The organism is Hydrogenophaga pseudoflava (assembly GCF_004353865.1).
Classification (GTDB): domain Bacteria; phylum Pseudomonadota; class Gammaproteobacteria; order Burkholderiales; family Burkholderiaceae_C; genus Hydrogenophaga; species Hydrogenophaga pseudoflava.
On sequence record NZ_CP037867.1, the window covers coordinates 3,991,732 to 4,100,858 of the forward strand.

At 66.5% G+C, this 109,127-nt stretch carries 113 protein-coding genes, 2 tRNA genes and 1 pseudogene (2 of these 116 only partly in view); 57 read left to right on the forward strand and 59 right to left on the reverse strand.

All coding sequences use genetic code 11. From position 1 onward, the window contains the following. Positions 1-469 carry the 5' portion of an HNH endonuclease gene (locus tag HPF_RS19170; protein ID WP_079365528.1) on the reverse strand. 89 nt of this gene lie to the left of the window's left edge, so only the first 469 of its 558 coding nucleotides appear in the window; it begins with the start codon at positions 467-469; the stop codon falls past the left edge of the window. A gap of 139 nt (positions 470-608) precedes the next feature. Here HPF_RS19170 and HPF_RS19175 point away from each other — a divergent pair, with 139 nt between their 5' ends. From HPF_RS19175 to HPF_RS19205, 7 genes are all read left to right on the forward strand, one after another. Further along, entirely contained in the window at positions 609-1,676 is a 1,068-nt protein-coding gene (locus HPF_RS19175; RefSeq protein WP_079365529.1) for a bifunctional riboflavin kinase/FAD synthetase, read from the forward strand. A gap of 110 nt (positions 1,677-1,786) precedes the next feature. Continuing rightward, entirely contained in the window at positions 1,787-4,702 is a 2,916-nt protein-coding gene (gene ileS, locus HPF_RS19180) for an isoleucine--tRNA ligase (protein WP_133157548.1), read from the forward strand. Next, on the forward strand, positions 4,702-5,208 hold the full coding sequence (lspA, locus tag HPF_RS19185; RefSeq protein ID WP_066153194.1) for a signal peptidase II: 507 nt from the start codon (positions 4,702-4,704) through the stop codon (positions 5,206-5,208). Before ileS ends, lspA begins: the two co-directional genes overlap by 1 nt. Positions 5,209-5,241: 33 nt before the next feature. Continuing rightward, on the forward strand, positions 5,242-6,915 hold the full coding sequence (locus HPF_RS19190; protein ID WP_066153192.1) for a Na/Pi cotransporter family protein: 1,674 nt from the start codon (positions 5,242-5,244) through the stop codon (positions 6,913-6,915). 134 nt (positions 6,916-7,049) lie between these two features. Next, positions 7,050-8,186 carry an aminotransferase class V-fold PLP-dependent enzyme gene (locus HPF_RS19195; protein WP_066153189.1) on the forward strand — a complete coding sequence of 379 codons (1,137 nt, stop codon included), beginning with the start codon at positions 7,050-7,052 and terminating at the stop codon, positions 8,184-8,186. 116 nt (positions 8,187-8,302) lie between these two features. Next, the gene (locus HPF_RS23705) at positions 8,303-8,935 is read left to right on the forward strand and encodes a hypothetical protein (RefSeq protein ID WP_157576137.1); all 633 of its coding nucleotides are present in this window, start codon (positions 8,303-8,305) and stop codon (positions 8,933-8,935) included. 182 nt (positions 8,936-9,117) lie between these two features. Next, positions 9,118-9,657, forward strand: a complete 540-nt coding sequence (locus HPF_RS19205; protein WP_084397138.1) for a porin family protein — start codon at positions 9,118-9,120, stop codon at positions 9,655-9,657. A 70-nt stretch (positions 9,658-9,727) separates the two neighbouring features. Here HPF_RS19205 and HPF_RS19210 read toward each other — a convergent pair whose 3' ends face one another. Next, positions 9,728-10,720, reverse strand: a complete 993-nt coding sequence (locus HPF_RS19210; RefSeq protein WP_133157549.1) for a quinone oxidoreductase family protein — start codon at positions 10,718-10,720, stop codon at positions 9,728-9,730. A gap of 119 nt (positions 10,721-10,839) precedes the next feature. On the opposite strand from HPF_RS19210, the gene HPF_RS19215 reads away from it, so the two are divergent. Next, entirely contained in the window at positions 10,840-11,775 is a 936-nt protein-coding gene (locus HPF_RS19215; protein ID WP_133157550.1) for a DMT family transporter, read from the forward strand. On the opposite strand, the gene HPF_RS19220 is transcribed toward HPF_RS19215, so the two are convergent. From HPF_RS19220 to HPF_RS19240, 5 genes are all read right to left on the reverse strand, one after another. Continuing rightward, positions 11,776-12,573 (reverse strand): SDR family oxidoreductase, encoded by a 798-nt coding sequence (locus HPF_RS19220; RefSeq protein ID WP_079365534.1) that lies wholly within the window; start codon positions 12,571-12,573, stop codon positions 11,776-11,778. Positions 12,574-12,585: 12 nt separating this feature from the next. Next, positions 12,586-13,527, reverse strand: a complete 942-nt coding sequence (locus tag HPF_RS19225) for a DMT family transporter (RefSeq protein WP_133157551.1) — start codon at positions 13,525-13,527, stop codon at positions 12,586-12,588. A 63-nt stretch (positions 13,528-13,590) separates the two neighbouring features. Next, positions 13,591-14,301 (reverse strand): Crp/Fnr family transcriptional regulator, encoded by a 711-nt coding sequence (locus HPF_RS19230; RefSeq protein WP_133157552.1) that lies wholly within the window; start codon positions 14,299-14,301, stop codon positions 13,591-13,593. 13 nt (positions 14,302-14,314) lie between these two features. Next, positions 14,315-16,129 carry a type IV pilus assembly ATPase TfpB gene (gene tfpB / locus HPF_RS19235; protein WP_133157553.1) on the reverse strand — a complete coding sequence of 605 codons (1,815 nt, stop codon included), beginning with the start codon at positions 16,127-16,129 and terminating at the stop codon, positions 14,315-14,317. A gap of 7 nt (positions 16,130-16,136) precedes the next feature. Further along, positions 16,137-16,901 carry a class I SAM-dependent methyltransferase gene (locus HPF_RS19240; protein ID WP_133157554.1) on the reverse strand — a complete coding sequence of 255 codons (765 nt, stop codon included), beginning with the start codon at positions 16,899-16,901 and terminating at the stop codon, positions 16,137-16,139. 146 nt (positions 16,902-17,047) lie between these two features. Here HPF_RS19240 and HPF_RS19245 point away from each other — a divergent pair, with 146 nt between their 5' ends. Beyond that, on the forward strand, positions 17,048-17,860 hold the full coding sequence (locus HPF_RS19245) for a mechanosensitive ion channel family protein (RefSeq protein ID WP_133157555.1): 813 nt from the start codon (positions 17,048-17,050) through the stop codon (positions 17,858-17,860). Between the two features lie 205 nt (positions 17,861-18,065). On the opposite strand, the gene HPF_RS19250 is transcribed toward HPF_RS19245, so the two are convergent. Further along, positions 18,066-18,560 carry a DNA-deoxyinosine glycosylase gene (locus tag HPF_RS19250; protein ID WP_133157556.1) on the reverse strand — a complete coding sequence of 165 codons (495 nt, stop codon included), beginning with the start codon at positions 18,558-18,560 and terminating at the stop codon, positions 18,066-18,068. Then, entirely contained in the window at positions 18,557-19,405 is an 849-nt protein-coding gene (locus HPF_RS19255; protein WP_133157557.1) for a TatD family hydrolase, read from the reverse strand. Before HPF_RS19255 ends, HPF_RS19250 begins: the two co-directional genes overlap by 4 nt. 69 nt (positions 19,406-19,474) lie before the next feature. Here HPF_RS19255 and HPF_RS19260 point away from each other — a divergent pair, with 69 nt between their 5' ends. Next, entirely contained in the window at positions 19,475-19,915 is a 441-nt protein-coding gene (locus HPF_RS19260) for an META domain-containing protein (protein ID WP_165961743.1), read from the forward strand. Here the strand turns inward: HPF_RS19260 and lolD are convergent. Continuing rightward, complete coding sequence (gene lolD / locus HPF_RS19265; RefSeq protein WP_133157559.1) at positions 19,893-20,567, reverse strand: lipoprotein-releasing ABC transporter ATP-binding protein LolD; 675 nt, start codon at positions 20,565-20,567, stop codon at positions 19,893-19,895. The two genes, HPF_RS19260 and lolD, sit on opposite strands and share 23 nt — an antisense overlap. Beyond that, positions 20,560-21,816 (reverse strand): lipoprotein-releasing ABC transporter permease subunit, encoded by a 1,257-nt coding sequence (locus HPF_RS19270; protein WP_133157560.1) that lies wholly within the window; start codon positions 21,814-21,816, stop codon positions 20,560-20,562. The genes lolD and HPF_RS19270 overlap by 8 nt, the downstream gene beginning before the upstream one ends. 70 nt (positions 21,817-21,886) lie before the next feature. On the opposite strand from HPF_RS19270, the gene HPF_RS19275 reads away from it, so the two are divergent. Beyond that, positions 21,887-22,837, forward strand: a complete 951-nt coding sequence (locus HPF_RS19275; RefSeq protein WP_079365543.1) for a hypothetical protein — start codon at positions 21,887-21,889, stop codon at positions 22,835-22,837. After that, complete coding sequence (recJ, locus tag HPF_RS19280; protein WP_133157561.1) at positions 22,834-24,570, forward strand: single-stranded-DNA-specific exonuclease RecJ; 1,737 nt, start codon at positions 22,834-22,836, stop codon at positions 24,568-24,570. Before HPF_RS19275 ends, recJ begins: the two co-directional genes overlap by 4 nt. Before the next feature lie 315 nt (positions 24,571-24,885). On the opposite strand, the gene HPF_RS19285 is transcribed toward recJ, so the two are convergent. Further along, positions 24,886-25,623, reverse strand: a complete 738-nt coding sequence (locus HPF_RS19285) for a LytR/AlgR family response regulator transcription factor (protein ID WP_066153140.1) — start codon at positions 25,621-25,623, stop codon at positions 24,886-24,888. Between the two features lie 34 nt (positions 25,624-25,657). Then, entirely contained in the window at positions 25,658-26,719 is a 1,062-nt protein-coding gene (locus tag HPF_RS19290) for a histidine kinase (RefSeq protein ID WP_165961744.1), read from the reverse strand. Between the two features lie 111 nt (positions 26,720-26,830). Here HPF_RS19290 and argH point away from each other — a divergent pair, with 111 nt between their 5' ends. The 5 genes from argH to HPF_RS19315 all read left to right on the forward strand — a co-directional run bounded on the left by argH (position 26,831) and on the right by HPF_RS19315 (position 31,941). Further along, positions 26,831-28,264, forward strand: coding sequence for an argininosuccinate lyase (argH, locus tag HPF_RS19295; RefSeq protein ID WP_133157562.1), 1,434 nt, complete (start codon positions 26,831-26,833; stop codon positions 28,262-28,264). Positions 28,265-28,370: 106 nt separating this feature from the next. Beyond that, a complete protein-coding gene (locus tag HPF_RS19300; protein ID WP_133157563.1) occupies positions 28,371-29,510 on the forward strand; it encodes an HDOD domain-containing protein in 1,140 nt (379 codons plus the stop codon). Positions 29,511-29,557: 47 nt separating this feature from the next. Further along, positions 29,558-30,067 carry a hemerythrin domain-containing protein gene (locus tag HPF_RS19305; RefSeq protein WP_066153128.1) on the forward strand — a complete coding sequence of 170 codons (510 nt, stop codon included), beginning with the start codon at positions 29,558-29,560 and terminating at the stop codon, positions 30,065-30,067. 27 nt (positions 30,068-30,094) lie between these two features. Continuing rightward, positions 30,095-30,610, forward strand: coding sequence for a DUF2867 domain-containing protein (locus HPF_RS19310; RefSeq protein WP_066153124.1), 516 nt, complete (start codon positions 30,095-30,097; stop codon positions 30,608-30,610). A 128-nt stretch (positions 30,611-30,738) separates the two neighbouring features. After that, positions 30,739-31,941 (forward strand): ammonium transporter, encoded by a 1,203-nt coding sequence (locus HPF_RS19315; protein ID WP_133157564.1) that lies wholly within the window; start codon positions 30,739-30,741, stop codon positions 31,939-31,941. Between the two features lie 22 nt (positions 31,942-31,963). On the opposite strand, the gene HPF_RS19320 is transcribed toward HPF_RS19315, so the two are convergent. Continuing rightward, a complete protein-coding gene (locus tag HPF_RS19320; protein ID WP_133157565.1) occupies positions 31,964-32,299 on the reverse strand; it encodes an EmrE family multidrug efflux SMR transporter in 336 nt (111 codons plus the stop codon). A 92-nt stretch (positions 32,300-32,391) separates the two neighbouring features. Between HPF_RS19320 and HPF_RS19325 the strand changes: the two genes are divergently transcribed. Beyond that, the gene (locus HPF_RS19325) at positions 32,392-32,733 is read left to right on the forward strand and encodes a low molecular weight protein tyrosine phosphatase family protein (protein ID WP_133157566.1); all 342 of its coding nucleotides are present in this window, start codon (positions 32,392-32,394) and stop codon (positions 32,731-32,733) included. Next, positions 32,730-34,226: an MFS transporter gene (locus HPF_RS19330; RefSeq protein WP_133157567.1), complete on the forward strand. Its 1,497-nt coding sequence runs from the start codon at positions 32,730-32,732 to the stop codon at positions 34,224-34,226. The genes HPF_RS19325 and HPF_RS19330 overlap by 4 nt, the downstream gene beginning before the upstream one ends. Positions 34,227-34,238: 12 nt before the next feature. On the opposite strand, the gene HPF_RS19335 is transcribed toward HPF_RS19330, so the two are convergent. Next, positions 34,239-34,442 carry a putative motility protein gene (locus tag HPF_RS19335; RefSeq protein WP_165961745.1) on the reverse strand — a complete coding sequence of 68 codons (204 nt, stop codon included), beginning with the start codon at positions 34,440-34,442 and terminating at the stop codon, positions 34,239-34,241. A gap of 67 nt (positions 34,443-34,509) precedes the next feature. Further along, entirely contained in the window at positions 34,510-35,112 is a 603-nt protein-coding gene (locus tag HPF_RS19340) for a TetR/AcrR family transcriptional regulator (RefSeq protein WP_133157569.1), read from the reverse strand. Positions 35,113-35,193: 81 nt separating this feature from the next. Here HPF_RS19340 and HPF_RS19345 point away from each other — a divergent pair, with 81 nt between their 5' ends. The 3 genes from HPF_RS19345 to HPF_RS19355 all read left to right on the forward strand — a co-directional run bounded on the left by HPF_RS19345 (position 35,194) and on the right by HPF_RS19355 (position 37,881). After that, entirely contained in the window at positions 35,194-36,240 is a 1,047-nt protein-coding gene (locus tag HPF_RS19345; RefSeq protein ID WP_133157570.1) for a saccharopine dehydrogenase family protein, read from the forward strand. An 88-nt stretch (positions 36,241-36,328) separates the two neighbouring features. Beyond that, positions 36,329-36,874 carry a GNAT family N-acetyltransferase gene (locus HPF_RS19350; RefSeq protein WP_133157571.1) on the forward strand — a complete coding sequence of 182 codons (546 nt, stop codon included), beginning with the start codon at positions 36,329-36,331 and terminating at the stop codon, positions 36,872-36,874. Positions 36,875-36,924: 50 nt separating this feature from the next. After that, on the forward strand, positions 36,925-37,881 hold the full coding sequence (locus HPF_RS19355; RefSeq protein WP_133157572.1) for a hypothetical protein: 957 nt from the start codon (positions 36,925-36,927) through the stop codon (positions 37,879-37,881). A gap of 37 nt (positions 37,882-37,918) precedes the next feature. Here HPF_RS19355 and HPF_RS19360 read toward each other — a convergent pair whose 3' ends face one another. Continuing rightward, positions 37,919-39,478: a class I adenylate-forming enzyme family protein gene (locus HPF_RS19360; protein WP_133157573.1), complete on the reverse strand. Its 1,560-nt coding sequence runs from the start codon at positions 39,476-39,478 to the stop codon at positions 37,919-37,921. 85 nt (positions 39,479-39,563) lie between these two features. Here HPF_RS19360 and HPF_RS19365 point away from each other — a divergent pair, with 85 nt between their 5' ends. After that, positions 39,564-41,114 carry a bifunctional aminoglycoside phosphotransferase/ATP-binding protein gene (locus HPF_RS19365; protein WP_133157574.1) on the forward strand — a complete coding sequence of 517 codons (1,551 nt, stop codon included), beginning with the start codon at positions 39,564-39,566 and terminating at the stop codon, positions 41,112-41,114. A 19-nt stretch (positions 41,115-41,133) separates the two neighbouring features. Here HPF_RS19365 and HPF_RS19370 read toward each other — a convergent pair whose 3' ends face one another. Then, positions 41,134-42,447 carry a hypothetical protein gene (locus tag HPF_RS19370; protein ID WP_133157575.1) on the reverse strand — a complete coding sequence of 438 codons (1,314 nt, stop codon included), beginning with the start codon at positions 42,445-42,447 and terminating at the stop codon, positions 41,134-41,136. A 211-nt stretch (positions 42,448-42,658) separates the two neighbouring features. Here HPF_RS19370 and HPF_RS19375 point away from each other — a divergent pair, with 211 nt between their 5' ends. From HPF_RS19375 to HPF_RS19395, 5 genes are all read left to right on the forward strand, one after another. Then, a complete protein-coding gene (locus tag HPF_RS19375) occupies positions 42,659-43,840 on the forward strand; it encodes an AI-2E family transporter (protein ID WP_165961746.1) in 1,182 nt (393 codons plus the stop codon). Between the two features lie 86 nt (positions 43,841-43,926). Beyond that, the gene (locus tag HPF_RS19380) at positions 43,927-44,088 is read left to right on the forward strand and encodes a DUF1328 domain-containing protein (RefSeq protein ID WP_084397135.1); all 162 of its coding nucleotides are present in this window, start codon (positions 43,927-43,929) and stop codon (positions 44,086-44,088) included. A gap of 55 nt (positions 44,089-44,143) precedes the next feature. Continuing rightward, positions 44,144-44,566 carry a hypothetical protein gene (locus HPF_RS19385; protein WP_133157577.1) on the forward strand — a complete coding sequence of 141 codons (423 nt, stop codon included), beginning with the start codon at positions 44,144-44,146 and terminating at the stop codon, positions 44,564-44,566. 39 nt (positions 44,567-44,605) lie between these two features. Further along, positions 44,606-44,971: a phage holin family protein gene (locus HPF_RS19390; RefSeq protein WP_079366811.1), complete on the forward strand. Its 366-nt coding sequence runs from the start codon at positions 44,606-44,608 to the stop codon at positions 44,969-44,971. Continuing rightward, positions 44,968-45,576: a hypothetical protein gene (locus HPF_RS19395; protein ID WP_133157578.1), complete on the forward strand. Its 609-nt coding sequence runs from the start codon at positions 44,968-44,970 to the stop codon at positions 45,574-45,576. Before HPF_RS19390 ends, HPF_RS19395 begins: the two co-directional genes overlap by 4 nt. 21 nt (positions 45,577-45,597) lie before the next feature. On the opposite strand, the gene HPF_RS19400 is transcribed toward HPF_RS19395, so the two are convergent. Next, a complete protein-coding gene (locus HPF_RS19400; protein ID WP_066153090.1) occupies positions 45,598-46,230 on the reverse strand; it encodes a response regulator in 633 nt (210 codons plus the stop codon). 276 nt (positions 46,231-46,506) lie between these two features. Between HPF_RS19400 and HPF_RS19405 the strand changes: the two genes are divergently transcribed. The 5 genes from HPF_RS19405 to HPF_RS19425 all read left to right on the forward strand — a co-directional run bounded on the left by HPF_RS19405 (position 46,507) and on the right by HPF_RS19425 (position 50,410). Next, positions 46,507-46,938, forward strand: coding sequence for a BON domain-containing protein (locus tag HPF_RS19405; RefSeq protein ID WP_133157579.1), 432 nt, complete (start codon positions 46,507-46,509; stop codon positions 46,936-46,938). 53 nt (positions 46,939-46,991) lie between these two features. Then, on the forward strand, positions 46,992-47,300 hold the full coding sequence (locus HPF_RS19410) for a BON domain-containing protein (protein ID WP_066153086.1): 309 nt from the start codon (positions 46,992-46,994) through the stop codon (positions 47,298-47,300). A 75-nt stretch (positions 47,301-47,375) separates the two neighbouring features. Next, positions 47,376-47,753, forward strand: a complete 378-nt coding sequence (locus tag HPF_RS19415) for a response regulator (RefSeq protein WP_079366808.1) — start codon at positions 47,376-47,378, stop codon at positions 47,751-47,753. Positions 47,754-47,762: 9 nt separating this feature from the next. Then, entirely contained in the window at positions 47,763-49,145 is a 1,383-nt protein-coding gene (locus HPF_RS19420) for a sensor histidine kinase (protein ID WP_133157580.1), read from the forward strand. Between the two features lie 110 nt (positions 49,146-49,255). Continuing rightward, positions 49,256-50,410, forward strand: coding sequence for an alpha-hydroxy acid oxidase (locus HPF_RS19425; protein WP_066153078.1), 1,155 nt, complete (start codon positions 49,256-49,258; stop codon positions 50,408-50,410). Between the two features lies 1 nt (position 50,411). Here HPF_RS19425 and HPF_RS19430 read toward each other — a convergent pair whose 3' ends face one another. Beyond that, on the reverse strand, positions 50,412-51,425 hold the full coding sequence (locus HPF_RS19430) for a BLUF domain-containing protein (protein WP_133157581.1): 1,014 nt from the start codon (positions 51,423-51,425) through the stop codon (positions 50,412-50,414). A gap of 102 nt (positions 51,426-51,527) precedes the next feature. Beyond that, entirely contained in the window at positions 51,528-52,784 is a 1,257-nt protein-coding gene (locus HPF_RS19435) for a hypothetical protein (protein ID WP_133157582.1), read from the reverse strand. Between the two features lie 151 nt (positions 52,785-52,935). Between HPF_RS19435 and HPF_RS19440 the strand changes: the two genes are divergently transcribed. From HPF_RS19440 to HPF_RS19450, 3 genes are all read left to right on the forward strand, one after another. After that, on the forward strand, positions 52,936-53,472 hold the full coding sequence (locus HPF_RS19440) for an anti-sigma factor domain-containing protein (protein WP_133157583.1): 537 nt from the start codon (positions 52,936-52,938) through the stop codon (positions 53,470-53,472). A gap of 99 nt (positions 53,473-53,571) precedes the next feature. Then, a complete protein-coding gene (locus HPF_RS19445; RefSeq protein WP_133158173.1) occupies positions 53,572-54,810 on the forward strand; it encodes a Y-family DNA polymerase in 1,239 nt (412 codons plus the stop codon). After that, complete coding sequence (locus tag HPF_RS19450) at positions 54,773-55,618, forward strand: enoyl-CoA hydratase-related protein (RefSeq protein ID WP_133157584.1); 846 nt, start codon at positions 54,773-54,775, stop codon at positions 55,616-55,618. The genes HPF_RS19445 and HPF_RS19450 overlap by 38 nt, the downstream gene beginning before the upstream one ends. A gap of 18 nt (positions 55,619-55,636) precedes the next feature. On the opposite strand, the gene HPF_RS19455 is transcribed toward HPF_RS19450, so the two are convergent. The 19 genes and pseudogenes from HPF_RS19455 to HPF_RS19545 form a co-directional block, all read right to left on the reverse strand. Continuing rightward, on the reverse strand, positions 55,637-55,996 hold the full coding sequence (locus HPF_RS19455; protein WP_133157585.1) for a DUF1161 domain-containing protein: 360 nt from the start codon (positions 55,994-55,996) through the stop codon (positions 55,637-55,639). Positions 55,997-56,007: 11 nt separating this feature from the next. Next, positions 56,008-56,508 (reverse strand): 6,7-dimethyl-8-ribityllumazine synthase, encoded by a 501-nt coding sequence (locus tag HPF_RS19460; protein ID WP_133157586.1) that lies wholly within the window; start codon positions 56,506-56,508, stop codon positions 56,008-56,010. Between the two features lie 23 nt (positions 56,509-56,531). Next, positions 56,532-57,380, reverse strand: coding sequence for a DUF429 domain-containing protein (locus tag HPF_RS19465; protein WP_133157587.1), 849 nt, complete (start codon positions 57,378-57,380; stop codon positions 56,532-56,534). A gap of 5 nt (positions 57,381-57,385) precedes the next feature. Continuing rightward, complete coding sequence (locus tag HPF_RS19470; RefSeq protein ID WP_079366851.1) at positions 57,386-58,267, reverse strand: EamA family transporter; 882 nt, start codon at positions 58,265-58,267, stop codon at positions 57,386-57,388. A 62-nt stretch (positions 58,268-58,329) separates the two neighbouring features. Beyond that, entirely contained in the window at positions 58,330-58,755 is a 426-nt protein-coding gene (locus HPF_RS19475) for a BLUF domain-containing protein (protein ID WP_133157588.1), read from the reverse strand. Between the two features lie 10 nt (positions 58,756-58,765). Next, positions 58,766-59,500: a GTP cyclohydrolase I gene (gene folE / locus HPF_RS19480; protein ID WP_133157589.1), complete on the reverse strand. Its 735-nt coding sequence runs from the start codon at positions 59,498-59,500 to the stop codon at positions 58,766-58,768. A 46-nt stretch (positions 59,501-59,546) separates the two neighbouring features. Further along, on the reverse strand, positions 59,547-60,830 hold the full coding sequence (clsB, locus tag HPF_RS19485) for a cardiolipin synthase ClsB (protein ID WP_066153423.1): 1,284 nt from the start codon (positions 60,828-60,830) through the stop codon (positions 59,547-59,549). A 44-nt stretch (positions 60,831-60,874) separates the two neighbouring features. Beyond that, on the reverse strand, positions 60,875-61,603 hold the full coding sequence (locus HPF_RS19490) for an endonuclease/exonuclease/phosphatase family protein (RefSeq protein WP_133157590.1): 729 nt from the start codon (positions 61,601-61,603) through the stop codon (positions 60,875-60,877). A gap of 51 nt (positions 61,604-61,654) precedes the next feature. Beyond that, positions 61,655-61,798 (reverse strand): hypothetical protein, encoded by a 144-nt coding sequence (locus HPF_RS23710; RefSeq protein ID WP_157576127.1) that lies wholly within the window; start codon positions 61,796-61,798, stop codon positions 61,655-61,657. Between the two features lie 166 nt (positions 61,799-61,964). Continuing rightward, complete coding sequence (nudB, locus tag HPF_RS19500; RefSeq protein WP_133157591.1) at positions 61,965-62,435, reverse strand: dihydroneopterin triphosphate diphosphatase; 471 nt, start codon at positions 62,433-62,435, stop codon at positions 61,965-61,967. Between the two features lie 66 nt (positions 62,436-62,501). Then, positions 62,502-64,304, reverse strand: coding sequence for an aspartate--tRNA ligase (gene aspS / locus HPF_RS19505; protein WP_133157592.1), 1,803 nt, complete (start codon positions 64,302-64,304; stop codon positions 62,502-62,504). Between the two features lie 48 nt (positions 64,305-64,352). Further along, positions 64,353-65,018, reverse strand: a complete 666-nt coding sequence (locus tag HPF_RS19510) for a DUF502 domain-containing protein (RefSeq protein WP_133157593.1) — start codon at positions 65,016-65,018, stop codon at positions 64,353-64,355. Positions 65,019-65,040: 22 nt separating this feature from the next. After that, a complete protein-coding gene (locus HPF_RS19515; RefSeq protein WP_127804467.1) occupies positions 65,041-65,346 on the reverse strand; it encodes an FmdB family zinc ribbon protein in 306 nt (101 codons plus the stop codon). A 159-nt stretch (positions 65,347-65,505) separates the two neighbouring features. Beyond that, positions 65,506-67,071 carry a ubiquinone biosynthesis regulatory protein kinase UbiB gene (gene ubiB / locus HPF_RS19520; protein WP_133157594.1) on the reverse strand — a complete coding sequence of 522 codons (1,566 nt, stop codon included), beginning with the start codon at positions 67,069-67,071 and terminating at the stop codon, positions 65,506-65,508. Next, positions 67,068-67,589, reverse strand: a complete 522-nt coding sequence (locus HPF_RS19525) for a ubiquinone biosynthesis accessory factor UbiJ (protein ID WP_066153031.1) — start codon at positions 67,587-67,589, stop codon at positions 67,068-67,070. Before HPF_RS19525 ends, ubiB begins: the two co-directional genes overlap by 4 nt. Positions 67,590-67,675: 86 nt before the next feature. Continuing rightward, positions 67,676-68,209, reverse strand: a pseudogene (locus HPF_RS19530) (Tim44 domain-containing protein); the annotation flags it as partial. A gap of 108 nt (positions 68,210-68,317) precedes the next feature. Beyond that, a complete protein-coding gene (ubiE, locus tag HPF_RS19535; RefSeq protein WP_066153025.1) occupies positions 68,318-69,049 on the reverse strand; it encodes a bifunctional demethylmenaquinone methyltransferase/2-methoxy-6-polyprenyl-1,4-benzoquinol methylase UbiE in 732 nt (243 codons plus the stop codon). 20 nt (positions 69,050-69,069) lie between these two features. Next, positions 69,070-69,483, reverse strand: coding sequence for a gamma-butyrobetaine hydroxylase family protein (locus HPF_RS19540; RefSeq protein ID WP_066153022.1), 414 nt, complete (start codon positions 69,481-69,483; stop codon positions 69,070-69,072). 17 nt (positions 69,484-69,500) lie between these two features. Further along, entirely contained in the window at positions 69,501-73,391 is a 3,891-nt protein-coding gene (locus tag HPF_RS19545) for a DUF3683 domain-containing protein (RefSeq protein WP_133157595.1), read from the reverse strand. Positions 73,392-73,587: 196 nt separating this feature from the next. On the opposite strand from HPF_RS19545, the gene ugpB reads away from it, so the two are divergent. From ugpB to ugpQ, 5 genes are all read left to right on the forward strand, one after another. Then, positions 73,588-74,898, forward strand: coding sequence for a sn-glycerol-3-phosphate ABC transporter substrate-binding protein UgpB (ugpB, locus tag HPF_RS19550; RefSeq protein ID WP_243721796.1), 1,311 nt, complete (start codon positions 73,588-73,590; stop codon positions 74,896-74,898). A gap of 102 nt (positions 74,899-75,000) precedes the next feature. Next, the gene (gene ugpA, locus HPF_RS19555; RefSeq protein ID WP_066153014.1) at positions 75,001-75,888 is read left to right on the forward strand and encodes a sn-glycerol-3-phosphate ABC transporter permease UgpA; all 888 of its coding nucleotides are present in this window, start codon (positions 75,001-75,003) and stop codon (positions 75,886-75,888) included. Position 75,889: 1 nt separating this feature from the next. Then, positions 75,890-76,741 carry a sn-glycerol-3-phosphate ABC transporter permease UgpE gene (ugpE, locus tag HPF_RS19560; RefSeq protein WP_133157596.1) on the forward strand — a complete coding sequence of 284 codons (852 nt, stop codon included), beginning with the start codon at positions 75,890-75,892 and terminating at the stop codon, positions 76,739-76,741. Between the two features lie 8 nt (positions 76,742-76,749). Beyond that, positions 76,750-77,754 carry a sn-glycerol-3-phosphate import ATP-binding protein UgpC gene (locus HPF_RS19565; protein WP_133157597.1) on the forward strand — a complete coding sequence of 335 codons (1,005 nt, stop codon included), beginning with the start codon at positions 76,750-76,752 and terminating at the stop codon, positions 77,752-77,754. Continuing rightward, complete coding sequence (ugpQ, locus tag HPF_RS19570; protein ID WP_133157598.1) at positions 77,751-78,497, forward strand: glycerophosphodiester phosphodiesterase; 747 nt, start codon at positions 77,751-77,753, stop codon at positions 78,495-78,497. Before HPF_RS19565 ends, ugpQ begins: the two co-directional genes overlap by 4 nt. 15 nt (positions 78,498-78,512) lie before the next feature. On the opposite strand, the gene HPF_RS19575 is transcribed toward ugpQ, so the two are convergent. Continuing rightward, positions 78,513-78,782, reverse strand: coding sequence for a hypothetical protein (locus HPF_RS19575; protein ID WP_133157599.1), 270 nt, complete (start codon positions 78,780-78,782; stop codon positions 78,513-78,515). A gap of 50 nt (positions 78,783-78,832) precedes the next feature. Between HPF_RS19575 and hemA the strand changes: the two genes are divergently transcribed. The 5 genes from hemA (at position 78,833) to HPF_RS19600 (ending at position 83,675) form a co-directional block, all read left to right on the forward strand. After that, on the forward strand, positions 78,833-80,107 hold the full coding sequence (gene hemA / locus HPF_RS19580; protein ID WP_066152999.1) for a glutamyl-tRNA reductase: 1,275 nt from the start codon (positions 78,833-78,835) through the stop codon (positions 80,105-80,107). Positions 80,108-80,193: 86 nt separating this feature from the next. Next, positions 80,194-81,294, forward strand: a complete 1,101-nt coding sequence (gene prfA, locus HPF_RS19585; RefSeq protein WP_133157600.1) for a peptide chain release factor 1 — start codon at positions 80,194-80,196, stop codon at positions 81,292-81,294. After that, complete coding sequence (gene prmC, locus HPF_RS19590; RefSeq protein ID WP_133157601.1) at positions 81,291-82,133, forward strand: peptide chain release factor N(5)-glutamine methyltransferase; 843 nt, start codon at positions 81,291-81,293, stop codon at positions 82,131-82,133. Before prfA ends, prmC begins: the two co-directional genes overlap by 4 nt. Positions 82,134-82,189: 56 nt before the next feature. After that, the gene (grxD, locus tag HPF_RS19595) at positions 82,190-82,513 is read left to right on the forward strand and encodes a Grx4 family monothiol glutaredoxin (RefSeq protein WP_066152991.1); all 324 of its coding nucleotides are present in this window, start codon (positions 82,190-82,192) and stop codon (positions 82,511-82,513) included. Positions 82,514-82,670: 157 nt separating this feature from the next. After that, positions 82,671-83,675, forward strand: a complete 1,005-nt coding sequence (locus HPF_RS19600) for an AAA family ATPase (RefSeq protein WP_066152988.1) — start codon at positions 82,671-82,673, stop codon at positions 83,673-83,675. A gap of 12 nt (positions 83,676-83,687) precedes the next feature. On the opposite strand, the gene HPF_RS19605 is transcribed toward HPF_RS19600, so the two are convergent. Together HPF_RS19605 and HPF_RS19610 are read right to left on the reverse strand one after the other, a co-directional pair. After that, positions 83,688-84,317, reverse strand: coding sequence for a lytic transglycosylase domain-containing protein (locus HPF_RS19605; protein ID WP_306292804.1), 630 nt, complete (start codon positions 84,315-84,317; stop codon positions 83,688-83,690). A gap of 73 nt (positions 84,318-84,390) precedes the next feature. Further along, positions 84,391-86,136 (reverse strand): proline--tRNA ligase, encoded by a 1,746-nt coding sequence (locus tag HPF_RS19610; RefSeq protein WP_133157602.1) that lies wholly within the window; start codon positions 86,134-86,136, stop codon positions 84,391-84,393. Between the two features lie 176 nt (positions 86,137-86,312). Between HPF_RS19610 and HPF_RS19615 the strand changes: the two genes are divergently transcribed. Continuing rightward, positions 86,313-86,951, forward strand: coding sequence for an RNA pyrophosphohydrolase (locus HPF_RS19615; protein WP_079366788.1), 639 nt, complete (start codon positions 86,313-86,315; stop codon positions 86,949-86,951). Positions 86,952-86,978: 27 nt separating this feature from the next. Here the strand turns inward: HPF_RS19615 and proB are convergent, their stop codons facing one another. The 4 genes from proB to rplU form a co-directional block, all read right to left on the reverse strand. Then, positions 86,979-88,154, reverse strand: coding sequence for a glutamate 5-kinase (proB, locus tag HPF_RS19620; protein WP_127804451.1), 1,176 nt, complete (start codon positions 88,152-88,154; stop codon positions 86,979-86,981). 18 nt (positions 88,155-88,172) lie between these two features. Next, complete coding sequence (gene cgtA, locus HPF_RS19625; protein ID WP_079366848.1) at positions 88,173-89,249, reverse strand: Obg family GTPase CgtA; 1,077 nt, start codon at positions 89,247-89,249, stop codon at positions 88,173-88,175. Between the two features lie 99 nt (positions 89,250-89,348). Further along, positions 89,349-89,606: a 50S ribosomal protein L27 gene (gene rpmA / locus HPF_RS19630; protein ID WP_066152967.1), complete on the reverse strand. Its 258-nt coding sequence runs from the start codon at positions 89,604-89,606 to the stop codon at positions 89,349-89,351. Positions 89,607-89,619: 13 nt separating this feature from the next. Beyond that, complete coding sequence (gene rplU / locus HPF_RS19635) at positions 89,620-89,931, reverse strand: 50S ribosomal protein L21 (RefSeq protein ID WP_066152961.1); 312 nt, start codon at positions 89,929-89,931, stop codon at positions 89,620-89,622. A gap of 282 nt (positions 89,932-90,213) precedes the next feature. On the opposite strand from rplU, the gene HPF_RS19640 reads away from it, so the two are divergent. From HPF_RS19640 to HPF_RS19675, 8 genes are all read left to right on the forward strand, one after another. Continuing rightward, on the forward strand, positions 90,214-91,143 hold the full coding sequence (locus HPF_RS19640) for a polyprenyl synthetase family protein (protein WP_133158174.1): 930 nt from the start codon (positions 90,214-90,216) through the stop codon (positions 91,141-91,143). 47 nt (positions 91,144-91,190) lie between these two features. Continuing rightward, positions 91,191-91,267, forward strand: a tRNA-Pro gene (locus HPF_RS19645). A 154-nt stretch (positions 91,268-91,421) separates the two neighbouring features. Next, positions 91,422-93,158: a type IV-A pilus assembly ATPase PilB gene (gene pilB / locus HPF_RS19650; protein WP_133157603.1), complete on the forward strand. Its 1,737-nt coding sequence runs from the start codon at positions 91,422-91,424 to the stop codon at positions 93,156-93,158. A 30-nt stretch (positions 93,159-93,188) separates the two neighbouring features. Continuing rightward, entirely contained in the window at positions 93,189-94,406 is a 1,218-nt protein-coding gene (locus tag HPF_RS19655) for a type II secretion system F family protein (protein ID WP_066152952.1), read from the forward strand. Positions 94,407-94,411: 5 nt separating this feature from the next. Further along, positions 94,412-95,254 carry a prepilin peptidase gene (locus HPF_RS19660; protein WP_133157604.1) on the forward strand — a complete coding sequence of 281 codons (843 nt, stop codon included), beginning with the start codon at positions 94,412-94,414 and terminating at the stop codon, positions 95,252-95,254. A 14-nt stretch (positions 95,255-95,268) separates the two neighbouring features. Then, complete coding sequence (gene coaE / locus HPF_RS19665) at positions 95,269-95,859, forward strand: dephospho-CoA kinase (RefSeq protein ID WP_133157605.1); 591 nt, start codon at positions 95,269-95,271, stop codon at positions 95,857-95,859. 40 nt (positions 95,860-95,899) lie between these two features. Next, on the forward strand, positions 95,900-96,655 hold the full coding sequence (gene zapD, locus HPF_RS19670) for a cell division protein ZapD (protein ID WP_066152938.1): 756 nt from the start codon (positions 95,900-95,902) through the stop codon (positions 96,653-96,655). 8 nt (positions 96,656-96,663) lie between these two features. Beyond that, a complete protein-coding gene (locus HPF_RS19675) occupies positions 96,664-96,852 on the forward strand; it encodes a DNA gyrase inhibitor YacG (RefSeq protein ID WP_066152933.1) in 189 nt (62 codons plus the stop codon). 6 nt (positions 96,853-96,858) lie between these two features. Here the strand turns inward: HPF_RS19675 and HPF_RS19680 are convergent, their stop codons facing one another. The 5 genes from HPF_RS19680 to HPF_RS19700 all read right to left on the reverse strand — a co-directional run bounded on the left by HPF_RS19680 (position 96,859) and on the right by HPF_RS19700 (position 103,349). Beyond that, a complete protein-coding gene (locus HPF_RS19680) occupies positions 96,859-97,329 on the reverse strand; it encodes an NUDIX domain-containing protein (protein ID WP_066152930.1) in 471 nt (156 codons plus the stop codon). Then, complete coding sequence (locus tag HPF_RS19685; protein WP_066152927.1) at positions 97,326-98,204, reverse strand: ATP-binding protein; 879 nt, start codon at positions 98,202-98,204, stop codon at positions 97,326-97,328. The genes HPF_RS19680 and HPF_RS19685 overlap by 4 nt, the downstream gene beginning before the upstream one ends. Before the next feature lie 16 nt (positions 98,205-98,220). Then, a complete protein-coding gene (argJ, locus tag HPF_RS19690; RefSeq protein WP_066152924.1) occupies positions 98,221-99,468 on the reverse strand; it encodes a bifunctional glutamate N-acetyltransferase/amino-acid acetyltransferase ArgJ in 1,248 nt (415 codons plus the stop codon). Positions 99,469-99,494: 26 nt separating this feature from the next. Further along, the gene (gene secA / locus HPF_RS19695; RefSeq protein WP_133157606.1) at positions 99,495-102,239 is read right to left on the reverse strand and encodes a preprotein translocase subunit SecA; all 2,745 of its coding nucleotides are present in this window, start codon (positions 102,237-102,239) and stop codon (positions 99,495-99,497) included. Positions 102,240-102,398: 159 nt separating this feature from the next. After that, on the reverse strand, positions 102,399-103,349 hold the full coding sequence (locus HPF_RS19700; protein ID WP_133157607.1) for a M23 family metallopeptidase: 951 nt from the start codon (positions 103,347-103,349) through the stop codon (positions 102,399-102,401). Positions 103,350-103,400: 51 nt separating this feature from the next. Here HPF_RS19700 and HPF_RS19705 point away from each other — a divergent pair, with 51 nt between their 5' ends. After that, on the forward strand, positions 103,401-103,721 hold the full coding sequence (locus tag HPF_RS19705) for a DciA family protein (protein ID WP_133157608.1): 321 nt from the start codon (positions 103,401-103,403) through the stop codon (positions 103,719-103,721). A gap of 10 nt (positions 103,722-103,731) precedes the next feature. On the opposite strand, the gene HPF_RS19710 is transcribed toward HPF_RS19705, so the two are convergent. The 6 genes from HPF_RS19710 to petA form a co-directional block, all read right to left on the reverse strand. Continuing rightward, positions 103,732-103,807: transfer RNA gene (locus tag HPF_RS19710), tRNA-Thr, on the reverse strand. A 15-nt stretch (positions 103,808-103,822) separates the two neighbouring features. Next, a complete protein-coding gene (locus tag HPF_RS19715) occupies positions 103,823-104,338 on the reverse strand; it encodes a ClpXP protease specificity-enhancing factor (RefSeq protein ID WP_207959221.1) in 516 nt (171 codons plus the stop codon). 35 nt (positions 104,339-104,373) lie between these two features. Further along, positions 104,374-104,985, reverse strand: coding sequence for a glutathione S-transferase N-terminal domain-containing protein (locus HPF_RS19720; RefSeq protein ID WP_066152914.1), 612 nt, complete (start codon positions 104,983-104,985; stop codon positions 104,374-104,376). Between the two features lie 117 nt (positions 104,986-105,102). Then, positions 105,103-105,858: a cytochrome c1 gene (locus HPF_RS19725; RefSeq protein WP_066152911.1), complete on the reverse strand. Its 756-nt coding sequence runs from the start codon at positions 105,856-105,858 to the stop codon at positions 105,103-105,105. 23 nt (positions 105,859-105,881) lie between these two features. Next, the gene (locus HPF_RS19730; RefSeq protein ID WP_127804448.1) at positions 105,882-107,318 is read right to left on the reverse strand and encodes a cytochrome b; all 1,437 of its coding nucleotides are present in this window, start codon (positions 107,316-107,318) and stop codon (positions 105,882-105,884) included. 39 nt (positions 107,319-107,357) lie between these two features. After that, positions 107,358-107,966 (reverse strand): ubiquinol-cytochrome c reductase iron-sulfur subunit, encoded by a 609-nt coding sequence (petA, locus tag HPF_RS19735; RefSeq protein ID WP_066152901.1) that lies wholly within the window; start codon positions 107,964-107,966, stop codon positions 107,358-107,360. Between the two features lie 236 nt (positions 107,967-108,202). Between petA and mscL the strand changes: the two genes are divergently transcribed. Beyond that, the gene (gene mscL, locus HPF_RS19740; RefSeq protein ID WP_133157609.1) at positions 108,203-108,616 is read left to right on the forward strand and encodes a large conductance mechanosensitive channel protein MscL; all 414 of its coding nucleotides are present in this window, start codon (positions 108,203-108,205) and stop codon (positions 108,614-108,616) included. Positions 108,617-108,671: 55 nt separating this feature from the next. Here mscL and pdxA read toward each other — a convergent pair whose 3' ends face one another. Continuing rightward, positions 108,672-109,127, reverse strand: the 3' portion of a protein-coding gene (pdxA, locus tag HPF_RS19745) for a 4-hydroxythreonine-4-phosphate dehydrogenase PdxA (protein ID WP_279512601.1). It continues 606 nt past the right edge of the window; only the last 456 of its 1,062 coding nucleotides appear in the window; its start codon lies off the right edge, out of view; its stop codon occupies positions 108,672-108,674.

A 109,127-nucleotide genomic window follows, 5' to 3' on the forward strand; every position in this document is an offset into this window, starting at 1 on the left:
CTTCCCAGAGGCTGGGCACGTAGGGGGCGTACAGCAGCGGCATGTTCGCCTGCTCGGGGGTGCGGTTGCCCTTGCGGTGGTTGCAGGACCTGCAGGCCGTGACCACGTTCATCCAGATGTCGCGGCCGTTCTGGGCCATGGGCAGGATGTGCTCGCGCGTCAGTTCGTCCTCGTGGAACTGGTGGCCACAGTAGCCGCAGAGGCAGCGGTCGCGGGCGAACAGCTTGGCATTGGTCAGGGTGGGCCGCAGCTCGAAGGGGTTGATGTTGGGAACACCCTTGGTGCCGATGATCGAGTTGACAGTGATGATCGACTGGCGCCCGGTGACCGCGTTGTGCCCGCCATGGAACACCGCGACCTCGGCGCCCATTTCCCAGCGCACCTCGTCCGCGGCGTAGTGCAGCACGGCTTCCTCCAGGCTGATCCACGATTGCGGCAGCCCCTGGGCAGACAGCTTCAAGACCTTCAAGACCTGGCTCCTTCAACGGAAACTGAAGAGGCCAGCCGCACCGTCACCTGCGGCTGGTGCGCCCACAGGCCGGTGCCCGCGGGGCTGTGTCAATATAGCGTGCTTTTGTGACGCCCTCGCGAACCCCGCGCAATCCCTCATGAAAATCCTCCGCGGCCTCTGGAACCGCCCCCTCCCCGCGACCCAGGGTTGTGCGCTCACCATCGGCAACTTCGACGGTGTGCACCGTGGCCACCAGGCCATGCTGGCGCTGCTGCAGAACGAGGCGCGCCACCGGGGCGTGCCCACCTGCGCGATGACCTTCGAGCCCCACCCGCGCGACTTCTTCGCCGCGGTGCACCGCAAACCCGAGCTGGCGCCCGCCCGCATCGCCACCCTGCGCGACAAGCTGGAAGAACTGGAACGCTGCGGCGTGGACCAGTGCGTGGTGCTGCCGTTCAACCAGCGCCTGGCTTCGCTGCCGCCACAGGCCTTCATCGAGGACATCCTGGTGCACGCGCTGGGGGTCAAGTACGTGCTGGTGGGCGACGATTTCCGCTTCGGTGCCCAGCGGGCCGGTGACTATCGCCTCCTCGACGCCGCCGGGTCGGCCATGGGTTTCGATGTGGCGCGCATGCAGAGCTACGAGGTGCACGGCACCCGTGTCAGCAGTTCGGCGGTGCGCGAGGCCCTGGCGGCCGGCGACATGGAGCGCACCGCCGCCCTGCTGGGCCGGCCCTACGCCATCAGCGGCCACGTGGTCCATGGGCGCAAGCTGGGCCGCCAGCTGGCCGAGTCGGCCCCTGGGCGCAGCGACGGCTTCCGCACGCTGAACCTGCGCTTCTCGCACTGGAAACCCGCCGCCAGCGGCATCTTCGCGGTCCATGTGCACGGCCTCACGCCGCCCGGAGAGCCCCTCGCGGGCGTGGCCAACCTGGGCGTGCGCCCCTCGCTGGACCCGAACGACGTCAACGGCGGCCGCGTGCTGCTGGAAACCCATTGCCTGGACTGGCCCGACGGGCTCTCGGCCGCCCTGCCCGGCGGAGAGGCCTACGGTAAAATCATCCGGGTGGAACTGCTGCACAAACTGCACGACGAGCTGAAATACGACAGCCTGGACGCCCTGACCCAAGGGATCGCCAAGGACTGCGACGACGCTCGCACGTTTTTTGCCTCGCTGCACGCCCAGACGCGCCGCCAGACCACGCGCGACCGAATTCAAGGCTGACCGCCGTCCGGTCGCCGCCCCTGCACAGGCTCGGGGCGCCCTGCCCCACCCCCTGCGGCCACCGCGCCGCCCACCGAGCCTGCAAGCCCCACCACCGAAAGCCGAACACCATGGCTGAAAAGAACGAGAACGCCAGCGGCGGCGCCTACCGCGCCACGCTGAACATGCCCGACACCGCCTTCCCGATGCGCGGCGACCTGCCCAAGCGCGAGCCGGGCTGGGTGGCCGACTGGAACAGCGGCGGCCTGTACAAACGCCTGCGCGACGCCCGCCAGGGCGCGCCGCTGTTCGTGCTGCACGACGGCCCGCCCTACGCCAACGGCAAGCTGCACATCGGCCATGCGCTGAACAAGGTGCTCAAGGACATGATCGTCAAGAGCCGCCAACTGGCCGGCTTCGACGCGCAGTACATCCCCGGCTGGGACTGCCACGGCCTGCCGATCGAGAACGCCATCGAGAAGCTGCACGGCCGCAACCTCAGCCGCGACGACATGCAGGCCAAGAGCCGTGCCTACGCCACCGAGCAGATCAACCAGCAGCGCGAGGACTTCAAGCGCCTGGGTGTGCTGGGCGACTGGGAGCGCCCCTACCGCACCATGGACCCGGCCAACGAGGCCGGCCAGATCCGCGCCTTCAAGCGCGTGATCGAGCGCGGCTTCGTCTACCGGGGCCTCAAGCCGGTCTACTGGTGCTTCGACTGCGGGTCATCGCTGGCCGAATTCGAGATCGAATACGCCGACAAGAAGAGCGACACGCTGGACGTGGCTTTCGAGTCCAACGACGCCGCCGGTCTGGCCCAAGCCTTCGGCCTGAGCGCCCTGCCTGACGGCAAGCAGGCCTTTGCCGTCATCTGGACCACCACCGCCTGGACCATCCCGGCCAACCAGGCCCTGAACGCCCACCCCGAGCTGGAGTACGCCCTGGTCGACACACCCAAAGGCGTGCTGCTGCTGGGCGCCAGCCTGGTCGAGAAGTGCCTGGAGCGCTTCGGCCTGAGCGGCAACGTGCTGGCCACGGCCCAGGGTGAAGCCCTGCGCGGCCAGGTGTTCCGTCACCCGCTGTATGACCTGCCGGATGACATCAACGTCCCAGGCAACGAATACAGCTACAAGCGCCTCTCGCCGCTGTACCTGGCCGACTACGTCAGCGACGGCGACGGCACCGGCATCGTGCACTCGGCCCCTGCCTACGGCGTGGACGACTTCAACAGCTGTGTCGCGCACGGCCTGCGCTACGACCAGATCCTCAACCCGGTGCTGGGCAACGGCGTCTACGCAGAAGAACTGCCGCTGTTCGGCGGCCAGCACATCTGGAAGGCCTGCCCGGTCATCATCGAGACCCTGCGCGAGCACGGCCGCCTGATGGCCACGCAGGCCATCACCCACAGCTACCCGCACTGCTGGCGCCACAAGACGCCCGTCATCTACCGCGCCGCCGCCCAGTGGTTCGTGCGCATGGACGAGGGCGAAGGCGTGTTCACCAAGGACAAGGCGCCCAAGACGCTGCGCCAGCTGGCCCTGGACGCGATCGACCACACCAGCTTCTACCCCGAGAATGGCAAGGCCCGCCTGCGCGACATGATCGCCAACCGGCCCGACTGGTGCATCTCGCGCCAGCGGTCGTGGGGCGTGCCGGTGCCCTTCTTCCTGCACAAGGATTCGGGCGAACTGCACCCCAACACCATGGCCATCCTCGACCAGGCGGCCGACATCGTCGAGAAGGGCGGTATCGAGGCCTGGAGCCGCGTGACGGCCGAGGACATCCTGGGCGCCGATGCGCCGCAGTACACCAAGAGCACCGACATCCTCGAAGTCTGGTTCGACTCGGGCTCGACCTTCTGGCACGTGCTGCGCGGCAGCCACGCCAAGGCCTACCCGAACGGCGCCAGCCACGCGCAAGGCCCCGAGGCCGACCTGTACCTGGAAGGCCACGACCAGCACCGCGGCTGGTTCCACAGCTCGCTGCTGCTGGGCTGCGCCATCTACGACCGCGCGCCCTATCGTGGCCTGCTGACCCACGGTTTCGCCACCGACGGCCAGGGCCGCAAGATGAGCAAGTCGCTGGGCAACACGGTGGAGCCGCAGTCGGTGACCACCAAGCTGGGGGCCGAGATCGTGCGCCTGTGGGTGGGTGCGACCGACTACTCTGGCGACCTGAACATCGACGACAAGATCCTGGCCCGCGTGGTGGACGCGTACCGCCGCATCCGCAACACGCTGCGCTTCCTGATGGCCAACACGGTCGATTTCGACCCGACCACCGACGCCGTGCCGCTGGACCAGATGCTGGAGATCGACCGCTACGCGCTGGCCCGCGCCAGCGAACTGCAGGCCGAGATCCTGAAGCACTTCGACGTCTACGAGTTCCACCCCGTGGTCGCCAAGCTGCAGGTCTATTGCTCGGAAGACCTGGGTGCGTTCTACCTCGACGTGCTCAAGGACCGGCTCTACACCACCGCCCCCAAGAGCCTGGCGCGCCGCTCGGCCCAGACCGCCCTGCACCAGATCACGCACGCCATGCTGCGCTGGATGGCGCCCATCCTCAGCTTCACCGCCGAAGAAGCCTGGGCCGTGTTCGCCAAGGACTCGACGCAGGGCTCGATCTTCTTCGAGACCTTCAGCGCCCTGCCCTCAGCCAACGAAGCGCTGCTGGCCAAGTGGGCCCGCATCCGCGAGATCCGCGACGTGGCCAACAAGGCGATCGAAGACCTGCGCACCGAAGGCAAGGTGGGCGCGTCGCTGCAGGCGACGCTGACCATCACCGCCGGTGCGGACGATGCGGCCCTGCTGCGCGCGCTGGGCGCGGACCTGAAGTTCGTGACCATCACCTCGGCCGTGACCGTGGTGGACGGCGCCGAACTGGCGGTGACCGTGACCCCCAGCACCGCCACCAAATGCGAGCGCTGCTGGCACTACGCCGACGATGTGGGCGCACACGCCGAGCACCCCACGCTGTGCGGCCGCTGCGTGGGCAACCTGGCCGAAGCAGCCGGCACCGGCACTGGTGAAACGAGGAGCATCGCCTGATGGCCAAAACCAAGGCAAGCCTCTGGCCATGGCTCGGTCTGGCCGCTGTTGTCTTCCTGCTGGACCAGTTCACCAAGACCCTGATCCTGGGCTACTACCAGCTGGGCGACAGCACCTACGTCACCAGCTTCTTCAACATCGTGCGGGTGCACAACACCGGCGCGGCCTTCTCGTTCCTGGCGTCCGCTGGCGGCTGGCAGCGCTGGCTGTTCACCGGCATCGGCATCGCGGCGGCCGTATTCATTGTGTGGATGTTGCGCTCTCACCCCGGACAGAAGCTGTTCGCCTTCGCTCTGTCCTGCATCCTGGGCGGCGCCATCGGCAACGTGGTGGATCGCGTGCTGCACGGCTACGTGGTCGACATGTTGGATTTCCACTGGTCCTTCCTGTCGGGCCTGTTCCCCGGCGGCCATTTCCCGGCGTTCAACCTGGCCGATGCGGGTATCACTGTCGGCGCGGTCGCACTGATCCTCGACGAAATCCTGCGGGTGAAGAAGAGCCGTTAAACCGATGGCACTCCGGGTATAGTTTTCCCGGACATGAAACACCTGCTGAATCTGCTGGCCGCCATCGCGCTGCTGGTCTGGGGGACCCACCTGGTGCGCACCGGCGTGCTGCGCGTGCTGGGCAGCAAGCTGCGCCAGGTGCTGGCGGCCAGCATGGGCAACCGCCTCACCGCGGCGCTGTCGGGACTGGGCGTCACCGCCCTGGTGCAGTCCAGCACCGCCACCGCCCTCATCACCGCGTCCTTCGTCGGCCGCGGCCTGATCACCCTGCCCGCGGCCCTGGCCGTGATGCTGGGCGCCGACATCGGCACCAGCGTGATGGCGGTGGTGTTCTCCTTCGACCTGTCATGGCTCTCGCCGCTGTTCATCTTTGTGGGCGTTACGCTGTTCATCCTGCGCCAGGGCACCCAGGTCGGTGACGTGGGGCGCGTGCTGATCGGCCTGGGCCTGATGCTGCTGGCCCTGCAGCTGGTGAGCCAGGCCACGCACGTGCTGACCGCCAACCCCGCGGTGCAGCTGATGCTGGAATCGCTGACCAGCGACCGCATGCTGGAGATCCTGGTCGGCGCCACGCTGGCAGTGCTGTCGTACTCCAGCCTGGCCGTGGTGCTGCTGACCGCGACGCTGGCCATCAATGTGGTGGGCATCGACGTGGCGCTGGGCCTGGTGCTGGGAGCCAACCTGGGCAGCGGCCTGCTGGCGGTGCTGACCACGGCCAAAGCCAACCGCGCCACGCGCCAGGTGCCGCTGGGCAACCTGCTTTTCAAGCTGATGGGCGTGGCCATCGCGCCGGCGCTCATTCCGTTCTGGCTGCGCTGGGTGCCGCCCTGGGTACCGGACCCGGCGGCGCAGACCGTGCTGTTCCACCTGTGCTTCAACCTGATGGTCGGCCTGGTCTTCATCGGCCTGACCGGCACCGTGGCCCACTGGGTGGAGAAGCTGCTGCCGCTGCAGAAAGCCGGCAGCGCGCTCGAACGCCCCAATCACCTCGACCCCTCCGCCCTGGCCACGCCATCGCTGGCGATCTCGTGTGCGGCGCGCGAGGCCCTGCACCAGGCCGATGTGGTGGAAACCATGCTGCGTGGCGTGATGACGGTCATCCGGACCAACGACCTGCAGCTGTCGCAGGACCTGCGCAAGATGGACGACACGGTGGACGACCTGTATTCGGCCATCAAGTACTACCTGACCAAGATCTCGCGCGAGCAGCTCAACGAGAAGGAAGGCCGGCGCTGGACCGACATCATCAGCTTCACCATCAACATGGAGCAGATCGGCGACACCGTCGAGCGCGTGCTGCTGGACATCGAGGACAAGAAGATCCGCAAGGGCCGCGAGTTCTCCGAAGCCGGCATGACCGAGATCAGCGCGATGCACGCGCGGCTGCTGGACAACCTGCGCCTGGGCATGAGCGTCTTCCTTGACGGCGACGTGCGGGACGCGCAGCGCCTGCTGGAAGAAAAGGTGCGCTTTCGCGAGATGGAGCGCGAATACGCCAGCAGCCACCTTGAGCGCCTGACCGAACGCGCGGCCCCCAGCATGGAAAGCAGCTCGCTGCACATTGACCTGATCAGCGACCTCAAGCGCATCAACTCGCACATCTGTTCGATCGCCTATCCCATCCTCGACTCGGCCGGCGCGCTGGCGCCCAGCCGCCTGCGCGAAAGCCGGTTGCAGAGCCTGGAGACACCGCACGGCCGGCACTGAACATCCGCCCCACGCTCCGCCGCCACGCGGGTCGCTGCCCCCAAGGGGCTACTTTCATCTTGGGGCGGCCCTGCGATGAAAGTGCTGGGTGCTGTGCTAATCTGGCCGGCACACCTGTTGACGGAGACACCCTCATGCCCGGACTGCTGCCCCACATCGACCCCGACGGACTGCTGGAATTTTCGGTGGTCTACACCGACCGCGCGCTCAACCACATGTCGCGGCGCTTCCAGGGTGTGATGACCGACATCTCGGCCATGCTCAAGCAGGTCTATGGCGCGCACTCGGCGGTGCTGGTGCCCGGCAGTGGCACCTTCGGCATGGAGTCCGTCGCGCGCCAGTTCGCGCACGGAAAACACGTCATGGTGATCCGCAACGGCTGGTTCAGCTACCGCTGGACGCAGATCTTCGACATGGGCTCGATTCCCGCCAGCCACACCGTGCTCAAGGCGCGCAAGACCGCTGACGGTGCGCAGTCGCCCTGGACGCCCTGCCCGATCGAGGAGGTGACCGCAGCGATCGCCAAAGAGAAGCCGGCGCTGGTGTTCGCACCGCACGTGGAGACGGCCGCCGGCATGATGCTGCCCGACGACTACCTGCAGGCGGTGGCCGAGGCCGTGCACGCCGTGGGCGGCCTGTTCGTGCTGGACTGCATCGCCTCCGGCGCCATGTGGGTCGACATGAAGACCACCGGCGTCGACATCCTGATCTCCGCACCGCAGAAGGGCTGGAGCAGCTCGCCCTGCTGCGCCATGGTGATGCTCAGCGAGCGCGCCCGACAGGCCATCGACACCACCCAGAGCACGACCTTCGCCATGGATCTGAAGAAGTGGCTGCAGATCATGGAGACCTACGAAGGCGGCGGCCATGCGTACCACACCACCCTGCCGACCGATGCGCTGCAACGCCTGCGCGACACCATGAAAGAGACCGAGGCCTACGGCTTTGCCAAGGTGCGCGATGAACAGGTCGCTCTGGGCCGCGAGGTGCGTGCGCTGCTGGAGTCGAACGGTTTTGCCAGCGTGGCCGCGCCCAGCTTCCAGGCGCCCGGCGTGGTGGTCAGCTACACCAGCGATCCGGACGTCCAGAACAGCAAGAAGTTCCTCGCCGCCGGCCTGCAGACCGCCGCCGGCGTGCCGCTGCAGTGCGACGAAGGCGCCGACTTCAAGACCTTCCGCATCGGCCTGTTCGGCCTGGACAAGTGGCACGACGTGGCGGGCACCCTCTCGCACCTGCAGGATGCGCTGAAGACGGTAAGTCCAAAGATATAATCCCGCCGCTTTCCACCAGGAAAAGGAGCCCGACAACGGGCTCCTTTTTTCTTGTGTGCCGCCCGTCAAGCGGAAGAAGGCGACCCAGCGTTTTTTTGTTTTTTCAGGGAGTTCCCATGCAAACGATGAAGAAGCTCATCGCGCTCGGCGCGATGGCTGTGATGACCTGCGCCGCCTCGGCGCAGACCGTTCAGAAGAAGGCCAGTGCCGGCGCCGCCAAAGGCGAGGCCTATGTGGAAAAAAGTCTGGCCTCGCAAGGCCTGGACGGACAGGTGTACGGAGAGCTCGGCCTGAGCTTTCTGCACTACAAGATCGCCCGCGCAGGCATCTCGGCCAAGCCCATCATGCTGCGCGCTGTCGCCGGCTACGACTACCACCCCAACCTGGCCGCCGAAGCCATGCTGGGCCTGGGCCTGCGTGGCGCCGATGCCGTGGGGCCCTGGGGCACCGCCTACAGCGTGAGCGCCGGCACCCTGCTGGGCGCCTACGCCAAGCCGCGGCTGCGCATCGGTGGTGAGACCGAGTTCTTCGCCCGCCTGGGCATCGCCAACGCCGGCACCAGCGTCGGCGGCTACACCGGCACCGACGGCGGCGCCGGCCTGTCCTACGGGCTGGGATTCAAGACGGTGACGCCCTGGAAGTCCTTCGGCAACCGCCCGGTCAGCGTGGCCGCCGACTACATGAGCTACTACAGCGGCAGCGGCGTGAAGCTCACCGGCTTCACGCTGGGCGCCGGCGTGGCCTTCTGAAACAAGCGCGCCTTGAGTCCAAGGGCCACCTTCCGGTGGCCTTTTTTGTTGTGCCCACGGCCTACATTTCATTACCTCGTTTGCGCAGCGTTGTCCCAATCACCGGAACCCGCTGTCCCGCGCGTCCCTCCTACTGGGCGTTGGCCTGTCCGGGTCAGCGATCTTCACAACCAGGAGGTTTCATGAAACGACGTCTGCAAACAGTGCTCATCGGCTCCGCTTCGCTGCTCGCCCTCGGCGCGCAGGCCCAGGGGGTGTACGGCGAGGTGGGCTACAGCCAGTTCAACCTCAAGCAGGACAGCCGGGGCTTCGACGCCAAGGTCAAGCCGACCGCCGCCCGCGCCATCGTGGGCGTGGAACTCGCGCCGCACCTGGCCATCGAGGGCCACGCCGCCACCGGCCTGAAGGACGACTCGGTGCGCATCGGGCCGGCCAGGGCCACGGGTGAGGTCGACAACATGCTGGGGGCGTTCGTCAAACCCAAGGTGATGCTGGGCGACACCGTGGAGCTGTACGGCCGGGCCGGCGTGGCCAGCACCAAGGTGAGCACCTCGGCGTTCGGCGTCGGCGACTCGAACCGCACCACCGGCTTCGCCTATGGCGGTGGCGCGAGCTTCAGCCTCACGCCGCAGCTCTCGCTGAACGCCGACTACATGAACTACCTGGACCGCCGCGGGACCAAGGTCGACGGCGTCACCTTCGGCGTCGGCTTCAAGTTCTGACCGTTGCCGGCTCACCATTGAAAAAACCCCGGGGCTGCTGGCTCCGGGGCTTTTTTTATGGCTCTCTGGCTCAGGGCAGGAGCACGGTGCACCCAGTGGTCTGGCGCGCTTCCAGGCTTTCGTGCGCCTTCCTCACATCGGTCAGTGCGAAGCGCTGGTCGATGCGGATCTTCACCGCGCCGCTGCCCACCACGTCGAACAGGTCGTCGGCCATGGCCTGCGTGCGCTCGCGGCTGCTGATGTGGGTGAACAGAGTTTGGCGCGTGACGTAGATCGAGCCCTTGGGACCCAGGATGCCCGGCGCGAACGGCGCCACCGGGCCGCTGGCGTTGCCGAAGCTGACCATCAGGCCGAACGGCCGCAGGCAGTCCAGCGACTTGTCGAAGGTGTCCTTGCCGACCGAGTCGTAGACCACCTTCACGCCCTGGCCGCTGGTGATCTCCTTCACGCGCGCGGCGAAGTCTTCGGTGCGGTAGTTGATGGTGAACTCGGCGCCGTGCTCGCGCGCCAGTGCACACTTTTCGTCGCTGCCGGCCGTGCCGATCAGGCGCAAGCCCAGGGCCTTGGCCCACTGGCAGGCGATCAGTCCGACGCCGCCGGCCGCGGCATGGAACAGCACGAAGTCGCCCTTCTCCAGACCTTCCACCGGCTTGCAGCGCTTGAGCAGGTACTGCGCGGTCAGACCCTTGAGCATCATGGCTGCACCGGTCTCGAACGAGATGCCGTCGGGCAGCTGGCAGACGTTCATCGCCGGCATCACGCGCACATCGCAGTAGCTGCCGGGCTTGCCCGCCGCGTAGGCCGCGCGGTCGCCGACCTTGAGATGGGTCACGCCCTCGCCCACCGCCTCGATCACTCCCGCACCTTCCATGCCCAGTGCCAGTGGCATGGGGTTGGGGTAGAGGCCGGTGCGCTGGTAGACGTCGATGAAGTTCAGGCCGATGGCGTGGTGGCGGATGCGGATCTCGCCCGGGCCGGGATCGCCGACCTCGACGGTGTCGACAACAAGCTGTTCGGGGCCGCCATGGGCGTGGATGCGCACGGCGCGGCTGGTCTGGGTCATGCAGGTCTCCTCAGGTTGGCAATGCCGCACATGCTGCCACGATTCGCGACCGTCCCGAGGGAGTCAGGCCGTCAGCCCCAGGCCAGCCAGGGGATGCCACCGGTCGCTACAGTGCAGGCATGTCGAACCCCTCCCAGCGCCTGACCCCGGCCACCGCGGCCCTGCTCCTGATACCGCCGCTGCTGTGGGCCGGCAACGCCGTGGTCGGCCGGCTGATGCAGGGCAGCATCCCGCCCATCACCTTCAACTTCCTGCGCTGGGTGCTGGCCTTCGTGATGCTGCTGCCGCTGGCCGCCTGGGTGCTGGCACCGCGCAGCCCGGTGTGGGCGCATGGCCGGCGCTTCGCCGTGCTGGGCCTGACCAGCGTGGCGCTCTACAACGCGTTGCAGTACATGGCGCTCAAGACCTCGACGCCGATCAACGTCACGCTGGTCGCCGCGAGCATGCCAGTGTGGATGATCCTACTGGGACGGCTGTTCTACGGCGTGCCGGTGACGAGGCGCGCCGCCCTGGGTGCGGCGCTGTCGCTGGCCGGGGTGGTCGTGGTGCTGGTGCGCGGCGACTGGCACCAGCTGGGCGCCCTGCAGCTGGTGCCGGGCGACGCCTGGATGCTCGCTGCCTCCATCACCTGGGCCTGGTACAGCTGGATGCTCGCCCGCCCGGCGCCCGGCAGCGAGCCGCCCGAGGTGCGGCGCGACTGGGCCGCCTTCCTGCTCGCCCAGGTGGCCTTCGGACTCACCTGGTCCGCCGCCATGACCACCGGGGAGTGGCTGATGCTGCCGTCCCTGCCCGAGGGCGAACACCACCTGCGCTGGGGCTGGCCGCTGGTGCTGTCGCTGCTGTACGTGGCCATCGGCCCCTCGCTGCTGGCCTACCGGGCCTGGGGCGCGGGTGTGACCCGGGTCGGTCCGACCGTGGCCGGCTTCTTCAGCAACCTCACCCCGCTGTTCGCCGCGCTGATGTCGGCGACCCTGCTGGGTGAGCCGCCGCACCTCTACCACCTGGCCGGCTTCGTGCTGATCGTGGGCGGGATTCTGGTCAGTTCCCGGCGCTGATCAGTAGGTTCCGGGGTACAGCCCGCCGTCGGGCAGGATGTTCTGGCCGTTGAGGTAGCCCGCCTGCCGGCTGCAGAGGAAGGCGCAGATGGCGCCGAACTCCTCGGGCGTGCCGAAGCGCCGGGCCGGTACCAGCGCCAGCTGCGCGGCGCGCACTTCGTCCACGGTCTGGCCGGTCTTGGACGCCGTGCCCGCGATCGTGCCCTGCAGGCGCTCGGTGGCGAACTTGCCGGGCAACAGGTTGTTGATCGTCACGCCCTTGGCCGCGATGCCACTGCGCGCGACACCGGCCACAAAACCCGTGAGGCCGCTGCGCGCGCCGTTGGAGAGGCCCAGGATGTCGATCGGCGCCTTCACCGCGCTGCTGGTGATGTTGACGATGCGGCCAAAACCGCGCGCCGCCATGCCGTCCACGGTGGCCTTGATGAGCTCGATGGGCGTGAGCATGTTGGCGTCCACCGCCTTGATCCAGGCCTCGCGGTCCCACGAGCGGAAATCGCCGGGTGGCGGGCCACCGGCGTTGGTGACCACGATGTCAAAGGCCGTGCCCGGCCCGTCCGGCGCAGCGAACGCGGCGTCGCGCCCCTCCGGCGTGGTGATGTCGGCGGCCACCGCAATCACGGCAACGCCCGGCGAGGCCGCCCGCAGCGCGGCGGCCGAGGCGTCCAGCACCTCGCGGCCACGCGCCACCATCACCACGTTCACGCCCTCGGCCGCCAGCGCCTGCGCGCAGCCCAGCCCGAGGCCCTTGCTCGCGCCGCACACCAGCGCCCATTTGCCTGCAATGCCCAGATCCATGTTTGATTTCTCCTAGTCCTGTTTGGGTTGCGCCGCCTGGCCGCCGAAGCGCGTCACCAGGAACACGCCCGAGACCACCAGCACCGTGCCGGCCACGATCCAGCCGTTGAAAGGCTCTTCCAGAATCAGCACCCCCATGGCGATGGTCGACATCGGCCCGATCATGCCGGTCTGCGCCGCGAGCCCCGCGCCGATGCGCTCGATGGCCATCATCACCATGATCACCGGAGCGAAGGTGCAGGCGGTGGCGTTGAGCACCGACAGCCAGATCACCTCGGGCGCCACCTCGGCGGCGCTCAGTGGCCGCAGCAGCACGAACTGCAGCAGGCACAGCAGACAGGCCACGCTGGTCGCCAGCCCCACCAGCCGCATCGATCCCAGGCGCTTGACCATCTCGCCGCTGTAGACCAGGTAGATCGCGTAGCTGATCGCGCTCAGGAACACCAGCAGCGCGCCCAGCGCCGCGCCCGGGCCGGCGAAGTCGGCCTCGTGGCCGAACACCAGCAGCACCCCCGCGTAGCTCACCGCCATCGCCACCGCCTGCGTCGCGCTGATGCGCCGCCCGTACAGCAGCCAGCCCAGCAGCAGCACCAGCGTGGGGTTGAGGTAGAGGATCAGGCGCTCCAGGCTGGCACTGATGAAGCTCAGGCCCCAGAAGTCCAGGAAGCTGGCGAGGTAGTAGCCCGTCACGCCCAGGCCCAGGATGCCCAGCCAGTCCTTGCGGCTCAGCGGGGGCTTCGCACCGCCGCCCTGCCGGTAGGTGGCCCACCAGGCCAGGGCCAGGAACATCGGCAGCGCGAACAGCATGCGGTACATGATCAGCGTCACCGCGTCGACCCCGTGGCGGTACGCGAGCTTGACGATGATGGCCTTGCCACTGAAGGCGATGGAGCCGGCGCAGGCCAGCAGCAGTCCGGAAACGAGGTGGGGCGGGCGGGTGGCGGTGGCCGTCATCCGGGAATTATCGGCAGGCCACGCCAGGGCCGCTGTCGTGTTCGGCGAAGGGAGCCTTCGCGCTCAGTCTTTGGGAGACGACAGGCGCTCGGCGTCGACGATGCGGTAGGCGCGGCCGATGCGGTCCATCGGCTCGATCAGACCCTCGCGCACGAAGGCGTTGAGCGTGCGGCTGACCGTCTCCAGCTTGAGGTCGAGCATGGCCCCCATGTCCTCGCGCGAGAACAGCGTGCAGAGCGCGGGGTCCTGGTCGGTGCGCATCTTGAGGATCAGGCCGGCCAGGCGCTGGCGCGCGTTGCCGAAGTTGAGGTCGGCCAGCCAGTCGTCGGCTTCTTTGAGGCTGCGGTGCCAGCGCTCCAGCAGGCGCTGGTGCAGGCGCGGTGTCTCGCGGTTCAGGCGCTGGATCACCTGCAGCGGCAGGCGGCAGACCCGCACATTGGTCAGCGCGATGGCGTCGGAATCGTAGGTCGGCCCCATCAGCGCCTCCAGGCCGATCACGTCGCCGCTGCGCAGCACCCGCACGATGCGCTGGCGGCCGTCCACCGTGTTGCGCACCAGCTTGACCATGCCGGCCCGCAGCGTGAACAGCGAGGTGGCGGTTTCGCCCATGCGCACCAGTGCGTGTCCCGGCGCGTATTCGAGGTCGTCGATGGGCGCGTGGATCAGGTTGAAGTCGTCTTCGTGCAGGTCGGCGAACAGCACCATGTCGCGGATGCCGCAGGCGCGGCAGTCGGCGGTGCCGCGCCAGGCCGACTCGGTCTTGATGGGAATCATGGTTCTCAGGGTGTCATTGCACCGGCGGTGTGCAGGCCAGCACCTCGTCCAGCGTGGTCAGGCCTTCGGCGACCCGGGCGGCCCCGGCCAGGCGCAGCGGCCGCATGCCGTCGGTCACGCCCTGGCGGCGCAGGCTCTCCATCTTCGGCTCGCGGTTGACCTTGTCCTTGAAGGCCTCGGTGATGGTCAGCAGTTCGTATAGGCCGGTGCGGCCGCGGAAACCGGTCATGCGGCACTCCACGCAGCCCACCGGCTGGTAGGGCCGATACTTGCCGCTCACCTGCCAGGGCTTGACCAGCTCGGCCAGCGACGAGAGCGAGGCCTCGGTCGCCGCATCATCCTCGCGCACCTTGCACGACGGGCAGAGCGTGCGCACCAGGCGCTGGGCCAGCACCCCGAGCACCGTGGCGTTGATCAGATAAGGCGGAATGCCCAGTTCCATCAGCCGCATGATGGCGCTGGGCGCGTCGTTGGTGTGCAGGGTCGAGAAGACCAGGTGGCCGGTCAGCGCCGCCTGCACCGCCATCTCGGCGGTGGGCAGGTCGCGGATTTCGCCCACCATGATGATGTCCGGGTCCTGGCGCATCAGCGAGCGCAGCCCCTGCGCGAAGTCCAGGTCAAGGTGCGGCTGCACCTGGGTCTGGTTGAAGGCGGGCTCGATCATTTCGATCGGGTCCTCCACCGTGCTGACATTCACCTCTTCGGTCGCCAGCCGCTTGAGTGTGGCGTACAGCGTGGTGGTCTTGCCCGAACCGGTCGGGCCGGTCACCAGGATGATGCCGTGCGGCCGTTTGGTCAGCGCCTCCCAGCGCGGGGCGTCGGTGGACGAGAAACCCAGTGCGGCCAGGTCCTTGACGGTCGCGTCGGGGTCGAAGATGCGCATCACCAGCTTCTCGCCGAAGGCGGTGGGCAGGGTCGAGAGGCGCATTTCCACCTCGTCGCCCTTGCCGCTGCCGCGCTCAGGCCGTAGGGTCTTGATGCGGCCGTCCTGCGGGCGGCGGCGCTCGACCACGTCCATGCGGCCCAGCAGCTTGATGCGTGCGGTCATGGCGTTCATCACCGTCATCGGCATCTGGTAGACCGGGTGCAGCACGCCGTCGATGCGAAAACGGATCACGCCTTGGTCGCGGCGCGGTTCGAGGTGGATGTCGCTGGCGCGCTGGTCGAAGGCGTACTGCCAGAGCCAGTCGACCACCTGCACCACGTGCTGGTCGTTGGCGTCCAGCTTGTTGGCCTTGCCCAGTTCGACCAGCTGCTCGAAGGTGCCGAAGGGGTTGCTCTGGTTGCCCATCTTGCTGGCCGCCCGGACGGACTTGGCCAGGGCAAAGAACTCGGCGGTGTAGCGGGTGACGTCCTGCGGGTTGGACACCACCAGGCGCACGCTCTTGCGCGTCTGGCGTTCGACCTCGGGAATCCAGTCGCGCACGAACGGCTCGGGCGTGGCCACCACCACCTCTGCGGGCCCCACCTGCACCGGCAGCACCTTGTGGCGCTCGGCGTAGGCCGCGCTCATCACGTCGCCCACCTTGCCCACATCGACCTTGAGCGGGTCGATGCGGAAGAACTCCAGACCGCTGCGCACGGCCAGCCACTGCGTGAGCATCTCCACGTCGAGCACCTGGCCGTCCGACTGGCGCGACATGCCCACCACCGCCAGCCGCACCAGCGGATGCTGGGCGCTGTGGGCCGAAGCGCAGCGGGCGATGGTGCGTGCGGCCTCGTCGGCCGAGATCACGGCGTCCTCCCGCAGCCATCCCACCAGAACACGCCAGTCCAGCGGACCGGCGTCGGCGGTTTTCGGGGCGGCGGGCTTGTGGGTGGTTTTCATGCGGGTCTCATTCAACCGGTTTGAAGATGCGCAGCCATTTCACCGCGGGCAGGTCCCAGCGCGTGCGGATCTCTTCCGCGCGGGCCAGCAGTTCCATGCGCGTGGGTCGCTGGGGGGTGCGCTGCGCCAGAACGATGGTATTGCCTTCGCGCGTGGGCTTGAAGGCCCAGACCGCGTCGCGCCCGAACGCGGCGCAGATGCTTTCCAGCGAGCGTTCGTAGCTGGCATCGCGGCCGAACAGGTTCACCGTCATCGCGCCCTCGTCGGTCAGCAGGGCGCGGCAGTCGGTGTAGAAGTCGGGGCTGTCCAGCACCGGCGCCGCCGCCTCGTGGTCATACAGGTCCACCTGCAGCGCATCAATGCGGCCCAGGTGCACGGCCTGGCGAACCTCCTGCGCCGCGTCGGCCAGCAGCACGCGCAGGCGCGGCCCGTCGGGCGGCAGCTTGAACCAGCCGCGGCAGGCGGCGACCACCTGCGGGTTGATCTCCACCGCGGTGGTGTCCATGCGCAACTTTTTGTAATGGAACTTGGTCAGCGCGGCCGAGCCCAGGCCCAGCTGCATGGCACGGCGTCTGGACACCGAATCCGGGTCGACGAACAGCAGCCAGGCCATCATGCGCTGCACATAGTCCAGCTCGATGGCGAAGGGGTCGTCGATGATCATCGAGCCCTGGATCCACTCGGTGCCCAGGTGCAGGAAGCGCACCTCGCCATCCTCGGAGAGCGTGACGTCCGGCAAGGCCCCTGCTGCGGCGCGTGAAGAACTCCTCATCGGGATGCCCCCCACTCACAGGAATGCCACAGCGGCGGCGCAAACGACACATCGTTGCGCGTCAAGGCGCCGGCCGGTCGAAAAAAGTTCGCATGGGCGAAGGAAGATCGCATCGGGACAAGGTGTTCCAGGAGAAAGGATTCATTATGAACATGGAAGTGGTCTGGAATTTCCTCAGCACCCAGGGGGCCGACTTCGGCCTGAAGATCCTGGGCGCGATTGCCGCCTGGGTGGTCGGGCGCTGGCTGATCTCGGTGGCGGTGCGGCTGATTGGCGCCGCCCTGGAAAAGGGCAAAAAAATCGATGCCACCCTCACGCAGTACCTCAAGTCCATCATCTCGGTGCTGCTGACCCTGGTGCTGGTGCTGGCCATTCTGGACATCTTCGGCATCAAGACCACCTCGTTCGCGGCCCTGCTGGCCGGTGCGGGACTGGCCATCGGTGCGGCCTGGAGCGGCATGCTGGGCAACTTCGCGGCCGGGCTGTTCCTGCAGGTGCTGCGCCCCTACAAGGTGGGCGACTTCATCAACGCCGGCGGCACGCTGGGCACGGTGAAGGAGCTCGGCCTGTTCGCCACCACGGTGCTGACGCCGGACAACGTGCTGACCGTGGTGGGCAACAACAAGGTGTTTTCGGACAACGTGCAGAACTTCAGCGCCGAGCCGTACCGGCGCGTGGACTGCGTGGCCAAGGTGGCGAACAGCGTGGACGTGCTGGATGCGATGGCGCGCCTGCGCCCGGTGATCGCCGCGATTCCGAACGTCAAGGCGTCGCCGGCTCCGGACATCGAGATCCTGCAGTTCACGCCCGAAGGCCCGCTGCTGTGCGTGCGTCCGTACACGCACACCGACCACTACTGGCAGGTCTACTTCGACACCCACAAGGCCATCGTGTTGACCTTCGGGGCGGCGGGCTACCCGGTGCCTGAGACGCCCATGGCGCATCGTTCGGTCGGCTGATCTTTTCGTCTGTTTTTTTGCCTGCACCTCGCGGGGAGGTCATCGCACGCCCACAGTGGAGCGGAACTGTGCCTTGGATCGCAGCGGCGGTGCGTTCTGCAAAGCGAGGTCAAGGAGGAGGACCGGGCGCAGCCCGGTCCGGGGGACACGAGCGGCGCAGAGCGCACCGCCGCTGCGAGCCCGCGAGGTATACGCCAGAACAAACTCAAACAAGCCCGTACAGACGAAACACCTCACCCCAAGCCGCCAGCTTGCGATCCAACGACCAACTGGCATTCGCAGGACTCGTCGACGGCAGCTTGTGCACCGGCAGCCCCAGCGCCAGGGTGTGCTTGGCGTGGCGGAAGCTCTCGCCACCGTTGTGGGCGATGGCCACCAGGTTCGGGCACTCGCGGAGCACAAGGCCGAAGTCGTTGAGCTCGGCGTTCCGGATGGCCGTGTCCAGGCTGCCCTCGCGCTCACAGGCGGCGTAGACATCCCAGATGCCCAGCCCGTGGTCGCGCACCACATCCAGCCGCTCGGCGTACCCCATGGCCACCAGGTCCACCGACCAGAGCGCTGCGAGGATCTTCCAGAACTGGTTCTGCGGATGCCCGTAGTAGCGCTGCTCGCGCAGCGAGGCCACGCCCGGGAAGCTGCCCAGCACCAGCAGCCGGGTCTGCAACCCGATCACCGGTGGCAGGCCGACCAGCCGGGTCATGGGGCGACAGGCACCAGCGCCGCCAGCCTCGGCAGCACCCGCCGCGCGTTGGCGGTGGTCGCGGCAGCGAGTTCTTCAGGCGCCATCCCCCGCAACCCGGCGATCACCGCGCCGATGCGCGGCAGCTCGGCCGGCGTGTTCAACCCCTGCGCCCGGCCAGCCGCCCGCTCGGCGGCCGTCGCGTACAGCCAGTGCGGCGGAATGTCCGGCGCGTCGGTCTCCAGCACCAGCGCGGACAGCGGCAGTTCGGCCGCCAGCGCGCGCAGGCGCTTGGCCGGCTCGAAGGTGGACGCGCCGCCGAAGCCCAGCGCGAAGCCCAGGTCGGTGAAGGCGCGCGCCTGCTCGGCGCTGCCACTGAAGGCGTGGGCGATGCCGCCGCCGGTGGGCAGCTCGCGCAGGTGCTTGAGCAGCACGTCCGCGCTGCGCCGCACGTGCAGGATCACAGGCAGCCCGTGCTGGCGCGCCAGCCGCAGCTGGGCGCGGTAGAAGCGCTCCTGCCGCTCGCGCATGGCGGGTTCGCAAAGGGTGGGCACAAAGAAATCCAGCCCGATCTCGCCCACCGCCACCAGGCGCGGGTCGTTGCGGTGTTCGGTCAGCGCCGCGTCCAGCGCATCAAGGTCTTCGTCCGCGGCCCGGGGCACGTACAGCGGGTGGATGCCCAGAGCGTAGGCGTCGCCCAGCCGGTGTGCCAGCCGCCGCACCGTGTCCAGGTTCTGCCGCATCACCGCCGGAATCACGCACAGCCCCACGCCGCGCTGCGCTGCCAGCGTGCGCGCCTGCACGGCGAGCGCGTGATCGGCGCCGAATTCGGGGGCGTCCAGATGGCAGTGCGTGTCGATCCACATCGGGGGTATAACTCCTCGAACGATTGTGCCCCGACCCCCGGGGCCACCAGGCTCCACGGAGGAATTCCCATGCCACTGCGCACCACCCGTTTCTTTTCCATCGCGACCCTGGCCATCGCCGGCACGCTGGGGGCCTGCGCCGCCCCTGCGCCTTCGCCGGCGCCCGAACCGCTGTGGGGCAGCGAGTGGCGGCTGCAGTCCATCGCCGGTCAGGCTGCGCTGCCGCAGCCAGCGGCCACGCTGGTGTTCCCGCAGCCGGGGCAGGCGGTGGGCCACGGCTCCTGCAACCGTTTTTCCGGCGCGGTCGAGATCGACAGGGACCGTTTGACGTTCGGCCCGCTGATGTCCACCAAGATGGCCTGCCTTGGTGGCGCCAGCGAGCAGGAATCGCGCTACCTGGGCGCGCTGCAGAAAGCCCAGCGCTACGAGGTGCAGGGCGACACGCTGCTGATCCACGCGCAGGGCATGGACCAGCCGCTGCGCTTTGTCAGGACAGCACCCCGGAAGTGAGCCGCAGCACCCGGCCGCAGCGCGCGGCCAGGGCGTCGTCGTGGGTGACGACGATGAAGGCCGTGCCCTGGTCGCGGGCCAGCTGCATCATCAGATCGAACACACCGTCGGCGGTGCTGCGGTCCAGGTTGCCGGTGGGTTCGTCGGCCAGCACGCAGGCCGGCTTCGTGACCAGGGCGCGCGCAATCGCCACGCGCTGGCGCTCGCCGCCCGAGAGCTCGGCCGGCCGGTGCAGCAGCCGTTCGGACAACCCGACCTTGGCCAGCACCTGGGCCGCCTGGGCGCCCGCCTCGGCGCGCGGCATGCGGCGGATCCACAGCGGCATGGCGACGTTGTCGCGCGCGCTGAACTCGGGCAGCAGGTGGTGGAACTGGTAGACGAAGCCCAGGTGGCGGTTGCGCAACTCGCCCTGTTGCGCCGCGCTCAGGCCGGCGAGCGGCTGCCTCATCAGCGTGACGCTGCCGGCGGTGGGTGCGTCCAGCCCGCCCAGCAAGTGCAGCAGCGTGCTCTTGCCCGAGCCCGAGGCACCGACGATGGCCACGGTCTCGCCCGCGCGCACCGTGAGGTCCACGCCCTGCAGCACGGTCACGTCCAGCCGGCCTTCGGTGAAGCGCTTGGTCAGGCCTTGCGCCTGGAGAACAACATCATTCATATCGAAGCGCTTCGGCGGGGTTCACGCGGCTGGCGCGCCAGCTCGGGTAGATCGTGGCCACAAACGAGAGGATCAGCGAGATCACCGCGATCGGCAGGATGTCGGCGCGCTGCGGGTCGCTGGGCATGCGGCTGATGAGATAGACGTCCTGCGGCAGGAAGCTGGCGCCCAGCGCGCGCTCGAGCGCCGGCACGATGGTGTCGATGTTGAAGGCGATGCCCAGCCCCAGCAGCAGACCCAGGCCGGTGCCGATCACGCCCACCATGGCGCCCTGCACCATGAACACGCCCATGATGCTTTTCGGGCTCGCGCCCAGGGTGCGCAGGATGGCGATGTCGGCGCGCTTGTCGGTCACCGTCATCACCAGCGTCGACACCAGGTTGAACGCCGCCACAGCCACGATGAGGGTGAGGATGATGAACATCATGCGTTTTTCCAGCTGCACAGCCGCGAACCAGGTGCGGTTCTGGCGCGTCCAGTCCTTCACCAGCATGCCCTCGGGCAACTGGCCGGCCAGCGAGATCGCCACCTCGCGCGCCTGGTGCAGGTCGCGGATCTTGATGCGCACGCCCGTCGGCCCTTCTACGCGGAAGATGCGCGCCGCGTCCTCGACGTGCAGCAGCGCCAGCGCCGAGTCGTACTCGTAGTGGCCGGAATCGAAGGTGCCGACCACGTTCATCTGCCGCACCCGCGGCACCACGCCGGCCGGTGTGACCTGGCCGCTGGGCGCGATCAGCGTGACCGTGTCGCCCGTGCCCACGCCCAGGCTGCGCGCCAGTTCGCCACCCAGGATCACGCCGAAGCCGCCTGGCACCAGCCGCGGCAGCGAGGTCTGCGACAGGTCTTTGGCGAGGTCGGCCACCTGCGGCTCCTGCGCCGGGTCGATGCCGCGCACGATGGCGCCCTTCATGTCCTCGCCGCGCGCCAGCAGCGCCTGCGCGCCCACATAGGGCGCGGCACCGACCACTTCAGGGTGCTGGCGCACGGTGGTCAGCACCGCACCGAGGTCGGGAATGGCCTGGCCGCTGGCGTCGTACAGCTCGATGTGCGAGAGCACGCCCAGCATGCGGTCGCGCACCTCTTTCTGGAAGCCGTTCATCACCGACAGCACCACGATGAGCGCCGCCACACCGAGCGCGATGCCCAGCATGGACACGCCCGAGATGAAGGAGATGAAGCCGTTGCGCCGGGTGGCGCGGCCGGCGCGCGTGTAGCGCCAGCCGAGGATGAGTTCGTAAGGGGTTTGCATCGATGAAATCCAGCGGCGATTGTGGCATCCCCGACAATCCCGGCTGTTCCCCCGTCCGGCTTGTCCCTCCGTGTCCCACCACCTGCTGACCCCCTTTGCCGCCGCCAGCGCCCCCGAATGCCAGGCGCTGCTCCCCGGCCTGAAACTCCCCAACCTGCAGGCCCTGCTGGCCCGCCTGGCCGAGCAGCCCGCCGACCGGGGCGACGACCACCAGCTCACCCCGCCGCACGAGCGGGCCCTGGCCCGCGCGCTGGGCCTGCCGGTGGCCGACGGTCAGATTCCCTGGGCCGCTGCGCAGAGCGAAGCGCCCACCGTGCCCCAGGCCTGGTTCAGCCTCTGCCACTACCAGGTCGGCATGGAACAGGTGACCCTGCTGCCCGGCGCACAACTGGTGCTGGACGACGCCGACTCGCACGCCCTGTTCGAGGCCTTCGAGCCGCTGTGCGCCGAAGACGGCCTCACGCTGCGGCGGGAGAGCGCCACCGAGTGGCACGCCAGCGGCGAGCCGCTGCGTGGCATCGCCTGCGCCAGCCTGGACCGGGTGAGCGGGCGCATGGTGGACGCCTGGCTGGCCGAGAGCCCTGCCAACCCGGCGGGTGCGCGCCTGCTCAAGCGCCTGCAGAGCGAGGCGCAGATGCTGTTCTACACCCACCCGGCGCACGACGCCCGCACCGCGCGCGGCCTGCTGCCGGTCAACGGTTTCTGGGTACACGGCGCAGGTGCGCTGGCCGCGCCCCCCGCGCTGGCCGAGGCCCCGGACATGCCCGACACCCTGCGCCAGGCCGCGCTGCGCGGTGACTGGGCCGGCTGGCAGCAGGCCTGGCAGGCGCTGGACGCGGGCGAGATCGCCGCGCTGCTGGCGGCCGCCCAGCGCGGCGAGCCCGTCACCCTCACCCTCTGCGGCGAACGCCACGCCCGCACCTGGACCACCGCCCCGGCGGGCGCGTTCGCGCGCCTCGGCCGTTCGATCAAGCATCTGTTCGGCACCACGCCGGTCAGCGACACCCTGAAAGACCTATGAAGATCATCACCCGCGACGTGCCACCGCGCGCCGCCTGGGCGCTGGAGCAGGCCGGCCTGCACCCGCTGCTGGCCCGCCTGTTCGCCGCCCGAGGCATCACCGCCAAGGAACAGCTGGACGACGCGTTGTCCCTGCTGATCCCGCCCACGCAGATGCTGAACGCCACCACCGCCGCGAAGCAGCTGGCCGACGCCATGGCCGCTGGCCAGCGCCTGTGCATCGTGGCCGACTACGACTGCGACGGCGCCACCGCCTGCGCCGTCGGCGTGCGCGGGTTGAAACTGCTGGGCGCCCCCATGGGCTGGGACAAGGTCGAGTACCTGGTGCCCGACCGCGTGACCGACGGCTACGGCCTCACGCCGTCGATTGCGCAGCGCGTCAAGCAGAGCGGCGCGGACTGGCTGGTGACAGTGGACAACGGCATCGCCAGCGTGGCCGGCGTGCGCGCCGCGCGCGCGGCGGGCCTGAACGTGCTGGTGACCGACCACCACCTGCCCGCCGTCATCGACGGCGCGGTCACGCTGCCGACCGACTGCACCATCGTCAACCCCAACCAGCCGGGCTGCGGCTTCGAGAGCAAAAGCATCGCGGGCGTGGGCGTGATGTTCTACGTGCTGCTGGCGCTGCGCGCCGAGCTGCGCGAACGCGGTGTGTTCGACGCAAAAACGCAGCCCAAGATCGACACGCTGCTGCCCCTTGTCGCTCTCGGCACCGTGGCCGATGTGGTCAAACTCGACGCGAACAACCGCCGCCTCGTCGCCCAGGGCCTCAAGCGTGTGCGCGCCAGCGCCATGCCGCCGGGCATGGCCGCGCTGTTCGCCGTGGCCGCGCGCCAACCGGCCAAGGCCAGCGCCTTCGACTTCGGCTTTGCGCTGGGCCCGCGCCTGAACGCCGCCGGCCGCCTGGCCGACATGACGCTGGGCATCGAATGCCTGCTGACCGACGACCCCGGTCGCGCCGACGAACTGGCGCGCACGCTGGACGGCATCAACCGCGAGCGCAAGACGATTGAAGGCGAGATGCGCGAGCAGGCGCTGATGATCGTGGAGGAGCTGTTCGACGAGAGCGAGGAGCCGCCACCGGCCATCACCGTGTTCGATCCCGACTTCCACGAGGGCGTGGTCGGCATCGTGGCCTCGCGCCTGAAGGACAAGCTGCACCGCCCGACTTTTGTGTTCGCGGCCAGCGGCGCCGAGGGCAAGGAGCACGAGCTCAAGGGCTCAGGCCGCTCCATCCCCGGTTTCCACCTGCGCGACGCGCTGGACCTGGTGGCCAAGCGCCATCCGGGGGTGCTGCTGCGCTTCGGCGGCCACGCCATGGCCGCCGGCTGCACGATTGACGAAGAACACATCGACACCTTCGAGCAAGCCTTTGCACAGGTGGCCCACGAGTGGCTGGACGCGGCCACGCTGCAGCGTCGGCTGGAAGCCGATGGCGTGCTCGACAGGCAGTACCGGCGTCCGGACCTGGTGGACACGCTGCACGCCGAGGTCTGGGGCCAGGGTTTTGCCCCGCCGGTGTTCTGCGAGGAGGTGCAGGTGGTGAGCCAGCGGCTGGTGGGCGAGAAGCACCTGTCGGTGAAGCTCAAGCACCAGGGCGACCAGGTCGACGGGATCTGGTTCGGTCACACGGAACCGCTGCCGTCGACGGTGAAGATTGCGTTCCGGCTGGATGCGGACGAGTGGCAGGGGCAGCGGCGGGTCCGGTTTTTGATCGAGGCGGCGGAGGTCTGAGGTCCTTTCACGCCGGCACTTGGGCGTTGCTGGGGAGGGCGGCCGGCACTGTTCCGCTCATGTCCCCCGACGGCCTTCGGCCGTCTCCTCCTTTACTTCGCTGCACAGCACCGTCCACCCTCCCCAGCCCGTGACATGGTCTGCGCTCCCCGACTGGCTCCCGCCAGGAGGTCAGCGGTGGCTGGGGTGACCGGCGCAGCGAAGTAAAGGAGGAGGATCGGGCACGGCCCGATCCGGGGGACATGAGCGGAGCCGGTCACCCGAGTCGCCGCTGACCGGAGCTCCGTCAACGCCAACAAAGCGGCGAACGGAAAGTCAGCCGACCAGCGACTCCCGCACCGCCGCCAGCTGACGGCGCGACACCGCCAGCCGCTCGTCGCAGCCATCGAGGCGCACCGTCCAGCCCTCGCCCTCCACCGGATCGTTGTGCTTCTCCACCGCCCGCACACAGCGCCGCGCCACCAGCGCGTTGCGGTGCACCCGCACGAACAGGTGGGCGTACTTCTGCTCCAGATCGCTCAGCGCGCCGTCGTAGATGTGCTCCTTCTCCGCCGTGCGCACGGTGATGTACTTCAGCTCGGCCTTCAGGTAGATCACCTCCGACAGCGCCACCCGCTCGCTGCGGCCCCGCTCCTGGATCAGCAGGCTCTCGGTTCCCCCGCCCGCCTCCGACGGCTCCGCCGTCATCAGCCGCTGCACCTTCTGCAGGGCCTGCTGCAGGCGCTCCAGACGCACCGGCTTGGTCAGGTAGTCGACCGCATCCAGCTCGAAGGCATGCACCGCATGTTCGGCGTGCGCGGTCACGAACACCACCCGGGGCGGGGCGGCCATCGAGCGCAGGTTCTCCGCCAGTGCCATGCCGTCCACGCCCGGCATGTGAATGTCCAGCAGCAGCAGGTCGCAGGGCGCGCGCTGGATCTGGTCCATCGCCTGCACCGCGTTGCCAGCCTCGCCGACCACCTCGGCGCGCGGATCGGTGCAGTCGCCCAGCAGCGTGCGCAGCCGCGACCGCGCCAGCGCTTCGTCGTCCACGATCAGTACCTTGAGTGCCATGTCACGCTCCGTTGATCCCTGCGTCCAGACTGTCTTATATCGGTATTTCGAGTCGAACCTGGTACACGCCATTCACCAGCGCCGACTGGAACCGGCCCTCGACATCGTGCAGCAGCGCGAGCCGCTGGCGCACATTGTCCTGCGCCAGCCCGTGCCCCGGCGGGCCGCTGCCGGCGGGCACGGTGTTCGTCACCTTGATCACCACCGTGCCACCGCGGCGCTTGGTCGTGATGCGCACGGTGGCCCCGGTCGGGCTGGGTTCGACGCCGTGCTTGACGGCATTCTCGACCAGCGGCTGCAGGATCAGCGGTGGCAGCTTCGCGCCGGCCGCTTTCGGGTCCAGGTTCCATTCCAGCCGCAGCCGGTCGCCAAAGCGCACCTGCTCGATCGCCAGGTAGTGCTCGGCCAGCGCCAGCTCCTGCGACAGCGGCACCGCCTCCTGCGAATCGGCCAGGGCGTGGCGGAACAGCTCGCTCAGGTCTTCCAGCAGGGCCTCGGCCTTGGCGGGCTCGGCGCGCACCAGCGCGATCGCGCTGTTGAGCGTGTTGAAGAGAAAGTGCGGGCGGATGCGCGCCTGCAGCTCGGCCAGGCGCGCCGTGGTGCCGGCCGGGGCCTTGGCCCGAAGGCGCCAGACCAGGCCCGCCACGACCACGGTCGCGACCAGCGCGCCGCTGGCGGCGCTGGCCAGCCAGGGGGCCGGAGACACCAGACCGGCCCAGACCAGCATGCCGCAACCGTAGATCGCCGACACCGCGCCCAGGCCGATGCCCGCCGCCCACTGGGCCGGCATGGGCAGGCGCGCCAGTTGCCGCTTGAGGCCGCAGGTCACCAGCAGCCAGATCAGCACCGAGGGCAGCGTGGCCGCGGTCAGCACCGCCAGCGTCTCCAGCCAGCCCACCACGCTCTGCGCGCCGTACAGCGCCGCCACCCAGGCGATCGCCTGCACGAACAGCACCACGCGCAGCACCACGCCCAGTTGACAGGTGTCGTACACCAGTTCGACGTCGCGCCGGTGCTCGGGCATCTGCGACAGCGGCAGCGCGCCCATGGTCGACGACAGGTCCTGGAAGCTCGATAAAATTCGGGAGTCCCGCATGGCTCGCACTATAGGTTGTCGCCGTCAGACCGCATGGTCCACAGCGCCCGGGGCCATTCCTCCAGGCGCACGCGCCGCCCTCCGATCCTTTCTCTCGCCGCTGGCACCACCATGTCCACCAACCAACTCGACAAGAAATCCGAAGCCTGGTCCGCCCTATTCTCGGAGCCCATGAGCGAGCTGGTCAAGCGCTACACCGCCAGCGTGTTCTTCGACAAGCGCCTCTGGCTGGCCGACATCACCGGCAGCCTGGCCCACGCCGAGATGCTGGCCGCACAGAACATCATCGGTGCCAGCGACCTGGCCGACATCCAGCGCGGAATGGCGCAGATCCGCTCGGAAATCGAGGCCGGCAGCTTCGAGTGGAAGCTGGACCTGGAAGACGTGCACCTGAACATCGAGGCGCGCCTGACGCAACTGGTGGGCGACGCCGGCAAGCGCCTGCACACCGGCCGCAGCCGCAACGACCAGGTGGCCACCGACGTGCGCCTGTGGCTGCGCGACGAGATCGACCTGATTTCGGATCTGCTCAAGGAGCTGCAGATCGCCCTCGTCGACGTGGCCGAGAAAAATGTGGACGTGATCCTGCCCGGCTTCACCCACCTGCAGGTTGCCCAGCCGGTGAGCTTTGCGCACCACCTGCTGGCCTATGTGGAGATGTTCAGCCGCGATGCCGAGCGCATGGCCGACGTGCGCCGCCGCACCAACCGCCTGCCGCTGGGCAGCGCCGCGCTGGCCGGCACCACCTACCCGCTCGACCGCGAGCGCGTCGCGAAGACGCTGGGCATGGAGGGCGTCTGCCAGAACAGCCTGGACGGCGTGAGCGACCGCGACTTTGCGATTGAATTCACTGCGGCGGCCAGCCTGTGCATGGTGCACATCAGCCGCTTCTCGGAAGAGCTGATCCTCTGGATGAGCCAGAACTTCTGCTTCGTGAAGATCGCCGACCGCTTCACCACTGGCTCGTCCATCATGCCGCAGAAGAAGAACCCCGACGTGCCAGAGCTCGCGCGCGGCAAGACCGGCCGCGTGGTCGGTCACCTGATGGGCCTGATCACCCTGATGAAGGGCCAGCCCCTGGCCTACAACAAGGACAACCAGGAAGACAAGGAGCCGCTGTTCGACACGGTCGACACGCTCAAGGACACGCTGCGCATCTTCTGCGAGATGGTGGGTGGTCAGCTGAACCCGGCCACGGGGCAGAAAGAAGGCGGCATCACCGTCAACGCCGCCGCCATGGAGGCCGCCGCCAACAAGGGCTATGCCACCGCGACCGACCTGGCCGACTATCTGGTCAAGAAGGGCCTGCCCTTCCGAGATGCGCACGAAACCGTGGCCCACGCCGTCAAGGCCGCCACCAGCCACAACTGCGACCTGTCCGAACTGCCGCTGGCCGTGCTGCAGGGCTTCAACGCGTCGATCGAAAAAGACGTGTACGAGTGCCTCAGCCTGCGCGGCAGCCTGAACGCCCGCAACACCCTGGGCGGCACCGCGCCTGCCCAAGTCAAGGCGCAGATCGCGCGCCACCGCACCCGCCTCGCCTGACAGCGGTCAGCCGGCCAGTTTCCTCAAGACTGGCGCACAGATGCCGATCTACTGGGGGTGAAAAAGTCCGTGGCCCACGGACACTCATCCCTGAACGGAGGTTGTCTTGTCCCTGCTCATGTACTGGATGGCCGGTGTTCTGGCGCTGGCCCTGGCCTGGTGGTTCTTCCGCCGCCCACCGGTGAAAGCGGCGCCCGCACGACCCATCGCTGCACAGCGCAGCAATGCCCCCGCGCTGCGCGCCGCCGCCCCGACACCCGCGCCCGCCGCCCGTGAAACCACCCTGCCGCCGGCCGAAGCCATGCCGGCGGAACTCGCTGGATTCCGCTGGCTGCGGGAACAGGACATCGACCCCGCACGCCGCGACGCCCTGCTGGCCGCCTTCCGCGGCATCCCGCGCCCCCCGCGTTCGATGCAGAAGCTGCTGTCGCCGGATTTCGTGGCCAAGGCCGGTTCCGCCGAGCTCAGCGAACTGGTGATGGGCGAGCCGCTGATCGCCGCCAAAGTGCTTTCAACGGTGAACTCGCCGATGTACGGGCTGTGCACCCCCGTGACCAACATCGGCCATGCGGTGACCTTCCTGGGCATGAACACCGTGCGCAGCATCTGCCTGCAGTACATGCTGGCCGAGGCCTTCAAGCCCAAGCTGGCCGAGGCGCAGCGCTGCTTCGACGCCATCTGGCAGGCCAGCGCCATCGCCAGCGAACTCTGCGTGCGGCTGGGCAAGGCGCTCAACCTGCCCGATGTGGGCAACCTCTCCACCCAGGTCGTGCTCAGCTTCGTGGGGCAACTGGCGGCCGCATCCCTGATTCCCGCCTCGCGCCTGGAGCCGTGGCACCACCAGAACCGGTTGCAGCGCGCCCACACCGAGCAGGAACTGCTGGGCCTGAACGCCAGCGAAATCGGCAGCCTGCTGATGAAGTCCTGGGAGCTGCCCGAGAGCCTGATCGACGAGGTCTGCGGCGTCGGCCGCCAGCTGGCGACGCCTTTCATGGTCACCGACCGCGCCCGGGCACCGCGGTTTGCGCTGGGCTATCTCTGCGCCCGACTGGGCGAGCACTTTGCGCTGGGAGAGCTCGACAGCCTCGAAGGCTACGACCCGGCGCTGGACATTGCCGCCGACACCCACCACCTGCGCGCCAGCCTGGCCCACCCCGCCCTGGCCCGGCTCGATCAGGCGCTGGCCGCGCCCGAACTGCAGGCCGCGCTGGACCAGATGATGGGCCGCGCCACCGCCGAGGCTTGACCCCGGTCAAGCGCCCGGGCAGTGGTTTGCAGCTACAGTGACGTCCCATGGAAGCGACCACCACCCCCGAAGCCCCCGCCCAGGCCACCACCGGGCTGGACTGGACCCCGCAGCTGCAGACCGGCGACGGCCGCATGGACGACACCCATGAAGAGTTTGTGGAGATGCTCAACCGGCTGCTGGCCACCCCGCAAGACCAGCAACTGCCGCTCTACCTCGAGTTCATCGAGCACACCAAGGAGCACTTCGCCCAGGAAGAGCGCTGGATGGTGGCCACCGGCTTCGCGCCCGACAACTGCCACGCCGGCCACCACGCCACCATCATGGAAACGCTGCACGCCGTGGTGGAGCACTACGAAAAAGACGACAAGGAAATCATCACACGCCTGGCCGAGGCGCTGGTCGAGTGGTTCCCGCAGCACGCCGCCACCATGGACGCCGGCCTGGCGCTGCACATGAAGGACGTGGGCTTCGACTCCCGCACCGAAACCCTGGCCGACCCGAGCCGTGTGCGCCCCGCCACCATGAGCGGCTGCGGCAGCGTCAGCTGCTCCTGACCGCCACCGGGCGGCTACAGTGGGTGGATGAACACACCCACCGCCGTCGCCCCGCCCGCGGGCAGCCGCATCGCCCTGCGCCTGGAAGGCGCCGACTTCCACGATGCCTGGGCCATCGACGCCGCCGACCCCTCGCTCAGCGCCCTCGGCCAGTTCCTGAAATCGGCCCGGGCGACGCCGCGCTGGGTCGATGCCTGCATGACGCTGCGCAACCGCGCGGTGCAACTGGTGGGCCTGAAGAACCTGGGCGAACTCTCCGGCATCCACCCCGCCCGCCCCGACGCCGACTACCGGCCTGGCGAGCGCGTGGGCATCTTCACCCTGTTCGAGAACACGCCCGACGAGGTGCTGCTGGGTGACCGCGACAAGCACCTGGACGTGGTGGTCTCGGTGCATTGCGCCCGCCCAGCCGGACAGCCCGTGCGTGTGACGGTCACCACCGTGGTCCACACCAAGAACCGGCTCGGACGGCTCTACATGCTGCCGGTCAGGCCCATGCACAAGCTGATCGCGCCGTCGGTGCTGCGCGCGATCGGTGCATGACGCACCACGCTTGTCGACAAACCTCTCCATTGGTGCGTTTTTTGCTTTGACATGGTGCGATTCGCCATGCAGATCCTGTTTTGGCGCCAATCACGCACCAAAAAACGCTTTCTGCACGGAGATTCCTCATGGACGCACTCAAACAGGGCGCCGACGCCCTGTTCATCCTGCTCGGCGGGATCATGGTTCTGGCCATGCACGCCGGTTTCGCCTTTCTTGAACTCGGCACGGTCCGGAAAAAGAACCAGGTCAACGCCCTGGTCAAGATCCTGGTCGACTTCTCGGTCTCGACCATCGCCTACTTCGTCGTCGGCTACGGCGTCGCCTACGGCACGCACTTCTTCATCGGCGCCGAAACGCTGGCCCAGAAGAACGGCTACGACCTGGTCAAGTTCTTCTTCCTGCTGACCTTTGCCGCCGCCATCCCCGCCATCATCTCGGGCGGCATTGCCGAACGCGCCAAGTTCTGGCCACAACTGATCGCAACGGCCGTCATCGTCGGATTTTTCTATCCGTTCTTCGAGGGCATCGCCTGGAATGGCCACTTCGGCGTGCAGGCCTGGATCGAGGCCACCACCGGCGCCACCTTCCACGACTTCGCCGGCTCCATCGTGGTGCACGCGGTCGGCGGGTGGATCGCGCTGCCCGCGGTCATCTTCCTGGGCGCCCGCGCCAACCGCTACCGCAAGGACGGCGGCATCTCGGCCCACCCGCCCTCGAACATCCCCTTCCTGGCACTGGGCGCCTGGATCCTCTGCGTGGGCTGGTTCGGCTTCAACGTGATGAGCGCGCAGACGCTGGACAAGATCTCGGGCCTGGTCGCGGTCAACTCGCTGATGGCCATGGTCGGCGGCACGCTGGCCGCGCTGATCGCCGGCAAGAACGACCCCGGCTTCGTGCACAACGGCCCACTGGCCGGTCTGGTGGCTGTGTGCGCCGGCTCGGACCTGATGCACCCGCTGGGCGCACTGGTGGTGGGCGTGGTCGCCGGCCTGCTGTTCGTCACCATGTTCACTCTGACCCAGAACCGCTGGAAGATCGACGACGTGCTCGGCGTCTGGCCGTTGCATGGCCTGTGCGGCACCTGGGGCGGCATCGCCGCCGGCATCTTCGGTCAAAAAGTGCTCGGTGGCCTGGGCGGCGTCAGCTTCGGCGGGCAACTGTTGGGAACCACGATGGGTGTGGCCTGGGCGCTGCTGGGCGGGCTGGTGGTCTACGGCCTGCTGAAAGCGACACTGGGGCTGCGGCTGGACCAGGAAGAAGAGTACGACGGCGCCGACCTGAGCATCCACAAAATCAGCGCCACCCCGGACCGCGAAGTCAGCTGGTGAACCCGGGCCGGGACGGTGGCGCTCAGTGCGCCACCGACTTCGAGAACAGGTTGATCACGAGCACCCCCGCGACGATCAGGCCCATGCCCAGCAGGGCGGGGCCATCCAGCGACTGGCCGAACACCAGCCAGGCGATCAGCGAGATCAGCACGATGCCCACGCCCGACCAGATGGCATAGGCCACGCCGGTCGGCACGCTGCCCAGCGTCTGCGCCAGACAGTAGAACGAAATCGCATAGCCGACCACCGTGGCCACGCTGGGCCACAGGCGGGTGAAGCCTTGGGACGTCTTGAGCAGAGAGGTGGCGATCACCTCGGCCACGATGGCCGCGCCGAGGTAGAGGTAGGCGGTCTTCATAAAGGGAATCTACCCCCGCGGCAAGGGCCCGCGGGGGACCACCATGGCCGTGGCCGCAAGGTCCGCCCGGCACTTGACCTACAGTTGCATGAATGCCTGCCGCCCGCCTCAACGTCCTCTTCGTCTGCAGCCGCAACCAGTGGCGCAGCCCCACGGCTGAGCAGATCTGGCGGCGGCATCCGCAGCTCAATGTGCGCTCCGGCGGCACCAGCCCCAGCGCGCGCCACACGGTCTCGGACGCTGACATCGAGTGGGCCGACGTGGTGATCGTTATGGAGCAGAAACACAAGTCGCGGCTCGTCGCGGACTTCGGTGACCTTCTGGCTGACAAGCTCGTTCACGTGCTCGACATCCCCGACGAGTACAAGTACATGGACCCCGAGCTGGTTGAACTGCTGGAGCAGGCGGTCGGCCACCTTCTGAACATCGAATGACCACACCCCCCAAAGCCACCCCCCGCGAATGGTGGGGTCTGGCCGTGATCGCCCTGCCCTGTCTGGTCTATGCCATGGACCTGACGGTGCTCAACCTCGCGGTGCCGGCGCTCAGCCGCGCACTCGCGCCCAGCGCCTCGCAGCTGCTGTGGATCATCGACATCTACGGCTTTCTGGTTGCCGGCTTCCTCATCACCATGGGCACGCTGGGCGACCGCATGGGGCGGCGGCGCCTGCTGCTGATCGGCGCTGCGTTTTTTGCGGCGGCCTCGGTGCTGGCCGCGTTCGCGCGCACGCCGGCAGAGCTGATCGTGCTGCGCGCACTGCTGGGCATTGCCGGCGCCACGCTGGCGCCGTCCACGCTCTCGCTGATCCGCAACATGTTCCACGAAGAGACCCAGCGCCAGTTCGCCATCGGCGTGTGGATCGCCGCGTTCTCGGTCGGCAGCGCCATCGGCCCGCTGGTGGGCGGCTGGCTGCTGGAGCATTTCTGGTGGGGCTCGGTGTTCCTGCCCGCGGTGCCGGTGATGGTGCTGCTGCTGGTGCTGGGGCCGCGCCTGCTGCCCGAGTACCGCGACGAGAACGCCGGCCGCGTCGACGCCGCCAGCGTGCTGCTCTCGCTGGCCGCCGTGCTCGGCACCATCTACGCCATCAAGGCCATGGCCGAGGCCGGGCCGAGCGCGGCGCGGCTGGCGCTGCTTGTGGCCGGTCTGGCGGTGGGCTGGGTGTTCGTGCGGCGCCAGCGGGTGATCAGCTACCCGCTGCTGGAACTGCGGCTGTTCGCCATCCCCACCTTCCGCACCGCCATCGTGGCCTACGCGCTGTCGTGTCTGGCCATGTTCGGCGTCTACATCTTCATCGCGCAATACCTGCAAATGGTGCTGATGCTCACGCCGCTGCAGGCCGGCTGGGCCACCGTGCCCTGGGCCGGCGGCTTCGTGTTCGGCTCCATGGTGCTGGCGCCGAAGATGGCGGCGCGCTACGGCCCTGGCCCGGTGCTGGTCTGGGGCCTGGCCGCGGCCGCCGTGGGCATGTTGCTGATGGTGGCGGCCGACGGCCCGTGGGCGCTGTGGGTGCTGGTGGCCGGCATGGTGGTGGTCAGCCTGGGCATGGCGCCGGTGTTCGCGGTGGGCACCGAACTGATCATCACCTCGGCACCGCCCGAGCGCGCGGGCGCAGCTTCGTCCATCGCCGAAACCGCCTCGGAATTCAGCGGTGCGCTGGGCATCGCGCTGTTCGGCAGCGCGGGCACCCTCATCTACCGCCACCAGTTGGGCGGCGCGGGGTTGGCTGATGTGCCGGCGCAGGCACAGAGCACGCTGGGCGGCGCCCTCGAAGCCACGAACCGGATGCTGCCGGATGCGGCCCGGGCACTGGTGAGCGCCGCGCAGGCAGCCTTCACCGACGCCCTGCAGTTCACGGCGCTGGTCAGCAGCGTGCTGGTGCTGCTGGCCAGTGTGCTGGCGGCGCGCATGCTGCGTCGGCCGTCGTAGCCGCTGCGCGGGTCACACCATGGTGTTGACCTGCGTGCCCACCGGGCCGCTGCCGGCCAGCGGCAGGTTGCCCGCCACGGAATTGAGCAGCGAGGCCGCGGCCGACTCCTGCGTCTGCATGGCCTCCTTGAGCACCGCGATCTGCACCTGCTGCTCGGCCGCGCCACGGCGCGTCTGGATCACGCGGTCCACGACCAGGGCGGGGGAAACGGACATGTCCATGGGGAATCCTTCGAAGCTGTTCAGACCTTATCGGCGGCAAGGCCGGGCGGCTTGAACTGTCTCAGCCGCCCCGTGCGCCGTCCAGCAAGGACCTCAGCGCGGCCCGCAGCACCTCGGTGGCTTCGTCGGCTGCGAGCAGCCCCGAGCTGACAAAGGCGCCGTTCACCAGCACGGCAAGCTGCGCCGCGAGCTGGTCGGGCCGGGGGACGTTCAGGCGCCGGGCGATGTCCAGCAGGCGGCCCCGCAGCGCCACCATGTGCCGCCGGGAGACCAGGCGGGCCGGGTGGTCCTGCTCGGCGAACTCGGCAGCCACGTTGATCTGCGGACAGCCGCGGTAGTTCGAACGGGCCAGGCGCTCGCCGATCCAGCGCATGTGCGCGTCCAGCTCACCCGCGGGATCGTCGGGGAACTGCGCGGCCACGCCGTCCCAGGTCGCCCAGAAATCGAGATCTTCCCTCTCCAGGAAAGCGACGATGAGATCGTCCTTGGTGGGGAAGTAGCGGTACAGGCTGGTCTTGGCCACCGCCGCCTCCAGCACGACCAGGTCGACGCCGACCGCGCGCACGCCGCGCTCGTAGAACAGCCGGGAGGCGGTGTCGAGGATGCGCTCGCGGACGTCGGGCGCGGAGTCTCGCGCGGCAGAAGAACTATTTTTAGTGGGCATTCTTGACATGATACAGACCTGTCTGTAATCTCAAAAGAACAGACAGGTCTGTATCTGTATTCTTCACCCGAAAGGACTCCCATGAACACCTCCAACCCAAGCATCGCCGTGGTGGGCGCCACAGGTCACACCGGTCAATTTGTCGTTCAGGAAGCGCTGCGCCGCGGCCTGTCGGTGGTGGCCGTCGGACGCAGCGCCGCCCGGCTCGAAGAGACCATGCCCCCGGCCGTTCCCCGGCGCGTGGCGGAGTTCGGTGATCCGGCCAGCCTCGAACAGGCCTTCGCCGGCTGCGCCGTGGTCATCAACTGCGCGGGGCCGTTTCTCGACACCGCGGCGCCCGTGGCCCAAGCGGCGCTGCGGGCCGGGTGCCACTACATCGACGTGACGGCAGAGCAGCCCAGCGCGCAAGCGAGTTTTGTCGAGCTCGATGCCCCAGCGCGTGCAGCCGGCCGGGTGGTGATCCCGGCGGCGGCCTTCTACGGGGGGCTCGCCGATCTGCTCTCCAGCGCGCTGGCCACGCAGGGCGGCACGGGCGGTGGCATCGACGAGATCACCGTGGCCATCGCGCTGGACCACTGGTGGCCCACCGAAGGCACACGCAAGACCGGCGAGCGCAACAAGGCGCCGCGGATGGTCGTGAAGGATGGGCGCCTGGCGCCGCTGGTGCCCTCGGCCGAGGTGCCGGACTGGGCCTTCTCCGCGCCACTGGGTCGCCAGGCCATGCTCGAGATGCCCTTCAGCGAAGTCATCACGCTCGCCCATCACCTGAAGGTCGGTGAAGTCCGCTCGCTGCTCAACCGCTCGGCATTGGCAGACATCCGCGACGCCTCGACCCCGCCACCCACGGCGGCGGACGAGCGGGGACGCTCCGCGCAGCGCTTCGAACTGGTGGTGCGCCTCGTGCAGGACGGCATGACCCGGACGGCTGGCGTGCGGGGGCAGGACATCTATGCCGTGACGGCGCCCATCGTGACCGAAGTCGTCCAGCGTCTGCTGGCACCTGGGTACCACCGCAGCGGCGCGCTCGCGGTGGCGGAAGCGGTGGATCCGGTGGACCTGCTGCGTTCGCTGCATGGCCCCGCGCTGGAGGTGTTTGAAGACGGAACCGCCCCGGCGCTTCGCTTCTGACGGCCTTGCCTGGCCGGTAACAAAACGAACACAATGGCCGCAGAGCCATTCCGGCCACACCCCACACGCCGCCCAGGGAGGGAGCGACATGGACACAGAGGCAGCCGCGCGCGCATTCCACATCCGCATCGACCGCGAACTCACCCACCCGCAAGTGCTCCGCCTGCTGGACGAACACCTGGCCGGCATGCGCGCCGCGTCGCCGCCCGAATGCGTGTTCGCGCTGGATCTGGACGGCCTGCGCCGGCCCGAGATCACCTTCCTCACCGCCTGGCGCCGGCCGGCCGATGCCCCGCCGGGCGCCAAGACCGAAGAGGTGGGCGAGCTCGTCGCCATGGGCGCCCTCAAGGAACTGACGCCCACCACCGCCACCGAAGGCGGCCACGGCGAACTCAAGTCCATGCGCACCAGCGCCCGCCACCTGCGCCAGGGCGCCGCGCAGGCCATCCTCACCGAACTGCTGAACCTCGCCCGCCAGCGCGGCTACGCGCGCGTCAGCCTGGAAACCGGCAGCACACCTCCGTTTGATGCGGCGATTGCGATGTACCGGCGGTTCGGGTTTGTGGAGTGCGGGCCGTTTGCGGATTACCGGGAGGATCCGTTTAGTCGGTTTTTCAGTATCGATTGGCAATAAGACCGAGCACAGACCAACCTAGCTCGATCAGAATTTATTCCAAGATAAAAATGAACAACGAGAAATACATTGGCTACATCAAGTACGAAGGCAAACTGGTCGAAGATGGTCTAATGGACGCTCGGAGACAAGCAAAAGCCCTATTCGCCTTTGACTCGGCTCTACGCTACTTTATAGCGAAGCAGGCCCCAGATTTTCGAAACTTAGATTTTGAGATCCCCGTTCAAATACGCAAGGGCTCGTGGGAAGCACTAATTCCTGAAACAGTGGCAGGCTGGATACAAGCCGGACTAGGCGCAGTCGCAACCGCCTACTTCACAAAAGCTGCTCAAAAGATGGCGGAGAAAGATTTTGAAGACTTCGGAATAACCGATTTATTCAAGAAGGCTCTCAACAGCATTAAGTGGTTCGCCAGGATAGGAAAGCACACTGGAGACGTAACAATTCGCGAGTTCAAAAATGTGCGATTTTCCGATGATCAGTCACAGATTGGAATAATAAACTCCGCAGGAGAAATTCTCTTCGTTCCAAAGCAAGTTCTTGATCTTTACATAAGCACAAACCCAAAGTTACTCGAAGAACTTGCGGCAAACATTCAAAACGGACGCAACCTAATCATAGGCACACTAGAAAATGGCGTGACCGACGAAGAAATTATCAACCCATCAGAAAAGTGGATTTTTTGCGATGAGAATGAAACTGAAGAAGATGTATTGTTTCCAGAATTGATTCATGGAGACTATGTTGTCCTAGAAGGAGAAGTGACCCGCGAAAACAAGACCTCCAATTCAATGGGATTCAAGTACAAAGACCATATTCTCACCGCCTATCCAGAAACAGGAAGCATTGTTAACTACAAGTCGATTTTGTTTCTTAGATGCAGACTCTTTGGGACAGTCAACCGCATCGATGAGAAAGGCCGCATAGGCGCACGCCGACCAAAGCTCTATTTCTCTAATTTGGAACCACTAGAAGAGGCGGACGAGGACGGGGATCTATTTGGGTAGCACCCAAACGACGGGTACGGGGACACGAGTATCGGGGTCATGCCTTGCCTTTCGCCTTCTCTTTCACCCGCTCCCGCAACACCGTCTTCAACACCTTCCCATAGTTGTTCTTCGGCAGCGCCTCGACAAACTCGTACCGCTTAGGCCGCTTGAACCGCGCAATCTGGTCCAAGCAGAAGCCGTCGAGCGTCTTCGCATCCAGCGCCGCCCCTGGTTGCGGCACCACGAACGCCACCACGATTTCGCCCCATTCGGGGTCGGGCGCGCCGACCACGGCGACTTCGGCCACGGCGGGCGCGTGCAGCAGCACCTCTTCCACCTCGCGCGGGTAGATGTTGCTGCCGCCGCTGATGATCAGGTCCTTGCTGCGGTCCTTGAGGGTGAGGAAGCCGTCGGCGTCGAGCGCGCCCATGTCGCCGGTCCAGAGCCAGCCGTCGCGGATGGCCGCCTGCGTGGCCTCCGGGTTCTGCCAGTACCCGGCCATGACGCTGTCGCCCCGGATCAGCACTTCACCCACCTCGCCTGGGGGCAGTGATTGGCCGTTGGGCCCGGCGACGCGGATGCGGACCGGGGTCTGCGCCACGCCGACGGAGGCGATGCGCGCCTCGTGCCGCGGGTGGGCGGTGTCTGCCAGGTGGGCGCGGCCGAGGGCGGTGCCGGTCATGGGGCTTTCGCCCTGGCCGTAGATCTGCACGAAGCGCGGGCCCATGGTGCGCAGCGCGCGGCGGATGTCGGCGGCGTACATGGGTGCGCCGCCGTAGACGATGGTCTTGAAGCTCTGCCCGCACTGTTCGGGCGTGAGGCCCTGCGCCTCGGCTTCGTCGACGATGCGTTTGACGATGGTGGGCGCGGCAAACAGCGAGAGCGGTCCGAGCTGGCGGCCGAGGTCGAACAGCTCGGCGGCGTCGAAGCCGCCCGAGGCGGGCACCACGTGCCGCGCGCCGGCCATGAGGTGCGGGAGGGCGTAGAGCCCCGCCCCGTGCGACATGGGTGCGGCGTAGGCGATGGCGTCCTGCGGATCGACGTGATCGACGTCGTTGAAGTAGCCCAGGCCCATGGTGAGCAGGTTGCGGTGCGTGATCATCACGCCCTTGGGCCGGCCGGTGGTGCCGCTGGTGTAGAACAGCCAGGCGGTGTCGTCGGGGGCGCGCTCCTCTATATATATGTGGCCTTCGCCCTTGCCTGGGTCCACGTTGACCCAGGCGTCGCATTCGGCGCTGTCCACCTCCATCACGCCGTCGAGCCCGGTGAGTTCCGCCGGGTCGGGCACGATGTCCGCCGTGACGAAAGCCCACCGTGCCCCGGCGTTCTCCACGATCCACTGCACTTCCTTGAGGTGCAGCTTGGCGTTCACCGGCACCGCCACCAGCCCGGCCCACCAGGCGCCGAACAGCAGTTCCAGGTAGCGCGGGTGGTTGCGCATGAAGAGCAGCACGCGGTCACCGGGCGTCAGGCCCACCGCGCGCAGGTGAGCACCCACTCGCGCAGCGCGCTCGGCCCATTGGGCGTGGGTGGCCACGGCCTGTGTGCCGCTGAAGATGGCCGCGCGGTCGGGGTGTTCGAGCGCCTTGCGCTGCAGCAGGTGGGCGAGGTTCATGGGGCCATCTCCGATGGGGGTCAGGAAAGGGGATTGTGGGCCGGCGTCAGGCAGCCGGAGGGTGTGCGGCCTTACAGTGGTTCGCATGAGCGACACCCTGCCCCCGCTGATCACCGCCCTGATGGAGCCTGCGCGCTACACACACCCTGTCGACCGCGTCGAGCTGACGGAAACGCACGGCGCCTGGGTGCTGCTGGCGGGCGAGTTCGCCTACAAGATCAAGAAGCCGGTGCGCTTCGCGTTCATGGACTTCAGCACACTGGCCGCGCGGCGCCACGCCTGCGAGACCGAGATCCGCGTGAACCGGCGCTTCCAGCAGCACGACCGGCCGGCCACCCACATCTACCTGGGCGTGCGGCCCATCGTCGGCGCGCCAGGCGATCCGCGCTGGGGCGAGGCCGGCACCGAAGACGATCTGCGGGCGGTGGAGTTCGCGGTGCAGATGCGCCGCTTCGACGAGGCAGCGCGGCTGGACCATGTGTGCCGGCGCGGCGCGCTGACGGCGGAACACATCGCCGGGCTGGCGCGGCGCATGGCGGCGTTCCAGGCGCGCGCGGCGGTGGCCGGCAAGACCCAGCCCTGGGGCCACGCGACGGCGGCGATGCGCTGGCCGCGCGACAACTTCAACACCCTGCGCGCAATGCTGAAGGCGCCCGCCGACGCTGCGCTGGTGCAGGCGCTGAGCGACTGGACCGAGCAGCGCTTCATCGCCATCGAACCCCTGCTCTCGCGGCGGCGGCAGAAGGAGCGTGTGCGCGAGGGCCACGGCGATCTGCACCTGGCCAACCTCGTGCTGGTGGACGATGAGGTCCTGCCCTTCGACGCCATCGAGTTCAACGACGAGCTGCGCTGGATCGACGTGGCCAGCGACATGGCGTTCTGCTGGATGGACCTGCTGGACCACGGCCAGCCGGGGCTGGCGAACGTGCTGCTGAGCGAGTGGACCGACGCCAGCGGCGACGTGTCGGCGCACACCGTCTGGGGCTTTTTTGCCAGCTACCGGGCGGGCGTGCGCGCCAAGGTGGCGGCGATCCGCGCGGGGCAGCTGGCCGGCACGCCGGAAGCGGACGAACACCTGGCCGAGGCTCGGCGCTACCTGGCGCTGGCGCAGGACATCGCCCATCCGCCCGCGCCGCAGTTGGTCATCACCCACGGCCTGTCGGGCAGCGGCAAGACCTGGGCCTCGGGCGGCTGGCTGCAGACCGAAGCCACGGGCCGCGCGATCCGCCTGCGCTCGGACGTGGAGCGCAAGCGCCTGCACGGCGTGAGCCCGCTGGCGGCTAGCGGCTCGGGCCTGAACACGGGCCTGTACCGTCCGCAGGCGCATGAGGAAACCTACGCCTCGCTGCGCGCGCGCGCCCGCATGCTGCTGCAGGACGGCTGGTCGGTGGTGGTGGACGCGGCCTTTCTGCGCGAAGCCGAGCGGCGCTCGTTTGCCGAACTGGCCGAGGCCGAAGGCTGCCCCTTCCACATCCTGGCCTGCGAGGCGCCGGTGGACGAATTGCGCCGGCGCATCGGCGCACGGCAGGCCGCGGGCAAGGACGCTTCGGAGGCGACGCTGGCGGTGCTGGAGCAGCAGCTGGGCTGGCTGGAGCCGCTGACCGAGGCCGAGCGGGCGCGGGGCCTAACGGCCTGAGCCCCGCGAGGCGATTCCGTCAGCGCCCGAAGATGCCGCGCAGGATGCTGCCGGCCGCGCCGGGCAGGCCGCCCGAGGGCTTTTCTTCCTGCGGTGCCGGGGCGCTGTCGCGGCCGCTGGCCATGCCGGCCATGTCCATGCCGAGCATCGCCATGGTCTGGCTCTTGGCGCGCACGCGCACCGACCACTCGGGCTGCCAGTTGTTCGGCGCCTTAGGCGGGCGCACCGGGTGGCTGAAGTGGCTCTCGGGACCGTAGGCAATCATGCGCAGCATGGCGCCGCCCGCCTCAGCCCGGCCGCCAGCGCTCTGCCCGCCCGCGAAGATGCCCTGGGGCACGGCGCACTGCGTGGTCTCGGGCGAGAGCAGCACCTTGTCCTTCACCCACTTGGTGGCCGTGGTCTCGGTGAGGTAGTCGAACAGGCCCAGGCCGGCGTCGCCATTGTCGGCGCTGGACCAGAGCACCATGTCGTCGCCCGCCATGCCCATGGCGTGCAGGTGGTAGGCGGCGGCGCGCGGCACGGGCTGCCACGACAGGCGGATGCTCTGCGACGGGTCGCCCTGCTGCTGCAGCTGGATGGCGGGCATCAGGTCCTGCCGCTCGGCCAGGGTGAACTGCATCGACTCGGGCACGCCCTCGCCGCGCACCTGGTGCACGCCCTGCAGCGAGGTGTCGGCCTTCGGGTTCACCGTGTTCTTCTCGTTGGGGTAGAGCGCGTGCTGCGCACCCACGCGGGCCGCACGCTCGGGCGCCATGCGGCCAGCCAGCGCACCGGCCCAGGCGGCGGGGTTGTTGGAGAGGTTGATGACCTTGGGCTGGCCGGCACGCACCGCCTCGCCGCAACCCCAGTAGATGAGGATGCGGCCCTTGATCTCGGGCACCTCCGCCGGGCCGCCCTCGCCCGCCTCCTTGAAGCTGGGGCTGGGCGGCACCAGCGGCAGCGACTCGCCCATGCCCATGGTCAGCGGCACGAACAGCGCGGCCTCGGTGCCGGGCTTGCGCGGGTTGTACAGCGCCACGTCGATCACGCGGCTGGGCGGGAAGGCGCCGGTCAGGCCCGGCTGGCTCCCCTGCTGGATGAAGCGGCCGCTGGCGTGGCCGTAGACGTGTGACCCACCGCCGCCCTTGTTGCCACCGAACAGCCCGCCGATGACGCCGCCCACGCCGCCCTGCATGAACTCGGGCATGCCGGTCATGGTGGAGGTGGAAAGGTCGATCCAGAGCTGGGTGGGGGCGGTCTGGGCCTGCGCCACCAATGGTGTGCACGCCAGCGCGGCGACCGCCGCCAGGGGTTGAAGGGATTGCACAAGCTGCTTCGAAAAACGCTGCACCATGGGGTTCCTCCGTTGCGGGCGACGGCCTGCAAAAACCATGATACGCCGCGCCCCTGGCGCTTCCAAGACGGCGTGCAGCGCTGCGTTCCCCCGGGCAAGGCATGCGGCCGGCGTGTCGGCGCTGTCCGACACGCCGGCGCGGGCGCGGCCGACAGGCCGTCGCGGCCGGCGGCCGGAACATCCGGTCACCTGCGACCTCCGGACCTCCGCCATGAACATCCCCCACACGGTCATTTCCACCACACCCGCCCAGCCGGTGATGCCCGGCGTGCAGCGCTTCGTGCTCTGCGGCGCCGCGCTGGCGCTCGGCATCCTGGGCCTGCACTTCGGCAAGGCGCTGCTGATTCCGCTGGCGCTGGCGGCGCTGCTGGCGTTTGCGCTCGACCCGGCCGTGAACTGGCTGCAGCGCCGGCGGTTGCCGCGGGGTCTGGCCGTGGGACTGGTGATGACATTCGCCATGACCGGACTGCTCGGTGCCGCCGCCGTGGCGACGGTGCAGGTGGGCGAACTCGGACAGGAACTGCCCACCCACCGCCAGAACATCCAGAAGAAGCTGCGCGAGCTGCGCCCGGCGCTGACGCCCTCGGGCACCACGCGGGAGGTGACGCGCCTGATGGACATGGTGGCGCGGGAAGTCGAAACCACCACGCGCGCGTTCGAGCCCCCGGGCACCGCGGCCCCCAAGGTGCAGCAGGTGGCGGTGGAAACCCGCAGCGGCAGCGCCCGCACCATCGACCTGGTGATGACGGTGGGCGTGCAGCTGGCCACGGTGGCGCTGGTGCTGATACTGGCGGTCATCATGCTGCTGCAGCGCGCCGAACTGCGCGACCGCCTGCTGCGGCTGCTGGGCGGCGACACGCCGCGCATGGCCGCGGCGCTGACGGAGTCGGGCCGGCGGGTGAGCCGCTACCTCACCGCGCAGCTGATGGTGAACCTGGGCTACGGCCTGCCGATGGCCCTGGGGCTGTGGTGCATCGGGGTGCCGGGCGCCTGGCTGTGGGGCGGGCTGGCGACGGTGCTGCGCTTCGTGCCCTACCTGGGACCGGCGCTGGGCGCGGTGTTCCCGCTGGTGCTGGCGTTCGCGGTCGACCCCGGCTGGTCGATGGTGCTGTGGACGCTGGGCCTGATCGCCACGCTGGAGCTGGTCAGCAACAACGTGGTCGAGCCCCTGGCCTACGGCGGCTCCACCGGCGTCTCGCCGCTGGCGGTGCTGCTCTCGGCCGCGTTCTGGGCGCTGCTGTGGGGACCGGTGGGGCTGGTGCTGGCCACACCGCTGACGGTGTGTCTGGTGGTGATGGGCCGGCACCTGGCGCCCCTGCGTTTTCTGGACGTGCTGTTCAGCAGCGCACCGCCGCGCCAGGCGGTGTCGGCACCGTCCTACACGCCGCGCTGACCTTGGCCGACACCAGCGCCTGCGACCGGCGCGCACACTGAATCCATCGCAGCCGTGGCGCTGCGGTAACCAACCAGGAGATCGCCATGCTGCATTACGCCGTCGTGTTCTTCGTGATCGCGCTGATCGCCGCCGTGCTGGGCTTTGGAGGCATCGCCGCCAGCGCCGCCGGCATCGCGAAGATTCTGTTCTTCGTGTTCCTGATCATGGCCGCGGCCACCTTCGTCTTCGGACTTTTCAAGCGCTGACGGGCGTTCACACCGCCCTGTTTCATTCCCTTCCTTTCAATCACAGGAGACTCCCATGAACACCAAAGTCAAGACCGCCATGGACAACGCCCAGGACATGATCGATGCCGGTGTGGACACCGCACAGCGGGCCGTGGCCCGCACGGCCGACCGGGCCGATGAGGCGCTGAGCGACTCGCGCCGCGCCGCGGCCGAGGCGGAAGCGAGCATCCAGGCCGGCCTGCGCCAGGTGCGCGATGCCGTGCCGGTGCACCTGAACCGCGCCGCCCACCGCGCCGAAGACCTGGCCCGTGCGGGGATCGACAAGGCCCGCGCCGCGGGCACGGTCGTGGCCAACAAGGCCCACGAGGTGGGCGAGCGCACCACCGACTACGTGCGCCAGGAGCCGGCCAAGGCCCTGCTGATGGCCGCCGCCGCGGGCGCCGCAGCCACGCTGCTGGTGACCTGGGCCGCCCGCCGCCGCGCCGAGCGCTACTGACACCGGCCGGGGGCCCGCACGGTGATACACCCCGCCTTCATGGCCCTGGCGCGGCAGCCTGGCCTGGTGCTGGAACATGCCGACGCCTATGTGGACCTCGCCTCGGCCGAGCTGGACGAGTGGGGCGCGCAGTGGAAGCACCGTGCCGGGCTGAACAGCGCCGCCGCCCTGCTGGCGGTGCTGGCCCTGGGGCTCGCGGGTGTGGCGGGGATTGCCGTGGCGGTGGTGCCGCTGGCGTCCATGCCCATGCCCTGGCTGCTGGTGGTCATCCCCGCGGTGCCGCTGCTGCTGGCGGCCCTGCTCGCCTGGCGCGCACACCGCCTGGAAAAGTCGCCACCCTTCGCCGCCCTGCGCCAGCAGATGGCGCAGGACCTGGCGACGCTGCGCATCCTGGACGAAGAATGAGCCCGCAACCTTCTTCGCCCGATCGACCGCCGACGGCTGCCCAGCGCAAGGCGCTGGCGCTCGCGCGTCTGGACGCCTCGCGCACGCTGCTGATCCAGCGGCTGTACCCGGCACCATCGGAACGCGGCGCTCACGCTGCCAGCGGTGATGCGGGCGTCGTGGGCCTGGTGGCCTCGCTGATGAATTCACTCATGGCCCGCGCCCAGCGCGACGGCCTGCCCCGGGCCGCGTGGCGCATCGCGCGCGCGCTGGCGCGCCGCTGGTGGATCCGCCAGCCCTGGCACGCGTCGGTGGAGCTGGTGGCGGGCACCCTGGCCGACGAGGTGAAGCCGGTCGTGCGCCGGCACCCCTGGGCCAGCCTGGCGGCCGCGGCCGCCGTGGGCGGCGCCTTGGTGATGGCCCGGCCCTGGGTGGTGCACTCACTGCGCCGCCAGACCCGCGACCTGCCCCACCGTGTGGGCCGCATGCTGTGGCAGCAGCTGGCGCAGGCGCCGGTGCAGCTGGCCCTGATCGGTGCGCTCACGGCCTGGCTCAAAGGCAGGGGCCAGCCACCGCCCCCTGCACCTACACCAACACCAGCCCCTCCTCCCACCGACGGCCCCTGAGGCCGCCCGGCGCCCGCGGGCTCACTGGATCAGCCCGTTGGTCATCGCGTAGTAGGTGAGTTCGCTGTTGCTGGAGAGCTTGAGCTTTTCCAGCACGCGGGTGCGGTAGGTGCTCACCGTCTTCACGCTCAGGAACATCGCCTCGGCCATGGCGCCGATGGTCTCGCCCTTGGCCAGCCGCAGGAACACCTGCAGCTCGCGCTCGGACAGCAGCTCGTGCGGCGGCCGGTCCAGACCGCCGGCCACACCTTCGGCCAGCAGCGTGGCCACCGCCTGGCTGATGTACTTGCGCCCCATGGACACGGTGCGGATGGCCAGCACGATCTCGTCCGGTTCGCACTCCTTGTTGAGGTAGCCGCTGGCGCCCAGGCGCAGCAGGTTGGTGGCGTAGTGCGCCTCGGGGAAGCCGCTGAGGATGAGCACGGCCAGGTCGGGGAAGCGGGCCTTGATGGCCTTGAGCGCGTCCACGCCGCTCTGGTCGGGCATGGAGATGTCCAGCAGCAGCACGTCCACCTCGCCCGCGCGGGCCAGCTCCAGGGCTTCGGCGCCGTTGGTGGCTTCCCCCGTGACGCGCAGGTCCACATGGTCGGCCAGGTACTGCCGCAGCCCGGCCCTCACCACCGCGTGGTCGTCGACGATGCCAATCCGGATCATGCGTTCTCCTTGTGTCTGGTTCTCTCGTGCGTGCCGCCCGCAGGCGGCTCAACCAATGTAGCGCGGGGTAGCCGCGCTGTCCGTCAGACAGTTCCTACACCCCTCCGACAGCCGGGCGGGGCGCTGTCCTACAGGGGCACAGGGGCCCGACCGACAGCCCGCGGGCGCTGCGTTTTCTACAGTGACCACACAGCGCGGCGAGTCCTTCGCCCTGGCTGTTCCGGGTCGGTCCACGCACCGGCCCGGCCTTCCGCCAACCCATCCAAGGAGCACGAGATGAACCTTTCCAACCGAGCACAAGTGGTCATTGCCACCACCGCCGTTCTGCTGTCGCTGACCGCCTGCGGACAGAAGGAAGAGGCCACGGTCGGCCAGAAGATCGACGGCGCCATGACCAGCACCGAGCAGGCAGCGCTGCAGGCCCGCCAGGACATGGAGAGCACTGCCGCCGACATCAAGCGCGAAGGTGAGCAGGCCGTCCAGTCCGTGACCACCGCGGCCACGGACATGGCCATCACCACCAAGGTCAAGGCCGCACTGGCCGCCGACGACCAGCTCAGCGCCCTCAAGATCGAGGTCGACACCGTGCAGGGCGTGGTGTCGCTGACCGGCCCGGCGCCCAGCGCCGAAGCCGCCGAACGGGCCACCACACTGGCCAAGGCCGTCGAAGGCGTGACCGAGGTCCAGAACAAGCTGGTGGTGGGCTGACAGGGCCGACCCTGAACCGACCACCGATCACCCCCCCAACACAGGAGATCCACATGCTCAAGACCATCGCCCTCGCCTCGGCCCTCGCCCTCGGCGCTGTCACCATCACCGGCTGCGCCGTGGCGCGCGACCAGCAGACCGTGGGGTCCTACATCGACGACACCACCATCACCACCCAGGTCAAGGCCCGCTTCGCCGAAGACCCGATCGTCAGCGCCATGTCCATCAAGGTGGAAACGCTCAAGGGTGTGGTGCAGCTCTCGGGCTTTGCCAAGAACAGCGCCGAACGCGATCAGGCCGCCACCATCGCGGCCAACGTGAAAGGCGTCACACGTGTGACCAACGACATCATCGTGAAATAAAGTGTGTCAGACATGTCCTACAGCGGTGGCCACGCACAGTGGCTATCGTTGCAGGACTCTCCAGGCCCGTGTTCCATGCCAACCCTCAGCGCATTCATCGTCGAAGACAACCCCACCATCCTCAGCAACCTGGTCGCCACCCTGGAGGAGCTGACCAGCGTCCGGATCGTGGGGTCTGCGCCTTCCGAGGAGGCCGCGGTGCGCGGGTTGCACGAACATGCCACCGACCTGGATCTGGTGATCGTCGACATCTTCCTGGCCGCCGGCAGCGGCCTGGGCGTGCTGGAAGCGGCGCAGGGCATGCAGATGCGCGCCCAGCGCGTGGTGCTCTCCAACTTCGCGACCCCGGAGGTGCGGCGGCGCTGCCTGGCGCTGGGGGCGGCCGAGGTGTTCGACAAGTCCCGCGACCTCGACGCCCTGATCGACTATTGCGACAAGCTGGCCGAGGCCTGAGACTGCCGCATGCCTCCGCCGCCCAGCCTCACGCCCGACGCCGAACGCGTCCAGCGGTTCCGCCACCGCTTTGAACTGGCCGCCCGCGGCCGCTACACCATGCCCATCGTGATCGCCCTGGGGGTGGTGGGCATGGTGGTCAACGAGAGCGCCTACCAGCACTCCGGGGCCACGCTGGACAACGACATCGCACTCACCGACGCCCGCGTGAAATCGGCCGAGACGTTGCAGCGGCTCACAGAAGTGGGCCTGTACGCCCGCTCCTACATCCTCACCGCCAGCCCCGAGGAGGCCATTCGCTACCGCGCCGCGGTGGAGGAGCTGCAAGCGGTCAAGGACAGCGCCTTCGCCCTGCTCACCCGGGAAGTTCCGGAGGAGACGGTGTCGGTGGAACCGATCGAGCGCCTGATCGACGAACACATCCGCACCACCGAGTCCTGGATCGCCATGGTGGCGCGCGGCGAGCGCGCCCCGGCGATCGCGGCCGCCGCCAGCAGCGCCAGCCTGGAGCGCCGCAACGCCCTGCGCCAGGCCTTTGCCGAGGTGCTGGAACAGACGGCCGCGGTGCAGCAGAAGTCGCGTGTCAACCTCTACGACGCGCTGATGATCAACCGCATGGCCGTGCACCTGCTGGCGCTGGCCACCATGCTCGGCCTGTTCCTGTTCCAGCGCCAGCTGCACCGGGGCGACCAGCAGATGCTCGAAGAAGGACAGCGCCTGGCGGCCCGGGTGAAGGAACGCACCGCCGAGCTGAGCGAGATGGCCACCCACCTGGTCAACGTGCGCGAAGACGAACGCGCCCACATCGCCCGCGAACTGCACGACGAGATGGGCGGGCTGCTGACGTCGATGAAGCTGGACTTTGCCCGGCTGCGCCGCCAGCCCGACCTGCCCGCGAAGGCGGTCGAGCGCATCCTGGCGATCGAGGCCCGCCTGGGCGAGGGCATCGCCCTCAAGCGCCGCATCATCGAAGACCTGCACCCGTCCGCGCTGTCGCAGCTGGGCCTGGTGCAGGCGCTGGAGATCCTGTGCCGCGAGATGGCCGAGCGGCTGGACAGGCCGGTGCACGCCGAACTGCAGGATGTGGCCCTGGACAAGCCGGCGCAGCTCGCGCTCTACCGCATCGCACAGGAGTCGCTGACCAACATCGGCAAGTACGCCGGTTGCACCGAGGCCCGGGTGCGCCTGCAGGCCGAGGGCGCCACGGTGCGCCTGAGCGTTCACGACAACGGCAAGGGCTTCGATCCGCAGCGCGTGCCGCACGGTCGCCACGGGCTGCTGGGCATGCGCGTGCGGGTGGAGTCGCACGGCGGCACCCTGCGGGTGGACAGCGCGCCGGGCGCCGGCACCACCATCGTCGCGACGCTGCCGTCCCGGCCGGTGCCGGCCTGAGCCGGGCCGCCCCCGCAGCAAATTTCAAAGCCGAAAAGCGGTTTTCAATGGGCGCGCGCCACCGCCGCCGCTACGATCCGGTGCATTCAAGCCCACCCCGGAGACAACCCATGCCCGTGATCACCAACATCGAAGACCTGCGCGTCCTGGCCGAGAAGCGCGTGCCGCGCATGTTCTACGACTACGCCGATTCCGGCTCGTGGACCGAGGGCACCTACCGCGCCAACAGCGAGGACTTCCAGAAGATCAAGCTGCGCCAGCGCGTGGCGGTGAACATGGAAAACCGCACCACCGCCACCAAGATGGTGGGGCAGGACGTGAAGATGCCGGTGTGCATCGCGCCCGTGGGGCTGACCGGCATGCAGAGCGCCGACGGCGAGATCAAGGCGGCCAAGGCGGCCGAGCGCTTCGGCATCCCGTTCACGCTCTCGACCATGAGCATCTGCTCGATCGAGGACATCGCGCAGAACACCACGGCGCCGTTCTGGTTCCAGCTCTACATGATGCGTGACCGCGAGGCCATGGCCCGCATGATCGAGCGCGCCCGCGCGGCCCGCTGCAGCGCGCTGGTGCTGACGCTGGACCTGCAGGTGATCGGCCAGCGCCACAAGGACCTGAAGAACGGCCTGACCGCGCCGCCCAGCCCCACCATCGCCAACATCATCAACCTGATGACCAAGCCGCGCTGGTGCCTGGGCATGGCGGGCACCAAGCGCCACAGCTTCGGCAACCTGGTGGGCCACGTGAAGGCGGTGACCAACATGAAGTCGCTGGCCTCCTGGACCAACGAGCAGTTCGACCCCACGCTGTCGTGGGAAGACGTGGCCTGGGTCAAGGCGCAGTGGGGCGGCAAGCTGATCCTCAAGGGCATCATGGACGTGGAGGACGCGAAACTGGCCGTGGCCAGCGGCGCCGACGCCATCGTGGTGAGCAACCACGGCGGCCGCCAGCTCGACGGCGCGCCCAGCAGCATCGAGGCCCTGCCGGCCATCGTGGCCGCGGTGGGGGAGCAGATCGAGGTCTGGATGGACGGCGGCATCCGCAGCGGGCAGGACGTGCTCAAGGCCTGGGCCCTGGGCGCGCGCGGCACCATGATCGGCCGCGCCATGGTCTACGGCCTGGGCGCGATGGGCGAAGAAGGCGTGTTCAAGGCGCTGCAGATCATCCACAAGGAACTGGACATCACCATGGCCTTCTGCGGCCACACCAACATCCAGAACGTGGACACCGGCATCCTGCTGCCGGGCACCTACCCGACCGCCTGAATCAGCTCAGCGCGTCGAGGATTCGTTTGAGGGCCCACCACAGCGTGGCCATGTCGGACGACGGTCCGACCGCGCGGGCCTCGTGCCAGCGCAGGCCACGGGCCTCGGTCGCGCTGCGCAGCGAGTCGCTGAACCAGCTGTCGGCCCCCAGCCCGACGATCACCGGCTGGTGGTGCACGTGCTGGCAGGCCGTCAGCAGCCGGTCCAGCAGGTGTTCGTTGCGTTCGGCGTCGGCATCCAGCAGGATCACCACCGCTGCGTAGTCGGGCAGAAAGGCGTGGGTCATGCCCATCGCCAGGCCCTTGCGGGCATTGACGATCAGCCGCCGGCCGGCGGCGGCCTGCTGCGGCAGGTCGAGGTAGTCGCTTTCCACGTCCAGCGCATCACGCGCCGCACCGGCAAAGCGCCGGTGCACCACGGCCCGCTGTTCGTGGGCGGACAGCCAGCGCAGCAGATCGAAGGCATCGGTGCGGGCGGCCGACATCATCATCACCCGCTGGTAGCTGCCGTCGTTCGCAGCGGCCACCTCGACGTGTCCCGGCAGCGGTGAACACAGGCTGCGCCAGACGCTGGCCGGCTCATAGCCCTTGCCCTTCTGGTGGCGCTCCTGCAACGCCATCACGCGGCGCGCGAACTCGCCGGTGGTCTCGGTGGTTTGGGCGATGGAGCCGATCCAGGGCTTGAACAGGCGCGGCTTGCCCACGCTCTCGTGCACCACCCGCAGGCTGCGATGGCGCGGGTCAAGCGCGACCCGTTCCAGCAGTGCCCTGATGCCGTCGGGCGGCCCCTCGATCCACTCGACGAACCAGCCGCAGCGGTGCATCAGCGCGACACGGAGGTTGTGGGCCTGGTTGTTGACCACCGCGTGATCGCGGATGCGGCGCATCTCGTCGAGCACGGGCCCATCGACCTGGCAAATGCTGGCGTAGATCAGGCGGCCCAGGTCCTGGCGCGACAGTTCGCTGCCGCTGTCAGGCCAGTTGGTGTTGTCGGGGTCCTGCAGTACGGAACTCATGCGAAATTGTCCCCCTGCAACGGTCGGGCGAGCGTACACAGGCTGTGCAGGATGTCATGCCAGCAGGGGTTTTGAAGCCACGGCGAGGGGCGCCAGCCGGGTTCAGAGACTGGCCGGCTGGGTCTCGGCCAGCCAGGGCGACAGCGCCACCGGAGCCTGCGGCCGCAGCACCCAGGTGCGCCGCAGCACCCGCTCGGGCTCGTCGTGTGCATGCAGGGCCAGTTGTTCGGCCAGGTTGATGATGCGGACTGCGGCGGATTCGTCGGTGCCGGCCGGCACGTCGACCACACCGATGGCCACTTCCGGCTGGAACGGCAGCGAGAGCGGATCGGGACCGACGCTGACCGACATGCGCAGTTCGCGCAGCACCCGCTCGGTCACCAGCTCGGCGCGCGTCGGGTCCTGAACGGCCGAGAGGGCCAGCACGAAGCAGCGCTGGTGGTACAGGCCCACGACGTTGCGGAACCCCACCAGTTGCCGGATGCGCGCCGACAGCGCCACGAGGATGTCCCCTTCCGGGTTCATGACCGGCGACTCGCGGTAGGCGTACAGGTTGGACACCGACACCGCGGCCACGAGGCAGGAGCGGCCCATGCGCTGGCTGCGCCAGAGCGCATCCTCCACCCGTGCCACCAGATGGGCGCCGACGGGGAGGCTGGCCGAGGCCATCGCCGGCACCTGGCCCGCAGCCTGGCGCCGCAGGTGCCGGAAGTGGCGGCTGCGCTGGCGCACCAGCACGACCACGGTGGTGAAGTAACCGACGGTGGCACAGGCGGTGAGCGTCCAGTAGGCGTTGCCCATGTCCATGCCCAGGCCCTTGGCGTACAGCCCGGCGGTCATCTGGGCCAGGCAGAGACAGGCCAGCACCATCCAGCGCGAGAGCTGGTCGCCCAGTGTCACGCTGCGCACGGCGATCAGAACGCCCATCAGCACCGCCAGGCTGTTGACCGCGCCGGTCAGCAGGAGCACGGTGTCGGCCGGCAGGCCGGCGACCACCAGGCCCAGCAGGAGGAAGGTGCCGCCCACCAGAAACGATGCACCCGGTCCCATCACGCGCCGCACCAGCAGGTCTTCGCTGCGCAGGCCCGACCACAGCCCGAGGTAGGTCATCGCCAGCGCGCCGCACAGGGGGCCGATCGTGGCCTTCAGCGGCAGCCAGTTGATCTGATTCCAGGAAGGCCACAGCGCCTCCGGCAGGCCCGACATCAGGATGCAGGCGCCACCGGTGAGCACCAGGCTCAGCCACGAGCGGGCCGACGACAGGCTGGGGCGGGTGGCCACGTCGAACGTCGCCGCCACGGTCAGGGTCACCAGGACACCCGCCATGGCAGACCAGATCGCCATTTCTAGAACTTGCATGTCTGGCCGTGAGTGAAAAAGGACCTCCGCTTCTGTGGCATCGGATGCCGGCGCCGCAGGCGGTGGACGGCGTTCAGTATGCGGCGCAGTGTACCGCCGCTGGTGTCAGACAGCGCCCCGGCCCCCCGCTCCTCGCGGGCATACTTCCGGCATGAACGATCCGCACACCGTCCCGACCGACACCCCCCGCACCCCCACCAGCCGCCGCGTCTCGCCGTGGTGGCGCGCACTGGCCATCGTCCTGCTGCTGGCGCTGATGCTGGGCTGGGCCGCCAGCGCCAGCCTCTACGAACAGCTCAAGGCGCAGATCGGCCACCTGCAGGCCAAGGTGGCCAACGTGCCGCAGATCCGCCACATCGCGGTGCTGCTGGACGACCAGGGGGCTGCGGCCATGCTGGTGACCATGGACCCGCAGGCCGGTGTGCTGCAGCTGCAGCGCCTGAACGAGGTCAAGGAAGGCCGCGAGGACAGCATGCAGCTGTGGGCGGTGAAGGACGGCCAGGCGCCGCGCTCGCTGGGCGTGATCGAGAGCAAGTTCAAGACCCTGCAGCTGCCGGCGCAGGAGGCGGCGCTGGCGGGCGTGGCCGAGCTGGCGATCAGCGTCGAAGACAAGGGCGGTGTGCCGGAAGCCCAGGGCCCGCGCCTGCCCTGGCTGTTCAAGGGCGCCCTGGTGCACAAGGCCATATAAGGGCCGCTCCGGGGCGGGCTCGGCCGGGCGCTGCGGCGCTATGCTCGCGGCACCGTGACCGAGTCCGCGCCCCGACCCCGCCGCATCGCCCACCTCGACATGGACGCGTTCTACGCGTCGGTCGAGCTGCTGCGCTACCCGCAGCTCAAGGGCCTGCCCATGGTCATCGGCGGCGGGCGCCGGCGCGAAGCCGAAATGTTCGAACGCCTGCGCCAGGCCTGGCCCGAACGCGAGTGGGGCCCGGCCACGCTGGACCGCATCCCGGTGGACTTCTTCCCGCGCCTGAAGGACTACGTGGGCCGTGGCGTGGCCACCACCGCCACCTACGCGGCGCGCCAGTTCGGCGTCGGCTCGGCCATGGGGCTGATGAAGGCCGCCAAACTGTGTCCGGACGCCATCCTGCTGCCGGTGGACTTCGAGGAGGTCAAGCGCCTCTCGCGCCTGTTCAAGCAGACCATTCTGGAGATCGCGCCGGTGATGCAGGACCGCGGCGTGGACGAGGTCTACATCGACTTCACCGACGTGCCCGGCGGCCAGCGCGAGGGCGGGCGCGTGCTGGCGCGGCTGATCCAGAAGTCCATCTTCCAGGTCACGGGACTGACCTGCTCCATCGGCGTGGCGCCCAACAAGCTGCTGGCCAAGATGGCCAGCGAGTTCAACAAGCCCAACGGCATCAGCATCGTGCGGCCCGAGGACCTGGAAGCCATGATCTGGCCCCTGCCCTGCCGCAAGATCAACGGCGTCGGCCCCAAGGCCGACGCGAAGCTGCAGAGCCACGGCATCCACACCATCGGCGAGCTGGCGGCGCGCGAGAAGCCCTGGCTAGTCGAGACCTTCGGCAAGAGCTACGGCGCCTGGCTGCACGATTCCGCCTGGGGTCGCGACGACCGGCCGGTGGAGACCGAGAGCGAGCCGGTCAGCATGAGCCGCGAGACCACGTTCGACCGCGACCTGCACGCGGTGCGCGACCGGGCCGAAGCCGGCGCCGTGCTCACGCGGCTGTGCGAGCAGGTGGCCGCGGACCTGCAGCGCAAGGGCTACACCGGCCGCACCATCGGCATCAAGATCACCTTCGACAACTTCGAGAAGGTCACGCGCGACACCACCATAGCCGTGGCCACCGCCGATGCGGCCGTCATCCGCCGGCACGCGGGCCTGTGCCTCAAGCGGGTGGACCTGTCCCGGCGCTTCCGCCTGCTGGGCGTGCGCGTGAGCAAGCTGGTCAAACCCGGGACAGAAGGTGCCGAGGCGGCGCACTACAGTGGCGCGACCCCTCCCCCCCGACACCCGAAAGCCGACCATGAGCGCACCGACCTGCTTTTCCCTGAACTGGATTGACGGGCACATTGCCCATCTGGTGCTCAGCCGCCCCGAGGCGATGAACACCATGCACCCGACCTTCTGGCGCGAGCTGGACGAGATCGTCACGCAGCTGCACCGAGAGGGCACGGCGCGCGCGCTGGTCATCAGCTCCACCGGCAAACATTTCAGTGCCGGCATGGCGCTGGAGACCTTTGCCGGCGCGATCCAGATGGACGACCAGAGCCCGGAAGGCCGCGCCGCCATCTTCGACCTGCTGACCGACATGCAGGCCACGTTCACGAAGATCGAGGCGCTGCGCTGCCCGGTGATCTTCGCCATCCAGGGCGGCTGCATCGGCGGCGCGGTGGACATGGTCACCACCGGCTGCATCCGCTACGCCACGCAGGATGCCTTCTTCTGCATCCAGGAAATCAACATCGGCATGGTGGCCGACGTCGGCACGCTGCAGCGGCTGCCGAAGCTGGTGCCCTTCGCCGTGGTCAAGGAGCTCGCCTACACCGGCCGCCGCCTGGGCGCCGCCAAGGCGGAGCAATACGGCCTGGTCAACGCCGTGTTCGACACGCCCGAGGCGATGCTGGCCGCCGCGCTGCAGTGCGCGAAAGAAATCGCCAGCAAGCCGCCCATCGCCATATGGGGCACCAAGCAGGCCGTGACCTACGCGCGCGACCACAGCGTGGAGGACAGCCTGCGCCAGATGGGCTGGCTGCAGGGTGCGATCTGGAGCAACGCACACGTGCGCGAGTCGATCGCCGCGATGAAGGACAAGCGCGCGGGCTCGTTCACGCCGCTGTCGGCGCTGCAATCCTTCAAGGAACTGGGCTGAGCGCGCGGTGGGCGCCGCTCAGGGCTTGCAGCTGGCGTTGCCGCGCACCACGGTGCCGTCGCGGCACTCGGTGATGATGTCCGCGTCGTCCGTGCGCGAGGCCACGGTGGCGGCCGGCCGGGCCGGACGCCCCGCCGCCGGTGGCGTGCTGGCCCGCACGTAGACCAGCTTGCGCGCGCCGCGGGCGCAGGTGCCGACCACCTTGCCCGCCACCTCGGCGTCCGCGTCCACCACGATCACCGCAAAGCCGGTGGCACCGGTGCTGGCGATCTGGAACTCGATGTGCTCGCGCAGCGGTTCGCAGATGTCGGCGGCAAAAGCACCGCTGCTCACCAGGCCCAGGGCCAGGGCCAGCGCGGCCCAGCGTGTGGATCTCATCGCACGCCCCCTCAGGACGCCAGCAAGCCATCGAGCCGCCGCAAACCGGCCACGGTCTGCAGGCAGGCGTCGGCCGCCTCGGTGCCCTTGACCGCAAAGTGGCGCAGGAAGTACTTGCGATGCTCGGCGTGTTCGCGGAAGTGGTGCGGCGTGTGTACGGCCAGGATGGTCGGCACACCGGTGTCCAGCTGCACGTTCATCATGGCCTGGACCACGGTCTGCATCAGCGCGTCGAACCGGTAGATGCCGTCGTCCACCACCAGCGCGCTGCCGACCACGGCGGCGTAGCGGCCCGAACGGGCCAGGCGCTGGGCGTGCAGCGGAATCTCGAACGCACCGGGCACATCGAACAGGTCGATGCGCTCCGGGCCGATGCCGGCTTCGGCCATGCGGGCGAGGAAGGCGTCGCGCGCCTGCTGGACGATGTCGGCGTGCCAGACGGCTTCGACGAAAGCAAAACGCAGACCGGCAGGCAGGTCGGCGGGAAGGGAGGCGGGGGTGGAGGTGCTCATAGGTGCCGGTATTGTCCGGGATGTCAGGCGGAGGCGATCCAGCCTTCAAGCGGGTCAAATGGTGGCAGACCGTAACAGGGGTGACCCGAGGTGTGCTGCTGCAACGCCCAGGCCGCCTGCAGCAGGCAGAGCACCGCGTCGAGGGTGTCGCCGCTGGCATCGTCGGCCAGCGCGTCGCGCTGGGCGTGGCTGAGCTTGAGGCGCAGGCCGGCGCCGTGCAGCAGCGGCGCATCGCCGCTCTCCAGTGCGTGGATCAGGGTCTTGCGCGCGATCAGTCGCTCGGGCGTCTGCTTCGCCCGGTCGTCGCTCTTGTACGAGGTGCTGCCGAGCACACTGCGCGCCAGCAGGCCGGGGTAGGTCTCCAGCGCCACGCGCCGCGGGTCACCCTCGTGCAGGCCGGGCAGGCTCGCACCGGCGGCGATCAGGCGCGGCACGCCCGCGTGCAGCATGAAGGCCACCGGCGGGTTGACCCACTTCATGCTCGGGCTCGACCCGGCCGGGCCGTCGGTGGCGCGGTGGGCGAACTTGCCACCGGCGGGGCGCGCATCGCAGAAGGCCGCGAAGGTATCGCGGATCTGTTCGCGCGAGAGCGCCGCATAGTGCGCCATGCAGTCGCACCAGGCGGTGGGCCAGCCCAGGGTTTCGACCAGCTCGCGCGGCAGGCCGAACGGCAGGTCGAAACCGCCGACCCAGCCGCCGCCGGGCGACTCGGCCAGCCGGGCCTGCCAGGCGTCCAGGGTCTCGAAGGTCTCGATGCGCTCCAGCAGCACGCGCCCGCGGTCGCTGCGGCCCACGGCCAGTGTGACCGGCTTGCGCTTCGAGGGCGCGCTGGTGAAGTCGCAGCCCAGCAGGGTGACGGGGTGCCTGTCCATCGCCGTCACCCGAGTCCCAGCGCCGCCACGCCCGCCGCGATGCAGCAGGCCCCCAGGATGCGCAGACCGCGTTCACCCTCACCCAGCAGCTGGCCGCCGATCAGCGCCGCGAACAGCATCGACACCTCGCGTGCGGGGGCCACGTGCGAGAGCGGCGCCTGCTGCATCGCGTAGAGCACCAGCACGTAGGCGATGGGGCTGACCGCCGCGACGGCCAGGGCGTAGCGCCACTGCTTCTGCCACAGCACCCAGGCGGTGGCGCGGTCGCGCAGCACGGCCGGCGCCAGCAAGGCCACGCGGACGAAGTTGCCCATGTAGTCCACCAGGATGGGCGACATCAGCAGCCAGCGCACCGCATAGCCGTCGACCAGGGTGTAGGACGCGATGAAGGCGCCGGTGAGCACGCCGTAGAACATGCCCTTGCGCACCCGCTTGCGCGCCACCGGGTCGTGCGCCGCGCGCCACAGGCCCGGACCGCCCGCGATCAGGAACACGCCCAGCACCACGCCCGCGATGCCCGCCGCGCCCAGGGCCGAGATGCGCTCGCCCAGGAACACGATGGCGACCAGCGACGACAGCAGCGGGCCGCTGCCGCGCGCCAGCGGGTAGACCACCGTAAGGTCGGCCTTGCGGTAGCCGCGCAACAGGATCACGTAATAGAAGACATGCAACACGCCGCTGGCCACCACCAGCGCCCACTCGGTGCGGCCCCAGGTCGGCACCACGTCGCGCCCCAGCCACCAGCCCAGCGGTGCCCAGAGCAGCATCATGATGAAGGCGGTGAAGAAGGCGAAGCGCGCATCGCCCGCGGCCTTCTTGGCCACGATGTTCCAGCCGGCGTGGATCAGGCCGGCAAGCACGATGAGCGCGAAGGCGGTGGGGGTCACTCGAAACCAAAAGAAAGACCGCAGGCCCGTCAGCGGGGCACTGCGGCCTCAGAGGGAAGGGGTCAGGCCCGACCAATGATGCTGGCAGTCGCCATCAGCTCTTCGAGCAAGGCCAGCGACACCTTGCCCGAGACCTGGTACGGGTCGAACTCGGGACGCTCGGAGTACTTGAGAACGATGGAGGTGTTGAGCTTGGCCAGGTTGACCGTGCCCATGGTCCAGCCGCCGAAGCGGCGCTCGCTGATTTCCTCGTAGTGCAGCAGCGCCACGTCGGTGTGGCGCTTGTCGAGCACGATGTGGTTGTAGAGCGTGTTGACCGCGTCGCGCCCGCCCTCGATGGCTTGCAGGAAGATGCCGCCGCCGTAACACAGCACGCCGGTGATGCCGTGGTTCAGGTTGTGGGCGCGGGAGGTTTCGAGGATCGATTCCATGGACTTGGTGCAGTCCTTGTCGATCGCGCGGCTGACGTAGAGCAGGCGTACCAGCATGGTGGCTTCCTCAGGATTTGCGGGGAATGAGGGAGAGGAATTCGCGGCGCAGGTTGGGGTCCTTGAGGAACACGCCGCGCATGACCGAGTTGATCATCTTGCTGTCCATGTCCTTCACGCCGCGCCAGGCCATGCAGTAGTGGCTGGCTTCCATCACGATGGCCAGGCCGTCGGGCTGGGTCTTTTCCTGGATCAGGTCGGCCAGCTGCACCACCGCCTCTTCCTGGATCTGCGGGCGGCCCATGATCCATTCGGCCAGCCGCGCGTACTTGGACAGGCCGATCACGTTGGTGTGCTCGTTCGGCATGACGCCGATCCAGATCTTGCCGATGACCGGGCAGAAGTGGTGGCTGCAGGCGCTGCGCACCGTGATCGGGCCGACGATCATCAGCTCGTTGAGGTGCTCGGCGTTGGGGAACTCGGTGACGCTCGGACCCTTGACGTAGCGGCCGTTGAACACCTCCTTGAGGTACATCTTGGCCACACGACGCGCGGTGTCGCCGGTGTTGTGGTCGTTCTCGGTGTCGATCACCATCGCGTCGAGCACGCCCTGCATCTTGACCGTCACCTCGTCCAGCAGCTTCTCCAGTTCGCCGGGCTCGATGAAGTCGGCGATGTTGTCGTTGGAGTGGAAGCGGTGGCGCGCGGCCTTCAGGCGCTCGCGGATCTTGACCGAGACGGGCGTACCTTCACTGTCGTCCAGCTGTTCAGGGTTGCTCATGGGTGTTCCGGATTTCATCAGCATCGGATCATGCTAACACCGCACCCCCGGCCCGCGGCCTCCAGGGGTTTCAGTAGCGGTGGCCGGTCAGGAACAGCAGGGTCCGCATGGCCATGAAGGCGATCCGGTCCAGCAGGCGCTGGTGCCAGGGGCGGCTGTCCAGGGCCCGGGCGTCCAGTTTCTGTCCCGCGTGTTCCAGCAGCACGTCCAGCCGCTGGTGCAGCAGTTCGGCGAACCGCCGGTCGGTGGTCATGACGTTGGCCTCACGCGCCAACAGCAGGGACAGCGGGTCCAGATTGGTCGAGCCGACCGTGGCCCAGGCCCGGTCCACCACCGCCACCTTGGCGTGCAGGGCGCTGGGCGCGTACTCGCGGATGTCGATGCCGGCGTCCACCAGCCGCTGGTAGACCGGGCGGGCCGCGCGGTACTGGAAGAAGTTCTCGTAGCGGCCCTGCATCATCAGCCGCACCCGCACCCCGCGGGCCGCCGCCATGGTCAGGGCCTTGCGCAGCTTGCGGCCGGGGATGAAATAGGCATTGGCGATCACGATGTCGTGTCGGGCCGTGCCCAGGGCCTTGAGGTAGGCCCTTTCGATGTCGTGCCGGTGGCCCACGTTGTCGCGCAGCAGCAGGGTGGCCCGCGCGTCGTTGACACCCATCGGACCGTCGCTGACCAGCACCGAACTTCCGCTTTCGGCGTCGGTGTTGACCCGCGACCCGAAGCCGGTGTAGAGCTCGACCTTGCGCAGCAAGCGCGTGAAGTCGCCCACCGGCTGGGCTTCCTTGAACGCCTCCCAGGCGGCCCGGAACTCGCGCTCGCGCGCCTTGCGCACGGCCTGCAGCCGCCACCACAGCGTCTCCATGGTGTCCACCATGTCCTCCACCAGCGGCCCGGCCACGCGTAGCGCGAAATCGAGCCGCGGCACCTCGAGCCGGCCCAGCGACACGTCGTCGCGGTCGTCGATGATGTTGATGCCGCCGCAGAATCCGACCAGCCCGTCGACCACACACAGCTTGCGGTGCAGGCGCCGCCAGCTGCTGGGAATCAGCAGACCCAGCCCGCCCAGCGGCGCATACACCCGCCAGCGCACGCCGGCCGCGGCAAAGCGGCGCTGCCACTCCTCTGGCACCCTGGGCGTGCCCACGCCATCGACCACCAGGCGCACCAGCACGCCGCGGCGGGCGGCGCGTTCCATCGCCTCGGCCACACTGAGCGCGGAGCCGGCGAATTCGAAGATGTAGGTTTCCAGGTGCACCACGCGCCGGGCAGCGTCCATCGCCTCGACCAGCGCGGGGAACAGCGCGTCGCCACCTTCGAGCAGCAGCAGCTGGTGGCCAGGTCTGGGCGGCGCCAAGGGCCTGTCGTCGGCCAAAGGGGGGTCGACAGGTCCGTCGGCTTTCACAGTTCCAGCTCGGCGATCAGCGGCAGGTGGTCGGACATGCGCGTCCAGGCCCGGCCGTGCGGCACATGCGCGCTCACCGGCCTGAGCCCGCGCATGTAGATGCGGTCCAGGTGCAGCATCGGCAGGCGCGCCGGGTAGGTCGGCAGCCGGATGCCGTCGAAGGTGCGCAGGTCCAGCGCCGCCATGGGCTTGAGCAGCTGGGCGCCCCAGTCGTTGAAGTCGCCGGCCACGATCAGCGGCGCGTCGGCCGGCACCTCATGGGCCACGTAGCGCCCCAGTCGCTGGACCTGGCGCTCGCGGCTGGCGTGGATGAGGCCGAAGTGCACCACCACCACATGCACCTCGCGCCCGTCGATCAGCAGGTGCACGTGCAGCAGGCCGCGCTGCTCGAAGCGGTGGTCGGAGACGTCCGAATGGCGGGTGTCCAGCACCGGCCAGCGCGACAGCAGGGCGTTGCCGTGTTCGCCGTGGCGCGTCACGGCATTGGTGCGGTAGACCGACTCATAACCCTCGGGCGAGAGGTAGTCGGCCTGCTCCAGGTCGGGCCAGCGGGTGAAGTGCTTTTCCAGCTTGCGGTGGTGGCGCCGCACCTCCTGCAGGCAGACGATGTCGGCGTCGAACTGTTCCACCGCATGCGCCAGGTTGTGGATTTCCAGCCGGCGCACCGGCCCCAGGCCCTGAACGCCCTTGTGGATGTTGTAGGTCGCGACTCGCAGGATGCTCATATACGAATGATCGCACGCCAGCAACCCGCGCAAGCAGCGGAGCTTGGGGGCTTAGAAGCCGCCTTCCCGCACCAGCACAGATGCCACCTTGCGGAACACCCCCGCGGCCAGCGACTCGGCCTCGCCCTCGATGCGCACCCGGAACAGCGCGCCGCGCACCACGTGGCCCCGCCTGCGCCTCTTCGATGCAGGCATCCACCACCCAGCTGCGCCATCGGCTCGCGCGGCTTGACCCAGACGCCGGGCGCCGCTGACAGGTCTTCCTCCAGCCGCAGCAGGTTCAGCGGGGGCGCTGTGACGGCCGTCCCGAAGATTTGGCAAAACAACACAAGATCAGGCCTAGCCGAAGGTTGCAGAAAGCCTATCTTTCTGCTTGAAAGATGCGTGGCAACTGCAGGATGGCCTCCGCGTTGGAGAACGAGTAGCACCGGTCCGCCGCCTCCAGCCGGGGCAGCCACACCTGCGCGCGGTGCTCGTGCGGGTTCAGCACCACCGGCCGCGCCTCGGGCACGCACAGACCGAACACCCGCTCGGTGTTCAGGACCACCCCGGGCGCGTACCGATGGCGCCACTGCGGATAGATCTCGTAGATGTTCTGCAGGCCCCAGTCGCTGAGCCGGTGACCTGGCGCGAACACATCCAGGCCGGTTTCTTCCGCCACCTCGCGCGCAGCAGTGGCTTCAAAAGGCTCGTCCCACGCATCCTTGGACCCGGTCACCGACTGCCAGAACCCCGGTGACTCGGCCCGCTCGATCAGCAACACCTCCAGCGCCGGGGTATGGATCACCACCAGCACCGATTCAGGGATCTTGTAGGGGGAAGAGGACGACACGGTGAAGCAAAAGACGGAACAAAAAAGGCGCCCACAGGCGCCTTTTCATCCTAGCCGAAGCGCTGCTCAGGCCGTCTTGACCGCATCCGGATTGCGCAGGCGGATGTGCAGCTCGCGCAGCTGCTTCTCGTCCACCGGGCTGGGCGCCTGGGTCAGCAGACACTGGGCGCGCTGGGTCTTGGGGAAGGCGATCACGTCGCGGATCGACTCGGCGCCGGTCATCAGCGTGACGATGCGGTCCAGGCCGAAGGCCAGGCCGCCGTGCGGGGGGGCGCCGTACTGCAGCGCGTCCAGCAGGAAGCCGAACTTGAGCTGCGCCTCTTCGGGCGTGATCTTCAGCGCGTCGAACACCTTCTGCTGCACATCGGCACGGTGGATGCGGACCGAGCCGCCACCGATTTCCCAGCCGTTGAGCACCATGTCGTAGCCTTTGGCGATGCACTTCTCGGGCGCGGTGACCATCCAGTCCTCGTGGCCGTCCTTGGGTGCGGTGAAGGGGTGGTGCACGGCCGTCCAGCGGTCTTCTTCCTCATCGTGTTCGAACATCGGGAAGTCCACCACCCACATCGGCGCCCAGCGGTCCTCGAACAGGCCGTTCTTCTTGCCCAGTTCGCTGTGGCCGATCTTCAGGCGCAGCGCGCCGATGGCGTCGTTGACGATCTTGGCCTTGTCAGCGCCGAAGAAGATGATGTCGCCGTCCTGCGCACCAGTGCGCGAGAGGATCTCGGCAATCGCCTTGTCGTGCAGGTTCTTGACGATGGGCGACTGCAGGCCGTCCTTGCCCTTGGCCACTTCGTTGACCTTGATCCAGGCCAGGCCCTTGGCGCCGTAGATCTTGACGAACTCGGTGTAGGCGTCGATCTCGCTGCGGCTCATCTCGGCGCCGCCGCGCACGCACAGGGCGACCACGCGGCCGTTCTTCATGGTGGCGGGCGCGCTGAAGACCTTGAAGTCCACGTCGGCCATCACGTCGGTGAGCTCGGTGAACTCCATCTTCACGCGCAGGTCGGGCTTGTCGGAACCGTAGCGGTGCATGGCTTCGCCGTAGGCCATGACCGGGAACTCGCCCAGATCCACGTTCAGCACGTTCTGGAACACCGTCTTGATCATGCCCTGGAACATGTCGCGGATGTCCTGCTCGGTCAGGAACGAGGTCTCTATATCGATCTGGGTGAACTCGGGCTGGCGGTCGGCGCGCAGGTCCTCGTCGCGGAAGCACTTGGTGATCTGGTAATAACGATCAAAGCCCGCGACCATCAGCAGCTGCTTGAACAGCTGGGGCGACTGCGGCAGCGCGAAGAAGTGGCCGTCGTGCACGCGGCTGGGCACGAGGTAGTCGCGCGCACCCTCGGGCGTGCTCTTGGTCAGCATCGGGGTCTCGATGTCGACGAAGCCATTGGCGTCCAGGAACTTGCGCACTTCCATGGCCACGCGGTAGCGCAGCATCAGGTTGTTCTGCATGTAGGGGCGGCGCAGGTCCAGCACGCGGTGCGTCAGGCGCGTGGTCTCGCTCAGGTTGTCGTCGTCCAGCTGGAACGGCGGCGTGACCGAGGGGTTGAGCACCTTCAGCTCGTGACAGAGCACCTCGATCTGGCCGCTCTTGAGCTTGTCGTTGGTGGTGCCGGCGGGGCGGGCGCGCACCAGACCGGTGACCTGCACGCAGAATTCGTTGCGCACGTCTTCGGCGGTCTTGAACATGTCCGGGCGGTCCGGATCGCAGACCACCTGCACGTAGCCTTCGCGGTCGCGCAGGTCGATGAAGATCACACCGCCATGGTCGCGGCGGCGGTTCACCCAGCCGCAGAGTTGCACGGTTTGCCCCAGCAGGGCTTCGGTCACCAGACCGCAATAGTGGGAACGCATGGCCATATCGGTTCTTCTTTCAGCAGGCGGGCTGCACAGCGGCAGCCCCGGGTATCAGGCGGTCGCGGAAGCGGTCGCCTTGAGGTTGGGGTTCTTGGGTCCACCGGGCACGATCACACCCATGGAGACGATGTAGGTCAGCGCTTCATCCACCGACATCTGCAGCTCCACGCAGTCGCGCGCGCGCACCATGACGAAGTAGCCGCCCGTGGGGTTGGGGGTGGTGGGCACGTAGACGCTGACGAAGTCTTCGTCGGCGGCACTGACCGGCTTGGTACGCAGCTGCTGCAGCACCTCGCCCTGGGGCGTGCCCGTCAGAAACGCGATGGTCCACATGCCCTCCTGCGGCCACTGCACCAGCAGGGCCTTGCGGAAGGCATTGCCCTTCTCGGAGAACAGGGTGTCGGAGACCTGCTTGACGCCCGAGTAGATGGAGCGCACCACCGGAATGCGGTGCAGCAGGGCGTGCCACCAGTTCACCAACTGGTGGCCGATGATGTTGGACGCCAGGGCGCCGATGGAAAGCACCACCACCAGCGCAAAGATCACGCCCAGGCCGGGCACATGAAAGCCGAACAGCTGGTCCGGCTGCCAGGCACCGGGCAGGATGCGCAAGGTCTGGTCGAGCGTGGACACCACCCAGTCCAGCACCCAGAGGGTGATGATCAGGGGCACCAGGACCAGCAGGCCCGAGAACAGCCACTTGCGCAGGTTGGCCACAGGGAAGGTCTTTCCGTTTCGATCAGTGGCAGGCGCAGGAGCCGCCACAGGGGGTGGCCGGTGCGGCGCTGGCCGTTTCGGCCGGCTTGGACTCGGTCGAGGACGCGGCTGCCGTGCCAGTGGCCGCGGCGGCCGTGCCACCTGAGCCGCCCTTGAAGTCGGTCGCGTACCAGCCCGAACCCTTGAGCTGGAAACCGGCGGCGGTCAGCTGCTTGCTGAATGTGGCGGCGCCGCAGGCCGGGCATTCCGTCAGCGGCGCGTCGGAGATTTTCTGCAGGACGTCCTTGGCATGGCCGCAGGACTCGCACTTGTAGGCATAGATCGGCATGGCGTGAACGGTGGAATGGCCCGGCGACCACAGCCCCAAGGGCCCGAAATGCACCTCGGCGGTGCAAACACGGCGGGGCGCCGGGAAGTTGAACAAAACCCGTTATTATAGGTGGGGCACCCCACCCGCGCCTTCAAGGGCAGCCCGCCGGTCGACCCCTCACCACAGGCGGATGCGCAGCATCACCTGGGTGACGATCAGCCCCAGCACGAAGCCGATCCCGCCGTAGATGATGTACTGCAGCAGGCGGTTGGTCCGCCGCTGCTCCGCCATGAGTTCGTCCAGTTCGGCCCTCAGCTGGTGCGGCCGGTGCTGCAGGTAGTCCTGCAGCAGGCGCGGCAGCGCCGGCAGCAGCTTGGCGTACTGCGGCGCCTCGGCCTTGAGCTGCTGCAGCAGTTTCTGCGGGCCGACCTGCTCCAGCATCCACTTCTCCAGGAAGGGCTTGGCGGTGTTCCACAGGTCCAGCTCCGGGTCCAGATCGCGGCCCAGACCTTCGATGTTGAGCAGGGTTTTCTGCAGCAGCACCAGCTGGGGCTGGATTTCCACATGGAAGCGGCGCGAGGTCTGGAACAGGCGCATCAGCACCATGCCGAGCGAGATTTCCTTGAGCGGGCGGTCGAAGTACGGTTCGCACACCGCGCGGATGGCCGATTCCAGCTCGTCCACCCGGGTCTCGGGCGGCACCCAGCCGCTTTCGATGTGCAGCTCGGCCACGCGCTTGTAGTCGCGCCGGAAGAAGGCAGTGAAGTTCTGCGCCAGGTATTCCTTGTCGAACTCGGTCAGCGTGCCGACGATGCCGAAATCGAGCGAGATGTAACGACCGAAGGTGGCCGGATCGACACTGACCTGGATGTTGCCCGGGTGCATGTCAGCGTGGAAAAACCCGTCGCGGAACACCTGGGTGAAGAAGATGGTCACACCATCGCGCGCCAGCTTGGGTATGTCCACGCCTTTCTGGCGCAGCTCGTCCACCCGGTTGATGGGCACCCCATGCATGCGCTCCATCACCATCACCTCGGTGTGGCAGTAGTCCCAGAACATCTCCGGAATCAGCACCAGATTGAGGCCCGCCATGTTGCGGCGCAGCTGGGCCGCGTTGGCGGCTTCCCGCAGCAGGTCCAGCTCGTCGTGCAGGTACTTGTCGAACTCTGCGACCACCTCCAGCGGCTTGAGCCGCTTGCCATCGGCCGAGAGCTTTTCGACCCAGCCGGCCATCATGCGCATCAGGCTCAGGTCTTTCTCGATCACCGGCAGCATGTTGGGCCGCAGCACCTTCACCGCCACCTCGCGCCCGCCGTGGCGTCCGTCCCGCAAGATGGCGAAGTGCACCTGGGCGATCGAGGCGCTGGCCACCGGTGTGTGGTCGAAATGGCTGAACACCGCATCCAGCGGCTTGCCAAAGGCGCGTTCGATGGTGGCCACGGCGATGGCACTGTCGAACGGCGGCACCCGGTCCTGCAAGCGCGCCAGTTCGTCGGCGATGTCGGACGGCAACAGGTCGCGCCGGGTCGAGAGCACCTGACCGAACTTGACGAAGATGGGCCCCAGGCGCTCCAGCGCCTCGCGCAGGCGCTGGCCGCGCGGGGCATCCAGGTTGCGACCAACCGACACAATGCGCGTCAGCAGCCGGATGCCTGGCCGCTGGAAACTGGACAACACCAGCTCGTCCAGGCCGTGGCGCAGCACCACCCAGACGATGAACAAGCCGCGGAACAACCGCGTCATGCCGAGCGTCCGTCGCTGTGACCCGGTTCGGTCGGCGAACGGCGACCGACGAATGCCTTGATGCCGGCCACCGCCGACTTGGCGCCACCCACCAGAGTGTGCGCAGCGGCGTCACCGACCAGCCGCGACAGGTCTTCCTCGACGTCCCAGCGCACGTTGTCCACCAGCCAGGCCACCTCGGCCGCCAGCTGCACATCGCCCTGGATGTCGACATTCGGTCGCTCGCCGCCCAGCACCTGCTGGGCCAGGGCGAAAGGCGAGGTCTGGGTCACGGTCACGTGCAGTTCGGGTTGCCGGTCGCCGGCCGGCCGCTCCAGCAGGCCGGCGGCGGTGGGAGCGAGCGTGAGGTGGAAGTCGCCCCAGGCCACGCGCACCGGCTTGCCCAACTGGCGGCGCAGACGCTGCTGCGCCTGGGGTTCCTGCATCAGGACGTGGTTGAGGAACAGCACCACCCGGTTCTGGACCTCGTCCACCACCCATTCGGGCGGCCGGACACTGCCCAGCAGGGACTGGAGCATGCCCAAAGGAGAACGGGAACTGGTCGAATGGTTGGGGGATTCACTGTTCATGATCCCCCGATTCTGACGGATAACCGTGCCGCCTTTTACCGCAGCGCCTGCACCCCGGCCACCAGCCAGCCAGCATCCCCGGACTTGGGGCGGGTGATGTTCCAGATCTCCCGGAACGGGTTCGGGCCAGCCGACGGGTCCTCGCGGATCAGACCGGAGAACTCGACGCTCGCCAGGTAGGCTTCGTCCTGCTCCTCCAGACCGAGCAACTGCGCTTCCAGCATGACCACCTCGGTCTTGTTCGGGGCGGCACCGGCGCGCTCGCGCTCGGCCAGCTGGGTCTGGATCTCGGCCAGCATGCCGCCGGTCATCATGGCGCGCAGGCTGGCAATGTCGGAGCGGTCCCAGGCGTCCTGGAGATTCACGAAGTTCGTCTTGGACGCCCGCAGGAAGCTTTCGGCATCAAACCCTCCGGCATTCTGGCCAGCCGGTTCGGGCGGACGCGGAGCATCCGCCAGAGATTCCCAGGGCCGCGCCGACGCGTCGTTGCCCACGTTCTTGGGGCTGTATCCCCGGGGCGCCGACACCGCGCCGTCCGGCCCCACCCCTGCCAGCAGGCCGGGCGCTCCGGTCGTGGACTCGTTGCGGCGCAGCGTCTTGCGCTGCGCACGGCGCCCCCCAAGCAAATCCGACCACCACCGAGCTTCCATGACGCTGTCCTCCTCTTGTCCCCGTCATCAACACTTGATACCGACGTGGAGTGCCACCACCCCCGCGCTGAGGTTGTGCACGTCCACATGACCAAAGCCCACCGACTTCATCAGCTGGCGCAGTTCCTCCTGCCCGGGATGCATGCGGATCGACTCCGCCAGGTACTGGTAGCTGTGGGCATCGCCCGCCACCATCTGACCCAGCTTCGGCAACACGTTGAACGAATACCAGTCATAAGCCTTTTCCAACGGCTTGGCGACGCGGGAAAACTCCAACACCAGCAATCTGCCCCCCGGCTTGAGGACGCGGCGCATCTCCGACAGGGCCTGGTCTTTGTGCGTCATGTTGCGCAAACCGAAGGCGACCGAAACGAAATCGAAGCTGTTGTCGGCAAATGGCAGCTTCTCGGCGTCGCAGACCATGGTCGGCAGCACCAGGCCTTCATCAAGCAGGCGATTGCGGCCTTCGCGCAACATGGCCTCGTTGATGTCGGTGTGCACCACCCGGCCGGTCGGGCCCACGCGCCGGGCAAATGCACGCGAGAGGTCGCCGGTGCCGCCCGCGATGTCCAGCACCTGCTGGCCCGGTTGCGGGTTGGCCACGGTGATGGTGTAGCGCTTCCAGATGCGGTGCAGGCCGGCCGACATGAGGTCGTTCATCACGTCGTACTTGGGCGCGACCGAATCGAACACGCTGCGCACGTGTTTCGCCTTCTCCTGTTCGTCGACGGTCTGGAAGCCGAAATGGGTCGTGGCCATGGAATGGGTCTCCGTCGGGGTCAGTGGCTGCCGCAGGCGTGCCCGCCCTTTTCCGGCATCGGTGCATCGCGGTCCACCCCCGCGGCCTGAAGCCGCTGGTGGTAATCGTTCCAGAGTTGTTCCTGCTGCGATCCCAGGAAATACAGGTAATCCCAGGCGTAGATCCCGGAATCATGGCCATCCGAGAAGGTGGGCTGCACCGCGTAGTTGCCCACTGGCTCCAGCGCCACCAGGGTCACATCGCGCTTGCCGGTCTGCAGCGTTTCCTGTCCAGGCCCGTGGCCCTGCACCTCGGCCGAAGGCGAGTAGACGCGCATCAGCTCGAACGGGATGCGGAAGTGCGCACCGTCGGAAAACGCCACCTCCAGCACGCGCGAGGCGCTGTGCACGGTGATGTCCTGCGGCGTCGGGGTGTCCTTGTTGAGTCCAGCCATGGGGGCCTCCAATGTGTTCAGACCAGCACGCGCTCGATACCGCCCTGGTTCGCTTTCTCGACGTATTCGGGCAACCAGTTCTCGCCCAGGATCTGGCGCGCCATTTCGACCACGATGTAGTCGGCCTCCAGCAGGCCGTTCTGCAGGTCGTCGGTGTAGCGGGACAGCCCCTGGAGGCAGCTGGGGCAGGACGTGAGCATCTTGACGTTGGCTTTTTCGCCCACCGTACCCGCCGCGCGCAGAGCCGCTTCACCCTTTCGGATTTCCTCTTCTTTTCGGAAGCGCACCTGGGTCGAGATGTCGGGGCGGCTCACGCCCAGCGTGCCGCTCTCACCGCAGCAGCGCTCGCTCTTGATCACGCCATCGCCCACCAGTGCCTTGACGGTCTTCAGGGAATCCTGGAGCTTCATCGGGTTGTGGCAGGGCTCGTGGTACAGGTAGCCCCCCTGCCCGGCCGGCAAGGTAATGCCCTTCTCCAGCAGGTACTCGTGGATGTCGATGATGCGGCAGCCGGGGAAAATTTCCTCAAACTTGTAGCCCTGCAGCTGGTCGTAGCACGTGCCGCAGGAGACCACCACCGTCTTGATGTCCAGGTAATTCAGCGTGTTGGCCACACGGTGGAACAGCACCCGGTTGTCGGTGATCATCTTCTCGGCCTTGTCGTACTGGCCCGAGCCGCGCTGCGGGTAGCCGCAGCACAGATAACCCGGCGGCAGCACGGTCTGCACGCCCGCATGCCACAGCATGGCCTGGGTCGCCAGACCGACCTGGCTGAACAGGCGCTCCGAACCACAACCCGGAAAGTAAAACACCGCCTCGGTCTCGCTGGTCGTGCCTTGCGGGTTGCGAATGATCGGAACGTAGTCCTTGTCCTCGATGTCCAGCAGCGCGCGCGCCGTCTTCTTGGGCAGGCTACCCGGCATCTTCTTGTTGATGAAGTGGATCACCTGCTCCTTGACCGGCGCTGGCCCCAGGCTGGCCGGCGGCGCATTGGTCTGCGCCCGTGCGGCGGGCTTGAGCAGGTTGTTGGCCAGGCGCTGGGCCTTGAAACCCACGTCCACCATGGCCGAGCGCATGAACTTGATGGTCTCGGGGTTGGTGGCGTTGAGGAAGAACATGGCCGCCGCGTTGCCCGGCCTCCAGCTCTTCTGGCCCATCTTGCGCAGCAGGTTGCGCATGTTCATCGACACGTCGCCGAAGTCGATCTTCACCGGACAGGGCGTGTAGCACTTGTGGCACACCGTGCAGTGGTCGGCCACGTCTTCGAACTCTTCCCAGTGCTTGATGCTGATGCCGCGGCGCGTCTGCTCTTCATACAGGAAAGCCTCGATCAGCAGCGAGGTCGCCAGGATCTTGTTGCGCGGGCTATAGAGCAGGTTGGCGCGCGGCACGTGGGTGGCGCAGACAGGCTTGCACTTGCCGCAGCGCAGGCAGTCCTTGACCGAATCGGCGATCGCGCCGATGTCGCTCTGCTGCATGATCAGCGACTCGTGGCCCATCAGGCCGAACGAGGGCGTATAGGCATTGGCCAGATCGGCCTGGCGCACGCTCGCATCGCGTTCCACCAGCGCCTGGTGTGCGCCGCCCCGCAGCAGCTTGCCCTTGTTGAAGCGACCCTCGGGATCGACCTTGGCCTTGTATTCGGCGAACGGGCTCAGCTCGTCGTCGGTCAGGAATTCGAGCTTGGTGATGCCGATGCCGTGCTCACCCGAAATCACGCCGTCCAGGCTGCGCGCCAGCACCATGATGCGGGCCACCGCCTCGTGTGCGGTCTGCAGCATTTCGTAGTCGTCGCTGTTGACCGGGATGTTGGTGTGCACGTTGCCGTCGCCGGCGTGCATGTGCAGCGCCACCCAGACGCGACCCTTGAGCACACGCTTGTGGATGGCATTGCACTCCGCCAGGATGGGGCCGAAAGCCGCGCCGCTGAAGATCTGCTGAAGCGGGGTGCGGATCTGCGTCTTCCAGCTCGCGCGCAGCGAGTGGTCCTGCAGCTGAGGGAACAATGTGTCGACGTCGCGCAGCCAGCCAGCCCACAGGTCGCGCACCTCGCGCACCATCGCCAGCGCCTGCTGCACGCGGTCTTCCAGCAGCTCGGCGTTGGGCAGGTCGTTGGCGTCGTCGGTCTTGCCCAGCGGCAGGCTGCCCCGGGCAAAGAAGGCCTCCAGCGCATCGCACAGCTTGAGCTTGTTGCGCAGCGAGAGCTCGATGTTGATGCGCTCAATGCCCAGGGTGTACTCGCCCATGCGCGGCAGCGGGATCACCACGTCTTCGTTGATCTTGAAGGCGTTGGTGTGCTTGCTGATGGCCGCGGTGCGCTTGCGGTCGAGCCAGAACTTCTTGCGCGCTTCATAGCTGATGGCGATGAAACCCTCGCCGCTGCGGCCGTTGGCCAGGCGGATCACCTCGCTGGTGGCGCGCGCCACGGCATCAGCGTCGTCACCCACGATGTCGCCGATCAGGACCATCTTGGGCAGGGTGCCGCGCTTGCTCTTGGTCGCGTAACCCACGGCCTTGAGGTAGCGGTCGTCCAGATGCTCCAGGCCGGCCAGCAGGGTGCCGCTGCGCTTCTGCTCGGCGAACATGAAGTCCTTGATCTCGACGATCGAGGGCACGCCGTCCTTGGGGTTGCCGAAGAACTCCAGGCACACGGTGCGGGTGTGCTCGGGCATGCGGTGCACCACCCAGCGGCCGCTGGTGACCAGGCCGTCGCAGCCTTCCTTCTGGATGCCCGGCAGGCCGCTGAGGAACTTGTCGGTCACGTCCTTGCCCAGGCCTTCCTTGCGAAAGGTCCGGCCCGGAATGGCCAGCTGTTCGGTGCGCAGCGGTGTCTTGCCGTCGGCGGCGAAGTACTTGAGTTCGAAGGTCGCGACCTCGGCGTCGTGGATCTTGCCCAGGTTGTGGTCCAGGCGAGTCACCTCGAGCCACTCGGCCTGCGGCGTCACCATGCGCCAGCTCACCAGATTGTCCAGTGCCGTGCCCCAGAGCACGGCCTTCTTGCCACCGGCGTTCATGGCGATGTTGCCGCCCACGCAGGAGGCCTCGGCCGAGGTCGGGTCCACCGCAAACACATAGCCGGCGCGTTCGGCCGCATCGGCCACGCGCTGGGTGACCACACCGGCCTCGGTCCACACCGTGGCCACCGGTTGCGCGTGACCCGGAATCGAGACATGCTCGACCTCGGTCATGGCTTCGAGCTTCTCGGTGTTGATGACCACGCTCTTCCAGGTCAGCGGGATGGCGCCCCCGGTGTAGCCGGTGCCGCCCCCGCGCGGGATGATGGTCAGGCCCAGCTCCACGCAGCCCTTGACCAGGTGCGCCATCTCGGCCTCGGTGTCGGGCGTGAGCACGACGAACGGGTACTCCACGCGCCAGTCGGTTGCGTCGGTCACGTGGGACACGCGCGAGAGGCCGTCGAACTTGATGTTGTCCTTGGCGGTCAGCTTGCGCAGCACCTTGTTCGTGCGCTGGCGCAGTTCGGCCATCTCTTCAAAAGAGCGGGCAAACGACTCGACTGCGGCCCTGGCTGCGGCCAGCAGCTGACCCACCGACTCGTCGCGCCCCGGGTCGTCCTGCGGCGTGCGGCGCTTCTGCACCTCGCCCAGACGGTGGTGCAGGGCATCAACGAGCGCCGAGCGGCGCTTGGGGTTGTCGAGCAGGTCGTCCTGCAGGTAGGGGTTGCGCTGCACGACCCAGATGTCGCCCAGCACCTCGTACAGCATGCGGGCGGAGCGGCCGGTGCGCCGCTCGCCGCGCAGTTCGTCCAGCAGCGCCCAGGCCCGGGAGCCCAACAACCGCATCACGATTTCACGATCCGAGAAAGATGTGTAGTTGTAGGGAATCTCGCGCAAACGGGGGGATTCGTCTGCAGCGGTTTCCAGAAGCGGAAGCGGCGTGGGGGCGTTCATGAGGGAAATGGGCCAGCAAACGGAGCTGAGCCAAGGATGGTACCGCAGCGCAACATGCGCGACACCGTCTCATGGAAAGCCCTTGTTGTCACCTTTCGGAAAGAAAGCTGCAATGCCTTGGTCACATTCGTTGCCTAGGCTGGCTTTTTTTGTGTCATCGAAACCGTTCCCAACCTACAGGAGACCCACCATGCCCATGCGCCAACATCTCTCCACACTCACCGCCGCGCTGCTTGTGTTCGGCTTCGGCAGCAACGCCCAGGCACAGACTGAAATCCAGTGGTGGCATTCGATGACCGGCGGCCTGAACGACTGGGTCACGGACCTGGCCAATGGTTTCAATGCCAGCCAGAAAGACTACAAGGTGATCCCCACCTACAAGGGGACCTACGACGAAACCATGCCGGCCGCCGTGGCCGCCTTCCGGGCCGGCAATGCGCCCCACATCCTGCAGGTCTATGAAGTGGGCACGGCCACGATGATGGCAGCCAAGAGCGCGATCGTGCCCGTGGGCAAGGTGCTGGCCGACGCGGGCTACAAGTTCAACCCCCAGGCCTACATCCCGGCCGTCGTCGGCTACTACACCGCGCCCAACGGCCAGATGCTCAGCTTTCCGCTGAACAGTTCCACGACGGTCTTTAACTACAACAAGGATGCCTTCCGCAAGGCCGGCCTCGACCCGGAGAAGCCGCCTCAGACCTGGCCCGAAGTGGTGCTGGCCGCAGCCAAGCTCAAAGCCGCCGGCGTCAGCTGCCCGTTCACCACCAGCTGGCAGGGCTGGACGCAGCTGGAAAGCTTCTCGACCTGGCACAACACCGAGTTCGCCACCAAGGGCAACGGATTCGGTGGCACCAGCGCACGCCTGAACTTCAACAGTCCGCTGCATGTGCGCCACATCGAGAACCTGGCCAACATGGCCAAACAGGGCCTGTTCGTCTACCGCGGCCGCGGCAATGCGGCGGATGCGCCGTTCTATTCGGGTGAATGCGCGATGGCCACAGCGTCTTCATCGACCTACGCCACCATCAAGAAGAACGCCAAGTTCGACTTCGGAATTGCCCCTCTGCCTTACTACCCGGACGTCGCTGGTGCCCCGCAGAACACCGTGATCGGCGGCGCTTCGCTGTGGGTGATGGCGGGCAAGAAGCCGGACGAGTACAAAGGCGTGGCCGCCTTCTTCAACTACCTGACGAACGCCGAGATCCAGGCCAAGAGCCACCAGCGCACCGGCTATCTGCCCATCACCATGGCCTCCTTCGAAGCCACCGAGAAGTCCGGTTTCTACAAGCAGAACCCCGGAACCGACGTGGCGGTGAACCAGATGATCCGCAAAACCACCGACAAGTCGCGCGGCATCCGACTGGGCAACTTCGTGCAGATCCGCGCGATCGAGGACGAGGAACTCGAGCAGGTGTGGGCGGGCAAGAAGACCGCCAAGGAAGCCCTGGACAGCGCCGTCAAGCGCGGCAACGAGCTGCTGGTGCGCTTCGAGGCCGCCAACAAATAAGCGCAAGCTCGGCGAGCCCGCGGACGGCATGGCAGTGCCGCCGCTGGCCGCCGTTGTGCGGCATCGCCTGCCTGATCCAGTCCACCTCGTCCGACAACCCGAATGGCCTCAGAAAAACGCGTCGTTTTCCGCTCCCGCTGGCTGCCGTGGGTACTGCTCGCGCCCCAGGTCTCGGTCATTCTCGTGTTCTTCTTCTGGCCGGCCGGCCAGGCCTTGCTGCAATCGTTCCAGCAATCCGATGCCTTCGGGACTTCGACGGAGTGGGTCGGCCTGCAGAACTTCGCCAACCTGCTCGAGGACGACACCTACCTGGCATCGTTCAAGACCACGGCCATCTTTTCGGTGCTGGTGGCCGGGCTGGGCATCGGCATCTCGCTTGTGCTGGCCGTGTTTGCCGACCGGGTTGTCAAGGCCACGCTGATCTACCGGACCCTGCTGATCTGGCCCTACGCGGTGGCTCCCGCCGTGGCCGGTGTGCTCTGGCTGTTCATGCTCGCACCCTCCATCGGTGTCGTGTCCCACGCGCTGCGCGCCCTCGGCATCGAGTGGAACAGCCTGCTCAACAGCAACCACGCCATGATCCTGATCGTGCTGGCGGCCGTCTGGAAGCAGATCTCCTACAACTTCCTGTTCTTCCTAGCAGGTCTGCAGAGCATTCCCAAATCGCTCATCGAGGCCGCCGCCATCGACGGTGCGCACCCCTGGCGGCGCTTCTGGACCATCCAGTTCCCGCTGCTCTCGCCCACCACCTTCTTCCTGTTCGTGATCAACGTGGTGTATGCCTTCTTCGACACTTTCGCCATCGTGGATGCGGCGACCCAGGGCGGTCCCGGCAAGGACACCGCGATCCTGGTCTACAAGGTGTACTACGACGGCTTCAAGGCCCTGGACCTGGGCGGCTCGGCCGCCCAGTCGGTCGTGCTGATGGCGATCGTGATCGCCCTGACGGTGATCCAGTTCCGCTTCGTCGAAAAGAAAGTGCAGTACTGACATGATCGAACGCCGCCCTGGCCTGACCTTTCTGTCGCACGCCGTTCTGATCCTCGGCATCTCGGTGGTCTGCTTTCCGCTCTACCTCACCTTCGTGGCATCGACCCAGACCGCTCAGGAGATCATCCACGCCCCCATGTCCCTTCTGCCAGGCAGTCACCTGGTCGAAAACTACGTTGCGGCGCTGCAAGGGTCCGGCATGGGAGCGGCCTCCAACGCCCCGGTGGGCCGGATGATGATGGTGAGCCTGATCACCGCCCTGGTGATCGCCGTGGGCAAGATCGCGATCTCGCTGCTCTCGGCCTTCGCCATTGTCTACTTCCGGTTCCCGTTCCGCATGCTGTTCTTCTGGTGCATCTTCGTCACCTTGATGCTGCCGGTGGAGGTCCGCATCGGCCCGACTTACGCGGTCGTCGCCAACCTGGGCATGCTCAATTCCTACGCAGGCCTGACCGTGCCGCTGATTGCGTCGGCCACCGCCACCTTCCTGTTCCGCCAGTTCTTTCTGACCGTGCCCGACGAGCTGGTCGAGGCCGCGCGCATAGACGGCGCTGGCCCGATGCGCTTTTTCAAGGACGTGCTGCTGCCGCTGTCGGCGACCTCGATCGCGGCCCTGTTCGTCATCCAGTTCATCTACGGGTGGAACCAGTATCTGTGGCCCCTGCTGGTGACAACCGAGGAAAACATGTACCCGGTCGTCATCGGGATCAAACGCATGATCAGCGGTGGGGACGCGGCCACCGACTGGAATATCGTGATGGCCACCGCCGTGCTGGCCATGATTCCGCCGGCACTGGTCGTCATCCTCATGCAGAAATGGTTCGTCAAGGGCCTGGTCGACACCGAAAAATAAGCACCCTCATGGCTTCCCTCTCCTTCCGAAACGTCGTCAAGCAATACCACCAGGGAAAACAGTCGCTGCAGGTGATCCACGGTGTCAACGCCGAGATCACCGACGGTGAATTCATCGTCATCGTCGGCCCCTCGGGCTGCGGCAAGTCCACGCTGCTGCGCATGGTGGCCGGGCTCGAAGAAATCAGCGGTGGCGAGATCCGCATCGGCGAGCGCGTGGTCAACCAGCTCGAACCGGCCGACCGCGACATCGCCATGGTGTTCCAGAACTACGCGCTCTACCCGCACATGAGCGTGTTCGAGAACATGGCGTACGGGCTGAAGATCAAGAAGCTGCCAGCCGCCGAGATCCGCCAGCGCGTGGACAAGGCCGCCGCCATCCTCGAACTCGGTCACCTGCTGGACCGCAAGCCGCGCCAGCTCTCGGGCGGGCAGCGCCAGCGCGTCGCCATGGGCCGCGCCATCGTGCGCCAGCCCCAGGTGTTCCTGTTCGACGAACCGCTGTCCAACCTCGACGCCAAGCTGCGCGCCCAGACCCGGCTGGAGATCCAGAAGCTGCACCGCGAGCTGGGCATCACCTCGCTGTTCGTCACCCACGACCAGGTCGAGGCGATGACGCTGGCCCAGCGCATGATCGTGATGAACGCCGGCCGCATGGAGCAGTTCGGCACGCCCGAAGAGGTCTACTCCCGCCCCGCCACCACCTTCGTCGCCAGCTTCATGGGATCGCCCCCGATGAACCTGCTGAACAACGCGCCTGGGGGGCGGCCGGGCTGCACCATGGGCATCCGCCCCGAACACATCGATCTCGCGCAGGAAGGCTGGAGCCTGCAGGTTGAGACGGTGGAGATGCTCGGTGCCGAGCGACTGATCCACGCCCGCCTGGGCGACGAGGCGCTGATCATCCGCACCCACGAGGACCAGGGCGCCCCCGAAGTCGGCAGCACGGTGGTGGCGCGCCCGCGCGAGGACCGGCTGCACTGGTTCGACCAGCAGACTGGAGCACGCCTGTGAAGGACACCCCCACACCCTGGCCCTACCCGCGCTGGATCGCCCACCGCGGCGCCGGCAAGCTGGCCCCGGAAAACACCCTGGCCGCGTTCCGCCTGGGCGCGCAACACGGCTACCGCATGGCCGAGTGCGACGCCAAGCTGAGCGCCGATGGCCAGGTCTTTCTGCTTCACGACGACACGCTGGACCGGACCACCGACGGCCAGGGCATCGCCGGCCACCAGCCCTGGGCGGAACTGAGCCTGCTCGACGCCGGCAGCTGGCATTCGCGCCAGTACGCGGGCGAGCGCCTGCCCACGCTGGAGGGCGTGGCGCGGTTCTGCCGCGCCAATGCCTGCCTGCTCAACATAGAAATCAAGCCCACACCGGGGCTGGAGGAAGAAACCGGGCGGGTCGTCGCGCGGGAAGCAGCCCGTCTGTGGGCGGACGCCCCCATCCCGCCGCTGCTGACCTCGTTCCAGCCGCAGGCGCTGGCTGGCGCCGTCGAAAGCGCACCCCAGCTGCCCAGAGGTCTGCTGCTGGAGACCCTGTGGGACGGCTGGCTGGAGATGGCGCAGCGGATGGGCTGCGTGGCCGTCGTCTGCGACCAGGTGCTCTGGACTTCCGAGGTGATGGCCACCGTGCACGGCCGCCAGATGCGCGCCCTGGCCTACACGGTGAACGAGCCGCAGGAAGCCGAACGGCTCTGGGGACTGGGCATCGACGGCCTGATCACCGACCGGGTCGACCTGTTCGCGCCCGACTGACCGGGCGGTGCCTGGTCAGCGCCTGCGCAGCCACCAGCCCAGCGAACCCTGGGCCAGCACCAGCGCGGTGTAGCTGAGCATCTTGCCATCCCGGCCGAAGACGACCAGCCCGGCCAGCAACACCGCCACCCCCAGCGCGCAGAGCGCCATCAGTTCGCGGCGGGCGTCCCACCGCCCCGCCCGCGCTTTCGGCCAGATCCGTGGCAGGCCCCACAGCAACAAGGCCACCCCGATGGCCGGGGCGATGAAGTTGGCAAGGTGCCCGATCAGGGCCAGAAACGACATGGGTGGTGAAATCCGTCCGGGCAGAGGCGGCGAATTTTATAATCGCGGCCATGTCTGTCTGGGCGCTCGGCATCAACCACCACACGGCTCCGCTTGATTTGCGGGGCCGTTTCGCGTTCGCGCTCGACCAGATCCAGCCCACGCTGCACGGTTACCGCAGCAGCCTGGCGCGCCAGCCCGAAGCCACGCTGCTCTCTACCTGCAACCGCACCGAGCTGTACGCCGCGGGCGAACAGTCGGCCGTGGAGCCCACGCTGGAATGGCTCGCACAGACCGGTGGTGTCAGCACCCATGTGCTGAAAGACCACGCATACATCCTGCGCGAAGGCGAGGCCGCGCGCCACGCCTTCCGCGTCGCCAGCGGCCTGGACAGCATGGTGCTGGGCGAGGCCCAGATCCTGGGACAGATGAAGGACGCGGTGCGTGCCGCCGACGAGGCCGGCGCCCTGGGCACCACGTTGCACCAGCTGTTCCAGCGCTCCTTCGCAGTGGCCAAGCAGGTGCGCACCTCCACCGAGATCGGTGCCCATTCGATCAGCATGACCGCCGCCGCCGTGCGCCTGGCCAGCCAGCTGTTCGAAGACCTGAAGGACATCAAGGTGCTGTTCGTCGGCGCCGGCGAGATGATCGAGCTGGCCGCCACGCACTTCGCGGCCAAGACACCCAAAAGCATGGCCATTGCCAACCGCACGCTCGAACGCGGCGAGACCTTGGCCAGCCGCTTCGGCGCCCAGGTCATGCGCCTGGCCGACATTCCCGAGCGCCTGCACGAGTTCGACGCCGTGGTCAGCTGCACCGCCAGCACCCTGCCCATCATCGGCCTGGGCGCGGTCGAACGCGCGCTGAAGAAGCGCAAGCACCGCCCCATGTTCATGGTCGATCTGGCCGTGCCGCGCGACATCGAGATCGAGGTCAAGGGCCTGTCCGACGTGTACCTCTACACCGTGGACGATCTGGCCAGCGTGGTGCAGACCGGCAAGGAAAACCGCCAGGCGGCCGTGGCCCAAGCCGAGGCCATCATCGACGCAGGCGTGCTCAGCTTCATGCACTGGCTCGACCAGCGCGACCCGGCCAAGGGCGGCGTGGTGCCCCTGATCCAGCAGATCAACGCCCAGGCCGACGCCTGGCGCGCCGCCGAACTGGCCCGTGCGAAGAAGCTGCTGGCCAAGGGCGAGCCGGTCGAGAACGTGCTCGAAGCCCTGTCCAAGGGACTGACGCAGAAGATGCTGCACGGCACCCTGGCCGAGCTGCACGCCGGCGATGCCGAAACCCGCGCCGCCACTGCACAGACCGTCTCGCGCCTGTTCCTGCGCGAAAAGTCCTAGCGACGCCGCCCGGCGCCCTCGGGCGCCCTGCACGGTCCGCCGGCCCCGTGCGCCCCTTGCCGCCGTCGCTTCTTGTCCGCTCCCGCATGAAACCCTTCGTCCGCGACACCCTGCTGCGCCAGAAAGCCCGCCTGCACGAGCTGGACGCCCTGCTCTCCGCTCCCGATGTGGTGAGCGACCTCGAGCGCTTCCGCACCCTCAGCCGCGAACACGCCGACGCCTCCGTCATCGTCGAGGCCTTCGACCGCCACCAGCAGCGCGAGGCCGATCTGGCTGCGGCGCAGGAGATGCTGGCCGACCCCGACATGGCCGAGATGGCACAGGAAGAGATCGAGGCGGCCAAAGCGGACCTAGAGCGGCTGGACGAAGAGCTGCAGCACCTGCTACTGCCCAGGGACCCGGACGACGAACGCCCGGCCTTCGTGGAAATCCGTGCCGGCACCGGCGGCGACGAGTCGGCCCTGTTCGCGGGCGACCTGGCCCGCATGTACACCCGCTACGCCGACAGCCAAGGCTGGACCACCGAGATCGTGAGCGAGTCGCCCAGCGAACTCGGCGGCTACAAGGAGTTGGTGCTGCGCATCGCCGGACACGGCCCAGGCGCCAACGTCTACGGGCAGCTGCGCTTCGAGTCCGGCGGCCACCGCGTGCAGCGCGTGCCCGCGACCGAAACCCAGGGCCGTATCCACACCAGCGCCGCCACCGTGGCCGTGATGCCCGAGCCCGACGAGGCCGAGGCCATCAAACTCAACCCGGCTGATCTGCGCATCGACACCTTCCGCGCCAGCGGTGCGGGCGGTCAGCACATCAACAAGACCGACTCCGCCGTGCGCGTGGTGCACCTGCCCACTGGCATCGTGGCCGAATGCCAGGACGGCCGCAGCCAGCATAGCAACAAGGCCAAGGCGCTGCAGGTGCTGCAGGCGCGCATCCAGGAAAAGGAACGCAGCGAGCGCGCGGCCAAGGAAGCCGCCACCCGCAAGGGCCTGGTCGGCAGCGGCGACCGCAGCGACCGTATCCGCACCTACAACTTCCCGCAGGGGCGGCTGACCGACCACCGCATCAACCTCACGCTCTACAAGCTGCTGCAGGTGATGGAAGGCGACCTGGGCGACGTGATCCACGCGCTGCAGGTGGCGCGTGGTGCCGAGCTGCTGGCCGACCTGGAACAGCAGAACAGCCGATGAACACGCTGCAAGACGCCCTGCGGCAGGCCGCCACCGCCAGTCTGGACCGGCTGGATGCCCAGATGCTGCTGCTGCACGCGCTGGGCCGTTCGCCGCACGACAGGGCCTGGCTGATCGCGCACGACAGCGACCCGCTGCCACCGGAAGCGGCGGCTCGCTGGCAGGCGCTGCAGCAGCGCCGCCGGGCGGGCGAGCCGGTGGCCTATCTGCTGGGTGAAAAGGAATTTGGCGGACTCACGCTGAAGGTCGATGCCCGCGTGCTGGTGCCGCGCCCGGACACCGAGGTGCTGGTGGACTGGGCCCTGGACGCACTGCCAAAGCCAGGTGGTGCCGAACCTCCCCGCCTGCTGGACCTGGGCACCGGCAGCGGCGCCATCGCGCTGACGGTCGCCGCCCGCCGCCCGGACGCACAGATCAGCGCCACCGACGCCAGCGCCGACGCCCTGGCGGTCGCGCAGGCCAATGCCCAACGGCTGAACCTGCCGGTGCGCTTCGCCCAAGGCGCCTGGCTGGCGGCGGTGCCGGGCGAGCGCTTTGATGTGATCGCCAGCAACCCTCCCTATATCGCCGAAGGCGACCACCACCTGGTCGCCATCAGCCACGAACCCCTCACCGCCCTGACCGCCGGCCCCGACGGACTGGACGACATCCGCCAGATCGTGGCGCAGGCCCCCGGCGCGCTGCGCCCCGGTGGCTGGCTGCTGCTGGAGCATGGCCACGACCAGGCCGCCGCCGTGCGGGAACTGCTGGGCACCCAGGGGTTCGAAGAAGTCTGCAGCCGGACCGATCTGGCGGGCATTGAACGCTGCAGCGGCGGCCGCTGGCCCGGCTTGCGATAATCCACCATCGGCCGGCAGCTTCCGGCGCCCTCAACGAACCGACACAGGACAAGCCCATGAGCGACGTGCAAACCCAGATCGACCAACTGGTCAAATCCAACGACATCGTGCTGTTCATGAAGGGCAGCGCCAGTTTCCCCATGTGCGGCTTCTCCGGCCGCGCGATCCAGATCCTCAAGGCCTGCGGCGTGGACACCAAGGCGCTCAAGACCGTCAACGTGCTGGAAGACGACGGCATCCGCCAGGGCATCAAGGAATACAGCAACTGGCCCACCATCCCCCAGCTCTACGTCAAGGGCGAATTCATCGGTGGCTCGGACATCATGATGGAGATGTACGAGTCGGGCGAACTGCAGAAAACCATCTCCGGCCAGGCCTGACCTGCCAAGCCCTTCGCAAAGCCACCTTCGGGTGGCTTTGTGCTTTGCGGGGTGCGATCCTTCACGGTGAGTGGCAACCACAGGGCTTTTCCGACGTTGAGCAGTGGCACGTCTTGTGCTTGAATGAAGCTGTCCTTCGAACCTCCAGGAGAACCGAATGAGCTCTAGCAGCCTGGTCGCTTCCCCCACCCTCGGACTGCCCATCGCCCGGATGCGCAGCGTGTTCAGTGCCGATGCGGTCGAACGCAAGCTCGAACAGCTTCAGGCGAGCGGCAACGAGCGCGAACACGAAGGCCTGCGCAACACCTACCAGCGCATGCTCGAACGGGGTCCCCAGCGTTTTGCCGTCAAGCCTTCGGGCGTGCCCGACATGGCGCCGCTGTACGACCTGCTGCCCAACTTCACCGAGGTGCTCGACGACGTCAAGCGCCATGTGGCCCTGAGCCAGGACAGCCACGACAGCCTGGAAGTCACCCCCATCCTGCTGCTCGGCCCGCCGGGCGTCGGCAAGACCCACTTCGCCAGGCAGATCGCCGACCTGCTGGGCACCGGCATGAGCCTGGTGCCCATGAGCAGCATGACCGCCGGCTGGCTGCTGTCGGGTTCGTCCTCGCAATGGAAGGGCGCCAAGCCCGGCAAGGTGTTCGAAGCGCTGGTGGATGGCCAATACGCCAACCCGGTGATCGTGGTCGACGAGATCGACAAGGCGGCGGCCGACGCGCAGTACGACCCGCTCGGTGCGCTCTACGGCCTGCTGGAGCACGACACGGCGCAGAACTTCATCGACGAGTTCGCGGAGGTGCCGATCGACGCCAGCCAGGTGATCTGGGTCACCACCGCCAACGACGAGCGCAGCATCCCCGACCCCATCCTCAACCGGATGAACGTGTTTGAGATCCAGCCGCCCTCACCCGATGCGGCTCGCCGCATCGCCGCCCACCTCTACGACAGCATCCGGGGCGAACACGACTGGGGCAAGCGCTTCGACCCGGAGCCGGCCGACGATGTGCTGGACTTGCTCGCCACCCTGGCGCCGCGGGAGATGCGTCGGGCGCTGGTCACGGCCTTTGGCAACGCCCGCCTGGCGGACCGGTTCAGCGTGGAAGCAGGGGACCTGCCCAAGGTGGGCAGCGGCAAGACAAGGATCGGTTTCCTGCAGTGAGCGCTCTGGCCCTCAGGCGGCCGGAGGCACCCAGTTTCGGGCCGCCGCGTACACCGCGTTGGGGTACTCGGCGCGGCCACGGCTGCCGTTGTAGCGCCCCAGCGCCATGAAGGTGTCGCCACGCTCGCGGTCCAGGTAGTGGCGCAGGATCACGCAGCCGAAGCGGATGTTGGTCTGCATGTGAAACAGCTTGCCCGGGTCGCCGTCGCCGATCAGGCGCGACCAGAACGGCATGATCTGCATGTAGCCCCGGGCGCCCACGCGGGAGATGGCAAATTTGCGGAACGCGCTCTCGACCTGGATCAGCCCCATCACCATGGTCGTGTCCAGCCCGGCGCGACGGGTCTCGTACCAGACGGTCTGCAGGAACTCGATGCGGGTCTGGAAATCCGGCTTGCGCTTCTTGAGGCGCTCGCTCATCGCGCCCATCCAGCGCAAATAGGCCAGCCGCTTCTCGGTGTCGGTGAACTCGGGCACCGGCGGCGCGCTGTTGGCGATGGCCGAACTGAGCGCCGTGCGCACCGAATCGGCCAGCGGCTCTTCCACCTGACCGCCCGCGTGCACCAGACCTGCGCCGAGCCATCCGGCCGAGCCCAGTGCTGCCGCACGCAGCAGGCACTGGCGGCGATCCAACGAGGACATGGCTGCGGTCATCGAGCAACCTTCCGTGCTGCGCACTGCAGGGCTGAACGCCTTCGGAGCGGCCGTTCGGCGTTCACACGCCCAGTCGACCCTTGACGAAGGCCAGGGCTTCAGCGGCCGGCACCTTGGTCGCAGCGGCATCGCGGCGGTGCTGGTACTCGACCATGCCCTCCTTGAGACCTCGATCGCCGATGGTCACGCGGTGCGGCACGCCGATCAGCTCCCAGTCCGCGAACATCGCGCCCGGGCGCTCGCCGCGGTCGTCCAGGATCACGTCCACGCCCGCGGCCAGCAGGCCTGCGTAGAGCTCGTCCGCCGCGGCTTTCACAGCTTCGCTGCGGTCGGCACCGACCGGGCAGACGACCACCGTGAACGGTGCGATGGCGTCGGGCCAGACGATGCCGCGCTCATCGTGGTTCTGCTCGATGGCCGCCGCCGGCAGGCGCGTGATGCCGATGCCGTAGCACCCCATCTCGAAATGCTTGGGCTTGCCATCGGTGTCCAGGAAGGTCGCGTTCATGGCCTTGCTGTACTTGGTGCCCAGATAGAACACGTGGCCCACCTCAATGCCGCGCTCGATCGCCAGCGCCCCCTTGCCGTCGGGCGACGGATCGCCTTCAACGACATTGCGCAGATCCGCCACCAGGTCGGGCTCGGGCAGATCGCGGCCCCAGTTCACGCCCGTGGTGTGGAAATCCGGCTCGTTGGAACCGCAGATCCAGTCGGCCATCACCGCCACCTCGCGGTCGGCCACGATCTTCAGCGGCTGCTTCAGACCGACCGGCCCCAGGTACCCGGGCTTGCAGCCGAAGTGCGCGTCGATCTCGGGGATGCTTGCGAAGCGGAAGCCCTTGTCCAGACCCGGCACCTTGCTCACCTTGACCTCGTTCATGTCATGGTCGCCGCGCAGCAGCAGCAGCCAGACCTGGCTCCTGACGATTTCCCCGGCCTCATTGAGCTCGTCGGTCGCCAGCACCAGCGACTTGACCGTGGTGGCCAGCGGCACACCCAGGTACTCGGCCACATCGGCGCAGGTGCTCTTGCCCGGCGTGGGCGTCTTCACCATCGGGTTGGCCGGTGCCGGACGCGGACCCGCGGGCGCCAGCGCCTCGGCCTTCTCCATGTTGGCCGCGTAGTCGCTGGCCGGGCAGTACACGATGGCGTCTTCGCCTGTGGCCGCGATCACCTGGAATTCTTCGCTCAGATCCCCGCCGATGGCACCGCTGTCGGCCGCCACTGCGCGGTACTTCAGGCCGAATCGGTCGAAGATGCGGCGATAGGCCGCCGCCATGACCTGGTAGCTGGCCTTGGCGCCGGCCTCGTCACGATCAAAGGAATAGGCGTCCTTCATGATGAACTCGCGCCCGCGCATCAGGCCAAAACGCGGCCGGCGCTCGTCGCGGAACTTGGTCTGGATCTGGTACAGGTTCTTGGGCAGCTGCTTGTAGCTGCGCAGCTCTTGGCGCGCCACGTCGGTCACCACCTCTTCGCTGGTCGGCTGAATGATGTAGTCGCGCTCATGCCGGTCCTTGATGCGCAGCAGCTCCGGCCCCATCTTCTCGAACCGGCCGGTCTCCTGCCAGAGCTCGGCCGGCTGCACGACCGGCATGGTCATTTCGACCGCGCCGGCGCGGTTCATCTCCTCGCGCACGATGGCTTCCACCTTCTGGATCACGCGCAACCCCATGGGCATGTAGTTGTAGATGCCGGCGCCGAGCTTGCGGATCATGCCGGCACGGGTCATGAGCTGGTGGCTCACCACCTCGGCATCGGCGGGGGCTTCTTTCAGGGTGGTGATGAGGAACTGGGAAGCTTTCATGGGCGAACCACCACAAAGGTGGACAAAGGCATGGGGACAGGTCGGAATGGGGCTGGAGAGCAGCGGCTCCGTCGGTCGGTGTTTACCCGGCGTTGGGCCGATGCCGCATCGCGTTTGGTACGCAATTTGTCATGCGCGATGCATAATCCAGACAGTTCAAAAATTTGGGGTTGATTATGCTTGACAGAGAAGGCTTCAGGCCCAATGTCGGCATCATTCTGCTCAACCAGCGAAACCAGGTGTTCTGGGGCAAGCGCATCCGCTCCCACTCTTGGCAGTTTCCACAAGGCGGCATCGACCGGGGTGAAACCCCCGAACAGGCCATGTACCGGGAGCTGCATGAAGAGGTTGGGCTCAAGCCCGAACATGTCTGCATCGTCGCCCGCACGCGGGACTGGTTGCGCTACGAAGTGCCAGACCGGTTCATCCGCAGAGATGCCCGCGGTCACTACAAAGGTCAGAAACAGATCTGGTACCTGTTGCGCCTCGTCGCGCAGGACTGGAACCTGAACCTGCGTGCCACCGACCATCCCGAGTTCGATGCCTGGCGCTGGCACGACTACTGGGTGCCACTCGATGTGGTGGTCGAGTTCAAGCGTGGTGTGTACGAAATGGCGCTGACCGAACTGGCGCGTTACCTGCCCAAAAACGACCACCGCAACCGCTACCTGCGCTCGGGTGGTCGACCGCAACGATCCGGCGCAGAACAGATCCCGCACGCGCTGCCCCGCCTGTGCCCCGGCGGAATGGAACTGCCGCCGGGCGCCAGTTTTGACCCCGACCCCCAGGCCCAGCCTCGTCCCGGCCTGGACTGAACCGACCCCCTGGGCCGAATCCCCTGCTCAGGTGCGCGTGAGCACCAGGTTGTCCCGGTGGATCATCTCGGGCTCAGCGGCGTAGCCCAGCAGGCGTTCAAAATCTGCCGACGATCTGCGGCAGATCAGGCGCGCCTCCGGGCTGGCGTAGTTCGCAAGACCCCGCGCGATCTCCAGCCCGTCCGCCCCCCGCACCGCGATCACGTCGCCGCGCGAGAACTCCCCCTCTACGCCGGTCATGCCGATGGGCAGCAGGCTCTTGCCTTCTCCCACGATCTTTTCGACCGCCCCGGCATCGACCACCACCGCACCCCGCATCTGCAAGTGGTCGGCCATCCACTGCTTGCGCGCCTGCTGCTTCGCGGTCTGGGCCACCAGACAGGTACCGATGGCCTCACCATCACAAAGACGCTGCAGCACGCGCGGCTCACGCCCCCACGCGATCACGGTGGACGCACCCGACCCGGCGGCACGTTTGGCCGCCAGGATCTTGGTGATCATGCCGCCTTTGCCAATGCCAGAACCCGCGCCACCGGCCATCGCCTCCAGCTGTGGGTCGCCAGCACGCGCCACATGCACAAAGGTTGCTGAGGGATCACGGCGCGGATCGGCGGTGTACAGCCCTTTCTGGTCCGTCAGGATGATCAATACATCTGCCTCGACCAGATTGGCCACCAGGGCGCCCAACGTGTCGTTGTCACCGAACTTGATCTCGTCGTTGACGACGGTGTCGTTTTCGTTGATCACCGGAACCACGCCGAGCTGCAGCAAGGTCAGCAGCGTGGAACGTGCGTTGAGATAACGCTCGCGGTCGGCCAGATCGGCGTGCGTCAGCAACACCTGCGCACTGCCGACGCCACACTCACGCAGCTTGGTCTCGTACATCTGGACCAGCCCCATTTGCCCGACGGCCGCCGCAGCCTGCAGCTCATTGATTTCTTTCGGACGATTCGCCCAGCCCAAGCGCTTCATGCCCTCGGCCACCGCACCGCTGCTGACCATTATCAGCTCACGCCCATCTTGAACAAGGGCTGCCAGTTGCTGACTCCAGTGGCCGATGGCAGCCTCGTCCAGTCCCCGCCCTTCATTGGTGACCAGACTGGAACCCACTTTGACCACGATGCGCCGCGCGGATCTCACCACCGGTGGAACACCGCTCAGGTCGTTGATCGGAGCGGTCGCGAGGCTTCCCACATCTGCCATGTTCTTAGCGAAGTTTCGTCAATCGGTTTGTTGATCACTGCCTGCGAAGCGCGGGTCCACCACAGCGGGTGCCTGCGCGTCTTCATGAACCTTGGCAATGTGAGCATAGATCTTCTGCACCAGCAGTTCGCAGCCTTCGCGGGTGAGCGCTGAAATCTCGAACACCGGCCCCTTGTGCTTGAGTCTCTTGACGATGTCTTTCACCCGTGATTCCCGCTCTTCGGCCGGGACCATGTCCAGCTTGTTGAGCACCAGCCATCTAGGCTTGGCGTACAGCGCCGGATCGAACTTCTTGAGCTCGGCCGCAATGGCCTTGGCCTGCTGCACGGGATCCACGGTGTCGTCGAACGGCGCCACGTCCACAAGATGCAGCAACAGCCGGGTGCGCTGCAGGTGACGAAGGAACTGATGCCCCAGACCAGCTCCTTCCGAGGCTCCCTCGATCAGGCCAGGCACATCGGCCACCACAAAGCTCTTCTCCGGCCCCACGCGCACCACACCCAAGTTGGGGTGCAGCGTGGTGAAAGGGTAGTCCGCGATCTTCGGGCGCGCGTTGGAAATGGCCGCAATCAGTGTCGACTTGCCCGCGTTGGGCATGCCCAGCAGACCGACATCCGCCAGAACCTTGAGCTCCAGCTTGAGCGTGCGGCGCTCCCCAGGCCACCCGGGCGTCTTCTGCCGGGGCGCCCGGTTGGTGGAACTCTTGTAATGCATGTTGCCAAAGCCGCCATCGCCTCCCTTGGCAATGGTGATCTGCTCACCCGGCTGGAGCAACTCGAACAGCACTTCACCTGTCTCAGCGTCGGAAATGATGGTTCCCACTGGCATCTTGAGGACGATGTCATCCCCCTTGACGCCAAACATGTCGGACCCCTTGCCGTGCTCGCCTCGCTGCGCCTCAAAACGGCGCGTGTAACGGAAATCCACCAGCGTGTTCAGACTGGCATCTGCAAGAGCGTAGACATGGCCGCCACGGCCGCCGTCCCCACCGTCCGGACCACCGAACTCCTTGTACTTCTCATGCCGGAACGACGCGCAGCCGTTGCCGCCATCGCCTGCAGCGACATCGATCGTGGCTTCGTCCACAAACTTCATGATCAGCGCTTCCGAAAAATCAAACAAAAAAGGCCCGCGAACGGCGGGCCTTTCCACGGGATGCTGCCATCCAGCCAGTGGCCCGAGAGGGCCACCGCATCACACCGGCGTGATGCTCACGGTATGGCGGTTCAGTGCGCCCTTGGTAGCGAAGGTCACATGCCCGTCCACAGTCGCGAACAGAGTATGGTCCTTGCCCACACCGACGTTGGTACCGGGATGGAACTTGGTACCGCGCTGGCGCACGATGATGGAACCAGCCGACACCAACTCACCACCGAATGCCTTCACGCCGAGCATCTTTGGCTTGGAATCGCGCCCGTTTCGCGTAGAGCCGCCGCCTTTTTTCTGTGCCATTTCAAACTACTCCTCAGGCAGCGATCGCAGCGATCTGCAGCTCGGTGAAATTTTGACGATGACCCTGGCGCTTCTGGTAGTGCTTACGACGACGCATCTTGAAAATGCGCACTTTGTCGTGCCGACCATGAGCCACCACGGTGGCCTTGACTGTCGCGCCAGAGACCAGGGGAGTGCCAACCTTGAGTTCGCTGCCATTGCCGACAGCAAGAACCTGGTCGATCACGATTTCCTGGCCCACTTCCGCAGCAATCTGTTCTACTTTAATTTTTTCGCCGGCAGCAACGCGATATTGCTTGCCACCGGTTTTTATGACCGCGTACATAGGAACCTCATAAAGTTGTTGCCAGCAGGGATTTGCCTGGCACTCGGCAGACGAACCTCCGCCGAACCGCAAATTATAGCACCCTCGCACCTTCTGACAGGAAGAAGTACGGCCCCCTCAAACGAGCACCCTGAAGATCGCAACACGGACACGGCATGCCGATCAGGCACACCTTGCTCGGTTCCTATAATCCGCGCACTTCATTCAGCCGAACCGCGGTAGCCGATCTTGACACCAGCCAGCCCTTCCAACGACTCGCCTCTCGACCTGATACGGCTGGACATGCGGGCCGTTGATCTGGTGATCAATGAACGCCTCACCTCCGAGGTCCCCCTGGTCAAGGAAGTATCCCAGTACATCATCTCTGCGGGCGGCAAGCGGCTGCGCCCCGCCCTGCTTCTGCTCGTCAGCGGGGCATTGGGGAGCAACCATCCACACCGTCACACGCTTGCCGCTGTGGTTGAGTTCATCCACACTGCAACCCTTTTGCATGACGATGTGGTTGACGAATCCACGCTGCGAAGAGGTCGCGCCACTGCCAATGAACGGTTCGGAAATGCACCCAGCGTACTTGTGGGAGACTTCTTGTACTCCCGCGCATTCCAGATGATGGTAGACGTGAACAACATGCGGGTCATGCAAGTGCTGTCCGATGCAACCAACGTCATTGCCGAAGGGGAAGTGCAGCAACTGGTCAACATGCACGACCCCTCCCTCGACGAGGCAGCCTACCTGCGCGTCATCCGGTCAAAGACCGCGAAGCTGTTTGAAGCAAGCGCCCGACTGGCTCCGATCCTTGCAGGAGCACCTACCGAGGTGGAAAGCGCATGCGCCGTTTACGGCCAGGCACTGGGGACCGCGTTCCAGGTGATCGACGATGTCCTGGATTACGAAGGAGACGCCCAAGAGCTGGGCAAGAACCTGGGCGATGACCTGCGCGAAGGAAAAGTGACGCTGCCCATCATTTGTGCACTCAAAAAGGCGTCGCCCGAACAGCAACAACTCCTGCAAGCTGCCATCATTGAAGGCGACGTGGAGCATATGGACGCCATCCAGAACATCATTCGCGAAACAGGCGCCCTTGAGGCCGCCCGATCGAGTGCCATGGCAGAGGCCCGTCGAGCGATGGAGGCAGCCCGAACGCTTCCTGACAATCCGTACCGCTCGGCTTTGCTACAATTGGCAGCTGACTTGTTGGAGCGACGCTCCTAAAGACAAAAAACAGCGCAGATCGGTTCGCACCAGATCGCGCGCTTCGGCGGGGTGTAGCTTAGCCTGGTAGAGCGCTACGTTCGGGACGTAGAGGCCGGAGGTTCGAATCCTCTCACCCCGACCATCGTTTTTTTGTCTGCCCGCCCCGGTTTCCACCGGCTTCGTGGGCATCAATCGACACCTCCATACAACGTACGGCCTGTGCGCAGGTACGATTTCGACACAGTTTGGGTGAATTGTGTCTTCCAAGTCATTGATTTACGATAGATTACGCGGTTATGGCATCTGTCGAAACAGCCCCTCAAGATACACCTTCCATGGCTCTGCCCGGCTTGGGTAGGGCGCTGGTGAGCGCAGGAAAGCTGGGACAAAAGGCCGCCGAAGATCTGTACAAGAAGGCTCAAAGCGGGCGCACCAGTTTCATCGCAGAACTGACCGGTTCCGGGGCCGTTTCTGCTTCCGATCTCGCTCATACGATGTCCACGGCGTTCGCAGCGCCCCTGCTGGATCTTGATGCGATCGACCTACAGAGACTACCCAAAGGCCTGCTCGACCCCAAGATCTGCAACGACTACCGCATCGTTGTCCTGAGCAAACGCAACAACAGGTTGATGGTCGCTACGGCCGATCCGGCCGATCAACAAGCGGCAGAGAAGATCAAGTTTGCGACCCAACTGGGTGTGGACTGGGTCATCGCCGAGTACGACAAGCTCAGCAAACTCATTGAAGCGCAATCCACCACAGCCAATGAGGCGATGGACCAGATTGTCGGTGGAGAGTTCGAGTTCGACGAATTTGCAGCCGAAGCTGTCACGACGGAAGCCGACAAGACCACATCCTCGGAAGTTGATGACGCGCCAGTGGTCAAGTTCTTGCACAAGATGCTGCTGGACGCATTCAATATGCGGGCGTCTGACCTCCACTTCGAGCCGTACGAGCACAACTACCGGGTGCGTTTTCGCATCGACGGTGAATTGCGCGAAATCGCCTCACCGCCCGTTGCGATCAAGGACAAACTCGCTTCCCGTATCAAGGTGATCTCCAGAATGGACATCTCCGAGAAGCGAGTTCCGCAGGATGGCCGCATGAAGCTCAAGGTGGGACCTGAGCGGGTGATCGACTTCCGTGTCAGCACGTTGCCGACGCTGTTCGGCGAAAAGATCGTGATACGTATTCTCGACCCCAGCAGTGCCAAGGTAGGCATTGATGCCCTTGGGTACGAGCCGGAGGAGAAGGAGCGTCTGCTCAGCGCGATTTCACGCCCATACGGCATGGTGCTCGTCACGGGTCCGACGGGCTCGGGCAAGACCGTTTCGCTCTACACCTGCCTGAATTTGCTGAACAAGCCTGGCATCAATATTTCCACGGCGGAAGACCCGTCGGAAATCAACCTACCCGGGGTCAATCAGGTCAATGTCAATGAAAAGGCGGGACTGACGTTTGCCGCCGCGCTTAAGGCGTTCCTCCGGCAAGATCCGGACGTCATCATGGTCGGCGAAATCCGCGATCTCGAAACGGCGGACATCTCGATCAAGGCTGCCCAGACAGGCCACATGGTCCTGTCGACACTACACACCAACGACGCCCCCACCACCCTCACGCGGATGATGAACATGGGCATTCCCACGTTCAACATTGCTTCCAGCGTGATTCTCATCACCGCCCAGCGACTTGCAAGACGCTTGTGCCCCAATTGCAAGGCGCCGCTGGACGTTCCCCGCAAAGCCTTGCTGGACGCCGGGTACAAGGCGGAAGAACTGGACGGGAGTTGGACTCCGTACAAGCCGGTGGGCTGCTCGTCCTGCAACAACGGCTACAAAGGCCGTGTCGGCATCTATCAGGTGATGCCCATTTCGGAGGAAATCCAGCGAATCATCCTCAAGGGTGGCAGCGCTCTGGACATTGCCCAACAGGCGTCGCGTGAAGGGGTCAGAACCTTGCGTGAGTCCGGGCTCCTCAAGGTCAAGCAGGGTGTGACATCGCTGGACGAAGTGCTCAGCGTCACAAACGAGTAATCGCCATCCGGACCGGGAAACGAGGAACACATGGCTACCGCAGCATCAAAAGGCACCCAGGATTTCGTGTTCGAGTGGGAGGGAAAGGATCGCAACGGAAAGGCGGTTCGGGGCGAGACACGGGCGATTGGAGAAAACCAAGTGCTGGCTGCCATGCGACGCCAAGGCATCGTGGTCACCAAGGTCAAGAAGCGCCGGATGCGTTCGGGCAAGCGAATCAAGCCCAAGGACATCGCCATCTTCACGCGCCAGTTGGCAACCATGATGAAAGCAGGCGTCCCCCTCCTGCAGGCTTTCGACATCGTCGGACGTGGCAACCCCAATCCGAGCCTCTCCAAACTGCTCAACGACATCCGGTCCGACGTCGAAACCGGTACATCCCTCAGCGCAGCCTTCCGCAAGTATCCGCTGTACTTTGACAGCCTGTACTGCAATCTCGTCGAAGCGGGGGAAGCGGCCGGCATCTTGGAAGAGTTGCTGGACCGCCTGGCGACCTACATGGAGAAAACGGAGGCACTGAAGTCGAAGATCAAGTCGGCCCTCATGTACCCGGTCGCGGTGATCATCGTGGCGTTCGTGGTGGTGGCGGTGATCATGATCTTCGTGATTCCGTCCTTCAAACAGGTGTTCACCTCGTTCGGTGCCGATCTGCCTGGCCCCACACTGTTCGTGATTGCGATGAGCGAGTTCTTCACCGAATACTGGTGGTTGATCTTCGGCGGCATCTTCGGCGTCTCGTACTTCTTCATGCAGGCTTGGAAGCGCAATGAAAAAGTGCAAATGTTCATGGACCGACTACTGTTGAAAATACCCATCTTTGGGGCATTGGTGGAGAAGTCGGTAATCGCACGATGGACCCGCACACTGGCCACCATGTTTGCGGCTGGCGTACCGTTGGTCGAGGCACTGGACTCTGTCGGTGGCGCATCGGGCAACTCGGTTTTCTCCAAAGCCACCGAGCGCATCCAGCAGGAGGTATCGACCGGCACCAGCCTGACCAATGCCATGACCAATGCCAACATCTTCCCTTCCATGGTGCTGCAGATGTGTGCCATCGGTGAAGAATCCGGCTCCATCGACCACATGCTGGGCAAGGCCGCGGACTTCTACGAGGCCGAAGTGGACGACATGGTCGCTGGGCTGTCCAGCCTGATGGAACCCATCATCATCGTGGTGCTCGGTACGGTGATCGGTGGCATTGTGGTGTCGATGTACCTGCCAATCTTCAAGCTGGGCCAGGTCGTTTGATCAGCATGGTCAACCTGCTGGACGCTGCACTTCTGGGCGTTCTGGGGCTGCTGGTCGGCAGCTTCCTCAATGTGGTCATCCACCGACTGCCCAAGATGATGGAGTTGCGGTGGGCCGCCGAATGTGCAGAACTGCAAGGCACAGCAACAGACACTGATGCTGCGGCCCCCTACAACCTCATGGTGCCTCGCTCTGCCTGCCCGCATTGCGGACACCAGATCCGGTGGTTTGAAAATGTTCCGGTGGTCAGCTATCTTGCCCTTGGAGGCAAATGCGCCGGCTGCAAAGCGCCCATCAGTCTCCGCTACCCGACAGTGGAGCTCGTTGCGAGCGCTCTGTTCGCCTGGTGCGGCTGGACATGGGGGCTGGGTTGGGAGGCGTTGGTCTGGAGCGGGTTCGCCGCAAGCCTAGTGACACTGACCTGCATTGACTGGGACACCACACTGCTGCCCGACGACATTACCTTGCCGCTGCTTTGGGCTGGCTTGTGCGCTTCAGCGCTTGGCTTCACCGGCGTGTCGCTGGCCGAAGCGCTGTGGGGAGCTGTCGGGGGCTATCTGTCACTTTGGCTGGTGTATTGGGGATTCAAGCTGGCGACGGGCAAGGAAGGCATGGGCTACGGCGATTTCAAGCTCTTCGCCGCGCTGGGAGCATGGTTCGGCTGGCAGGCACTCGTGCCGATCATCCTCATGGCATCGGTCATCGGTGCCATCGTTGGCATTGGCATCAAGATGTTTTCCCAACTGCGCGAAGGAGGCTATGTTCCGTTTGGCCCCTTCCTGGCACTGGCCGGACTCACTTCGCTGTTCTTCGGGCCCCGCGCCATTCTGGCCGCGATTGGCCTCTGAACTGCCCGCCAGCCATGCGTCGCGTGGGCCTGACAGGAGGCATCGGCAGCGGAAAGAGCACCGTGGCCAAGATCCTGCAAACGTGCGGAGCCACCGTTCTGGACGCTGACCACATTGCGCGCATGTGCACCCAAGCCGGCGGTGCAGCCATACCGGACATACGGCACCATTTCGGCGAGACCTTCGTCTCCGCCGACGGCGCTATGGACCGCGACAGGATGAGGACACACGTGTTCGCAAACCCGCAAGCCAAACAGCTGCTGGAGTCGATCATCCATCCACGGGTCCATGAGGAGCTGGAGCGGCTGTTGCAAACAAGCCCTGCTGATTGCGTGGTGTTTGATGTGCCCCTGCTCGTCGAATCGGACCGCTGGCGCCCTCAACTGGATACAGTGCTCGTGGTGGACTGTGAGCACGAAACCCAGATCGCCCGGGTCATGGCTCGCAACGGTTGGCCTCGCCAGCAGGTCGAGAGCGTCATCGCCCAGCAGAGCCCACGTGCCAAACGGCTGGCCAGCGCTGATGGCGTGCTCTGGAACGATGGAATCGATCTGCCCGCGCTGCAAGCCTTGGTCCTGGGAATGACCCGCCGGTTGGGACTATGATGAACAAGCTCATGACTGAACCTCTGCGCCCTTTGACGCTGTGATCCTGTACGAATACCCCTTCAACGAGCGCGTCCGGACTTACCTCCGACTGGAGCATCTGTTCACACGGCTGTCCGAGCTTGTGACTCGCTCTGACGCGCTGGATCACCACTTCGCCATTCAGACCATCTTCGAGATCATGGATGTGGCCGCCCGTGCGGACATGAAGTCAGATGTCCTCAAAGACATTGACCGGCACCGCATCCAGCTCAACGGCTACCGCGGCAACCCTGCCATCTCCGAACGGGTGCTTGACGAAGTCATTGGCCAGCTGGACGCCAGTTTTTCGGAACTCAGCGGTGCAACCGGCAAAACCGGCCAGTCCCTGACCGACAACGACTGGCTGATGGCCATTCGGAGCCGCATCGGCATTCCGGGCGGTACCTGCGAGTTTGACTTGCCCGGTTACTTCCACTGGCAGCACCAGTCAGCGTCGCTGCGCCAAGCAGACCTTCAGCGCTGGGTACAGCCCCTGGCACCGCTGGCTGAAGCCATCATGTTGCTGCTGAAGATGATGCGGGACTCCGGGTCCCCTCACAAAGTGGTGGCTCCCGGCGGCCAGTTCCAGCAAAACCTTCCCCAAGGCCGTACCTACCAGTTGCTGCGCCTTGCCATAGATCCGCGCCTTGGGCTGATCCCAGAGATCAGTGGCAACCGCCTGATGCTGTCGGTCCGATTGCTGCGCTTGGGAGTGGATGAACGCCTGCATCCCGCCGGGGAGGATGCGTCTTTCGAGCTCACGCTCTGCTCCTGAACGCCTTCATGAGCCAGGTACCCAAACAGGTGACATGCCCGACCTGCGGAAGTGCAAGCCTGTACGCCGCCACCAACCCCTACCGACCTTTCTGCAGCGAACGCTGCAAGCAGATGGATCTGGGCGCCTGGGCGAGCGAACAGTTCAAAGTGCCCGAGCAGGCGTCCGATCGCGAGCCTGGCTTCGAAGAACACTGAGTCGTTTCAGCAGGCAGGCGGAGCAGCGGCAGCCTCTTCTTCGGCCAGCCAGGCGAGCACCGGCACCGTCCCCGGCAGCACAGGCTCGCAGCTCACCGGCAACCGCTCCCAGCGATGGCTCTGACCCTCATGCATGTGCAGGTCCCCGGACCACTCGTAGACCTTGCAGAAGTTCAGGCGGACCAGCGCGTGGGGATAGTCGACCAGTGATCGCCGCCAGGCCATGGCCGGGCCGATGGTGACGCCGATCTCCTCCTGCAGCTCCCGTCGCAAGGCCTGCTCCACGCTTTCACCGACCTCCAGCTTGCCGCCCGGGAACTCCCAATAACCAGCGTAGACCTTGCCAGGTGGTCGGGATGTCAGGAGATAGCGGCCCTCTGCATCGACGAGGATGCCGACCGCAACCTCCGTGACCGGGCGCTGCGCGCCCTCGGTGGTGCCGCCGCCATCGACCACCAGCACCGCGGTCTGCCTCATGGCTGCGAACGATGAGAGCCCGCGTAGTCGCGGGCAAACTGGTAGGCCACGCGTCCGCTGCGCGAACCGCGTTCGAGCGCCCAGACCAGGGCCTGCGGTCGCGCCGCTTCGATCTCGGCTGCAGGCACATCAAACGACGCCAGCCACTGGGCCACGATACTCAAGTACTCGTCCTGGCTGAACGGGTAGAAGCTGACCCATAGCCCGAAGCGCTCAGACAGAGAGATCTTTTCCTCCACCACCTCGCCGGGATGCACCTCGCCATCGGCGGTATGGGTGTACGTGAGGTTCTCCTTCATGTACTCCGGCAGGAGGTGCCGTCGATTACTGGTCGCGCAGATCAGGACGTTCTGCCCTGCCGCCGACACCGAACCATCGAGGATGGATTTGAGGGCCTTGTACCCCGCCTCGCCGTCCTCGAAACTCAGGTCATCGCAGAAGACCAGGAAGCGCTCGGGTCTGTCGGCCACCACATCCACGATGTCGGGGAGGTCCACCAGATCGGCCTTGTCCACCTCGATCAGCCTCAAACCCTGCGGCGCATACTCGTTCAGGCAAGCCTTGATCAGAGACGATTTGCCGGTACCACGCGCGCCCGTCAACAACACGTTGTTGGCGGGCAAACCTTGCACGAACTGCTCGGTGTTGCGCTGGATCTTTTCCTTCTGCCCGTCGATTTCCTGCAGGTCGGACAGACGCATCTGGGCCACCTGGCGCACCGGCTCCAGGACGCCATGACCGCTGCTGCGTTTGCGGTAGCGAAATGCGATGGAGGCGTTCCAGTCGGGAGCACCCAACGGCTGGGGCAGCACCGACTCGATGCGGGAGATCAGCTGTTCGGCTCTTTGCAGGAGCCGTTCGAATTGCTCGTTCATGCCCAGCGACCTTGGGTCAGGACCGGTAGTCGGCGTTGATGGTCACGTAGTCGTGGCTGAAGTCGCAGGTCCAGACCGTCTCGGTGGCGCTTCCGCGCCCCAGCCCGATGCGCACCAGGATCTCGGCTGCCTTCATGACGCGCTGCCCGTCTTCTTCGCGGTAGTCGGGGTTGCGACCACCCGCCTTGACGACATGCACATCCCCCAGATGCAATTCAATCTTGGACGCATCCAGGTCGGCGATGCCGGCGTAACCGACGGCGGCAAGAATCCGGCCCAGGTTGGGGTCGCTGGCAAAAAAAGCTGTCTTGACCAGCGGCGAGTGGGCCACGGCGTAGGCCGCCTTCAGGCATTCGTCGCTGCTGGCCCCGCCTTCCACCCGCACCGTGATGAACTTGGTGGCGCCTTCGCCGTCGCGCACGATGGCGTGGGCCAGGAACTGGGCCACTTCTGTCATGGCCGCCAGCAGGGCCCGGCCGTCGGCGCTGGCCAGGTCGGTCACGACCGGATTGCCAGCCTTGCCCGTGGCCACCACAACAAAGGAGTCGTTGGTCGATGTGTCACCGTCCACTGTGACGCGGTTGAAGGAACCGTCGGCCAGCCGTTTGGCCAGGGCCGGCATCAAGGCGGGCGCCACCGCCGCATCGGTGGCCACATAACCCAGCATGGTCGCCATGTTCGGGCGGATCATGCCCGCCCCTTTGGCGATGCCACTCACGGTCACGGTCTGGCCCCCCACCGTCGCCTGGCGGCTGATCGCCTTGGGAAGCGTGTCGGTGGTCATGATCCCCTCGGCCGCCTTGAGCCATTGCGCACCTGTGGCACCGGCGGCACTGCCGGCATCTGACAGAGCGGCAGGCAGTCCGACGAGCAGCCGCTCCAGTGGCAGGGGCTCCATGATCACGCCGGTCGAAAAAGGCAGCACCTGCTCGTGCTGCACACCCAGGGCCAGCGCCAGTGCATTCGTGGTCTGACGGGCGTTCTGCAAACCCGGCTCACCCGTGCCGGCATTGGCGTTGCCCGTGTTGATCACCATGGCCCGGATACCCAGGCCCGCAGCGAGATGGTCCCGGCACACCTGCACGGGCGCAGCCGCGTAGCGGTTCTGCGTGAACACAGCCCCGACGACACTGCCCTCATCCAGCAGAAAAACGGTCAGGTCCTTGCGGTTCGCTTTGCGAATGCCAGCTTCGGCCACGCCGATGCGAACACCCGCGACGGGCAGCAGGTCCTGGGCTTGGGGGGCAATGTAGTTCACAGCCATGGCATCAGATTCCGGTCAAAAGGGCATCAAGTCAGTGCGCCGTGGCAGTGCTTGTACTTCTTGCCGCTGCCGCAGGGGCAGGGGTCGTTGCGCCCCACACGCGGCACCTCGGCCACCGCAGTCGCGGGGTCGACAACGCTCTCGGCTTCGCCGGTTTCGGTCGGCGCGGTGTAGGTCACGTTGGCAATCTGTTCGGCGCTGGCCTCCATCTGCTCGGTGGCTTCAGAGATCTGCTCGGCCGACTGCACGCGCACGTTCATCAGGATGCGGGTCACGTCGTTCTTCACACTGTCGAGCAACTGGCCAAACAGCTGGAAGGCCTCCCTCTTGTACTCCTGCTTGGGCTGCTTCTGGGCGTAGCCCCGCAGGTGGATGCCCTGCCGCAGGTAGTCGAGTGCGGACAGGTGGTCCCGCCACTGGCTGTCGATGGTCTGCAGGAGCACCATGCGCTCGAACTGGGTGAAATTTTCATCGCCGACCAGTGCCACTTTGTCTTCGAACACTTGCTTGGCAGCCTTCTGAACACGCTCGACGATGTCGTCGACCTCGACCGCCTCGGACTCAGACACCCAGCTGGCAACCGGCAGATCCACCGACCACTCTTCGCGCAGCACACGCTCGAGGCCGGGCAGATCCCATTGCTCCTCCACGCTGCCTTCGGGCACGAACTGGTGCACCAGATCCGTCATGCAACCCTCGCGCAATGCGTCGATCTGGGCCCGCAGGCTCTGTGCGTCCAGGATGTCGTTGCGCTGCTGGTAGATCACCTTGCGCTGGTCGTTCGACACATCGTCGTATTCCAGCAACTGCTTGCGGATATCGAAGTTGCGGGCCTCGACCTTGCGCTGGGCACTTTCGATGCTGCGTGTGACGATGCCGGCCTCAATGGCCTCGCCCTCTGGCATCTTCAGCCGGTCCATGATCGCCCGTACCTTCTCGCCTGCAAAGATCCGCATCAGCGAGTCATCCAGGCTCAGGTAGAAACGGGACGAACCCGGGTCGCCCTGACGGCCCGAGCGGCCCCGCAGCTGGTTGTCGATGCGGCGGCTTTCATGACGCTCGGTCGCGATGATGCGCAGGCCGCCGAGCGACTTCACCTTCTCGTGGTCCGACTGCCACTGATCACGAAGCGCCTGCACGCGCTGCGCCTTGCTGGCGTCGTCCAGCGACTCGTCTGCATCGACCGCAGCGACCATCTTTTCCAGGTTGCCACCGAGCACGATGTCGGTGCCGCGGCCAGCCATGTTGGTGGCAATGGTGATGGCGCCCGGGCGCCCCGCCTGGACGATGATGTCCGCTTCGCGGGCGTGCTGCTTGGCGTTGAGCACCTCGTGCGGCAGCTTTTCGGCGGTCAGCAGACCGGAGATGATTTCCGAGTTCTCGATTGAGGACGTGCCCACCAGCACCGGCTGGCCACGCTCGTGGCACTCGCGGATGTCCTGGATCGCCGCAACGTACTTTTCCTTGGTGGTCTTGTACACGCGGTCGAGCTGGTCGACGCGCTGGCTGGGCCGGTTGGGCGGGATCACCACGGTCTCCAGACCGTAGATCTCCTGGAATTCGTAGGCCTCCGTGTCGGCGGTACCCGTCATACCCGACAGCTTGCCGTACAGGCGGAAGTAGTTCTGGAAGGTGATCGATGCCAGCGTCTGGTTTTCGGGCTGGATCGCGACGCCTTCCTTGGCCTCCACCGCCTGGTGCAGGCCGTCGCTCCAGCGGCGACCGGACATCAGCCGGCCGGTGAACTCGTCCACGATGACGATCTCGCCGTTCTGCACCACATAGTGCTGGTCGCGGTGGTAGAGGTGATGAGCCTTGAGCGACGTCACCAGGTGGTGCATCAAAGCGATGTTCGCAGGGTCGTACAGCGAAGCGCCCTCTGGCAACAGACCCGCCTGGCTGAGCAGGCGCTCGGCATTTTCGTGCCCCTGTTCGGTCATGTGGATGGAGTGTGCTTTCTCGTCCACCGTGAAGTCGCCCGGCTTGATCACGCCTTCGCCGGTGCGGGGATCGGCCTCGCCTTCCTGGCGGGTCAGGTGCGGCACCAATTGCTTGATGGCGGTATAGACCGGCGTCTGATCCTCGGCCTGGCCACTGATGATCAGTGGCGTGCGGGCTTCGTCGATCAGGATGGAGTCCACCTCGTCGACGATTGCAAAGTTCAGTCCTCGCTGCACGCGGTCCTTGGCCTCGTGCACCATGTTGTCGCGCAAGTAGTCAAAGCCGTACTCATTGTTGGTGCCGTAGGTGATGTCGGCACCGTACGCAGCCTGCTTGTCTTCGCGCGGGGCCTGGGGCAAATTGATGCCGACCGACAGCCCGAGGAAGTTGTACAGACGGCCCATCCACTGGGCGTCCCGACTCGCCAGGTAATCGTTCACGGTCACGACGTGAACGCCTTTGCCCGACAGCGCATTGAGGTAGACCGGCAGCGTGGCGGTCAGTGTCTTGCCTTCACCGGTTCGCATCTCGGCGATTTTCCCGGAGTGCAGCGCAATACCACCAACCAGTTGCACATCGAAGTGACGCATCTTCATCACGCGCTTGCTTGCCTCGCGCACCACAGCGAATGCCTCGGGAAGGATCGCATCGAGGGTAGCGCCGTCGGCCAGGCGGCGCTTGAACACCTCCGTCTGCGCTGTCAACTCGTCGTCGCTGAGCTTCTCGAATTGAGGCTCCAGACTGTTGATGCGTTCCACCGTTTTGCGGTAGGTCTTGAGCAGACGGTCGTTGCGGCTACCGAACAGTTTGGTGAGGAAATTTGTGGCCATAAGTGCGGACCGGCAGCAGGCATGGAAATGCCAGGCAGGCGAAATGATCGAACAACTCCTGCCAGCCGTATCGGCTTGCACGGGCACGCGGAAGGTGCCGGCAAACGCTGCTGTTTCAAGAGCAAAGCCGCAATTTTACCCGGCGGCTTCGGAGGCTGATCAGGGCCTCCGCGGGTTGCCTGGAACCAGTTGAGCCGCCGCGAGTGTCTCTCCTGCAGCCAGGAACCGGGATGGGTCCTGTGGTACGCCCGACACCCACACCTCGAAGTGCAGATGCGGACCCGTCGATCGCCCCGTGGAGCCCACCGCGGCGATGACCTGACCACGCTTGACGATGTCCCCCTTCTTGACGAGCACCCTTGACGCATGGGCGTAGCGGGTGATCAGGTCATTGCCATGATCCACTTCCACCATGTTGCCGTAGGCAGGGTGCATGTCCTGAACCACCACCACGCCTCCTGCGGCAGCCAAGATGGGTGTTCCGGTGTCTGCGGGGAAATCCAGGCCCGTGTGCAGGGCTGAGCGCCCGGTGATGGGGTCAATTCGGAACCCAAATGGCGAGCCAATGCGGCCACCCGCTACCGGCTCTTCGGTCGGGACAAGCGTGCGCTGTATCTTCTGGTCGAACAGTCGCGACTCGATCACCGTCAGCCAATCCACGCCCGCGCCACTGACTCTGTCCAGTTGGTTCATCGCAGACATCAGCTCAGGCAGCGTGAAATCCCGCCCAGACACCAAGGCCCCGCCGGATCCCGGCTGTACCTTGAACTCTTCGGGCTTCAGCCCTGCGAGTCCGGCCACACGCTCCCCCAACGACTCGATCTGGAGCATGCGGGCCTGCATTTCGCCGAGCTTGCGCGCCATGGCGTCCAGGTTCTCTCGCATGTACAGCTCTTTGGAGTCGACATCGCCCTGAGTCACCAGACGGGCAACCGAGTTGAAGCCAGGCCACTCCTGACGCACGCCATGCAGGAACACCCAGTGGTATGCGGCCACGGAGCCCAACATGACCAGTATCGACAAAAGAATGCCAGATAGTGCCAGCTTGAGGCCGCTCAAATGGAGCGCTTGGCTTTTGGCCAGCCAGGCATCCGTGATAATGATGTGCACTGTCAGACCACCTCTTTCAACGGCAGCGAAGTGTTGCCAAACCTGCCAAGCATGAGCACCGCCTCCCGGTACAACAGACGCGTGTTCAGCCTCGAACAGGCTGTTGGCGAAGAACCCACACTGGCACTTCTGCAGGAGCGCATCCGCGCCTCCCGGAACTGCCTGGAAGCGGTCACGGCACTGATACCAGCGCCGCTGCGTTCACAGGTTCAACCCGGCCCCCTGGAGGACGGTGAGTGGTGTTTGCTGGTCAGCAGCGCCGCCGCATCAACCAAACTTCGACAACTCCTGCCGTCCATGCGGCAGCGTCTGGAGCAAAACGGCATGGAGATTACCTCCATTCGTCTGAAAATCCAAACACCAAGACGCTGAGGTCTCCGAATGGTGCCGCTTGTCTGACTCGAACAGACGACCTATCGCTTACAAGGCGAGTGCTCTACCAACTGAGCTAAAGCGGCTTCTGGAAGAAAATTCTACTTGACGCGCTTGAGTTGGGGCCGACCGCCACTGCGACCCGCTCCATCTGGCGGAGGCTCCGCTCCGCCATCTTCAGACCCAACAGGCACCGGGACCGACCGGAGTGAAGGCACGCGATCAGCCGCCGCCTGCTCACCAGACTCCGGCGTCATCTGCACGGGTTCCTCGGTGGCCGTTTGCAGTTCATCCGGCGGAGGAAAAGCCATGCCCTCCCCGTTCTCTCGCGCGTAAATCGCGATCACATGGGTCGTCGGCACCACCACGTCTCGTGGAACGCCACCAAACCGCGCCTTGAACTCGATGAACTCATTGCCCAGGCGCAAACCATTGGTCGCGTCAAAGCTCACGTTGAGCACGATCTCGCGGTTGCGAACGTACTCCATCGGAACATTCACCGACCCATCCACACGCACGGCGATATGGGGCGAATACCCGTTGTCGGTGCACCACTCGTGCAAGGCACGTATGAGGTAGGGACGGGTCGAGGTTGATTCCATGTCGTCATGAATCATCGCTGAAGGCTCGCCTCAAGCGAGGCAGAACCTCATCACTTGCGCATGACCTTCTCGGATGGCGTCAGTGCCTCAATGTAGGCAGGACGAGAAAAAATCCGCTCGGCGTATTTCAGCAGAGGCGCAGCGTTCTTGCTCAACTCGATGCCATAGAAATCCAGGCGCCAGAGCAACGGGGCGATCGCCACGTCCAGCATGGAGAAGTTGTCACCCAGCATGAACTTGTTCTTGAGGAACACCGGTGCAAGCTGGGTCAGACGGTCGCGAATGTGGGCGCGCGCCTTTTCGAGGGCCTTCTCGTTGCCCTTGCTGCTCCGAGACTCAAGCACGGACACGTGGGTGAACAACTCCTTTTCGAAGTTCAGCAGAAACAGCCGAACACGGGCGCGATCCACCGGATCGCCGGGCATCAGCTGGGGATGCGGGAATCGTTCATCAATGTATTCATTGATGATGTTCGATTCATACAGAATCAGGTCGCGCTCCACTAGGATCGGCACCTGACCGTACGGATTCATGACACTGATGTCTTCTGGCTTGTTATAGAGGTCCACATCGCGGATCTCGAAGTCCATGCCCTTTTCGAACAGGACAAAGCGGCAACGGTGGGAATAGGGGCAGGTGGTGCCCGAGTACAAGACCATCATGTGGGAGTCTCCTAAGACAAAACAGTGGTTTGCTAGCCCGCGAACCCGCGGAACCGCAAACCACTGCAAATTTCATGGGTGACCCCGATACAGCTTCGGGGCCCCTGCATGCTCGATTTACTTGACGTCTTTCCAGAACGAAGCGTTCAGTCGCCAAGCCACGATGGTAAATGCCGCCAGGAAAAGAAGCACCCAGACGCCAATGCGCACCCGGCTGTTCTGTGCCGGCTCAGCCATCCACTGCAGGTAGGCCACCAAGTCACCGACGTTTTGATCGTACTGCTCTTGTGACATGGTGCCGGCCTTGCCGGGCTCCCAACTCTTGAACAGTTCGACTTGCTGACCGTGGCTCTCGTGTTTTTCGAAGACAGGCTTGCGTTCGCCCTGCAGTTCCCACAGCGGGTGTGGCATGCCGATGTTCGGGAACACCAGGTTGTTCCAGCCCGTGGGCTTGGTTTCGTCGCGGTAATAGCTGCGCAGCAGGGTGTAGATGTAGTCGGCACCAGTGCCGGCGCCGCTGGAGCGCGAGCGCGCCACCAGGGTCAGGTCGGGTGGATTGGCGCCGAACCAAGCCTTCGCCTGCTTGGGATCGATGGCCGCCTTCATCGTGTCACCGATCTTGTCGGTCGTGAAGGTCAGATTTTCGGCAATCTGCTTGTCGGTCAGGCCGATATCGCGCAGACGGTTGTAACGCATGAACGAGGCCGAATGGCAGCTCAGGCAGTAGTTGACGAACAGCTTGGCACCGTTTTGCAGCGCCGCCATGTCGTTCGTACGGGCTGGCGCCTTGTCCAGCGGAAAGCCAGAGCCAGCGGCCATGGCGACCCCGCTCAGACCGAAGGCCAGCATCAGGCCCAGAAACATCTTTTTCATGTTGGTGATTCTCCGGATCGCACTCAGTGGGGCTTGAAGGTGACGCGGCTGGGCACTTGCTTGAACTCGCCCAGGCGACTCCACCACGGCATCAGAAGGAAGAAGCCGAAGTAGAACAGCGTGCCAACCTGAGAAACACGCTCACCCACGGGGGACGGAGGCTGCACACCCAGATATCCCAGAATGAGGAAGTTGATCACGAAGACGGTGTAGAGCCACTTGTTCCAGCTCGGGCGGTAACGGATCGACTTGACCGGGCTGTTGTCCAGCCACGGCAGGAAGAACAGGATGATCACAGCGCCGCCCATGGTCACGACGCCCCAGAATTTGGCATCGATGGCCAGCATCAGCACCACAGTGACCGCAGCGGCACCCAGCACCACCACCTTGAACATCGCCGCAAGCTTGGACTTGAGCACGGCGAACAGGGCGGCAGCCAGCACGCAGGCGATCAGCGCATACATCATCTCGCTGGTGATAGCGCGCAGCATCGAGTAGAAGGGCGTGAAATACCAGACCGGCGCAATGTGCAGCGGCGTGACCAGCGGGTCCGCGGGGATGAAGTTGTTGAACTCCAGAAAGTAGCCGCCAAACTCCGGCGCGAAGAACACAATGGCCGAGAACACCATCAGGAACATCGACACACCGAAGATGTCGTGCACCGTGTAGTACGGATGGAACGGAACACCATCGGCCGGAGCGGACACCGACCAGCGATTGCCCTTGGGGCCCGCCTTGATTTCCACACCGTCGGGATTGTTGGAACCCACATCGTGGAGCGCCATCAAGTGGGCGACCACAAGGCCCAGCAGCACCAGCGGCACGGCGATCACATGGAAGCTGAAGAAGCGGTTGAGCGTGGCGTCACCGACCACATAGTCTCCACGGATCAGCAGCGCCAGATCGGGGCCCACAAACGGAATGGCAGAGAACAGGTTCACGATCACCTGCGCACCCCAGTAAGACATCTGACCCCACGGCAGCAGGTAGCCCATGAAAGCCTCAGCCATCAGCACCAGGAAGATGCCGCAGCCGAACAGCCACACCAGCTCGCGCGGCTTGCGGTAGGACCCGTAGATCAGGCCTCGGAACATGTGCAGGTACACGACCACGAAGAAGGCGGAAGCCCCCGTGGAGTGCATGTAACGGATCAGCCAGCCCCATGGCACGTCGCGCATGATGTATTCGACCGAGGCGAACGCCACCGGCACACCAGCCGCATTGAGGTTGGCGTCGGGCTTGTAGTGCATCACCAGGAAAATGCCCGTGACGATCTGGATCACCAGCACGAGCATTGCCAGCGAGCCGAAGATGTACCACCAGTTGAAGTTCTTCGGCGCGTAGTACTCGGCCATGTCGCGCTTGTAGATGTAGAAGGCGGACGGAATCCGGTTCTCGAACCAGTTCGTGACCTTCTGGACAACGGGCGCGTCGGGGGAAATTTCTTTGAATTCAGCCATGGATGCCTCTGTGGGGTCGTATTGCCTGCTGAGCGCAGGTCAGGCCTTTTTCTCTTCGCCGATCAACAGCGTGGTGTCGGACGTGTAGTAGTGCGGAGGCACTTCAAGGTTGTCCGGCGCTGGCTTGTTCTTGAACACGCGCCCCGCAAGGTCGAACGTCGAGCCGTGGCAGGCACAGAGGAAACCACCCACCCAGTCATCGGGCAGCGAGGGCTGGGGACCGGGCGTGAACTTATCGCCAGGCGAACATCCCAGGTGCGTGCAGATACCCACACCGACGAAGACCTCCGGCTTGATGGAACGGTGGCGGTTCTTGGCGTATTCAGGCGTTGGGTAGGCCTTGCGTTCAGAAGTCGGGTCGGCCAGCTGAGGCTCGACCTTCTCAAGAGCCGCCAGTTGCTCGGGACTGCGACGCATGATCCACACAGGCTTGCCGCGCCATTCGACCACGCGCTTCTCACCGGGCTGCAAGGTGGAGATGTCCACTTCGACCGCAGCACCCGCGGCCTTTGCGCGCTCGGACGGCTGAAAACTGCTTACAAAGGGGACGGCGACGGCGGCTGCTCCCACGCCACCCATGGCGGCGGAGGTGATCAGCCAGGTACGGCGGCTGTTGTCCACAGACGCAGCGACGGTTGCTTCACTCATGGGGATCTTTCAAGGAAGTTCAAGACGTGGCCCACTAGGGTCAACCCTGCATTGTACCGGAGCGTTACAAGCCGATTTTTCACTGATCCAGACACGACAAGTCAACCACCTTGCGAGCATCGAGCCTCACTGCCGTCGTCAGGAAAAGGTAATACAAATGTGTTCTGTGCGAGAATTATTTTTCTTGGTCCAAGGGGCCATTGTTTTGTGGAACGACCATTGAAGGAGTTCATCGAATGGCCATGTTGCAAGAGTTCAAAGAATTCGCCCTCAAAGGCAACGTCATGGATCTGGCTGTAGGCGTGATCATTGGTGGCGCCTTCGGAAAGATCGTGGACTCGATCGTGGGCGACCTGATCATGCCCATCGTCAGCAAGGTTTTCGGGGGCCTTGACTTCTCCAACTACTACATTGCCCTGGCGGGCCAGGCCGCAGGCCTTCCGCTGGCAGAGGCGAAAAAAGCGGGGGCGGTGCTCGCCTACGGCAACTTCATCACCATCGCGCTGAACTTCGTGATTCTGGCGTTCATAATTTTCATGATGGTCAAGCAGATGAACCGCATGCGCAAAGAGGCGCCTCCGGCGCCACCGGCCCCGACGCCGGAAGAAGTGGTTCTGCTGAGGGAAATCAGGGACAGCCTGCGCAAGTGAGCCAGCAGCCCAACCCGGGGCGGCCGACGACCCGAACCCAAGACATCCGCAGCCGTTAGGACGGGCTCAAACGGCTCATCTTGATGGCCGCATCCACCGCCGCCAGTAGGCTTGCGGCACTCGCCCGTCCGGTACCGGCCAAATCGAAGGCGGTGCCATGGTCGGGGCTGGTACGAACCATGGGCAAGCCCAGGGTGGTGTTGACGCCATGCTCCAGGCCGAGAAGCTTGACCGGAATCAGCCCCTGGTCGTGGTACATGGCAACCACCACATCGAACTCACCCTGGCGGGCCCGCATGAACACGGTGTCGGGCGCGTGTGGGCCGCTGACGTTCAATCCATCGGCACGGGCCCGATCCACAACCGGCTGCAGGATCTCGATTTCTTCCCGACCAAACAGACCACCCTCGCCAGCATGAGGATTCAACCCAGCGACGGCGATGCGAACGTCAGGCATGCCGCAGCGGTGATAGTGCGCTGCCGTGATGCGGATGGTGTCCATCACGCGTTC

What these genes read in the sequence shown, in the direction of transcription:
- HPF_RS19175 (WP_079365529.1), top strand. Translation starts at nt 609, where the DNA reads ATGAAAATCCTCCGCGGCCTCTGGAACCGCCCCCTCCCCGCGACCCAG.
- ileS (WP_133157548.1), top strand. Translation starts at nt 1,787, where the DNA reads ATGGCTGAAAAGAACGAGAACGCCAGCGGCGGCGCCTACCGCGCCACG.
- lspA (WP_066153194.1), top strand. Translation starts at nt 4,702, where the DNA reads ATGGCCAAAACCAAGGCAAGCCTCTGGCCATGGCTCGGTCTGGCCGCT.
- HPF_RS19190 (WP_066153192.1), top strand. Translation starts at nt 5,242, where the DNA reads ATGAAACACCTGCTGAATCTGCTGGCCGCCATCGCGCTGCTGGTCTGG.
- HPF_RS19195 (WP_066153189.1), top strand. Translation starts at nt 7,050, where the DNA reads ATGCCCGGACTGCTGCCCCACATCGACCCCGACGGACTGCTGGAATTT.
- HPF_RS23705 (WP_157576137.1), top strand. Translation starts at nt 8,303, where the DNA reads ATGCAAACGATGAAGAAGCTCATCGCGCTCGGCGCGATGGCTGTGATG.
- HPF_RS19205 (WP_084397138.1), top strand. Translation starts at nt 9,118, where the DNA reads ATGAAACGACGTCTGCAAACAGTGCTCATCGGCTCCGCTTCGCTGCTC.
- HPF_RS19210 (WP_133157549.1), bottom strand. Translation starts at nt 10,720, where the DNA reads ATGACCCAGACCAGCCGCGCCGTGCGCATCCACGCCCATGGCGGCCCC.
- HPF_RS19215 (WP_133157550.1), top strand. Translation starts at nt 10,840, where the DNA reads ATGTCGAACCCCTCCCAGCGCCTGACCCCGGCCACCGCGGCCCTGCTC.
- HPF_RS19220 (WP_079365534.1), bottom strand. Translation starts at nt 12,573, where the DNA reads ATGGATCTGGGCATTGCAGGCAAATGGGCGCTGGTGTGCGGCGCGAGC.
- HPF_RS19225 (WP_133157551.1), bottom strand. Translation starts at nt 13,527, where the DNA reads ATGACGGCCACCGCCACCCGCCCGCCCCACCTCGTTTCCGGACTGCTG.
- HPF_RS19230 (WP_133157552.1), bottom strand. Translation starts at nt 14,301, where the DNA reads ATGATTCCCATCAAGACCGAGTCGGCCTGGCGCGGCACCGCCGACTGC.
- tfpB (WP_133157553.1), bottom strand. Translation starts at nt 16,129, where the DNA reads ATGAAAACCACCCACAAGCCCGCCGCCCCGAAAACCGCCGACGCCGGT.
- HPF_RS19240 (WP_133157554.1), bottom strand. Translation starts at nt 16,901, where the DNA reads ATGAGGAGTTCTTCACGCGCCGCAGCAGGGGCCTTGCCGGACGTCACG.
- HPF_RS19245 (WP_133157555.1), top strand. Translation starts at nt 17,048, where the DNA reads ATGAACATGGAAGTGGTCTGGAATTTCCTCAGCACCCAGGGGGCCGAC.
- HPF_RS19250 (WP_133157556.1), bottom strand. Translation starts at nt 18,560, where the DNA reads ATGACCCGGCTGGTCGGCCTGCCACCGGTGATCGGGTTGCAGACCCGG.
- HPF_RS19255 (WP_133157557.1), bottom strand. Translation starts at nt 19,405, where the DNA reads ATGTGGATCGACACGCACTGCCATCTGGACGCCCCCGAATTCGGCGCC.
- HPF_RS19260 (WP_165961743.1), top strand. Translation starts at nt 19,475, where the DNA reads ATGCCACTGCGCACCACCCGTTTCTTTTCCATCGCGACCCTGGCCATC.
- lolD (WP_133157559.1), bottom strand. Translation starts at nt 20,567, where the DNA reads ATGAATGATGTTGTTCTCCAGGCGCAAGGCCTGACCAAGCGCTTCACC.
- HPF_RS19270 (WP_133157560.1), bottom strand. Translation starts at nt 21,816, where the DNA reads ATGCAAACCCCTTACGAACTCATCCTCGGCTGGCGCTACACGCGCGCC.
- recJ (WP_133157561.1), top strand. Translation starts at nt 22,834, where the DNA reads ATGAAGATCATCACCCGCGACGTGCCACCGCGCGCCGCCTGGGCGCTG.
- HPF_RS19285 (WP_066153140.1), bottom strand. Translation starts at nt 25,623, where the DNA reads ATGGCACTCAAGGTACTGATCGTGGACGACGAAGCGCTGGCGCGGTCG.
- HPF_RS19290 (WP_165961744.1), bottom strand. Translation starts at nt 26,719, where the DNA reads ATGCGGGACTCCCGAATTTTATCGAGCTTCCAGGACCTGTCGTCGACC.
- argH (WP_133157562.1), top strand. Translation starts at nt 26,831, where the DNA reads ATGTCCACCAACCAACTCGACAAGAAATCCGAAGCCTGGTCCGCCCTA.
- HPF_RS19305 (WP_066153128.1), top strand. Translation starts at nt 29,558, where the DNA reads ATGGAAGCGACCACCACCCCCGAAGCCCCCGCCCAGGCCACCACCGGG.
- HPF_RS19310 (WP_066153124.1), top strand. Translation starts at nt 30,095, where the DNA reads ATGAACACACCCACCGCCGTCGCCCCGCCCGCGGGCAGCCGCATCGCC.
- HPF_RS19315 (WP_133157564.1), top strand. Translation starts at nt 30,739, where the DNA reads ATGGACGCACTCAAACAGGGCGCCGACGCCCTGTTCATCCTGCTCGGC.
- HPF_RS19320 (WP_133157565.1), bottom strand. Translation starts at nt 32,299, where the DNA reads ATGAAGACCGCCTACCTCTACCTCGGCGCGGCCATCGTGGCCGAGGTG.
- HPF_RS19325 (WP_133157566.1), top strand. Translation starts at nt 32,392, where the DNA reads ATGCCTGCCGCCCGCCTCAACGTCCTCTTCGTCTGCAGCCGCAACCAG.
- HPF_RS19330 (WP_133157567.1), top strand. Translation starts at nt 32,730, where the DNA reads ATGACCACACCCCCCAAAGCCACCCCCCGCGAATGGTGGGGTCTGGCC.
- HPF_RS19335 (WP_165961745.1), bottom strand. Translation starts at nt 34,442, where the DNA reads ATGTCCGTTTCCCCCGCCCTGGTCGTGGACCGCGTGATCCAGACGCGC.
- HPF_RS19340 (WP_133157569.1), bottom strand. Translation starts at nt 35,112, where the DNA reads ATGCCCACTAAAAATAGTTCTTCTGCCGCGCGAGACTCCGCGCCCGAC.
- HPF_RS19345 (WP_133157570.1), top strand. Translation starts at nt 35,194, where the DNA reads ATGAACACCTCCAACCCAAGCATCGCCGTGGTGGGCGCCACAGGTCAC.
- HPF_RS19350 (WP_133157571.1), top strand. Translation starts at nt 36,329, where the DNA reads ATGGACACAGAGGCAGCCGCGCGCGCATTCCACATCCGCATCGACCGC.
- HPF_RS19355 (WP_133157572.1), top strand. Translation starts at nt 36,925, where the DNA reads ATGAACAACGAGAAATACATTGGCTACATCAAGTACGAAGGCAAACTG.
- HPF_RS19360 (WP_133157573.1), bottom strand. Translation starts at nt 39,478, where the DNA reads ATGAACCTCGCCCACCTGCTGCAGCGCAAGGCGCTCGAACACCCCGAC.
- HPF_RS19365 (WP_133157574.1), top strand. Translation starts at nt 39,564, where the DNA reads ATGAGCGACACCCTGCCCCCGCTGATCACCGCCCTGATGGAGCCTGCG.
- HPF_RS19370 (WP_133157575.1), bottom strand. Translation starts at nt 42,447, where the DNA reads ATGGTGCAGCGTTTTTCGAAGCAGCTTGTGCAATCCCTTCAACCCCTG.
- HPF_RS19375 (WP_165961746.1), top strand. Translation starts at nt 42,659, where the DNA reads ATGAACATCCCCCACACGGTCATTTCCACCACACCCGCCCAGCCGGTG.
- HPF_RS19380 (WP_084397135.1), top strand. Translation starts at nt 43,927, where the DNA reads ATGCTGCATTACGCCGTCGTGTTCTTCGTGATCGCGCTGATCGCCGCC.
- HPF_RS19385 (WP_133157577.1), top strand. Translation starts at nt 44,144, where the DNA reads ATGAACACCAAAGTCAAGACCGCCATGGACAACGCCCAGGACATGATC.
- HPF_RS19390 (WP_079366811.1), top strand. Translation starts at nt 44,606, where the DNA reads ATGGCCCTGGCGCGGCAGCCTGGCCTGGTGCTGGAACATGCCGACGCC.
- HPF_RS19395 (WP_133157578.1), top strand. Translation starts at nt 44,968, where the DNA reads ATGAGCCCGCAACCTTCTTCGCCCGATCGACCGCCGACGGCTGCCCAG.
- HPF_RS19400 (WP_066153090.1), bottom strand. Translation starts at nt 46,230, where the DNA reads ATGATCCGGATTGGCATCGTCGACGACCACGCGGTGGTGAGGGCCGGG.
- HPF_RS19405 (WP_133157579.1), top strand. Translation starts at nt 46,507, where the DNA reads ATGAACCTTTCCAACCGAGCACAAGTGGTCATTGCCACCACCGCCGTT.
- HPF_RS19410 (WP_066153086.1), top strand. Translation starts at nt 46,992, where the DNA reads ATGCTCAAGACCATCGCCCTCGCCTCGGCCCTCGCCCTCGGCGCTGTC.
- HPF_RS19415 (WP_079366808.1), top strand. Translation starts at nt 47,376, where the DNA reads ATGCCAACCCTCAGCGCATTCATCGTCGAAGACAACCCCACCATCCTC.
- HPF_RS19420 (WP_133157580.1), top strand. Translation starts at nt 47,763, where the DNA reads ATGCCTCCGCCGCCCAGCCTCACGCCCGACGCCGAACGCGTCCAGCGG.
- HPF_RS19425 (WP_066153078.1), top strand. Translation starts at nt 49,256, where the DNA reads ATGCCCGTGATCACCAACATCGAAGACCTGCGCGTCCTGGCCGAGAAG.
- HPF_RS19430 (WP_133157581.1), bottom strand. Translation starts at nt 51,425, where the DNA reads ATGAGTTCCGTACTGCAGGACCCCGACAACACCAACTGGCCTGACAGC.
- HPF_RS19435 (WP_133157582.1), bottom strand. Translation starts at nt 52,784, where the DNA reads ATGCAAGTTCTAGAAATGGCGATCTGGTCTGCCATGGCGGGTGTCCTG.
- HPF_RS19440 (WP_133157583.1), top strand. Translation starts at nt 52,936, where the DNA reads ATGAACGATCCGCACACCGTCCCGACCGACACCCCCCGCACCCCCACC.
- HPF_RS19445 (WP_133158173.1), top strand. Translation starts at nt 53,572, where the DNA reads ATGGACGCGTTCTACGCGTCGGTCGAGCTGCTGCGCTACCCGCAGCTC.
- HPF_RS19450 (WP_133157584.1), top strand. Translation starts at nt 54,773, where the DNA reads ATGAGCGCACCGACCTGCTTTTCCCTGAACTGGATTGACGGGCACATT.
- HPF_RS19455 (WP_133157585.1), bottom strand. Translation starts at nt 55,996, where the DNA reads ATGAGATCCACACGCTGGGCCGCGCTGGCCCTGGCCCTGGGCCTGGTG.
- HPF_RS19460 (WP_133157586.1), bottom strand. Translation starts at nt 56,508, where the DNA reads ATGAGCACCTCCACCCCCGCCTCCCTTCCCGCCGACCTGCCTGCCGGT.
- HPF_RS19465 (WP_133157587.1), bottom strand. Translation starts at nt 57,380, where the DNA reads ATGGACAGGCACCCCGTCACCCTGCTGGGCTGCGACTTCACCAGCGCG.
- HPF_RS19475 (WP_133157588.1), bottom strand. Translation starts at nt 58,755, where the DNA reads ATGCTGGTACGCCTGCTCTACGTCAGCCGCGCGATCGACAAGGACTGC.
- folE (WP_133157589.1), bottom strand. Translation starts at nt 59,500, where the DNA reads ATGCTGATGAAATCCGGAACACCCATGAGCAACCCTGAACAGCTGGAC.
- HPF_RS19490 (WP_133157590.1), bottom strand. Translation starts at nt 61,603, where the DNA reads ATGAGCATCCTGCGAGTCGCGACCTACAACATCCACAAGGGCGTTCAG.
- HPF_RS23710 (WP_157576127.1), bottom strand. Translation starts at nt 61,798, where the DNA reads ATGCCTGCATCGAAGAGGCGCAGGCGGGGCCACGTGGTGCGCGGCGCG.
- aspS (WP_133157592.1), bottom strand. Translation starts at nt 64,304, where the DNA reads ATGGCCATGCGTTCCCACTATTGCGGTCTGGTGACCGAAGCCCTGCTG.
- HPF_RS19515 (WP_127804467.1), bottom strand. Translation starts at nt 65,346, where the DNA reads ATGCCGATCTATGCCTACAAGTGCGAGTCCTGCGGCCATGCCAAGGAC.
- ubiB (WP_133157594.1), bottom strand. Translation starts at nt 67,071, where the DNA reads ATGACGCGGTTGTTCCGCGGCTTGTTCATCGTCTGGGTGGTGCTGCGC.
- HPF_RS19525 (WP_066153031.1), bottom strand. Translation starts at nt 67,589, where the DNA reads ATGCTCCAGTCCCTGCTGGGCAGTGTCCGGCCGCCCGAATGGGTGGTG.
- ubiE (WP_066153025.1), bottom strand. Translation starts at nt 69,049, where the DNA reads ATGGCCACGACCCATTTCGGCTTCCAGACCGTCGACGAACAGGAGAAG.
- HPF_RS19540 (WP_066153022.1), bottom strand. Translation starts at nt 69,483, where the DNA reads ATGGCTGGACTCAACAAGGACACCCCGACGCCGCAGGACATCACCGTG.
- HPF_RS19545 (WP_133157595.1), bottom strand. Translation starts at nt 73,391, where the DNA reads ATGAACGCCCCCACGCCGCTTCCGCTTCTGGAAACCGCTGCAGACGAA.
- ugpB (WP_243721796.1), top strand. Translation starts at nt 73,588, where the DNA reads ATGCGCCAACATCTCTCCACACTCACCGCCGCGCTGCTTGTGTTCGGC.
- ugpA (WP_066153014.1), top strand. Translation starts at nt 75,001, where the DNA reads ATGGCCTCAGAAAAACGCGTCGTTTTCCGCTCCCGCTGGCTGCCGTGG.
- ugpE (WP_133157596.1), top strand. Translation starts at nt 75,890, where the DNA reads ATGATCGAACGCCGCCCTGGCCTGACCTTTCTGTCGCACGCCGTTCTG.
- HPF_RS19565 (WP_133157597.1), top strand. Translation starts at nt 76,750, where the DNA reads ATGGCTTCCCTCTCCTTCCGAAACGTCGTCAAGCAATACCACCAGGGA.
- HPF_RS19575 (WP_133157599.1), bottom strand. Translation starts at nt 78,782, where the DNA reads ATGTCGTTTCTGGCCCTGATCGGGCACCTTGCCAACTTCATCGCCCCG.
- hemA (WP_066152999.1), top strand. Translation starts at nt 78,833, where the DNA reads ATGTCTGTCTGGGCGCTCGGCATCAACCACCACACGGCTCCGCTTGAT.
- prfA (WP_133157600.1), top strand. Translation starts at nt 80,194, where the DNA reads ATGAAACCCTTCGTCCGCGACACCCTGCTGCGCCAGAAAGCCCGCCTG.
- prmC (WP_133157601.1), top strand. Translation starts at nt 81,291, where the DNA reads ATGAACACGCTGCAAGACGCCCTGCGGCAGGCCGCCACCGCCAGTCTG.
- grxD (WP_066152991.1), top strand. Translation starts at nt 82,190, where the DNA reads ATGAGCGACGTGCAAACCCAGATCGACCAACTGGTCAAATCCAACGAC.
- HPF_RS19600 (WP_066152988.1), top strand. Translation starts at nt 82,671, where the DNA reads ATGAGCTCTAGCAGCCTGGTCGCTTCCCCCACCCTCGGACTGCCCATC.
- HPF_RS19605 (WP_306292804.1), bottom strand. Translation starts at nt 84,317, where the DNA reads ATGTCCTCGTTGGATCGCCGCCAGTGCCTGCTGCGTGCGGCAGCACTG.
- HPF_RS19610 (WP_133157602.1), bottom strand. Translation starts at nt 86,136, where the DNA reads ATGAAAGCTTCCCAGTTCCTCATCACCACCCTGAAAGAAGCCCCCGCC.
- HPF_RS19615 (WP_079366788.1), top strand. Translation starts at nt 86,313, where the DNA reads ATGCTTGACAGAGAAGGCTTCAGGCCCAATGTCGGCATCATTCTGCTC.
- proB (WP_127804451.1), bottom strand. Translation starts at nt 88,154, where the DNA reads ATGGCAGATGTGGGAAGCCTCGCGACCGCTCCGATCAACGACCTGAGC.
- cgtA (WP_079366848.1), bottom strand. Translation starts at nt 89,249, where the DNA reads ATGAAGTTTGTGGACGAAGCCACGATCGATGTCGCTGCAGGCGATGGC.
- rpmA (WP_066152967.1), bottom strand. Translation starts at nt 89,606, where the DNA reads ATGGCACAGAAAAAAGGCGGCGGCTCTACGCGAAACGGGCGCGATTCC.
- rplU (WP_066152961.1), bottom strand. Translation starts at nt 89,931, where the DNA reads ATGTACGCGGTCATAAAAACCGGTGGCAAGCAATATCGCGTTGCTGCC.
- HPF_RS19640 (WP_133158174.1), top strand. Translation starts at nt 90,214, where the DNA reads ATGCGGGCCGTTGATCTGGTGATCAATGAACGCCTCACCTCCGAGGTC.
- pilB (WP_133157603.1), top strand. Translation starts at nt 91,422, where the DNA reads ATGGCATCTGTCGAAACAGCCCCTCAAGATACACCTTCCATGGCTCTG.
- HPF_RS19655 (WP_066152952.1), top strand. Translation starts at nt 93,189, where the DNA reads ATGGCTACCGCAGCATCAAAAGGCACCCAGGATTTCGTGTTCGAGTGG.
- HPF_RS19660 (WP_133157604.1), top strand. Translation starts at nt 94,412, where the DNA reads ATGGTCAACCTGCTGGACGCTGCACTTCTGGGCGTTCTGGGGCTGCTG.
- coaE (WP_133157605.1), top strand. Translation starts at nt 95,269, where the DNA reads ATGCGTCGCGTGGGCCTGACAGGAGGCATCGGCAGCGGAAAGAGCACC.
- HPF_RS19675 (WP_066152933.1), top strand. Translation starts at nt 96,664, where the DNA reads ATGAGCCAGGTACCCAAACAGGTGACATGCCCGACCTGCGGAAGTGCA.
- HPF_RS19680 (WP_066152930.1), bottom strand. Translation starts at nt 97,329, where the DNA reads ATGAGGCAGACCGCGGTGCTGGTGGTCGATGGCGGCGGCACCACCGAG.
- HPF_RS19685 (WP_066152927.1), bottom strand. Translation starts at nt 98,204, where the DNA reads ATGAACGAGCAATTCGAACGGCTCCTGCAAAGAGCCGAACAGCTGATC.
- argJ (WP_066152924.1), bottom strand. Translation starts at nt 99,468, where the DNA reads ATGGCTGTGAACTACATTGCCCCCCAAGCCCAGGACCTGCTGCCCGTC.
- secA (WP_133157606.1), bottom strand. Translation starts at nt 102,239, where the DNA reads ATGGCCACAAATTTCCTCACCAAACTGTTCGGTAGCCGCAACGACCGT.
- HPF_RS19705 (WP_133157608.1), top strand. Translation starts at nt 103,401, where the DNA reads ATGAGCACCGCCTCCCGGTACAACAGACGCGTGTTCAGCCTCGAACAG.
- HPF_RS19715 (WP_207959221.1), bottom strand. Translation starts at nt 104,338, where the DNA reads ATGATTCATGACGACATGGAATCAACCTCGACCCGTCCCTACCTCATA.
- HPF_RS19720 (WP_066152914.1), bottom strand. Translation starts at nt 104,985, where the DNA reads ATGATGGTCTTGTACTCGGGCACCACCTGCCCCTATTCCCACCGTTGC.
- HPF_RS19725 (WP_066152911.1), bottom strand. Translation starts at nt 105,858, where the DNA reads ATGAAAAAGATGTTTCTGGGCCTGATGCTGGCCTTCGGTCTGAGCGGG.
- HPF_RS19730 (WP_127804448.1), bottom strand. Translation starts at nt 107,318, where the DNA reads ATGGCTGAATTCAAAGAAATTTCCCCCGACGCGCCCGTTGTCCAGAAG.
- petA (WP_066152901.1), bottom strand. Translation starts at nt 107,966, where the DNA reads ATGAGTGAAGCAACCGTCGCTGCGTCTGTGGACAACAGCCGCCGTACC.
- mscL (WP_133157609.1), top strand. Translation starts at nt 108,203, where the DNA reads ATGGCCATGTTGCAAGAGTTCAAAGAATTCGCCCTCAAAGGCAACGTC.